At 41.7% G+C, this 115,343-nt stretch carries 108 protein-coding genes (2 of these 108 cut by a window edge); 70 read left to right on the forward strand and 38 right to left on the reverse strand.

The window, feature by feature from the left end; genetic code table 11:
- Positions 1-376, forward strand: partial view of a hypothetical protein gene (locus LU361_RS14515; RefSeq protein ID WP_233089603.1) — the 3' portion only. Its footprint begins 116 nt before the window's first position; the window shows 376 of its 492 coding nt (coding positions 117-492); the start codon falls outside the window, past its left edge; it ends in the stop codon at positions 374-376.
- Position 377: 1 nt separating this feature from the next.
- Here LU361_RS14515 and LU361_RS14520 read toward each other — a convergent pair whose 3' ends face one another.
- Positions 378-1,019 (reverse strand): hypothetical protein, encoded by a 642-nt coding sequence (locus LU361_RS14520; RefSeq protein WP_233089604.1) that lies wholly within the window; start codon positions 1,017-1,019, stop codon positions 378-380.
- 401 nt (positions 1,020-1,420) lie between these two features.
- Here LU361_RS14520 and topA point away from each other — a divergent pair, with 401 nt between their 5' ends.
- Positions 1,421-4,075: a type I DNA topoisomerase gene (gene topA / locus LU361_RS14525; RefSeq protein ID WP_233089605.1), complete on the forward strand. Its 2,655-nt coding sequence runs from the start codon at positions 1,421-1,423 to the stop codon at positions 4,073-4,075.
- A 12-nt stretch (positions 4,076-4,087) separates the two neighbouring features.
- The gene (locus LU361_RS14530; protein WP_233089606.1) at positions 4,088-4,684 is read left to right on the forward strand and encodes a DUF6586 family protein; all 597 of its coding nucleotides are present in this window, start codon (positions 4,088-4,090) and stop codon (positions 4,682-4,684) included.
- Positions 4,685-4,847: 163 nt separating this feature from the next.
- On the opposite strand, the gene LU361_RS14535 is transcribed toward LU361_RS14530, so the two are convergent.
- The 3 genes from LU361_RS14535 to LU361_RS14545 form a co-directional block, all read right to left on the reverse strand.
- Positions 4,848-5,645: a 2OG-Fe(II) oxygenase gene (locus tag LU361_RS14535; protein WP_233089607.1), complete on the reverse strand. Its 798-nt coding sequence runs from the start codon at positions 5,643-5,645 to the stop codon at positions 4,848-4,850.
- Between the two features lie 543 nt (positions 5,646-6,188).
- A complete protein-coding gene (locus LU361_RS14540) occupies positions 6,189-9,359 on the reverse strand; it encodes an efflux RND transporter permease subunit (RefSeq protein ID WP_233089608.1) in 3,171 nt (1,056 codons plus the stop codon).
- 208 nt (positions 9,360-9,567) lie between these two features.
- Complete coding sequence (locus LU361_RS14545; RefSeq protein WP_233089609.1) at positions 9,568-10,764, reverse strand: efflux RND transporter periplasmic adaptor subunit; 1,197 nt, start codon at positions 10,762-10,764, stop codon at positions 9,568-9,570.
- A 485-nt stretch (positions 10,765-11,249) separates the two neighbouring features.
- Here LU361_RS14545 and LU361_RS14550 point away from each other — a divergent pair, with 485 nt between their 5' ends.
- Entirely contained in the window at positions 11,250-11,861 is a 612-nt protein-coding gene (locus tag LU361_RS14550; protein ID WP_233089610.1) for a TetR/AcrR family transcriptional regulator, read from the forward strand.
- 38 nt (positions 11,862-11,899) lie between these two features.
- On the opposite strand, the gene LU361_RS14555 is transcribed toward LU361_RS14550, so the two are convergent.
- The gene (locus LU361_RS14555; RefSeq protein WP_233089611.1) at positions 11,900-12,763 is read right to left on the reverse strand and encodes a helix-turn-helix transcriptional regulator; all 864 of its coding nucleotides are present in this window, start codon (positions 12,761-12,763) and stop codon (positions 11,900-11,902) included.
- Positions 12,764-13,037: 274 nt separating this feature from the next.
- On the opposite strand from LU361_RS14555, the gene yfbR reads away from it, so the two are divergent.
- On the forward strand, positions 13,038-13,718 hold the full coding sequence (gene yfbR, locus LU361_RS14560; RefSeq protein ID WP_233089612.1) for a 5'-deoxynucleotidase: 681 nt from the start codon (positions 13,038-13,040) through the stop codon (positions 13,716-13,718).
- 185 nt (positions 13,719-13,903) lie between these two features.
- On the opposite strand, the gene acnB is transcribed toward yfbR, so the two are convergent.
- Positions 13,904-16,528: a bifunctional aconitate hydratase 2/2-methylisocitrate dehydratase gene (acnB, locus tag LU361_RS14565; protein WP_233089613.1), complete on the reverse strand. Its 2,625-nt coding sequence runs from the start codon at positions 16,526-16,528 to the stop codon at positions 13,904-13,906.
- A gap of 302 nt (positions 16,529-16,830) precedes the next feature.
- Here acnB and LU361_RS14570 point away from each other — a divergent pair, with 302 nt between their 5' ends.
- Entirely contained in the window at positions 16,831-17,286 is a 456-nt protein-coding gene (locus LU361_RS14570; protein WP_233089614.1) for a DUF1289 domain-containing protein, read from the forward strand.
- 55 nt (positions 17,287-17,341) lie between these two features.
- Positions 17,342-18,157: a tRNA isopentenyl-2-thiomethyl-A-37 hydroxylase MiaE gene (gene miaE / locus LU361_RS14575; protein WP_233089615.1), complete on the forward strand. Its 816-nt coding sequence runs from the start codon at positions 17,342-17,344 to the stop codon at positions 18,155-18,157.
- A 158-nt stretch (positions 18,158-18,315) separates the two neighbouring features.
- On the opposite strand, the gene LU361_RS14580 is transcribed toward miaE, so the two are convergent.
- The 3 genes from LU361_RS14580 to LU361_RS14590 all read right to left on the reverse strand — a co-directional run bounded on the left by LU361_RS14580 (position 18,316) and on the right by LU361_RS14590 (position 19,749).
- Entirely contained in the window at positions 18,316-18,846 is a 531-nt protein-coding gene (locus LU361_RS14580) for an energy transducer TonB (protein ID WP_233089616.1), read from the reverse strand.
- 114 nt (positions 18,847-18,960) lie between these two features.
- Complete coding sequence (locus tag LU361_RS14585) at positions 18,961-19,278, reverse strand: SUI1 family translation initiation factor (protein WP_233089617.1); 318 nt, start codon at positions 19,276-19,278, stop codon at positions 18,961-18,963.
- Positions 19,279-19,428: 150 nt separating this feature from the next.
- The gene (locus LU361_RS14590; RefSeq protein ID WP_233089618.1) at positions 19,429-19,749 is read right to left on the reverse strand and encodes a hypothetical protein; all 321 of its coding nucleotides are present in this window, start codon (positions 19,747-19,749) and stop codon (positions 19,429-19,431) included.
- Between the two features lie 235 nt (positions 19,750-19,984).
- Here LU361_RS14590 and LU361_RS14595 point away from each other — a divergent pair, with 235 nt between their 5' ends.
- Complete coding sequence (locus LU361_RS14595; protein ID WP_233090035.1) at positions 19,985-20,773, forward strand: ion transporter; 789 nt, start codon at positions 19,985-19,987, stop codon at positions 20,771-20,773.
- Between the two features lie 121 nt (positions 20,774-20,894).
- On the forward strand, positions 20,895-21,263 hold the full coding sequence (locus tag LU361_RS14600) for a DUF3192 domain-containing protein (protein ID WP_233089619.1): 369 nt from the start codon (positions 20,895-20,897) through the stop codon (positions 21,261-21,263).
- A gap of 109 nt (positions 21,264-21,372) precedes the next feature.
- Here the strand turns inward: LU361_RS14600 and LU361_RS14605 are convergent, their stop codons facing one another.
- The 7 genes from LU361_RS14605 to LU361_RS14635 are packed head-to-tail and all read right to left on the reverse strand — an operon-like array spanning position 21,373 to position 28,923.
- Positions 21,373-22,698: a DUF58 domain-containing protein gene (locus tag LU361_RS14605; protein WP_233089620.1), complete on the reverse strand. Its 1,326-nt coding sequence runs from the start codon at positions 22,696-22,698 to the stop codon at positions 21,373-21,375.
- Positions 22,695-23,651, reverse strand: a complete 957-nt coding sequence (locus LU361_RS14610; RefSeq protein ID WP_233089621.1) for an AAA family ATPase — start codon at positions 23,649-23,651, stop codon at positions 22,695-22,697. The genes LU361_RS14605 and LU361_RS14610 overlap by 4 nt, the downstream gene beginning before the upstream one ends.
- Positions 23,652-23,666: 15 nt before the next feature.
- Positions 23,667-24,845, reverse strand: coding sequence for a DUF4350 domain-containing protein (locus LU361_RS14615; protein ID WP_233089622.1), 1,179 nt, complete (start codon positions 24,843-24,845; stop codon positions 23,667-23,669).
- Positions 24,835-26,418 carry a DUF4129 domain-containing protein gene (locus tag LU361_RS20380; RefSeq protein ID WP_233089623.1) on the reverse strand — a complete coding sequence of 528 codons (1,584 nt, stop codon included), beginning with the start codon at positions 26,416-26,418 and terminating at the stop codon, positions 24,835-24,837. The genes LU361_RS14615 and LU361_RS20380 overlap by 11 nt, the downstream gene beginning before the upstream one ends.
- Positions 26,405-27,391 (reverse strand): stage II sporulation protein M, encoded by a 987-nt coding sequence (locus LU361_RS14625; protein WP_233089624.1) that lies wholly within the window; start codon positions 27,389-27,391, stop codon positions 26,405-26,407. Before LU361_RS14625 ends, LU361_RS20380 begins: the two co-directional genes overlap by 14 nt.
- A complete protein-coding gene (locus tag LU361_RS14630; RefSeq protein ID WP_233089625.1) occupies positions 27,388-28,074 on the reverse strand; it encodes an RDD family protein in 687 nt (228 codons plus the stop codon). The genes LU361_RS14625 and LU361_RS14630 overlap by 4 nt, the downstream gene beginning before the upstream one ends.
- On the reverse strand, positions 28,075-28,923 hold the full coding sequence (locus tag LU361_RS14635) for a DUF2189 domain-containing protein (RefSeq protein ID WP_233089626.1): 849 nt from the start codon (positions 28,921-28,923) through the stop codon (positions 28,075-28,077).
- 261 nt (positions 28,924-29,184) lie between these two features.
- Here LU361_RS14635 and LU361_RS14640 point away from each other — a divergent pair, with 261 nt between their 5' ends.
- On the forward strand, positions 29,185-29,709 hold the full coding sequence (locus LU361_RS14640; protein WP_233089627.1) for a hypothetical protein: 525 nt from the start codon (positions 29,185-29,187) through the stop codon (positions 29,707-29,709).
- A gap of 47 nt (positions 29,710-29,756) precedes the next feature.
- On the opposite strand, the gene LU361_RS14645 is transcribed toward LU361_RS14640, so the two are convergent.
- Positions 29,757-30,623 (reverse strand): UDP-2,3-diacylglucosamine diphosphatase, encoded by an 867-nt coding sequence (locus LU361_RS14645; RefSeq protein ID WP_233089628.1) that lies wholly within the window; start codon positions 30,621-30,623, stop codon positions 29,757-29,759.
- 258 nt (positions 30,624-30,881) lie between these two features.
- Here LU361_RS14645 and LU361_RS14650 point away from each other — a divergent pair, with 258 nt between their 5' ends.
- Positions 30,882-31,109 (forward strand): SlyX family protein, encoded by a 228-nt coding sequence (locus tag LU361_RS14650; protein ID WP_233089629.1) that lies wholly within the window; start codon positions 30,882-30,884, stop codon positions 31,107-31,109.
- 81 nt (positions 31,110-31,190) lie between these two features.
- Here the strand turns inward: LU361_RS14650 and LU361_RS14655 are convergent, their stop codons facing one another.
- Positions 31,191-32,654: a M48 family metalloprotease gene (locus LU361_RS14655; protein ID WP_434064673.1), complete on the reverse strand. Its 1,464-nt coding sequence runs from the start codon at positions 32,652-32,654 to the stop codon at positions 31,191-31,193.
- Positions 32,655-33,217: 563 nt separating this feature from the next.
- Between LU361_RS14655 and LU361_RS14660 the strand changes: the two genes are divergently transcribed.
- The 3 genes from LU361_RS14660 (at position 33,218) to LU361_RS14670 (ending at position 37,813) form a co-directional block, all read left to right on the forward strand.
- Positions 33,218-33,466, forward strand: a complete 249-nt coding sequence (locus LU361_RS14660) for a sulfurtransferase TusA family protein (protein WP_233089631.1) — start codon at positions 33,218-33,220, stop codon at positions 33,464-33,466.
- 72 nt (positions 33,467-33,538) lie between these two features.
- A complete protein-coding gene (locus LU361_RS14665) occupies positions 33,539-34,621 on the forward strand; it encodes an AI-2E family transporter (RefSeq protein WP_233089632.1) in 1,083 nt (360 codons plus the stop codon).
- A 267-nt stretch (positions 34,622-34,888) separates the two neighbouring features.
- The gene (locus LU361_RS14670; RefSeq protein WP_233089633.1) at positions 34,889-37,813 is read left to right on the forward strand and encodes an insulinase family protein; all 2,925 of its coding nucleotides are present in this window, start codon (positions 34,889-34,891) and stop codon (positions 37,811-37,813) included.
- Positions 37,814-37,912: 99 nt separating this feature from the next.
- On the opposite strand, the gene LU361_RS14675 is transcribed toward LU361_RS14670, so the two are convergent.
- Together LU361_RS14675 and LU361_RS14680 are read right to left on the reverse strand one after the other, a co-directional pair.
- A complete protein-coding gene (locus LU361_RS14675; protein WP_233089634.1) occupies positions 37,913-38,437 on the reverse strand; it encodes a hypothetical protein in 525 nt (174 codons plus the stop codon).
- Positions 38,438-38,522: 85 nt separating this feature from the next.
- A complete protein-coding gene (locus tag LU361_RS14680; protein WP_434064674.1) occupies positions 38,523-39,137 on the reverse strand; it encodes a HupE/UreJ family protein in 615 nt (204 codons plus the stop codon).
- A 689-nt stretch (positions 39,138-39,826) separates the two neighbouring features.
- Between LU361_RS14680 and aceE the strand changes: the two genes are divergently transcribed.
- Both aceE and aceF read left to right on the forward strand, forming a co-directional pair.
- Positions 39,827-42,478, forward strand: a complete 2,652-nt coding sequence (gene aceE / locus LU361_RS14685; protein ID WP_233089635.1) for a pyruvate dehydrogenase (acetyl-transferring), homodimeric type — start codon at positions 39,827-39,829, stop codon at positions 42,476-42,478.
- A 75-nt stretch (positions 42,479-42,553) separates the two neighbouring features.
- Complete coding sequence (gene aceF, locus LU361_RS14690) at positions 42,554-44,500, forward strand: dihydrolipoyllysine-residue acetyltransferase (RefSeq protein ID WP_233089636.1); 1,947 nt, start codon at positions 42,554-42,556, stop codon at positions 44,498-44,500.
- Between the two features lie 145 nt (positions 44,501-44,645).
- On the opposite strand, the gene LU361_RS14695 is transcribed toward aceF, so the two are convergent.
- Positions 44,646-45,341: a hypothetical protein gene (locus tag LU361_RS14695; RefSeq protein WP_233089637.1), complete on the reverse strand. Its 696-nt coding sequence runs from the start codon at positions 45,339-45,341 to the stop codon at positions 44,646-44,648.
- 350 nt (positions 45,342-45,691) lie between these two features.
- Here LU361_RS14695 and LU361_RS14700 point away from each other — a divergent pair, with 350 nt between their 5' ends.
- The 15 genes from LU361_RS14700 (at position 45,692) to LU361_RS14760 (ending at position 55,598) form a co-directional block, all read left to right on the forward strand.
- Positions 45,692-45,955: a SymE family type I addiction module toxin gene (locus LU361_RS14700; RefSeq protein ID WP_233089638.1), complete on the forward strand. Its 264-nt coding sequence runs from the start codon at positions 45,692-45,694 to the stop codon at positions 45,953-45,955.
- Positions 45,956-46,317: 362 nt separating this feature from the next.
- A complete protein-coding gene (locus LU361_RS14705; RefSeq protein ID WP_233089639.1) occupies positions 46,318-46,746 on the forward strand; it encodes a hypothetical protein in 429 nt (142 codons plus the stop codon).
- 118 nt (positions 46,747-46,864) lie between these two features.
- Positions 46,865-47,317 (forward strand): hypothetical protein, encoded by a 453-nt coding sequence (locus LU361_RS14710; RefSeq protein ID WP_233089640.1) that lies wholly within the window; start codon positions 46,865-46,867, stop codon positions 47,315-47,317.
- A gap of 105 nt (positions 47,318-47,422) precedes the next feature.
- Positions 47,423-47,788, forward strand: a complete 366-nt coding sequence (locus LU361_RS14715; protein WP_233089641.1) for a hypothetical protein — start codon at positions 47,423-47,425, stop codon at positions 47,786-47,788.
- Positions 47,789-48,418: 630 nt separating this feature from the next.
- Positions 48,419-48,568, forward strand: a complete 150-nt coding sequence (locus tag LU361_RS20465; protein WP_491572578.1) for a glycine zipper domain-containing protein — start codon at positions 48,419-48,421, stop codon at positions 48,566-48,568.
- 132 nt (positions 48,569-48,700) lie between these two features.
- On the forward strand, positions 48,701-49,912 hold the full coding sequence (locus LU361_RS14720) for a serine hydrolase domain-containing protein (protein ID WP_233089642.1): 1,212 nt from the start codon (positions 48,701-48,703) through the stop codon (positions 49,910-49,912).
- 42 nt (positions 49,913-49,954) lie between these two features.
- Positions 49,955-50,227, forward strand: a complete 273-nt coding sequence (locus LU361_RS14725; RefSeq protein ID WP_233089643.1) for a hypothetical protein — start codon at positions 49,955-49,957, stop codon at positions 50,225-50,227.
- A gap of 548 nt (positions 50,228-50,775) precedes the next feature.
- On the forward strand, positions 50,776-51,024 hold the full coding sequence (locus tag LU361_RS20470) for a Tse2 family ADP-ribosyltransferase toxin (protein WP_491572579.1): 249 nt from the start codon (positions 50,776-50,778) through the stop codon (positions 51,022-51,024).
- Positions 51,025-51,033: 9 nt separating this feature from the next.
- Positions 51,034-51,255, forward strand: a complete 222-nt coding sequence (locus LU361_RS14730; RefSeq protein ID WP_233089644.1) for a hypothetical protein — start codon at positions 51,034-51,036, stop codon at positions 51,253-51,255.
- An 891-nt stretch (positions 51,256-52,146) separates the two neighbouring features.
- Complete coding sequence (locus LU361_RS14735) at positions 52,147-52,653, forward strand: DUF3592 domain-containing protein (protein ID WP_233089645.1); 507 nt, start codon at positions 52,147-52,149, stop codon at positions 52,651-52,653.
- A complete protein-coding gene (locus tag LU361_RS14740; RefSeq protein ID WP_233089646.1) occupies positions 52,650-53,018 on the forward strand; it encodes a hypothetical protein in 369 nt (122 codons plus the stop codon). Before LU361_RS14735 ends, LU361_RS14740 begins: the two co-directional genes overlap by 4 nt.
- A gap of 127 nt (positions 53,019-53,145) precedes the next feature.
- Positions 53,146-53,610, forward strand: coding sequence for a hypothetical protein (locus tag LU361_RS14745; RefSeq protein ID WP_233089647.1), 465 nt, complete (start codon positions 53,146-53,148; stop codon positions 53,608-53,610).
- Between the two features lie 146 nt (positions 53,611-53,756).
- Positions 53,757-54,353, forward strand: coding sequence for a hypothetical protein (locus tag LU361_RS14750; RefSeq protein WP_233089648.1), 597 nt, complete (start codon positions 53,757-53,759; stop codon positions 54,351-54,353).
- 22 nt (positions 54,354-54,375) lie between these two features.
- Entirely contained in the window at positions 54,376-54,870 is a 495-nt protein-coding gene (locus tag LU361_RS14755; RefSeq protein WP_233089649.1) for a nuclear transport factor 2 family protein, read from the forward strand.
- Positions 54,871-55,307: 437 nt separating this feature from the next.
- Positions 55,308-55,598: a hypothetical protein gene (locus LU361_RS14760; RefSeq protein ID WP_233089650.1), complete on the forward strand. Its 291-nt coding sequence runs from the start codon at positions 55,308-55,310 to the stop codon at positions 55,596-55,598.
- Between the two features lie 126 nt (positions 55,599-55,724).
- Here the strand turns inward: LU361_RS14760 and dbpA are convergent, their stop codons facing one another.
- Positions 55,725-57,107 carry an ATP-dependent RNA helicase DbpA gene (gene dbpA, locus LU361_RS14765; protein ID WP_233089651.1) on the reverse strand — a complete coding sequence of 461 codons (1,383 nt, stop codon included), beginning with the start codon at positions 57,105-57,107 and terminating at the stop codon, positions 55,725-55,727.
- A gap of 164 nt (positions 57,108-57,271) precedes the next feature.
- Here dbpA and LU361_RS14770 point away from each other — a divergent pair, with 164 nt between their 5' ends.
- The 7 genes from LU361_RS14770 to LU361_RS14800 all read left to right on the forward strand — a co-directional run bounded on the left by LU361_RS14770 (position 57,272) and on the right by LU361_RS14800 (position 61,263).
- Entirely contained in the window at positions 57,272-57,628 is a 357-nt protein-coding gene (locus LU361_RS14770; protein ID WP_233089652.1) for a VOC family protein, read from the forward strand.
- 60 nt (positions 57,629-57,688) lie between these two features.
- Positions 57,689-58,132, forward strand: coding sequence for a riboflavin biosynthesis intermediates N-glycosidase (ybiA, locus tag LU361_RS14775; RefSeq protein ID WP_233089653.1), 444 nt, complete (start codon positions 57,689-57,691; stop codon positions 58,130-58,132).
- A 331-nt stretch (positions 58,133-58,463) separates the two neighbouring features.
- Positions 58,464-58,853: an ankyrin repeat domain-containing protein gene (locus LU361_RS14780; protein WP_233089654.1), complete on the forward strand. Its 390-nt coding sequence runs from the start codon at positions 58,464-58,466 to the stop codon at positions 58,851-58,853.
- Between the two features lie 181 nt (positions 58,854-59,034).
- On the forward strand, positions 59,035-59,325 hold the full coding sequence (locus LU361_RS14785; protein WP_233089655.1) for a hypothetical protein: 291 nt from the start codon (positions 59,035-59,037) through the stop codon (positions 59,323-59,325).
- Positions 59,326-59,333: 8 nt separating this feature from the next.
- Positions 59,334-59,939: a hypothetical protein gene (locus LU361_RS14790; protein ID WP_233089656.1), complete on the forward strand. Its 606-nt coding sequence runs from the start codon at positions 59,334-59,336 to the stop codon at positions 59,937-59,939.
- Positions 59,940-60,106: 167 nt separating this feature from the next.
- Positions 60,107-60,658 (forward strand): RNA 2'-phosphotransferase, encoded by a 552-nt coding sequence (locus LU361_RS14795; protein WP_233089657.1) that lies wholly within the window; start codon positions 60,107-60,109, stop codon positions 60,656-60,658.
- A 95-nt stretch (positions 60,659-60,753) separates the two neighbouring features.
- On the forward strand, positions 60,754-61,263 hold the full coding sequence (locus LU361_RS14800; protein WP_233089658.1) for a metal-dependent hydrolase: 510 nt from the start codon (positions 60,754-60,756) through the stop codon (positions 61,261-61,263).
- Between the two features lie 38 nt (positions 61,264-61,301).
- Here the strand turns inward: LU361_RS14800 and LU361_RS20385 are convergent, their stop codons facing one another.
- A complete protein-coding gene (locus tag LU361_RS20385; protein ID WP_233089659.1) occupies positions 61,302-62,117 on the reverse strand; it encodes a helix-turn-helix domain-containing protein in 816 nt (271 codons plus the stop codon).
- Between the two features lie 133 nt (positions 62,118-62,250).
- Here LU361_RS20385 and LU361_RS14810 point away from each other — a divergent pair, with 133 nt between their 5' ends.
- The 7 genes from LU361_RS14810 (at position 62,251) to LU361_RS14840 (ending at position 67,927) form a co-directional block, all read left to right on the forward strand.
- Entirely contained in the window at positions 62,251-63,228 is a 978-nt protein-coding gene (locus LU361_RS14810; protein ID WP_233089660.1) for a threonine dehydratase, read from the forward strand.
- Between the two features lie 610 nt (positions 63,229-63,838).
- The gene (locus LU361_RS14815) at positions 63,839-64,252 is read left to right on the forward strand and encodes a DUF805 domain-containing protein (protein WP_233089661.1); all 414 of its coding nucleotides are present in this window, start codon (positions 63,839-63,841) and stop codon (positions 64,250-64,252) included.
- A gap of 599 nt (positions 64,253-64,851) precedes the next feature.
- Positions 64,852-65,217, forward strand: coding sequence for a hypothetical protein (locus LU361_RS14820; protein WP_233089662.1), 366 nt, complete (start codon positions 64,852-64,854; stop codon positions 65,215-65,217).
- Between the two features lie 184 nt (positions 65,218-65,401).
- A complete protein-coding gene (locus tag LU361_RS14825; RefSeq protein WP_233089663.1) occupies positions 65,402-65,992 on the forward strand; it encodes a GNAT family N-acetyltransferase in 591 nt (196 codons plus the stop codon).
- 143 nt (positions 65,993-66,135) lie between these two features.
- The gene (locus LU361_RS14830; protein WP_233089664.1) at positions 66,136-66,408 is read left to right on the forward strand and encodes a hypothetical protein; all 273 of its coding nucleotides are present in this window, start codon (positions 66,136-66,138) and stop codon (positions 66,406-66,408) included.
- Between the two features lie 45 nt (positions 66,409-66,453).
- The gene (locus tag LU361_RS14835) at positions 66,454-66,957 is read left to right on the forward strand and encodes a hypothetical protein (protein ID WP_233089665.1); all 504 of its coding nucleotides are present in this window, start codon (positions 66,454-66,456) and stop codon (positions 66,955-66,957) included.
- A gap of 544 nt (positions 66,958-67,501) precedes the next feature.
- A complete protein-coding gene (locus tag LU361_RS14840) occupies positions 67,502-67,927 on the forward strand; it encodes a CZB domain-containing protein (protein ID WP_233089666.1) in 426 nt (141 codons plus the stop codon).
- Positions 67,928-68,019: 92 nt separating this feature from the next.
- Here the strand turns inward: LU361_RS14840 and LU361_RS14845 are convergent, their stop codons facing one another.
- A complete protein-coding gene (locus LU361_RS14845; protein ID WP_233089667.1) occupies positions 68,020-69,099 on the reverse strand; it encodes a DNA-binding protein in 1,080 nt (359 codons plus the stop codon).
- A 316-nt stretch (positions 69,100-69,415) separates the two neighbouring features.
- Here LU361_RS14845 and LU361_RS14850 point away from each other — a divergent pair, with 316 nt between their 5' ends.
- From LU361_RS14850 to LU361_RS14860, 3 genes are all read left to right on the forward strand, one after another.
- Positions 69,416-70,390 (forward strand): site-specific integrase, encoded by a 975-nt coding sequence (locus LU361_RS14850; protein WP_233089668.1) that lies wholly within the window; start codon positions 69,416-69,418, stop codon positions 70,388-70,390.
- 179 nt (positions 70,391-70,569) lie between these two features.
- The gene (locus LU361_RS14855) at positions 70,570-71,925 is read left to right on the forward strand and encodes an alanine/glycine:cation symporter family protein (RefSeq protein WP_233089669.1); all 1,356 of its coding nucleotides are present in this window, start codon (positions 70,570-70,572) and stop codon (positions 71,923-71,925) included.
- A 64-nt stretch (positions 71,926-71,989) separates the two neighbouring features.
- Positions 71,990-72,433, forward strand: a complete 444-nt coding sequence (locus LU361_RS14860) for a YtoQ family protein (protein WP_233089670.1) — start codon at positions 71,990-71,992, stop codon at positions 72,431-72,433.
- 78 nt (positions 72,434-72,511) lie between these two features.
- Here the strand turns inward: LU361_RS14860 and LU361_RS14865 are convergent, their stop codons facing one another.
- A complete protein-coding gene (locus LU361_RS14865; protein ID WP_233089671.1) occupies positions 72,512-74,896 on the reverse strand; it encodes an alkyl/aryl-sulfatase in 2,385 nt (794 codons plus the stop codon).
- Positions 74,897-75,889: 993 nt separating this feature from the next.
- On the opposite strand from LU361_RS14865, the gene LU361_RS14870 reads away from it, so the two are divergent.
- Both LU361_RS14870 and LU361_RS14875 read left to right on the forward strand, forming a co-directional pair.
- Positions 75,890-77,017 carry an FIST signal transduction protein gene (locus LU361_RS14870; protein ID WP_233089672.1) on the forward strand — a complete coding sequence of 376 codons (1,128 nt, stop codon included), beginning with the start codon at positions 75,890-75,892 and terminating at the stop codon, positions 77,015-77,017.
- Positions 77,014-78,936, forward strand: a complete 1,923-nt coding sequence (locus tag LU361_RS14875; RefSeq protein ID WP_233089673.1) for a sensor domain-containing protein — start codon at positions 77,014-77,016, stop codon at positions 78,934-78,936. Before LU361_RS14870 ends, LU361_RS14875 begins: the two co-directional genes overlap by 4 nt.
- Before the next feature lie 19 nt (positions 78,937-78,955).
- On the opposite strand, the gene LU361_RS14880 is transcribed toward LU361_RS14875, so the two are convergent.
- Positions 78,956-80,356: an L-serine ammonia-lyase gene (locus tag LU361_RS14880; protein ID WP_233089674.1), complete on the reverse strand. Its 1,401-nt coding sequence runs from the start codon at positions 80,354-80,356 to the stop codon at positions 78,956-78,958.
- 365 nt (positions 80,357-80,721) lie between these two features.
- Between LU361_RS14880 and zigA the strand changes: the two genes are divergently transcribed.
- The 6 genes from zigA (at position 80,722) to LU361_RS14910 (ending at position 85,588) form a co-directional block, all read left to right on the forward strand.
- On the forward strand, positions 80,722-81,927 hold the full coding sequence (gene zigA / locus LU361_RS14885; RefSeq protein WP_233089675.1) for a zinc metallochaperone GTPase ZigA: 1,206 nt from the start codon (positions 80,722-80,724) through the stop codon (positions 81,925-81,927).
- A gap of 100 nt (positions 81,928-82,027) precedes the next feature.
- Positions 82,028-82,498, forward strand: coding sequence for a Fur family transcriptional regulator (locus LU361_RS14890; protein ID WP_233089676.1), 471 nt, complete (start codon positions 82,028-82,030; stop codon positions 82,496-82,498).
- Between the two features lie 219 nt (positions 82,499-82,717).
- Positions 82,718-83,071 carry a MerC domain-containing protein gene (locus LU361_RS14895; RefSeq protein ID WP_233089677.1) on the forward strand — a complete coding sequence of 118 codons (354 nt, stop codon included), beginning with the start codon at positions 82,718-82,720 and terminating at the stop codon, positions 83,069-83,071.
- A gap of 5 nt (positions 83,072-83,076) precedes the next feature.
- Entirely contained in the window at positions 83,077-83,694 is a 618-nt protein-coding gene (locus LU361_RS14900) for a DUF1826 domain-containing protein (RefSeq protein ID WP_233089678.1), read from the forward strand.
- Positions 83,695-83,836: 142 nt separating this feature from the next.
- Entirely contained in the window at positions 83,837-84,463 is a 627-nt protein-coding gene (locus tag LU361_RS14905) for a ZrgA family zinc uptake protein (RefSeq protein WP_233089679.1), read from the forward strand.
- 84 nt (positions 84,464-84,547) lie between these two features.
- Positions 84,548-85,588, forward strand: coding sequence for a CobW family GTP-binding protein (locus LU361_RS14910; protein WP_233089680.1), 1,041 nt, complete (start codon positions 84,548-84,550; stop codon positions 85,586-85,588).
- Between the two features lies 1 nt (position 85,589).
- Here the strand turns inward: LU361_RS14910 and LU361_RS14915 are convergent, their stop codons facing one another.
- Together LU361_RS14915 and LU361_RS14920 are read right to left on the reverse strand one after the other, a co-directional pair.
- On the reverse strand, positions 85,590-86,087 hold the full coding sequence (locus tag LU361_RS14915) for a hypothetical protein (protein ID WP_233089681.1): 498 nt from the start codon (positions 86,085-86,087) through the stop codon (positions 85,590-85,592).
- Between the two features lie 3 nt (positions 86,088-86,090).
- Positions 86,091-86,693 carry a DUF3299 domain-containing protein gene (locus LU361_RS14920; protein WP_233089682.1) on the reverse strand — a complete coding sequence of 201 codons (603 nt, stop codon included), beginning with the start codon at positions 86,691-86,693 and terminating at the stop codon, positions 86,091-86,093.
- 131 nt (positions 86,694-86,824) lie between these two features.
- Between LU361_RS14920 and LU361_RS14925 the strand changes: the two genes are divergently transcribed.
- A complete protein-coding gene (locus LU361_RS14925) occupies positions 86,825-87,583 on the forward strand; it encodes an ABC transporter ATP-binding protein (protein WP_233089683.1) in 759 nt (252 codons plus the stop codon).
- Positions 87,573-88,811, forward strand: coding sequence for an ABC transporter permease (locus tag LU361_RS14930; RefSeq protein ID WP_233089684.1), 1,239 nt, complete (start codon positions 87,573-87,575; stop codon positions 88,809-88,811). Before LU361_RS14925 ends, LU361_RS14930 begins: the two co-directional genes overlap by 11 nt.
- A gap of 33 nt (positions 88,812-88,844) precedes the next feature.
- On the opposite strand, the gene LU361_RS14935 is transcribed toward LU361_RS14930, so the two are convergent.
- The 6 genes from LU361_RS14935 to pdxR form a co-directional block, all read right to left on the reverse strand.
- The gene (locus LU361_RS14935; protein WP_233089685.1) at positions 88,845-89,777 is read right to left on the reverse strand and encodes a type VI immunity family protein; all 933 of its coding nucleotides are present in this window, start codon (positions 89,775-89,777) and stop codon (positions 88,845-88,847) included.
- 11 nt (positions 89,778-89,788) lie between these two features.
- A complete protein-coding gene (locus LU361_RS14940) occupies positions 89,789-90,547 on the reverse strand; it encodes a VRR-NUC domain-containing protein (RefSeq protein WP_233089686.1) in 759 nt (252 codons plus the stop codon).
- A 642-nt stretch (positions 90,548-91,189) separates the two neighbouring features.
- On the reverse strand, positions 91,190-91,648 hold the full coding sequence (locus LU361_RS14945) for a hypothetical protein (RefSeq protein WP_233089687.1): 459 nt from the start codon (positions 91,646-91,648) through the stop codon (positions 91,190-91,192).
- A gap of 121 nt (positions 91,649-91,769) precedes the next feature.
- Positions 91,770-92,516, reverse strand: a complete 747-nt coding sequence (locus LU361_RS14950) for a response regulator transcription factor (RefSeq protein WP_233089688.1) — start codon at positions 92,514-92,516, stop codon at positions 91,770-91,772.
- Complete coding sequence (locus LU361_RS14955) at positions 92,509-94,074, reverse strand: sensor histidine kinase (protein ID WP_233089689.1); 1,566 nt, start codon at positions 94,072-94,074, stop codon at positions 92,509-92,511. Before LU361_RS14955 ends, LU361_RS14950 begins: the two co-directional genes overlap by 8 nt.
- 222 nt (positions 94,075-94,296) lie before the next feature.
- On the reverse strand, positions 94,297-95,766 hold the full coding sequence (gene pdxR / locus LU361_RS14960; RefSeq protein WP_233089690.1) for a MocR-like pyridoxine biosynthesis transcription factor PdxR: 1,470 nt from the start codon (positions 95,764-95,766) through the stop codon (positions 94,297-94,299).
- 114 nt (positions 95,767-95,880) lie between these two features.
- On the opposite strand from pdxR, the gene LU361_RS14965 reads away from it, so the two are divergent.
- The gene (locus LU361_RS14965; protein WP_233089691.1) at positions 95,881-96,657 is read left to right on the forward strand and encodes an aldolase; all 777 of its coding nucleotides are present in this window, start codon (positions 95,881-95,883) and stop codon (positions 96,655-96,657) included.
- A gap of 10 nt (positions 96,658-96,667) precedes the next feature.
- Positions 96,668-97,546 carry a dihydrodipicolinate synthase family protein gene (locus tag LU361_RS14970; RefSeq protein WP_233089692.1) on the forward strand — a complete coding sequence of 293 codons (879 nt, stop codon included), beginning with the start codon at positions 96,668-96,670 and terminating at the stop codon, positions 97,544-97,546.
- Positions 97,547-97,653: 107 nt separating this feature from the next.
- On the opposite strand, the gene LU361_RS14975 is transcribed toward LU361_RS14970, so the two are convergent.
- From LU361_RS14975 to LU361_RS14990, 4 genes are all read right to left on the reverse strand, one after another.
- On the reverse strand, positions 97,654-98,781 hold the full coding sequence (locus LU361_RS14975; protein ID WP_233089693.1) for a PQQ-dependent sugar dehydrogenase: 1,128 nt from the start codon (positions 98,779-98,781) through the stop codon (positions 97,654-97,656).
- 439 nt (positions 98,782-99,220) lie between these two features.
- A complete protein-coding gene (gene tpiA / locus LU361_RS14980; protein WP_233089694.1) occupies positions 99,221-99,991 on the reverse strand; it encodes a triose-phosphate isomerase in 771 nt (256 codons plus the stop codon).
- Positions 99,992-100,024: 33 nt separating this feature from the next.
- The gene (gene glpD / locus LU361_RS14985) at positions 100,025-101,536 is read right to left on the reverse strand and encodes a glycerol-3-phosphate dehydrogenase (protein ID WP_233089695.1); all 1,512 of its coding nucleotides are present in this window, start codon (positions 101,534-101,536) and stop codon (positions 100,025-100,027) included.
- Between the two features lie 394 nt (positions 101,537-101,930).
- The gene (locus tag LU361_RS14990) at positions 101,931-102,689 is read right to left on the reverse strand and encodes a DeoR/GlpR family transcriptional regulator (protein WP_233089696.1); all 759 of its coding nucleotides are present in this window, start codon (positions 102,687-102,689) and stop codon (positions 101,931-101,933) included.
- 670 nt (positions 102,690-103,359) lie between these two features.
- Between LU361_RS14990 and glpK the strand changes: the two genes are divergently transcribed.
- The 10 genes from glpK to LU361_RS15040 form a co-directional block, all read left to right on the forward strand.
- The gene (gene glpK / locus LU361_RS14995) at positions 103,360-104,847 is read left to right on the forward strand and encodes a glycerol kinase GlpK (RefSeq protein WP_233089697.1); all 1,488 of its coding nucleotides are present in this window, start codon (positions 103,360-103,362) and stop codon (positions 104,845-104,847) included.
- Between the two features lie 399 nt (positions 104,848-105,246).
- Positions 105,247-106,371: an ABC transporter ATP-binding protein gene (locus LU361_RS15000; protein ID WP_233089698.1), complete on the forward strand. Its 1,125-nt coding sequence runs from the start codon at positions 105,247-105,249 to the stop codon at positions 106,369-106,371.
- The gene (locus tag LU361_RS15005) at positions 106,364-107,464 is read left to right on the forward strand and encodes an ABC transporter ATP-binding protein (RefSeq protein WP_233089699.1); all 1,101 of its coding nucleotides are present in this window, start codon (positions 106,364-106,366) and stop codon (positions 107,462-107,464) included. Before LU361_RS15000 ends, LU361_RS15005 begins: the two co-directional genes overlap by 8 nt.
- Entirely contained in the window at positions 107,461-108,330 is an 870-nt protein-coding gene (locus LU361_RS15010; RefSeq protein ID WP_233089700.1) for a carbohydrate ABC transporter permease, read from the forward strand. The genes LU361_RS15005 and LU361_RS15010 overlap by 4 nt, the downstream gene beginning before the upstream one ends.
- 9 nt (positions 108,331-108,339) lie before the next feature.
- The gene (locus LU361_RS15015; RefSeq protein ID WP_233089701.1) at positions 108,340-109,140 is read left to right on the forward strand and encodes a carbohydrate ABC transporter permease; all 801 of its coding nucleotides are present in this window, start codon (positions 108,340-108,342) and stop codon (positions 109,138-109,140) included.
- Positions 109,141-109,183: 43 nt separating this feature from the next.
- The gene (locus LU361_RS15020) at positions 109,184-109,450 is read left to right on the forward strand and encodes a DUF2160 domain-containing protein (RefSeq protein ID WP_233089702.1); all 267 of its coding nucleotides are present in this window, start codon (positions 109,184-109,186) and stop codon (positions 109,448-109,450) included.
- Between the two features lie 228 nt (positions 109,451-109,678).
- Positions 109,679-111,409 carry an ABC transporter substrate-binding protein gene (locus LU361_RS15025; RefSeq protein WP_233089703.1) on the forward strand — a complete coding sequence of 577 codons (1,731 nt, stop codon included), beginning with the start codon at positions 109,679-109,681 and terminating at the stop codon, positions 111,407-111,409.
- A gap of 355 nt (positions 111,410-111,764) precedes the next feature.
- The gene (locus tag LU361_RS15030) at positions 111,765-112,865 is read left to right on the forward strand and encodes a porin (RefSeq protein WP_233089704.1); all 1,101 of its coding nucleotides are present in this window, start codon (positions 111,765-111,767) and stop codon (positions 112,863-112,865) included.
- Positions 112,866-113,611: 746 nt separating this feature from the next.
- Positions 113,612-114,739, forward strand: a complete 1,128-nt coding sequence (locus LU361_RS15035) for an efflux RND transporter periplasmic adaptor subunit (RefSeq protein WP_233089705.1) — start codon at positions 113,612-113,614, stop codon at positions 114,737-114,739.
- A 2-nt stretch (positions 114,740-114,741) separates the two neighbouring features.
- A protein-coding gene (locus LU361_RS15040) for an efflux RND transporter permease subunit (RefSeq protein WP_233089706.1) crosses the window boundary here: on the forward strand, positions 114,742-115,343 show its 5' end (the start). It continues 2,545 nt past the right edge of the window; 602 of the gene's 3,147 nt are visible here — the first part of the coding sequence; the start codon lies at positions 114,742-114,744; its stop codon lies beyond the right edge, outside the window.

Raw genomic sequence — 115,343 nt, forward strand, 5'->3', positions numbered from 1 at the left:
GGCGTTAAATTCTGGTATTCGCGTATCGGTTACCGTATGGCCCGAAAGATTCAAACTCAGTACCAATCGTTTGATGCGCTACAACTTGCCTTGGCAGGTTCAAAAACCGCCGTTTGCACAAGTGTTGTTAATTAAGCGGAATTTTGAACACAAATTGCACCTGTTAGGTACTTGGGATTGGGCCGATGGCGAGGGTGCCGGTGCAAATGCTTTTGAACAATTGATGTTGGATTGCCCGATTTTAGAAGACGTTAGCGCGGTAGGTTGCTCACCTGCGGGTGTGTTTGTCGATTGGAATGAACGAAAATCTGCCGACCTGGCAGAAATTCAAACGTTTTTAGAATCGTTGCGTAAAGCACTTCTCGACGCACTTTAACTTACGCCGACGATGCTTCTTTGTCGGTATCTTCTGTTTGTTGGCGGTCGGGATTAAGATCAACTTCCACCATTAAATCTTCGTCGAGAGCGACACGGTCGGTTTCGATGATTTCTTTCACTTGTTTCAGCATCGACTTTTTTCGGGGGTCGGGGTGAGACGAGTGCGCCAGATTTGATAACGCTTTTTGGTAAAACGCTTTTGCGGGTAATAATTCGCCTCGGTTTATGGCTTGATGGCCTTGGGCAATATATGAAATAACAGAAATCATTAATTTTCCCCAGGCGAGCGACAACTTAAAGCTGTTTAATTCTTCAACACTGATTTCTCCCCGCGTTTGTTTGTGCGCTAGTAGCGCCGCTGCTTTTTCTAAATGTTTGTGTGAAATGGCGATTTGAGAGTCTGATTCTCGAATTCGATAAATTCTTTCATTCAAATTGATCTCTCGATTCAGTTCTTCTTGCAAAGCCTGAGCATTTTTCATGGCTGAATTAACGTAACCGTCTTCACTGTCGAGTTCATGCATGGCTTTGAGGATACTGAGAGATTCTTCGTTGGTGATGCGTGCAATTTCTCGGGGTTCGATAGTTTGATCAACGGTAATAAGTAGGTTCTGAATTTCCTCGTATTGATTTTTAAGCACAGCTATTCTTGATCGAATGACTCGTTTGCGCGTCTCAACATGATTCGCCCAACTCACAACGAGCAAAGACCCTACACAAATGATGCTAAATAGAATGAATGCAAAAGAGGCGCTCATAACGTCTGTTTTAGTTGGCACTTTATTTGTGTATCGGCGGGTGAAAAAAGACAATTAAAATTGTTCACTTATAAATCAGTAAAAATATTCAGGTGTGCAATTAATGATTCAAAATGTAAACATATTTACTTAATTTTTATAAATTGATGGGGCATCGCGTGGCTAATGTGTGAATTTTTGCTATAAGGAACCTTGACCCTTGATGAATCAGGTCTTATATATGCGCACCTAGCTCAGATAATTTCTCTTTTTGTATAAAAAGTAATCTAATTTAGAAGGATCACATGGGAAAATCGTTAGTTATTGTTGAGTCCCCTGCAAAAGCCAAGACAATCAACAAATACTTAGGGAAGGACTACGTAGTAAAGTCGAGTGTCGGACACATTCGTGACCTTCCTACCAGTGGAAGTTCTAAAACACCTGTCGATCCGAAAGAGCGAGCAAGGCAAGCCGCAATTACACGGAAGCTTTCTCCTGAAGAAAAAGTCATTCATAAACAGCGCAAGGCCAAAGAACAGCTCATCAAACGTATGGGTATTGACCCAGAAAACGATTGGGCCGCGCAGTACCAAATTCTTCCCAACAAAGAAAACGTTGTTTCTGAGCTAAAATCTCTCGCAGATGACGCTGACACCATCTATCTCGCAACGGACTTGGATAGAGAAGGGGAAGCCATCGCCTGGCATTTACGCGAAGCTATCGGTGGTAATGAAGACCGCTATCGTCGAGTTGTGTTTAACGAAATCACCAAATCGGCCATTCAAGAAGCGTTCAAATCGCCTGGCCCACTCGATATGAGCCGGGTAGAAGCGCAGCAATCTCGACGTTTTCTCGATCGAGTTGTGGGTTACATGGTGTCGCCGTTACTTTGGGAAAAAGTAGCGCGTGGTTTATCAGCGGGTCGTGTTCAATCGGTTGCGGTAAAGCTGATCGTTGAACGTGAGAACGAGATTCGAGCGTTTATCCCAGAAGAATATTGGACGCTCTTTGCCGACCTTAATAGCGCTGGCAACGACGCGATTCGTTTTGAAGTTAAAAAGTACGACGGGAAAAGCTATCGTCCGAAGAACAAAGAAGAATCGGATGAATCGGTTGCCCGATTGCAACCTGCCGAATACGTCGTAAGTAATCGCGAAGACAAGCCTACACAGTCGAAACCCTCGGCGCCCTACATCACCTCTACGCTTCAACAGGCGGCCAGTAACCGTTTAGGTTACGGTGTTAAAAAGACCATGACCATGGCTCAGCGTCTTTATGAGGCGGGCTATATCACCTACATGCGTACGGACTCTACCAACCTCAGTAAAGAAGCGGTGGAATCTTGTCGAGATTACATTTTAGAGAACTACGGTAAAAAATATTTGCCTGAGTCACCCAACGTGTATTCCAGTAAAGAGGGTGCTCAAGAGGCGCATGAGGCGATACGACCGTCGAATGTCAGTGTTCAGCCAACCCAGCTAAAAGGCATGGAGCGCGACGCTGAGCGGCTCTACGCGTTGATTTGGCAGCAGTTTGTTGCCTGTCAGATGCCTCCGGCCCAATACATCAGTACTGCCGTTGTCATCGAAACCGAAGGTTACGAGTTGCGTACACGCGGCCGTGTGATCAAGTTTGACGGTTACCTTAAGGTTCAGCCGGTTGTTAGCAAAAAAGAAGAAGATCAGGTTCTGCCCGAAATTAAAGTGGGCGACAAGTTAGATTTGAAAAAGCTCGACCCGAGCCAACATTTTACAAAGCCACCTGCACGCTACAGCGAAGCCAGTTTAGTAAAAGAATTAGAAAAACGTGGCATTGGTCGACCCTCCACTTACGCGTCGATCATTTCTACCATTCAAGATCGCGGTTACGTTAAGGCCGAAAATCGCCGTTTCTACGCCGAGAAAATGGGCGATATCGTTACAGAGCGCCTCCAAGAAAGCTTCCAGGAGTTGATGGACTACAGTTTCACCGCTCGAATGGAAGAAACGCTTGATGATGTCGCCGAAGGCAAAATGAACTGGAAAAAAGTTCTCGACGATTTTTATCAAGATTTCACGTCCCATCTCGAAAAAGCGCAATCGCCCGACGGCGGTATGCGCGAAAACCAGCCGACGAATACCGACATCGAATGTTCGTCTTGCGGTCGCAATATGCAAATTCGCACCGGCAGCACGGGTGTTTTCCTCGGTTGTTCCGGTTACGCGCTGCCGCCCAAAGAGCGTTGCAAAAATACCATGAACTTGGTGTCTGGTGACGAAGCGGTGGATTCTGATAAAGACGAAGAAGCAGAATCTAAACTCTTGAGGGCTAAGCGCCGTTGTCCGATTTGTAACACCGCAATGGACAGCTACCTAATTGATGAAAGTCGCAAACTTCATATTTGTGGACGCAACCCTGATTGCTCCGGTTACGAAATAGAGCAGGGCAGCTTTAAGATTAAGGGCTACGAAGGGCCGGTTCTTGAGTGTGATAAATGCGGTAGTGAGATGCAGCTGAAAACCGGTCGATTCGGTAAATATTTCGGTTGCACCAACGAAACCTGTAAAAACACTCGCAAACTGCTGAAAAGCGGAGAGCCTGCACCACCTAAAATGGACCCGGTACCGATGCCCGAGTTGGCCTGTCAAAAGGTGGACGACGTTTATGTCTTGCGTGATGGTGCGTCAGGTCTTTTTTTGGCTGCGAGTCAGTTTCCGAAAAATCGCGAAACACGAGCACCTTACATTGACGAGTTGCTGCCACACAAAGACGAAATCGATCCCAAGTACGCCTTTTTGTTCAGAGCGCCGGTCACCGATGGCGATGGCAATCGAACCATTGTTCGCTACAGCAGAAAAACCAAAGAACAATACATTCAGACTGAAATAGAAGGTAAGGCAACAGGTTGGAAGGCGTTCTATGAAGGCGGTAAATGGGTTGTAACCGAAAAGTCTAAAAAAGCAGCTGCTAAGAAAAAGTAGGTTATCGATTTTATGTCGCCTGAGTATTCAATGCTGGTTAATCAGAAGTTATCTTTTGCAAAACTGATGGTTGGCGAGCTTGAACGTGATTTGCTTCCACAGTCTTCAAGCACCGAATCTCTTGAAAAATTTGCCGAAACCATTGCTAAGAATCGTCGTCTGTTTCAGGCGCGGTTCGAAGCGGTTATGCATCATTTAAGTGCTGCTTTTCAGTGTTACTTACATGAAATTAACGCGTTTGATGTCAGCGGTAAATCGCCAACTGCTGAGTCTTCTCAGTTATTCGGAGTCATCGCAAATTTCAAAGTATTAATACAAGAGTCGTCTAATAATCCTGGATTAGAAGAGTTAAAGAACCTGTACCACAATCGAAATAGCGTTGTTCGTGTATTGGTGGATTTTAGCGAACTACTGACTCAGGAAGTACTGGAGTATCAGTTGCCCGATCAAACTCCTGACGCCAGTGCGCCGTTCGATAATATCATTGCTGTAGAATTATCGGATTCCCAAAATGAAACGTTTAAATTGACTTTGCAACAAATGGTTGGGTTTGTTGATGAATTACGAGAGCTGATTGCTAGTCAACGAGCAATGTCAGTTGAGCAGTAAATTTTTCAGAAAAGTTAACAATAAAAATGATATTGCTATTTAGCGAAGAGTATTTTTAAAAATACGTATAGTGATTTTTAATTGAAGTTATTTGTTTTGAAAATAAAAAAGGGCTTAATGAATAAGCCCTTTTTTATTGCATAAGATTAGATTGAGACCTAATTTAAAGGTGTTTTTCAAATCCTAGCTTTCTTTTTACTTTATCGACGAAAGAGAATTCGAATTTTAATTCGTCTCTTTTACCATCTTCGTCCAAAAATTGAGTGCTGTGAGCTTTAGATGCCTGATCTCCCTGGGCTGATGTGTAGTAATAAAGCGCTAGAGAAATGCGAGAACGATCTTCAGGGCAGTTCAGTGGAACTGGGTGCCCATGAAAGCTAGTTGAAGTGGTACTAAAAATTGCCATTCGATTGAACACAGGCAAAATTTTCTTTTGGCAAGCACATTTTTTTTCATCCCAAAGCTCAAAATGACCGCCGTACTCTTCTTTCCAATTTTTGTTTAAATAAATAAGTACGTTTATTCGTCTTACCACATTCATGTGACTGTGCTTGTTGAAGTCAACATGAACGCCAAGCTTTCCGCCTTTCGGGATTTTATGCAAGCCTGCGCCTGATAAGTACGGATCGGGTATTAACCCTTCAATACCGGTTAAGTTTTCTAAGAAACGTAAAAAAGGCGCTGAATTTAGGTTGTGAATGAACGCTCTAGTAATAGGCTGCAAGTTGATGTCTTGATTCATCTGCAGCTTTTTCTCGTATTTTGATTCAAATTCGAGCCACTGCTTTTCACCTTCTTCAAATTCATCAATCACTGCATCCAGCAATTCAGGTGAAAAAAGATTATCGTACACTCCGTGTGCAAAAGGCGCTGCGTTTTTATAATCCTCGGCTCTTGAGGACGCAAGTTCATTCAATGCGTCAATTGGAAGCATTTCATTGTGGTTCATCGTCGCTAGCATTGAGAAATTCTCCCTATAAACAATGCATCAAAAACCATCGTGTTCAAATTTTTATTGGAACAAGTGCTCAATAGAAACCGTCAGCCTCAATCAGAGGAATAAATATTTCTAATAGCAAGTAAAGGTGTTGGATAAAGATTGCGTATGTTTACCCTGAACAGGTATGTGACTGAATCGTCATATATAACTTGACGAAGTTAACAATAGCAACTTGACGCTTATCATACTCGTTTAGTACTGAGAGTCAAAATTTATACGAGTAAAATTTACAGTTACCTATTTGTGATTTGATTTTTACCAATAATTCAAATTAAAAGTCGCTGGTTTTTTATGAATCAGCCTTTCAAATGCAAAAAATTTCAAAAATAGAATATTAAATTATTATTTTTATACCCTTTCATTGTTCGAGCAAAAACATCAGTTGTTGCTTTTTTAGCTTTTATTTATGGTTTAAACGTTAACAAAAAATAACAAAAAAGCCCCGGTAAATTAATTACCGGGGCTTTTTTGCGCTTAGTTTAAGGTTTTAAACAGTGTACTTTTTTATAACTCCGAAACCGGCGCGTTAGATTTTGTTATTAAATTTTTATTTCTGTAAATTATTTTTTGAATTACCAAAAAGAAGATTGGTGTAAAGAATAATCCAAAGAAGGTAACGCCGATCATTCCAAAAAATACAGTAATGCCTAAAGCCTGTCGTATTTCTGCGCCTGCACCACTGGCTAGCATTAATGGTAATACGCCAAAAATAAACGCAAACGAAGTCATAATGATTGGGCGCAATCTTAGGCGGCAAGCTTCTAGTGCAGATTCATAAATGGATTTACCAGACTCAAATTGCTCCTTTGCAAATTCCACAATTAAAATTGCGTTTTTCGCAGCAAGGGCGACTAAAACAAAGAGTCCGATTTGCGTGAATATATTTACTTCCGAATCCATCAATATAATGCCCATCACTGCACTCAATAAACACATTGGAACAATAAGTATGATCACAAATGGAAGGCTTAAGCTTTCGTATTGAGCTGCCAGCACCAAAAAGATGAGTAAGACAATTAATGCCATAATTGGTAGCAAACTGCCGGATGCATTAACTTGCTGATACGATATTTCCGTCCAGTTAAAGGTCATACCGGGGGGTAAAACCTCGGCGGCAATTTCTTCCATTGCGGCAATCGCTTCACCGGAACTGTAACCAGGCGCTGGCTTACCGTTAATATCTGAACTTGGATATCCGTTGTAACGCTGTACCGTATTCGCGCCATAGCTGGGTTTTAATTCAACAACTGCGCTGATCGGAACCATATCTCCCTGGCTGTTTCGTGTTTCTAACACTAAGGCATCTTCAGGTTGTGAACGATATTGCTGATCCGCTTGCACCATTACTCGATAGGTTCTACCAAACTGATTAAAGTCGTTTACGTAAAAAGAACCCAAATAGGTTTGTAACGTTAAAAACAAATCTTGCAGGTTGATTCCCATGCGTTTTGCTTTTTCACGATCAACGTCGGCTAAGATTTGCGGTGCGTTAATTTCGTAGTTGGTAAATCCAGCGACTATTTCAGGGCGTTGGTAGGTTTTCGCAATAAATTCGCGCGTAATTTGGTACAGGTTATCGGAACCGGTGTCGAGTCGATCCTCAATCTGCATTTTAAAGCCACCTGCCGGGCCGAAGCCTCGAATTGGTGGGGCGTTAACTACGAAAATAAAAGCGCCTTCGATTGCAGAAAGCTTTTGGTTGAGTATGCCGGCGAGTTTCGGTCCAGACAGTTTCTCTCCGCGTTGTGCGAACGAATCGAGCGGTAAAAATACCACGCCGCTGTTTGATGTGCGGGTAAATCCATTGACCGACAAACCTGGGAATTGAACGACGTTTTTGACACCCGCGGTTTCACCAGCAATTTCACCAATTTGGCGAATGACCGATTCAGTGCGTTCAATCGACGCACCCGGCGGCAAAGCAACAACCGTTACCAAATAACCTTTGTCTTGTTCGGGAACAAATCCTTGCGGCGCTTTGGAAAAACCAAATCCGGCTAAAGTAACGAGTCCGGCGTATAACACCAGCATAATACTACTGACCCTAAAGGCGCGTTTGATAACACCGAGGTAGCCGTTGGTTGATTTCTCAAAGAATCGATTGAAAGGGCGGAAGAACCAACCTAAACCCGCGTTGATGATACGCTGAATAAGATCCGGTTTATTTCGGTGATCCGTTAAAATAAGCGCACAAAGGGCGGGCGAAAGAGTGAGAGAGTTGATGCCTGATAATACCGCCGCAAAAGCAATAGTGAGAGCAAACTGCTGATAGAAGGCACCATTAAATCCGCCAACCAATGCCGGTGGAACAAATACCGCGCAAAGTACGAGTGAGATGGCGATGATTGGGCCTGCTACTTCATCCATGGAGCGATGAGCAGCCTGCTTGGGTGTTAATCCTTCACTGATACCCCGTTCGACATTTTCGACGACCACAATCGCATCGTCGACCACGATTCCCACGGCAAGGACTAACCCCAATAAAGTGAGTGTGTTGATCGAAAAGCCAAAACCGTAAAGCGCGGCCATGGTGCCAATAATAGATACTGGTACCGCAATAATTGGAATTAATGCCGCTCTCCAAGTTTGTAAAAACAGCAAGACGACAATCACTACCAGAAGCGTTGCTTCGAGCAGGGTGTTGATTACCGACTTAATCGAGTCTTTCACGAAAATGGTGGGGTCATAAACGATCGAATAATCCAGTCCTTCTGGGAATCGCGTTTTTAACTCAGCCATTGTTGAGCGAACACTGCTGGCCAGTTCCAATGCATTAGCACCGGGAAGCAGGAATATCGGCAGTGCAACTGCGGATTTATTATCCAGTAAGCTTCTCAATGCGTATTCGCTGCCGCCGAGTTCCACACGGGCAACGTCTCTCAGATAGGTGATTTCGCCGTTATTGGCGACTTTAACGATCACTTGCTCGAACTGTTGTTCAGATTCCAAACGCCCGAGAGAATTAATCGCAAGCTGGAACTGCGCCGAGGAATCCATGGGTGAGGCTCCAACGGAACCTGCAGCAACTTGAATATTTTGCTCTTGTAGAGCGGCAATAACATCACCGACGACCAAGTTTCGCGATGCCATTTGGTGAGGGTTGAGCCATATTCGCATCGCGTAATCGCCTGTACCGAACAAGCGAACGTCTCCGGCGCCGGGCAAACGCAGTAAATTATCTCGCACTTGAATACGAGCAAAGTTACTTAAGTAGAGGCTGTCATAGCGGCCTTCTGGTGAAAACAAATGCACAACCAAGGTTAAATCCGGAGAACTCTTACGAGCAGTCACGCCTAAGGCGCGAACTTCTGCAGGCAATCTTGGTAAAGCCTGGGCAATTCGGTTTTGAACTTGTACCTGAGCGCGGTCGATGTCTTCGCCTAAATCAAAAACCACAGAAATCTGTAAGGTTCCGTCTTGCTGTGCTTTTGAATCGATGTAGGTTAAACCTTCGATGCCACTTAACTCTTGTTCAATAGGCGCGGCCACAGTATCGGAAATAACATCTGGATTAGCGCCGGGATAGCGTGCAGAAACAACGATGGTCGGCGGGCTTACCTCGGGATACTCTGAGATAGGCAGCTCAAAAATAGATATGACACCCGCAAGAAAAATGAGTATCGATAACACGCCGGCGAAAATAGGGCGGTTAATAAAAAAATGAGTAAAATTCATAATGTTCGCTAAATTAATTTAGGCCCATCGTTTATCAATTTATCCGTTAATAATGAGTAAACGAAAATCAGTAAACGAATGTTGGGTTAGAAAAATAATTGCTTGGAATGCTAAAACTATTTAATTAACGCGCTAAACGTTTTTAACAACCAACGATAAGTGCATCGTTGATTGTTTTAGAGTCCAAGCAATTTTTAACGTTTTTGAATTAAAGCTGTGCGGTATTTTTTACGAGAGAGTCGGTTGCTTGTTCCGTAATTTCTTGGGGCGACACTGCCATTCCAGGGCGTATTTTTAAACCACCGCCAATAACAACGGCATCACCAACGGTTAATCCCGATTTAATGATTCGTTTGCCGTTATACAAGCCGCCAAGTTCAACCGGTCGATATTCTGTGGTGTTTTGCTCATTAACGATCAGCACGTATTTTTTACTTTGGTCTGTGGCAATGGCTGAGTCATCAATAAGCACCGCTTCGTATTGATCACTGATCTGCATTTTTACCCGTGCAACCATGCCTGGTAAAAACAGACCACGATCATTTTCTACCGTTGCTCGAATTCTAATGGTGCCAGATTCAGGATTAACCTGGTTGTCGACAAAATTTAAATCGGCGTTAAACGGAAATTGACTCGCGCCCGATAAACCCACTTGGATACTTGTACTTTGACTGGTACTGTTTTCCAACTCACTCACGTAATTGATGTAGCTTTTTTCGTCGGCGTCGAACACAACGTACATAGGATTTCGAGAAACTATGGTTGTTAAAACCGTGGTGCCGCTGTTAACGAAATTTCCTTCCGTAATAAATGCCCGAGAAATTTTTCCTGAAATTGGAGCAATAATCCGTGTGTAATCCAAATTTAATTGCGATTCATCACGAAAAGCCTGAGCTTCTTGGTGGCTCGCTTTAGTGATTTGTACACGCGTGGCATTTTGGTCGTGAATTTCTTGAGAGATGGCGTTTGTCGCAAGTAATTTTTCACTGCGTTTTAATTCTGTTACAGCAAGGTCGTATTCTGCTTTTGTACTGATGACTGTCGCTTGGGCTCGGTTTAATGCAATTTGAAAAGGACGAGGATCTATTTGAAATAACAAATCACCTTTATTAACCAGGCTTCCTTCTTCGAAAAATACATTATCAATATAACCGTTGACTCGTGGTCTTAGGTTTACCGTATCAATAGCGCGAAACTCGCCGGTAAAAACCGCTGAGTCAGATACTGGCGTGAGTTCAATTGTGTCCACTCGAACCGGTGGTGGCGGTGGGGTGGATGGTGCTGATTGGCTATTGGCGTCACTACAGGCATTTAGTACTAAAAAGAATACAGCTACAACCGCTGAACGAACCGCTGTTCTTATCAAGCGTATACGAACTTCAGGTAATTTAGCCTGAATAAACATAACGAATTCCTTGAATTAAAATTAGGTTAACTAATTTCTAGAATAAATATTGGATTTTATGATCAATGTACAAGCAGCAATGGCTCTTTTAGATGAGCGCCCATATGCTGAAGAGGTTTTTGCTTAACAAGAAAGCAAAGTTTTGACGTTTTTGTAATGTAATTAACTTGGTCTATTTATAGGTAGGCTACAGCCAGCGATAAAGAATCTGGATAGCGTATAATATAAGTAGTAATGAACGACCAAGTACATTATCTGTTTATGATGTCTATTTTATGAAGTTAGCTTGAGAGAATAGTCAGCAAGCTTAGCTATACACTCAACTATCACTCTTAGCTACTACTAAACAACGTCGACGAACACGATGTTTATCATTTAATACTGAGTCTTGTAAAAATCTTGCTACATAGACTGCTATTTAATGTTACCATTCAGTAACTTTCTCTATGTTACCGGCCAGTCACAAGTTTAGTCAACTTAAATTTATGCCTAGAAATCCAAAAGACCACTGCCAACCAGGCAGCAAACCCAAAGTGAAAGACCGTATATTTGATGCGGCTTCTGACTTGTTCTACAAGAAAGGAATCTATTGCGTCGGAATTGATGCGATTGTTTCAGAAGCTGAAACCAACAAAATGAGTTTGTATCGGAATTTTGAATCCAAAGATGAGCTCGTTACGGAATACATCAAATCCCAAAACAATGTCCATAAAGAGAAATGGGACAACATTGTTAATGAACATCAGGATTCCCCGGTCGAAGCGATAATCGCTATTTTTCACGAGATTCAAACCAAGAAAACCGATTCTTGTAACGGTTGTCCTACTGCGAACGTGGCCATTGAATTACGAGGTCACAATCATCCAGCGCTTTCATTAATATTCGAATCGCGAGGAGATGTGCTCCAACGTTTTATTGATTTATCCCAAGCTGCAGGGGCTAAAAACCCCAGTCAACTTGCAGATACTTTGGTTTTACTGTTCGAAGGTTGTGTCATGACAAAGGTGACTTTTCCGGATCAGTCATGGCCGGGAAATAATATCACTGATATTGTGAAAAATATTCTTAAGTCAGAACTGGGTTCAGATTGTTTTTAAGTGAATTTTATTATTTTGAATTAATAATATTTAAAATTTTAGAACAACCATTTTTTTAACTCAGACAAATTACCAATCATTAATTGCTGCGCTTGCGGCAGTGCTTCTACTTTATTCGGGTCTAATTGGAATAATTTTAAAATATAATTCACTAATGCGGCCCGTGAATTAATAATCAACGCATTGCGTTTCATGCCGTAGTCTTCGGCAATAATTTTTCTTTGGGCTTTATTTAATCTCGTGTCAGGAATAATTTTTATTCTGGCAGGTGTATGCCAGAGTTTGTCTTTGTTGGAGTCAATTAAGGCCTCGTCATAAATTTCAATTTCTCCTCTAAACCGGCTCAAGACAAAATCTCTAAAATCGCGATTTTTTTCGCAGTAGGCGCGCACGTGCCAGCGTTGTCCGGTGTTGATTAAACTGTGTGGCTCAATGATGCGATCTTCAATTTTGGGGTTGTTGAGCGAGACGTAACCTAATTCTATTCGGCGTTTGTTTTTTATTGCTTGAATCAAGCCGCGTAAAATATCCGCTTTAATATGTCGAGTTGGCGGTTGTAACAATTCTATGTTTTGTGAAATGACTTTATTGGTGTTGTCGAAGGGCAATAAATTGCCGCCTTTTTCTGATAATAAGGTTAGGTATTCGTCAACTGTTCCAAATGTAAATTTTGGTTTGAACGTAACACCAGGAATGTAACCTTTCAAAGAGCTGTCATAAAATAAATTGCTTGGGGCAATTTGTTTGAGATAGTAGTTAATATCCTTTGACGCTTGCTGTCGCCCGATTCCAAAATATTGGCACAAATGATTGGTCGTAAGGCGTCCTTCCCACAAAACAATGATTTCAATGAGTTTGTAACGTAAAACTTGGTCAAATGAATATGTCGTATTTTCATTCATATAAGAATTGATTCCACAATATATAGGCGGCAATGTCTGTATATTGTGTTTATTGTTGCGTTGGTTTACGAGGTATCCATCACATAATTTAAATATGAGCGTAAAAGCGATAGGTTTTTTTGATTTAGAATTTGAATGAACAAAATTATTGCCGCACTATAGCGTTTGCGCAATCAAATTAATCAAGATTATTTGATACATATTGTTTGGCTGAATTCTTGCTCATAAGAAATCGTAAGCTAATTACGAGAGTTTTTTTGACGGAGGTAACAGTGTGAGTGGTTTTTTTTCAACGATCAGCCGGCTTCGGTGGATACAACGCTGGAGTCTAAAACGGAATACACTCAAAGAGAATGTCATGGAGCACAGCTGGGAAGTTGGTGTAATTGCTCACCTATTAGGCTGTATTAACAATAAATTGTTTAACGGTACGGTTAATCCTGACAGGTTATCTACTTTGGCTTTGTATCATGATTGCGCCGAAGCTATAACCGGTGATTTGCCGACACCTATTAAGTATTACTCTAGCGATATAGAGAAGGCATATAGAGCTATTGAGAAAGACGCGGAAAGTTCTTTGGTATCAATGCTACCGCAAGAGCTGCAGGAATCATTGCGCCCGTTTGTATGCGGTGGCAGTGGTGTTTCTGAAATCGAAAGAAAGCTTTTAAAAGCGGCAGATAATTTATCTGCTTATATAAAGGCAAAAGCAGAGCTTGCAAATGGTAATGCGGAATACATAAAAACGGTTAACGATCTGGAGCATGATATTAAAAATCATGAAATGCCAGAAGTCGGTTACTTTATTTCTATGTTCATCCAAAAACCCGAAAGTGTTGATCTCTCGAAAGAGGATTACAGTATCGGCTACGACAATTTAGATGTTGCTGAGCTGGGTTTAGAATCCAATGGCGTTCACTATCGCGATATTATTCGCAAATTAAGAACGGCATAGTCTTACAAAGTTTAGGGTTTTGTGTTGATTCTGTCTTGATGTTGGATAGAGTAATCTCAACCACAAGAGCAGGGCATTAACGGGTAAGTAAAAACCTAAACTTAACGTTCGAGAATTTTTTGATTGGTACAAAAACAAAAAGGGTGGCTTAAGCCACCCTTTTTTAATCGGCTGAAACTTAGAAGTTAAACTTTAACTTCTTCAATTTGAGTTGCAGCGATTAGTTTGCCTTTTTCAGCATTTTCTTGGAATTCAGCAATCTTATCGAAACTCATGTAACGATAAATTTCATCAGACATAGAATCCAAGTTTTTCGCAAACTCCATGTATTCGGCTGGCGTCGGCAGTTTACCTAAAATAGCGCCCACTGAAGCAAGCTCAGCAGAAGTTAGATAAACGTTTGCGCCGTCACCAAGACGGTTAGGGAAGTTACGAGTAGAAGTCGACAAAACGGTAGAATTAGGTGCTACTCGTGCCTGGTTACCCATACACAGAGAACATCCTGGCATTTCCGTACGTGCTCCGGCGCGGCCGAAGATGTTGTAGTAGCCTTCTTCCATTAGGATGTGTGCATCCATTTTAGTTGGAGGAGAGATCCACATGCGGGTAGACATGCCCCCAGCGTGTTTGTCGAGTAATTTACCGGCAGCGCGGAAATGACCGATATTGGTCATACAAGAACCGATGAACACTTCGTTAACGTCATCGCCAGCAACTTCAGACAGTAATCTTGCGTCGTCTGGGTCATTTGGACAACAAACGATAGGCTCGTTAACTTCTGCCAAATCGATTTCGATGACCGCTGCGTATTCTGCATCGGCGTCGCCTTTCAACTGTGACGGATTCGCCAACCATTCTTCCATCTTACGCGCACGACGCTCAAGTGTACGTGGATCGCCATAACCGTCGGCAATCATTGAGCGAAGTAAGGTGATGTTGGAAGTTAAGTATTCTTTGATTGAATCTTCTTCAAGCTCGATGGTACAACCCGCCGCTGAACGCTCAGCAGAAGCATCGGACAGCTCGAAAGCTTGTTCAACAGTAAGACCTTTAAGGCCTTCAATTTCTAGTACGCGGCCAGAGAAGATGTTTTTCTTGCCTTTCTTCTCAACGGTTAACAAGCCTTGCTTGATGGCGTAGTAAGGGATTGCGTGGACAAGGTCACGAAGCGTGATGCCCGGTTGCATTTCGCCTTTGAATCGAACCAATACAGATTCAGGCATATCCAACGGCATAACTCCGGTGGCAGCGGCGAAGGCAATAAGGCCAGAACCGGCCGGGAACGAAATACCCATTGGGAAACGTGTATGAGAGTCACCACCAGTACCAACGGTGTCTGGAAGCAACATGCGGTTCAACCAAGAGTGGATGATACCGTCGCCTGGGCGAAGTGATACACCGCCGCGAGTCATGATGAAATCAGGAAGCGTGTGCTGAGTGTTGATATCAACAGGCTTAGGATAAGCTGCAGTGTGACAGAAAGACTGCATGGTCAAATCGGCAGAGAAACCGAGACACGCAAGGTCTTTAAGTTCGTCACGAGTCATAGGGCCGGTGGTGTCTTGAGAACCAACGGTGGTCATCTTAGGCTCACAGTAGGTTCCAGGACGGATGCCTTGGCCTTCAGGAAGACCACATGCGCGACCGACCATTTTCTGAGCAAGAGAGAAACCTTTGCCAGAATCAGCAGGTGCTACTGGTACGCGGAAAGTTTCGCTGGCAGGTAAACCCAAAGATTCGCGAGCTTTAGTGGTTAAGCCGCGACCAACGATCAAATTAATTCGGCCGCCCGCTTGTACTTCGTCTAGAATTACATCGGATTTGAAAGTGTATTCACTTAATACTTTGCCGTCTTCTGACAGGATTTTACCGTCATATGGGCGAATTTCGATAACGTCACCCATGTTGATTTCGTCGACAGGGGCTTCGAATACTAGGGCGCCGGCATCTTCCATGGTATTGAAGAAAATTGGCGCGACTTTACCGCCGATACAAACACCGCCACCGCGTTTGTTAGGAACGCCTGGAATGTCATCACCGAAGAACCAAAGTACTGAGTTGGTGGCTGATTTACGAGAAGAACCTGTACCAACAACGTCACCGACGAAGGCAACTGGCAAACCTTTAGACTTAATGTCTTCGATTTGCTTCATTGGGCCGGTTACACCGTGCTCTTCAGGCTCTAGGCCGTCGCGAGTCATTTTGTACGCAGCGCGTGCGTGGACTGGGATATCTGGGCGGCTCCAAGCATCGGGAGCAGGAGAGAGGTCATCTGTGTTAGTCTCACCGGTCACCTTAAACACGACCATTTTCATGCTTTCGGAAACTTTAGCGCGTGAGGTAAACCATTCTGCGTCTGCCCATGATTGCATGACAGATTTTGCAGATTCGTTGCCAGATTTTGCTTTTTCTTCTACATCGTGGAACGCGTCAAACATAAGCAAGGTATGTTTAAGTTGTTCAGCGGCCAAATTACACAGGTCGGCGTCATCTAATAACTCAACAAGAGTAGAGATGTTGTAACCACCTAACATTTGACCGAGTAACTTAACGGCGGCTTCTTTAGATAGGAGTGGGCTGGTAGCTTCACCTTTTACGATGGCGGATAAAAATCCTGCTTTTACATAGGCGGCTTCATCAACACCGGGGGGTACACGATTGGAAATTAAGTCTAGAAGAAAGTCTTCTTCTCCAGCAGGAGGGGCTTTTAACAGCTCGATAAGACCGGCGACTTGCTCGGCATTTAATGGCTTCGGTGGTACACCTTCGGAGGCACGTTCCTCTACGTGTTTACGGTAAGCTTCAAGCACGGTTGATATCCTCTTTTAATGGGGTTACTCCTGACCACAGGATCTCTGCTGACGGAGGCTATCCATGACACACATGGATCGATTGGGGCAGTTGCCTGACAATCGGGCGCGTATTCTACTAGATTTCGAATAATCTGTTAAGAATTTACGTATTTGCTTTAATTCTATTACTAAAATTCGACATAATTATTAAAATTATAATAGAACGTGTTTACGCCCGAAAAAACGGAAATAATATACTTAAGATTTTATAAAATGCACTTGATCATTAGTCTAATACGCATCGTTAAAGAGAGAGTTTAATGGTTTTTCAAAGAGTAAAAACACCGTGTGTTGGAATTTGCTCAACCGGCATTGGCGACCAAGTTTGCCGCGGTTGTAAGCGTTTCAATCATGAGGTGATACAGTGGAACAGTTACTCGAATGAACAACGAAGAATAATTGATACTCGTTTACAGAATTTCTTAGCACAAACGGTGGCAAATAAAATTGAAATAACTGACAGGTCACTGTTGGCGTCACAACTGAAACATCAACAGATTAACTTTGATGTGGATCGCAACCCATATTGTTGGGTTGTGAACCTGTTAAATGCCGGCGCCAGTCAAATAGAAGATATATCGCAATACGGCTTAAAGGTGTTGTCTAAGTACGATCATTTTAACTTGATTGATTTGAAAAAATTGATTGATCAAGATTATTACACGCTATCTTGTGCGCATTACGAGCGATATTTCTTTCCTGTTGAGATTGATTAAATCGGACGCAAACAAAATTAGTACATCCAGTGAATATTGATTAATAGAAAGACCTATGCAAACTTCGGAAGTATCGAGCAGCCAAATTTCCCTGCCCAGAATTAAAACGTTACTAGAACCCATCAACAACTTTTTACCGTGTGAAACTCCGGATGAGTGGATAACTGAGGCCGCCAAACCTGAAAATTTAACCGTATTGTTGGTCGATCACTGTAAATGCGAGTTGAAAGCGGCCCAGACCGGTTTATTGATGATGAGACGCTACGCGCTGTCTGATCAAGGTATTAAGCAAATTGAAGATTGGATCAAACCCTACGAAAACTTTGTTTACTATCAACAAAAATTGAAATTAACGAAATCTAAACAGGAAATTTTTAACATAGATTTGTCTCCCAAAGATGACGACGCTTTAACCCAGTCGATTATTAAAAAAATGGTGGCTCTGGTTAAAGAAGAATTGCAGCACTTTGAACAAGTCTTGGATATTATAAATTCGCGATCGTTAGATTACGTAGAAATTTCAGCGTCACGTTACGCAAAATCGCTGATTAAAAAAGTAAGAACCTACGAGCCGGCGGCAATGATTGATAAGCTTATTATTGGAGCTTACATTGAAGCCCGCTCGTGTGAGCGTTTTGCCAAGTTAGCACCGTTTTTAGATGAAGAATTAAAGACGTTTTATTTGCGTTTGCTGAAATCCGAAGCTAGGCATTACGAAGACTATTTATCGCTTGCAAGAACCGTTGCTGAATCCAACCCCAAGGAAAAAAAGCTCTTTGATAGCAGAGTAAAAGAAATTGGTGAGCTAGAGGCCGAACTTATCTTGTCAGCCGATAATCAATTCCGCTTTCACAGCGGTATGCCAACGTAAATTACGTTGGTTTTTACACGTTAAGAAAGTAGCCAACACCAGTGCTGGTTACGGTGCTGGTGGCTACTGTATCCGTAACACAATAATAAGTAACAGCAATAAGTAACCCAAATAACCTACAAGAGCCACAGTGAATTTTATAGCACGTTAAGGGCGTATTAATGCTCGATTAATTGGTCGTATTTGCGGCTCAGTATGTCGTAAAAATTTTCTCTCAATTGGTTAATTTCGGTTTTTATTTTTGTTATGTCTTCAATGGTAATGTCTTGACGTCCTACATAGGCTTCCTTGCGAAAAATAGCAATTTTAGCCCCGTAGATTCTCAGCGTTTTTTCCATGTTTTTCTCGCCAAGCATTAACAATGTGGCTTCCGAATGGGCGAGCTTATTAAATTCTTGTACCAATTCGGAGTTGATGGTTTTCAGCTCTTCTTTACGAGACACTGGCCACCGTTCTCCATATTTAATCGATTCGGTGATTAACGCCGAGTATTTAGAGAACGCATGGCTCACTGTACCAACGTCGGCGGCAATCTTCTCAAGCAATTCCACCCGCCGCGATAAGCCGGATTGGTCGGTTTGGTGATTCATCCGCCATTGAAACATCCAAATCATTGCTGCTGCTAACAAAGCGCCCAAAGAGACTTTTGCGCTGGTATCAATAAGTTGCCAAAAAATTGTACTTTCCATATTCAACTAAGGCTCGATTCATGATTTCTGTGTTCTTTATGGCAATACAAGTCGATTTTTTGACTGATTTACCACAAAGATGACTTATGAGAGATCGAGCAATAGTTACGCCAATTAACCGCCAGAGAGCTTGACGGAATAACCCTTAGATTCCAGATGAGATTTAATTTTTTCACGATCTTCGGATTGGATTTCGATGACGAAATCTTTCACAGCGCCGCCAACACCGAGTTTTTGTTTTAAGAATTTGGCAATTTCCTTATGGTTATCATCCGGTAAGCCCTTTATAAGGCTAACCCCTTTACCTTTTCTGCCTTTTGTTTCTCGATGTATGCGAACAATTCCGTCACTCGGTGGAGGCGCTTGCTTTGAAGCTTCTTCTTTTACGCGTCCGACTTCGGTGGAATACACCAATTTAGTATTTTTCTTCACTTGGATATCCGTTGTTTTTCTGATCTTCCGACACACCTAAAAATTGCTTTGGTTTTAAGAGCAATCGATTGTTACCTAACGCAAATGTGTGATGCCAGAAATCAGATTTTTATCAGTAACTATTAATATGAATTTAATCAGAAGCGACTTTTAACCAGAAGTAACTTTAATCAGCTTTTGGCTCGACATGCCAAATACGACTAACGCACAGCCAGCCCCAAAGACATACAGTGGGTTTATTCCGTTCACTTCCCACAAATGAAACAGTGGCGCGAGGATTACGGCTACGAATATTCCTGCAGAAACGGCGGTTTCCGCGCCTTCGGGTAGTTGGGTTGACTCTTGGCAGTGAGGGCAGGGGAATGGCTTTCGGTTAATAAAGTCTTTGAATGTGCCAGATTTTTGGAGCAGTTCCCGACTGATAGGAACAGAGCAGTGGGGGCATTTGAGTGTTTTAACTAAGGAAATCACAGGATTTACTCAATAATTGTCATTTATAATGCGCTTATTTTAGTCCGTTCTACGCGAAATCTGAATAATTTAATTCAATCGTCTGATAGGCCATCAGGCGAATCATTCAGTTTTGCTTGAATTATAAGCGTTATTTTGCCAGCAGAGGTTTCAAGTGAGCAAAAATAATACAACAGATAAAAAGGCTGAATCTCGATCAGAATCAGCGCCCGACAGCCTTTTTTCGAAAGATCGACTGTATACGGTTATTTTTGGCACCAATACACCCGCAGGAAAGTTGTTTGATTTGGTGTTGATATGCTCCATTTTTATCAGTGTTGTTATCGTGATCATCGACTCGGTCAGCAGTGCGTCAGCAATCTACGGAACATTGCTTATTGCTCTGGAATGGTTGTTCACCATTTTATTTACGATTGAATACGGTCTAAGAATTTACTGCTCCCCGAACCGATTGGGTTACGCTCGAAGCTTTTACGGAATCATTGATCTGCTGGCCATATTGCCCACATATTTAAGCCTCTTTTTTGGCAGTGGCACTTATTTGATTGTTATTCGATTATTGCGAGTACTGCGAATATTCCGAATCCTAAAACTCATTCGCTATTTGCAAGAAGCCAATTTGTTGTTGCGGGCAATCATTGCATCGCGCAGAAAGGTTATGGTGTTTTTTGCCACGGTATCCGTGTTGGCTGTGATCTTTGGGTCTTTGATGTTTGTGATAGAAGGGCCTGAAAACGGTTTTACCAGTATCCCAATGAGCATTTACTGGACAATTGTCACGATTACCACGGTTGGGTACGGAGATATCACACCACACACCACCGCGGGGCAAGTTTTGGCTTCGTTAGTTATGTTAACGGGATATTCAATCATTGCGGTGCCAACCGGAATTTTAACCGCTGAGATTAACCACGAGATGGTGTTGGATCGGGAGAGAATTGTTTGCAGTAATTGTCATACCTCTGGACATGAACGCAATGCAAAATTCTGTCGAAATTGCGGAGTATCACTAGAAATTACTTAATGTAATGCCGCTATTGGCTTTTCTGATTTTTAAATACATGAGATTCTAAAATTTAAACGCAACCTTTTTTTAAAATCACACGTCTTTAGAAAGAAATAACTTACACTCTAGAGAGGAAGTGATGAAGCCTATTAAATTGTTAGTATTGTCTGCGTGCTTATCAACGGTATTGACCGGTTGTATTTTCGTCAATGGTCATTCTGATCGGCATCACGATAGTAGTTACAGTCACCAAATACGTACCAATAACGAAAAAATCGGCCTATTAGATATTGGCGCAACCCGGCAAGAGGTGATTGATTCTCTTGGTAAGCCCGATATTTCTGAGGCGTCGCAAAAAAGTGACAGTGATTTTTACGTGTTGTATTACCGAACTCAAAAAAAGCATTCCGATAAAGAATCAGTGAAGTCAGTTTCCACTCCACTTGTATTTCAAAATGACCGATTGATTGGTTGGGGACACGAGCTAGTCGAAAAAATCGGACTCTAACGTAATTGCCTTAAGCGTAACTGCTCTAAGTAATTGCTCTAATAAGGTAATCGATATTTGTTGAACGACGTAGACGCTTTTTAAGCGTCTACGTATCTTACGTTATAGGTTATAAAAGATGGCTGCGTTTTAATCGGAAATATTCAGTAACGAGTTGAACGTGAAGCTGATTCGGTAGCGTATCAATAATATGAACGCCTGATGAACGTAATTTGGTTGCTAAGGTTTTCCGGTTTTGTAGATACCGGTGTGTTTCTGAGTAACTCAACGCATCGTCGACAGTATTAATATCGTGGTCCAGTTGTTTTACCAAAGAATGTTCTTTGAGACTGGCAACCAAAACAATGTGATTTTTTGATAAGACTTTTGTCGCCTGAATTAAATCTTCGTAATCCTCTTCTCTAACATTGCTAACAATAACAATGAGCGAGCGTCTGCTATTACGCTTAACGAATTTCTCTGCCAGTTTAAGAAAGTCGGTATTTTCTTTGGTGCTTTCTAGGTCGTACAGTGTATTCAATAATACATTAATCCCCGAAGGGCCTTTTACTGGATTAAGCCATTTTTCCTCACCCGAATAACTGCTAAAACCACACGCATCTCCCTGGCGAATCGCAATATAGGCCGTCAGTAGTATGGCATTCAGCGCGTGATCAAAGTGGCTCAGTTCGTCGTCTTTGTGCCTTAATCTTCGTCCGCAATCCAATAAAAAGTAAACTTCCTGGTTTTGTTCGTCTTGGTATTCTCGCGATATGGGTTTTTGGTAACGCGACGTTGTTTTCCAGTCTATTTGGCGCAGCGAATCACCAACGGTAAATTCACGCAGTTGTTTGAATTCCATTCCATCGCCGCGCTTTTGCGATAAATGCACGCCTAATTGCCGTATTTGCTGCTCAATACCGAGCTTTGAAAGATGCGCTATGGGCGCAAAATTGGGGTAAATTTTTACCTTTGATGTCTTCGGGTGAGAAAATGTGAAATCCCAAAGGCGGTATTTCGATTGTATTCGTGCGACTGCCCCTTTGAGCGTTGCCTCGCCTCGGTTGATTGCTGTTAACGAATAGTCAACGTCAACGGCTTGTTGAGGCTCTAAAATAAGCTTTACTGGCAATCCCGAAAACGTGAGCTTTGGATTGGGTGGCTCTGAAACCAGAAGGCGAATACCTCTAGAAAGTGTATTCGTGATTGTCATCGTGGCTTTAACCGGCGCGCCCAGTGCCAAAGACGTAGGGATGCTTCGTTCGATAATTAAGTCTTTTATTTTGCCAATGGTGAAATAATCAAAAGCCGCCCAAAAGAATAATGTAATACCGCAAACGGCCCAAACTAACGAGAAAATTTCGGTTGCTAGGCCCAGTACTCTAGCCGCCCCTTGAACAAATCCGATCAAGCACCATGCGATAAGAACAATGACAAATTGTTTCGTTGGCCTCATACCCGCGGCGCTTCCACTTGGTTGAAAACCTGCAATAACACTTGATCGTGAGTTAAGCCATTAATTTCCATTTCAGCAGAGATAGAAATTCTGTGTCTAATGACTGGGTATGCGATGGCTTTTACGTCGTCTGGTGTAACAAAATCGTTGCCATTAATGACGGCTTTTGCTTTTGCAGCGCGAAGTAATGCGATGCTGGCTCTTGGGCCTGCGCCGTGTTGGATGGAAGAATTCTCTCGCGTGGCTCTTACCAGTTTAACCGCGTATTCGGTAACTTGATCATCAATGACAATATTAGACGCCATTTTTTGCAGTTCGAGCAGCTCGTCCGGCGTGACTATGGGATCTGATTTAAGAAAAGTATCGTCGCTGAGTGTGCCTGAGGTTACGGTTTTTGACAGCGCAATTTCGTTTTCTAAAGAGGGATATTCGATAAAAACCTTCATTAAAAAGCGATCTAATTGCGCCTCAGGTAGAGGGTAGGTTCCTTCTTGATCAATAGGGTTTTGCGTTGCTAATACCATAAATGGGTGAGGCAGATCTTTTGCGTGGCCCTCAATGGTTACTTGCCTTTCTTGCATTACCTCAAGCAGAGCCGACTGTGTTTTGGCCGGTGCTCGGTTAATTTCATCGGCCAGCAACAAGTTGGTGAATACCGGGCCGCTTCTCATGCGAAATTTATTGGCCTCATTGTCATACATAACATGACCGGTAATGTCGGAAGGCATTAAGTCAGGCGTGAACTGGATGCGTTTAAAATCTCCCGCAAAACAGCCAGATAACGCGCGAACCAGCAGGGTTTTCCCTAATCCAGGAACCCCTTCAATGAGAATGTGACCATTGGCCAATAAAGCGATTAACACTTGGTCGACAACGTTTTCTTGTCCAATAAGTACGGTGTTAAGCGCGTTCTTAATGTTGTTTAGCTTGTCTTTGGCTAAATTTATATCCATGTTTTAACCTAAATACTATAAATTTGAATTAACGGTTTTTAATATTTGAACAGTTTTTATAAAGTCAGATTCTGTCGTTATTTTTGCTTCGAACAACGCTGATTCCACCGCAGAAATTTGCAGAGACATTGTTTTAGCTATGTCTTCACTGATCGTTTGTTGTTGCATGTTGGAGCTTGAAAAACGGAATTTATATTTCTTGAAAATCTCTTCGCGCAAACTCTCAAGCAAAAATTCCGTATGTTTGTATTTCCAATGGAATTGCGCCGAAGCGTTGATGTGTTCATTGAGAGAACGACGAGTATTTATCGTTGTCGCCACGGCAGGTAAAAATCGTTTTGCTCGATAAATTAGCCATATAACCAGTAACAGGGCAATGGAAATAATCAGTTCGTAAGCATTTTTCCAAATCAAAACCGTCAGCGGCACAAAGTCGGTTCCAACTAAAAATTGTATTTCTTTTTGGGAGCCTGTTAACAAATGCAATAGGTAGGCGTTATCGTCATCCGAAATATAGGCGTTTTGCCAGATGCTTACATTCGGTAATACGGTAACCAGCCCGGACTGCACATTGAGTTGCAGGAACTGAATTCCTTCGTTATTTCTTGCCCAATAAAAAGGGACATAACCGTCGTATTCCTCATCACCTTGGTGAAAGAAGTATTCGTGGTATAACGGGGCGTAACTGCCAAAATTAATCACCAGTGTTTCATCAACACCGTCAAAGTTTAGCTTGGTGTAATAACTGTCGATTTCATCGCCTTCGATTAACGGTTGTTCCGATTCACTTTCTTCCACAGATGAGCTACCGACGCCAATTCCTAGCTCTGTCAGTAATTTACTGTCTAAATACTGACTGGAATCTGAGTTAGGTAATGCCAATATAAGATGACCACCCTCGGACACCCACTTTGACAATTTATCTTCCTGTTTAACGGATACGATATTCGAATAATTGGAGATAATTAATACGTCGATTTCCGACAAATTTTCGATGCTGTTGAATCCGTAAGAAATATTAGGGTTTTTGTCATCCAGCGTTAAAAACTTTTCTGCGGCTAAATATCGGTTAGATCGTGCCTCTTTGCTCCAGCCTCGGTCTACCGTTGTTGTATAAGACTCAAAAAGTAAAAAGAACAATCCAATCAGGAGAAAGACTAAACCTGCCAGTATTGCTAGTAATTTATTCGGCATTAGAAAACACTCCAGACCAACGATTACACAAAGTATTGAGTGTTTCTTCTGTTGGTTGAACGTGGCCGTAGGCCAACTGCTGCCATACTGTCGTCATATCTGAGATAAAACCTGTTAAGGAGTTGTCATCTCCTTGAGTAACAACCGCTAAGCATTCGCCTTCGGTATAGCTTTCGTCAAATCTGAAGCCTTTTTCGGTCATTAATTTAGAAAGCGTGGCTCTGTAGAGTAGGCCAATAGCCTGGCGGGTGTTGCCAGCTTTGAACAGAGTTATTACTTCTTCTGGGATGTTCTCTGGCAAGCTCTCTTGTGTAACGTCTAATCCGAATAGTGTGTTGGTTTCTTTGGTGCTGTTGTTGAGTGGTAGCTTTTTTGAGTAGCCGATTAAGTAAGCGATGTTGGTTCGGTATCGGTAAATTAGAATAGAAATAACGATGAGCAAAGCAGAAATTAACAGTGCTTTAATGATAAATGCCACGTTGTTTAAATAACCCGAAACTTCAATATCTCCGGAGCCTGAGTTGGCAAAGTGTTTTTCAAACCAGCGACCGAACGCATTAATCAATTTCTCGAGCCAATTTAAATCGCCGTCATATTCAAAACTTTTTAAACGCCAAGCGCTAATGGTTTCTTCATTGGTGAAGTCTTCGCCCTTGAAAATATCGTTTATTCTACTTTTGGCCTCGTCTTTATTGTTGACTTGATCAAAATCATTGTGAAGGACCTGATGTTCTAGGTCGTTTGATTGGGCATAGACAGGAGTGGGCGAAAAGGTAAGGCCACCCACTAATAGAGCACCAAATACGAGTATTGTAGGAAGCTTTCCCGCTCCGATGTATTTTTCTTTTTCAAGCATGTTTCGAAAACTGATTTCGATATCCCAAGCTTCAAGTTCTATTCTTCTATTGATATAGAGCATAAAGCCTGCGCAAATATAGAAAGGTTCGATGATGGAAACGGTGAGTAAAACTGATGCTATTTGATAATAACTAACATGAATACTGTTTGAGCTGTACCAATTGAATACGTCACCGAAATAATCGATTGGAACTAGTAATGCTAACAAAGCGATTAGTGCGTACTGAAACACAAAGACGCTCAAAAAACACATCATAGTGAGCAAAATAGATTCACTTGTGCCTTGTTGATGCAAGACTCTAAGACGTTTTGCCCGTGTTTTGCCGCTTACTTGTTCCAGCAGCGTGATTGGTAAGTCATAGGAGCGGGTAAAGCTAAATCTTCGCCATAAAAGCGATCCTAGCCAATCAAACTTAAGAATTTTTAACCACTGGTTAAAAACTGTTTTGACTGGCTGAACTTCACCGAATAACGCTCGACTGACAAAAAATAGTGGGGCACGCTCAAATAAGGGTTTCAGCCACCAGATAATCAGCCCAGCCCAAATAGGGTGGTCTGATAACACCAAAAAAATACCGATAGAAAATAAGAAAAACGGCAAAGCGTAAAGAATAAATAGCGACCGGTACCATTGCGTCGCCATTTTAAAACCGACATCCACTGCTTGCCACGGCGTTCTTTTTTTTGGGCTTACCTGAATTTTATTGAGATCCACGGGTTTTCCCTACGAATAAAAAATAAGCGGTAAGAAGAACGGCCATAGACCCACCAAATGTGTATTTGATGGAATTGGGAATAGCAGTACTTGAAGACCAAAATGCTTCGATAAACGCCGCAATTAGCAGCATTACCGCTGCACCATAGACAATAATGATCGCTTCTTTCGAGGCAAGCTTCATGGCATCGATTCTTGATAAATTTCCAGGATCGACCAACGCTAAGCCAATTTTTAAGCCTGCGGCACCAGAAAAGACAATACCGGTTAGTTCGAAGGCGGCGTGTCCGACCACAAAACCGTAAAACGTATCGACAAAGCCAATTTGAGTTAAATAACCGGCAACGGAACCTATGTGTAAGCCGTTAAATAACAATATAAACACGGTTCCAACACCGCCAATTAATCCCAGCGCGAAGGTACGAAAGCCGATGCCAATATTATTAAAAATGTAATAACCAAACATGGTTAAATCGTCGGATGAATCTCGCTCTCGACCCAGTGATTTATTCGACGGGTCATACATGCTCTCATATTCCATGACCGTGAACACGTCAGAAATGCTGTAAATTAATTCTGGGTTAAAGTAGCAAGAGAGAGCAAAGAAAAATAACGGTAAGTAAAAAAGTAAGCTAGATACCAGAACCAATTTGCCGTTTGCACGTACGGCTTGCGGGAAGGTTCTGAAGATAAAGATCAATACTTTATGCTGAGAGTAACGGTTGTTTTGGTACAACAAATGATGAGATTGAAGCACCAATTCATTTAGATGACCGATAAGTTGCGGTGTGTAATTTCGAGACTTAGCAACCGCTAAGTGCTGGCAAAGCTGGCGATAAAGGCTCGGGAATTCTTTTACGGCGGTTTTATTTGAGGCTGCGAAAATATCCAACTGGTCTCCTTTTCTGGAGAGGATGTTTTCAATTTCGAACCAAAGTGATTCGTATTTTTGTTCAAAGGCTTGCTGTTTCAATCTTTACCACCCAAATACCATTTTCCCAATCCATGAAGATGATTCACCGCGTTTTTATTTTGCAGACCGTGAATGGGCTCTAAAATATTGGCTATTTCTTGAGCGCGATCAGACGAAAACTCGCTGTGCCTCTGAGTGAAGTTAACAATAGCGACTTGGTCTTCTAACTCCAACGTTAAGTTTGGCGCGATGGCTTTTACTTTTGGCAGTTGCTCAGAATCTTTGGTCCGATTTTTATAAACAACAATGGTGCCGGCAGATAAATCACCTAAGCGTTTATAGTGGGGATTTAAAATCATGGTAATTAATCCGCCAACATACAACACCGGCAAAAAATCCACAGTACGCAAGAAATTACGAATAATCGATGAGTTCCAGCTGACCGGCGTTAAATCATCGTTGACAACCACCAAACCAACAATGCGTTTTCCCGGTGTTTGGCCGCGATACAATACTTCGAATAATGTTGGGTAAAACCACTCCAGAAGGAAATAGGCAATGAATACAGGGCCAACAGTCCAATTCAAGCTTTGGAAAATTAAATAAAAAACATAAATCACCCCAAACCGGATGCTTATGTCGATAATAAACGCGAGAATTCTCGGTATTGGCCCTGCTAATTCCGCAGTGAGATCAACGCCTTCTGGAGTCTCTACTTTGTATTCGGTATTAATTAGGTACATTTACAATGTTTGATTATTGTTTGCTGTTTGAGAGTCCAGTGTTTGGGAATCCGATGTTTGAGCTTCTGAATTATCAGTGTCTGAGGTTTTAGTACCTAATGTTTCAGTACCTAGACCAAATATATTCCGGTAAGTAATACCAATCGCAATAAAACTCATTGGAATCGTCCAAATTAAACCGATACCAAATGGAAGCATTGCAATCATGTTTAATACAAGAAGCACAAATACGATACCAAACATGGTAAACCATTTGTGTGTGATTGCTTTGCGTGAGGTTTCCATCGCTCTCCAAAAAGACAAGTCTTTTTCAGCCACCAGCGGTGCAGAAAGCGCGTAGGCAATCGCGAGATAGATACCAGGTATGATCAAAAGATAGCTTCCGATATTGATAAAAATTCCTGAGACCAAGATCACGGCAAATAAAGGAAAGGTTTTATGGTATTGGCTAAACAGCATACCGACAGAGATCGGTTGATCCGTTGCCCGATTAATTCCCATCATGATTAGAGCAACGGTCATAGGGGTCGTTGCTATTATCAGTCCAAGGTAAAATACAATGATTAGAACCATAAAAAATCCCGATAAAGTCACATTGGTCATGCCTGCCAAGGTTATAAATATCGGTATCATTGCTATTACTACGGCCAGTACAAATAAAAGCCCATACACAGACAGCGCTAAGTTAAACGTCCACTTAGTCCCTTTGGTTAATCGCCAAGATTCATTAATTACATCAGCTACGGTTAATTGGTAATTGCCTGAAAGCCCTTTTTCGAGAGAGCCATAATCAGAGTGCGTTACGTTTTCTGACAAATCTGATGTTGGAGCTTGGTAGATATTGCTCATAATTTATCCTTAACGATGGTAGGTATATTGACTACTGCTGTAGCAGTACTGAATGTTATGTCTATCCTTACCAGGCTTAGTTAATAGACTCTTATGGTTGTGTTGGCTTTTTTCTGAATATCTCACGTTATTATTGATAGATGAAATAATAAGTTGTTGTTTATTCGAATATTTTTTACACCTTACGAGTTCGTCTAATCACAAAATCTTACAAGTATACTATTTTATATCTATTGACCATGAACTTATGTGTGAATTGATATGGACAGTAAAAGTGAAGTCATTAAGTACGTTGCTCCAACTCTCGCTACGGCGCTAAACGGGCCTTTTTCTGGCGTTGCCAATCAGTATTTGGCGGATAAGCTTACCGATTACGCCGCAGCAAACGATTCGAACATTGACGATTCTCTAACGAAAGCTCTTCAAGCACCAGAAGGCTTACAAAAATTAAAATTAATCGACAAAGAATTCAGCCAAGAAATGAAAAAGCTGAATGTGGATGTGTTTAATTTAACGCCAGAATCAAAATCAGTTGCGAAAGACAAACCCAAGGCCAGCTATAAACCGCAAGTTTGGATTAGCCTTCTGTTTTTAGTGGCTTATTTCGCGATGTTGTCTGCTATTTTTGCAGTTGAAGTCAGCGATACGCTAAATATGAAGAAAGGTGATAATTCACTGATGGGTGAATTGCAGATACTGTTTGGCGTGTTAACCGCCGGGGTGGGGCAGGTGTTGAGTTATTGGTTTGGCGGTGCTCTCAAGAATTCGAGACAAGAAGCACCGTAAAACTGCGTAACTATTGCTTTCACTTGTATGGTTTTAACTTGTTTGGCTTAGCTTGCGTCTCGCAGTGCGGTTTCGCCGTCTTCGATAGTTAAGCTATCTTCTGTTCGAGACGCGAGTTTTAGTGCTTTTTTCTCGGCTTTTCGGCGCTCTTGGGTCTGTTTCCAGTCAATAATCGAAAAATTCCCATCAAAATCTTCCACTAATGCCGTGCAGGATTCTACCCAGTCGCCGGTATTGTAGTAGCACACGTTGTTAATGGTTTTAAGCGCGCTGTGGTGAATGTGGCCGCAGATAATGCCGTCGTAGTTATTCTTTTCAGCGTAATGAGACGCTGCATCTTCGTAATCGCCAATGTAGGTTTGGGCGCGTTTAATATGGCTTTTTAGATATCCTGCAAGCGACCAGTAGCCGTAACCGTATTTAGCGCGTACTCGGTTGTACAAGCGATTTAAAAACATTAAAAAGTCGTAACCCCAGTCACCAATCCATTTTAGAATTCGATGAGCGCGCGTAACACCGTCAAACTGATCACCGTGCATAACCACGAACTCTTTCTTATCGGCAGAGACGTGGGTCATTTTATTGATGAGGTGAATGTTGTCGAAGCGGTTGTTGGCGAATTTTCTTAAAAATTCATCGTGGTTGCCGGTGATGTAATAAATCTTAACGCCGCGCTTAGACATCTTTAAAATCTTACGAATAATTCGCGTGTAAGATTTTTTCCAATGAACCTTCTTGCGCATTCTCCAGCCGTCAATGAAATCCCCGACGATGTATAATGAATCGCATCGATGTACTTTTAAGAATTGATTGAGTAGGTCGGCTTTGCAATCTTTAGTGCCTAAGTGAACATCTGATATAAAAATGGAACGGTAATTATTAACGGCTTCCAACGCAGAATCACTCATCGACATTTGACACTTCTTATTGCTGTGAGAATAAAAAAACGATAATAATCAAATACCTAGAGTGGAGATAAAACGGTATTTTCATTACTATTCGGCGAATATTGCGCCTGCAATGTGTCATTTGCGTGGCAGTATTTTGACGGAATGATTAATTCTTATACGAAATCGATAGTCGCAGTTATGTTAATAATGTGCTGCTATTCATTAAACTTATTTCAAATACGTTGTTAATAGTAAGAGCGTGTTTAATCCGAGGGGAATCCGTTGGCTAACCAGACCAGTGATATTGAAGACTTGCAGTCGAGATTGGCGTTTCAAGAAGATACGATTGCGAGCTTAGATAAAATCGTTGCCACGCAAGATCGAGCAATTAGCGATTTAACTAAGCAAATCACTCATTTGAATGAGCAAATTAAAGAGCTAAGAGAAGCGGTTCGATCGTCGCAATCTGGTGGGTTTAATTTGGTTGATGAACGGCCACCGCATTATTGATTGGCCACCGCGTTATTGGTTAATAGGTACGAATCTTTAGTGTTCGCGCTCGCAATGAAATCGAGCGCGTTAGGTAAAAGTTTAAAGTTTTTCGTTTCTCATTCGTTCCAGATCTTTTAAGCGTTGATCAAGAATTGCTTTTTGATAGTCAGATTTAGCAATTTTCTTTGCATTCTTAAGCTGAGTTCGGGCTTTGTCGTAGATGCCGTTGAGCATAAAGTATTCGGCTCGGGCCTGATGCAATCCCAAAATATTACCCGCCAATCCTCGCACTTCGGCTAAAAGGTACCAAATATAGTCGTCTTTAGGGCGGCGAGTACTGTGTTTGGTGAGCACCACTTCGGCTTGTGAATATCGACCACCGTCCATCAGTATTTCAGCCAAAGCTGTATTCAGCGGATGATTCTTAGGGCGAGTGCGTAATTCTGATTCTAAACGTCGCTGGGCGCTGTCGAATTCACCTTGTTTGGCTTCAAGCTTCGCCATGGCAATGATGTAGGCGTTTTCGTCGGGCTCATTTTCTAGCAGATACTGAATTTGATCGTAGGCTCGATCGAATTGCCCGGATTCCGTTAAAGCCAAAGCAAGTCCGTAGCGACTGGCGTTTTCCGACGGTGTATCGCCTTCGAGTTCGTAAGCAAATGTTTTGGCGGCAATGTTCGCGTTTTCGGCGTGCAGCAGCCGTGAACGCGCTTGCATTAAATAGAATCGATCGTTGTTCACGTACTGCTTTTCAGGGTGTTTTTGCGCGCGATTGCGAGCGTCTGCAACTCGGCTTTCGGTGATTGGGTGAGTCAACAAAAATTCCGGCGGGCGAGAGGTATAGCGCAGCTCACGCAGCATTCGCTCGAACATTTCTGCGCCTGCGGCCGGGTTACGGCCAGAGGCAACCATGGTTTGCAAGCCAATCCGATCGGCTTCCTGCTCATTTTGACGACTGAAACGTAAACGAGAATCTAAAGCCGCCGCTTGCGTTGCTGTTAGGGCCGCGATGCCCGCGTCGCCACCGGCAGTGGCAGCAAGAATCAAACTGGCGAGCAGACCAGCCATGGTTGGAATGGTGGAATTGCTTTGTTTTTCAAGGGAGCGAGCAAAATGGCGTTGGCTCAAGTGAGCAAGTTCGTGGGCAAGTACAGAAGCCATTTGGTTTTCATTTCCGGCGTACAAGAACAAGCCGGTATTTACACCAACAACGCCGCCAGGTACGGCAAACGCGTTAATTGTTGGGTTGGGAACAACGACTAAATCTAAACTTTGATCTTTAAGTTGGCTGTATTTTGCCAAATCTTGAATTAAGGTTTCTAAGTACTCATACATTAACGGGTCAGACGATGTACGCACTTGGCTGCGATAAGAGCGAAGCCACGCTTGACCGAGTTTCTTTTCTCTTGCTGGAGAAATAATCGACGACGCACCGTCACCTAAATCGGGTAACTGAATTTCTGCTGAGGAAGAAGAAATGGTATAGGGGAGAGGCAAGCTCAGGAGCATTGCAAGTAGGGTGCGTTGAGCAATTTTTCTAGAAGTTTTCGTCACGGGCGTCATTCTATGTCGTTGAATCTGGTCCAAATAGCTGAGAAAGCAATTCACTCAAAATGATTTAGGCAATATTTGCGTCTAATTTTAGAGCAGCTATTTCATAGGTATTTGATTCTATGGATATTCTGACCAACTGGGTAATAGGAGTTCATCACTTTTGCTGAAAATCTTTATTTTTACAATATCGGTTACCCTGAACCATGCCTTGTAAACTTGTGCTCAAATAACCTTATTATCAAGGTTAGTCATTTAGTTGTCATATAATTCGGTTTAAAATTTTATTTTAACTTATTGAAAATAAAGACATATTTATAACATTTTGCAGTCTGATGTAAATTCTCATCCATATAGAAAATACGTTAACTGCAATCAAAAGCGTCTGGTGAGGCAAATGTTGATTATTCGTTTGCCAAAACCATTCGAATTGATTATTAAATATTCATCTTGCAATTGTTAGTACGAAAACTGTTCGATTGAGGCGTGGCGAGATTGATTTTCCACTCCAAGAACCATTTAGCGTAAGTTTGTACTTCTTTTATAGCAGTGACTTTTATTAGAATGGCCGACTTATGAATAACACAATAAAAAATGTAGTGGCCGACCAAGTGGTAGACGCAACGGGCCTCGCTTGCCCACTGCCGTTGCTGAAACTCAAACTGGCATTAAAAAGTTTGAATTCTGACCAAGTTGTGAAGCTAATAGCTACAGATGCAGGCTCAAAGACTGATGTTCCAAGCTTCTGTGAGCTTTCAGATAATGAACTCATACAGTTTGTTGAATCAGACAACATTTACTATTTTTGGGTGAAACACGGTTGATCGGTGGTAACCAAAATTTCGACATTGTTCGCTTTAAAAAGTCTTCAAGCGAAACATTAATTTGGAAAACTTATGCTTAACATCTTTGGTTCTTGGATAAACCGTTACTTTTCCGACGAAGAAGCTGTACTACTGTTAGTCTTCTTAATCTCAGCTTTTGCTATCTTGATTACAATGGGCTCAACTTTAGCGCCCATGTTTGCAAGTGTCATCATCGCCTTTTTGTTGCAAGGTTTAGTGGCTAAATTACGTTCGGTGGGCATGCCACACACCGCGGCAGTGACGATTACCTTTATTGTTCTGGTTGGGTTTATTGTTATTGCGTTGTTGTTTGTATTACCGCTGATATGGGATCAGTCGCGGGCGCTCTTTGCTGAACTCCCTGGCATGTTTGCCGAAGCGCAAAAGCTCCTTTTGCTGTTGCCTGAGCAATATCCCAATTTGATCGACCAGCAGCAAGTTCAAGAAATCATCGAGTTGGCGCGCAGTCGCATTGGTGCGTTTGGTCAAGAGTTACTGACGTTTTCCCTCGCCAATGTGCCGGTTTTGATCGCGGCGTTGGTGTATCTCATTTTAGTTCCCATTTTAGTGTTCTTCTTCCTCAAAGACAGTGGCCAAATTTTGTCGTGGCTGTCTTCGTTTTTACCTCACAAACGCCCGGTCATGCGTAAAATTTGGGCTGAAATGAATCAGCAAATCGCCAATTACGTTCGCGGTAAAGTGATTGAAATCTTTATTGTTGGCGCCGTGACTTACGTTTGTTTTGCCTTATTAGGTGTTAACTACGCGTTGCTGCTTGGAATTGCGGTTGGGTTTTCAGTGGTTGTTCCCTACATTGGCGCCGCCGTTGTGACCATTCCTGTCGCTGTAATCGGCTTTTTCCAATGGGGGTGGAGCAGCGAATTTTATTATTTGATGGCCGCTTATGCCGTCATTCAAGCGTTAGACGGAAATGTACTGGTGCCGCTGTTGTTTTCTGAAGCGGTCAATCTGCATCCAATTGCCATCATTCTTGCGGTATTAGTTTTTGGTGGCCTTTGGGGATTCTGGGGTGTTTTCTTCGCCATTCCATTAGCCACCTTATTCAAAGCTGTAGTGAGTGCTTGGCCGTTAGCGCACAAAGAGATGGAATCCGAAGGCGAGTTGGAAAATTGATTGTTCACGGCTGACATGAACCAACAGTGAAATGCTCAGTCAGAACACGTAATGAATACTCCAACTTATCAGAAATAATGATACTGGATTCATTTGCTGTCGTAATTAACTCCGAGTCGTTAGAAATTATGTGAAGAAATTGGAATGAAATACTTTCAATTTCTATGATTTCATTAGCGTTAGCCGTCGCTAAATCAAACTCAAACAAGTAACACTCAATAAAGACAGCATTTATTTCGATCAATCAGCTATTACATGAGGCAGTCAATGGATAAAGACGTTAAAAACTGTACATTAATGAAGCCGAGTTTCAGCCGGTTTGTGTTGAGGTTTCACAGAATTCAACGTCCTGTTCCCGCTCGTAGCACACGTCTGACGACATTCGTTCAATCTCCGTTACGCTACTTGCTGCTTGTGTGTTGCACACTGTTCGCCTTAAACGTTAATGCTGTTGAAGTTCTCAAAGGCGATATCGACGATCGTGAATACAAGTATTTCGAACTCGATAATGGTTTAAAAGCCCTCGTTATTCATGACGCTACCACTGATAAAGCAGCGGCAGCGTTAGATGTGTACGTCGGTAGTGCCGATAATCCTGATGACCGCCGAGGTTTGGCGCATTTCTTAGAACACATGCTGTTTTTAGGCACTGAAAAATACCCGCAAGCGGATGAGTACCAGCAATTTATCAGTCAAAATGGGGGCTCGCACAACGCGTACACCTCATCAGAACACACGAATTACTTCTTTGAAGTGAAAGCTTCCGCGCTCGAACCGGCATTGGATCGATTTGCTCAGTTTTTTATCGCGCCTTTATTTACTCCCGAATACGTCGATCGTGAACGTAAAGCTGTTCATTCTGAATACAGCTCAAAAATTAAAGACGACTTTCGTAAATCGTTTGACGCCTATCGAGAAGTCGTTAATCCAGAACATCCTGCGTCTCAGTTTAGTGTGGGCAGCTTAGAAACCTTGGCGGATCGCGAAGGTGACCTGGTTCGCGACGACTTAGTGGAGTTCTACAAAAAATACTATTCTTCTGACCAAATGGTCTTGGTGGTTTTGGGCAAAGAGCCCATCGACAAATTACAGGCAATGGTGTTGGAACGTTTTAAACAAGTTCCAAGAAACAACAAGCCAGTTGAAAGAAAATCAATTCCTATGTTTACCCCAGGCAGCTTGCCGCTGCAAGTGTCGACATTGCCTGAGGCGGAAGGCCATCGTTTGAGTTTAAGTTTCCCGGTACCACCAACGCAGGAACACTTTCGTAAAAAGCCGTTGCGATTTATTGGCAATTTAGTGGGTCACGAAGGGGAAGGTTCCCTCATCGATGTATTAAAACAGCAAGGCTGGGTTGAAAGCTTAAGCGCTGGTGAAGGCTTTTCTGATCGTTTCAATGGCAGCTTCCAGATCAGCATGCAATTGACAGACGAAGGGTTAAAAAACAAAGATCAAATCGTTGCCTTGGCGTTTGCAGAAATTAAACAAATTAAAAAATCAGGTTTGAAAAAGTGGCGTTACAAAGAGCAGGGTGAAATTGCTGATATTGGTTTCAGATTTTTAGAGAAGCAATCGCCTTCCGGTACGGTTAGTTTTATCGCCGGCCGGTTGCAAGATACTCCGCCAGAATACGCCTTAAGAGCGGGCACTCTGTTTGAGAAATTCGATAAAAAACTGATTAAAGATTATTTGTCTTATTTAACGCCAGAAAACTTGTTTTTACACCTATCTTCCAAAACCGTTGAAACCGACAAGGTCAGTTTTTACTACCAAACTCACTATTCCGTGGAATCGCTCAGTGGTAAGTCGTGGCCGCTGGACAAAAAGCTCGCGAAGCAATTAAAACTTCCTGCTAAAAATCAATTTGTACCAGAAAATTTACGTTTAATTGCTCAAAACTCTTCAAGTGCTAAGCCAGAATTGATCGAGCAAAAGAACATTGATTTGTGGTTTAAAAATGACATCGATTTTAGAGTGCCGCGTGGCGTTACTTACGTTCGCTTTTTACTGCCCCAGGTTTCAAAGGACGTAAAAAACTCTGTGATGTTGGATCTTCTTGCGGCAATGGTTGAAGAAAGTTTGCAAACATTTTCTTATCCTGCGTCGCTCGCCGGGTTGTATTACGGCATTAACAACAACAGTCGCGGTTTCGATATTCGCATTTCAGGCTACAGTGACAAGCAATTGGTTTTACTGTCTGAAATTACCGAAGAATTGAACGATTACAGTTCGTACTCAAATCAGTTTGATGCTGTAAAAAATCGCTTAGTTCGCGAATGGTCAAATGTAGAAAAACAAACCCCATACCTTCAGATTTTTGCCGATATTTCTTCCGCCTTGTTTTCTCCAAAGTGGGAGGTGAAAGATAAGCTGGCTGCATTAAAAGAAATCACATCCGATGACTTAAACCAATTCAGCAAAGTTTTATTCGACAACGGTAAAGCTGAAATTTTTGTTCACGGAAACTTTAACGAAGGTTCAGCAAAAGACATTGCCGAGCTGGTTAATACTGAACTGTTGGCTAAGCAATCGGGCAGTGATTTGGCTTTAGCACCGGCAAAAGTGGTTAAGTTAAGCGACAAAGAACGCTGGAAGTGGATTTCTGTGCAGCATCCAGATAACGCTTTGGTGGGATATTTACAGGGAAAAAGCGATACCCTTGAAGATCAAGCCAAAATGATGTTATTGGAACAAACCATGGATTCTGGTTTTTATAATCGCTTAAGAACCGAACAGCAGCTAGGGTACATTGTTGCGGTAACGTCCCTGAATTTAAAAGAAACCCCCTCCGTGGCTTTTGTGGTGCAATCGCCCAATACTTCTGTAATGGATATCCGAACGGCAATGTTCGATTATTTCTCGACATTTGATCCATCTGAGAACCTTGATCAGAACAAACAGGCACTTATTGCTCGTTTGTTAGAAGCACCGAAAAATTTATTCGAGCGATCTGACGTGTATTGGTCGAACATTGGTCACGACAACGTTGATTTTGATCGACAAGAACAGTTGGCCAAGCTAGTTGAGTCAATTTCGTCAGAAGACTTTTCTGCGTTCGCAAAAAGCATGTTAGAAGAGGGTAATTGGCTTTGGTATGCAGCAGCGGAAGAGACTGAAATGCCAGAAGGTATAAAGCCAATCAAAAACGTTCAGCAGTTTAAACAGGCTTCTGAATCATACGTATACCCATAACACAAAAGAGCACAAGGATGTGCTCTTAAAAGTTTCTTCATTTTTAGAGTGAGCTTTTTCGTCAGAATTATTGAGGTAAGTAGTTATCGAGCTGAGTAATTATTGAGGCAAATTACTGTATTCACCTTCAATAACGAGTTGAACAAGCTGGGCTTGATTGCCCGTATTTTTCCAGTACCAGCCGTGTGTGCCGTCAAACGGCGCAATAAAACTTCCCTTCATATCGCTTGCTATTGACACAGCGTAGCTCAGAAAATAACCCGTCGTATCGCCTTCTGGTTCGCCATGTAAATCAAAATACAACGCTTCTCCGGGTGTTACCCATTGATACGTTAACTGCTGGTGTTTCTGCATAACCACTTTGAATTCAATGCCGCCATTGGCGGGAATAATAATTTCTTTAACATCTTTTCCAGTTGTGGTTTTTACCGATGGCTTTGCCGACGCAGCGGTTTGATTTGTTGTGGAAAGTTGAGTTAAACCCAATTTCTTTCCGATACCGGTGGCATCGATATTATATTTGGCCGGCAGTACAAAAACGGTTAAAACAACAACAGCAGCAACAAGGGCAAAAAGGGTAGACCGAATCAGTGTTGGTTGTGGAATGGATTCTTGAGTTGTCATTTTAATTTACCAAATACCCCGTTAATTGAAATCCCATTAAAGTAAATCCACAGCACATAAGAAAAGTATTTACAGAAACGGTCAGTTATGAAAAAAGTGGCAAGCGGCGAAGGTAATTCAAAAATAATACGATGAACATAAGAGCCAAAAATTGCCCCAATTCCACACCTATATTGAACGCAATCAAGTTCGCCAATAATCCGTTTGGATCTAATTGGAATTCTTGCAGCTTGGTAGCAAGGCCAAGTCCGTGAAACAGACCAAAGACCAAAACAGCGGTTTTTGGGTTGGGCCGCCAATGGAATACTGTTTCGAATCCCCCCAAATTATCGAACGCTTTATAAACAACCGAAAGGCCGATAATCGCATCAATTAAATAAGCATTGATTGCTACATGAGAAAGAACACCCAGTAATAGGGTAGTGCTGTGGCCTATTGTGAACATGGTCACGTACAACAAAATGTCTTTGCTTTTATAAAGAAAGAACATCACACCAAACAAAAACAGCAGATGGTCGTATCCAGTCACCATATGTTTTGCACCAATGTATAAAAATGGTCCAAAATGAATTCCAGTGTTGTTTTCTAGAAAGCTTCTGGTGGCGTCATCGACTCCATGAGCTAAGCTCGTTAAGGGAAACACGAGCGCGCACAATAAAAAAATGATAATTGCGCAAGACTTTGATTGAAGATGATTCATGGCTTTACACATTCTGTGTTTTGAAGAGGCAAATCTGCCGTTCTCATCGTTTTTGATGAGCGATTTGCGACGAAGCTTTGGAGCAGACCTTATCGTTTTGTGCTTGTCTGCGAAATCAGTAATAAGGCTGAAAAATGCGGCTTGGAAGCCAATTTGTAGTAAAACTACAGAAAAGAGTGGTTTTTGTAGTTATTTGTAAACCAATTTTTATCGTGATTTGAAATTTGGTTTGAGGAACTGTTGGAAAAAGTGTTTGTAGTAAACTTACAACTAATTGATTTAGATTTGATCAACAATAAATATAACAGCTGTACTACGTACGTTTTGGGTCTTTAACAGTAAATTTATCGATGAAAAGCTGCAATTTCTTACGCTAAAGTCGTTCTGGGAGCTTAAAAACCAGGGCTTAGACTTGCAGCACATATGAAAGTCTTTACCTTTATGTAAAAATACTACAAAATAAAACACAGGTAACAATAAAAGCCATACAACCAATAAGCATATCCACTGAACTTTGGGTTCAGTAGGTGTGTTTTTGTTTTTATTATTGGCGACTAATGAGCCTAACCGGCGTGCTATTGCAAAAGAATAACTACGTATCTTGACGCTTCTACCACAAGTAAGCAGAAAGGCACTTTCAAATCACTCATTTCTATCCCAAATGAGGATAATAATAAGGAGACTCTTTGATGCAAGAGGATATCGATGCTCTGGAAACCCGCGAATGGGTTGACTCGCTTCACTCTGTAATTCGTCACGCAGGGCCTGAAAGAGCGGCAGAGCTGCTTCAAGAACTCGCAAAATGCGCAAGCGCTGTAGGTGTTGATTTACCACCTGCCATCACTACCCCCTACCGCAACACCATTCCTACTACCAAAGAAAAACCAATGCCTGGCGATATGTTCATGGAGCGTCGTATTCGCTCGCTGATTCGCTGGAATGCAATGGCCATGGTAATGCGTGCTAACGACAACAACGAAGGCCTCGGTGGTCACATCGCTTCGTTTGCGTCTTCCGCAACTTTGTACGATGTAGGTTACAACTACTTCTTCCGCGGTAACGATGATGGCAACCTTGGTGATTTGATCTACTTCCAGGGCCACGTTGCACCGGGCATGTACGCCCGATCTTATTTAGAAGGTCGTTTCGACGAAGAGCAACTTGATAACTTCCGTCGTGAAGTTGATGGCAATGGTCTTTCTTCTTATCCTCACCCTTGGTTAATGCCTGACTACTGGCAGTTCCCAACCGTATCTATGGGCTTGGGTCCAATCAACGCCATTTATCAAGCGCACGTTATGCGTTACTTGTCTGCACGTGAACTTGTAAAACGTGAAGATCGTAAAGTATGGGCATTCTTGGGCGATGGTGAGTGTGATGAGCCAGAAACTCTAGGTGCAATTTCTCTTGCCGGTCGCGAAGGCCTTGAGAACCTTATTTTTGTTGTTAACTGTAACCTCCAGCGTTTGGACGGCCCAGTTCGTGGTAACGGTAAAATCGTTCAGGAACTTGAAGGCATTTTCCGCGGTGCGGGTTGGAACGTTATCAAAGTTTTGTGGGGCCGCAAATGGGACCCATTGCTAGAAAAAGACGAGAGTGGTCTATTGCAAAAACGCATGGACGAAGTTGTCGATGGCGAAATGCAAAACTTTAAAGCCAATGGCGGTGCTTATACTCGTGAGCATTTCTTCGGCAAATACCCAGAACTTCTCGAATTGGTGAAAGACCTTTCTGACGAAGACATCATGTATTTGAACCGTGGCGGCCACGATCCATATAAAGTTTATGCAGCTTACGCAGAAGCAATGGCGCATAAAGGTCAGCCAACCGTAATTCTTGCTCAAACCGTTAAAGGTTACGGCATGGGTACTTCCGGTGAAGCGATTAACGAAACTCACTCTGTTAAGAAAATTAGCAAAGACGATCTTAAACGCTTCCGCGATCGATTCGGTATTCCACTGACCGATGATCAATTAGATTCTGTTCCTTACTACCGTCCGTCTCCAGACAGCCCTGAAATGCAGTACATGCAAAAGCGTCGTAACGAGCTTAAAGGGCCAATTCCTTCTCGCCGCACCGAATTCCCAGTATTAACCGCACCAAAACTTGATGCCTTTGCTGCACAGTTAAAAGGTACAGGTGAGCGTGAAGTGTCTTCGACAATGGCATTCGTTCGCGTATTGTCTACCTTAGCGAAAGACAAAAATATCGGCGAAAACATTGTTCCAATCGTGCCTGATGAAGCCCGTACCTTTGGTATGGAAGGTATGTTCCGTCAGCTCGGTATTTATTCTTCTGCTGGTCAAAAGTACACCCCGCATGACGCTGGGCAAATCATGTACTACAAAGAAGATAAAAAAGGTCAAATTCTAGAAGAAGGTATCAACGAAGCGGGTGCTATGTCTGCGTGGATTGCTTTGGCAACCTCGTACACCAATAACGCCAAGCCAATGATTCCTTTCTACATCTTCTACTCAATGTTTGGTTTCCAACGCGTTGGCGATCTATGTTGGCTAGCAGGTGATATTCAAGCGCGTGGCTTCCTAATTGGTGCTACCGCAGGTCGTACCACACTGAATGGTGAAGGCTTGCAGCACGAAGATGGTCACAGCTTGATCATGGCAAACACCATTCCTAACTGTAAGAGTTACGACCCATGTTACGCGGGTGAAATGGCTGTCATTATTCAAGACGGTATCAAGCGTATGTACGAAGATCAGGAAAACTGCTTCTACTACGTAACGGCAATGAACGAAAACTACGTTCACCCAGAATTGCCAAAAGGTGCCGAAGAAGACGTCATTAAAGGTATGTACCTTCTTAAGCAAGGCAAGAAGAAAACCGGCAAGAAAGTTCAACTTCTTGGTGGTGGCACCATCTTGCGCGAAGTCGAAGCAGCCGCTGAAATCCTTCGCAACGACTACGACGTAGACGCAGACGTTTGGAGTTTAACCAGTGTGAACGAATTGGCCCGTGAAGGCCAAGCGGTAGATCGCTGGAACTTGATCAATCCAGAAGCCGACAAAAAAGTGCCTTTCGTTACCGAAAAACTGTCTGGCACCAAAGGCCCTGTGATTGCAGCAACGGACTACATCAAAGCGTACGCTGAGCAATTGCGTCCATACATTGATCGCGACTACACCGTATTGGGTACTGATGGTTTCGGCCGCAGTGATACCCGCTCTAAGTTGCGTCGCTTCTTCGAAGTAGACCGTGGCTTTATCGTTGTAGCAGCACTAACTGCACTTGCACGTGACGGCAAGGTTAAACCTGAAGAACTTACCAAAGCCCTAAAAGATTTTGGTATCGATTCAGAAAAACCAAATCCAATGACGTGCTAAACGCCAAGGCGCGCCACTAACCACAAGTTAGGGGCGCAAAATTCCAGAAATTAGCGACAAATTTAAGGAGATACAGTGTCTAGTCAAACAATCACTGTTCCAGATATTGGCGGCGCAGAGGGTGTAGAAGTTATTGAGATTTGCGTAGCTGTCGGCGACACCGTAGAAGCAGAGCAATCTCTTATTGTTATCGAAACTGACAAAGCAACAGTTGACGTACCATGCCCCGCTGCAGGAAAAATTACCGACATCAAATTATCCGTAGGCGATAAAGTTAGCGAAGGCGACGTTATCGGCGAACTGGCTGGCGAAGGTTCGGCAGTAGCTCCAGAACCTGCAGCAGAGCCTGCCCCAGCACCCGTAGCAGAAGCTCCAGCAGCGCCTGCGGCGGCACCTGCTCCGGTTGCAGCAACAACCAGCGCTGGCAATACCGTAGTACCAGAAGGCGTTGAAGACGCCGAAGTGATCGAAGTTTCTATTGCCGTTGGCGATGTAATTGAAGAGGGCGACACCGTTGCCGTTCTTGAAACCGACAAAGCCACCGTTGATGTTCCAGCAACCTCAGGCGGTAAAGTAACTGCTGTTAAAATTTCCGTTGGCGACAAACTTTCATCAGACGATGTTGTTGCTGACCTAGAAGTTTCCGGTGGCGCAGCGCCAGCTGCCGAAGCCGCTCCAGCACCTGCGGCGGCACCCGCGCCTGTAGCGGAAGCGCCGGCAGCACCGGCCGTTAGTGCAGAGCCAGTAGCTTCCGTTTCTACCGTACCTGATGGTGCAGACGACGCCGAAGTTATCGAAGTCCTCGTTGCGGTAGGCGATACCATCAGTGAAGGCGACGATCTTGCGGTACTAGAAACCGACAAGGCCACCGTTGAAGTACCAGCCAACGCTGCCGGTAAAGTAACCGCCGTTAAAATCGCCGTTGGTGACAAACTAAGCTCTGGCGACGTTGTTGTTGAGTTGGAAGGTTCCGCACCTGCGGCCGCCGCTCCAGCACCCGCAGCTGCGCCACAAGCGTCGGCACCGGCACCTGCCGCAGCGCCTGCTAAAGCTGTTCAACCAGCGCCTGAGCACGCTGGTGTTAAAAACGAGTTATTCAGCAAATCAACTGAAGTTTACGCAGGTCCGGCAGTTCGTACTCACGCCCGTGATCTTGGCGTTGACTTGGCCGACGTAAAAGCGACCGGTCCACGCGGACGTATTCTGAAAGAAGACGTTGATAACTACGTTAAAAACCTCGTCAAAACCGCGAAATCTGGCGGTACTGCGAAAGTTACCGATGGTGCTGGTATTCCACCAATGCCAAAACACGACTTCAGCAAATTTGGTGAAGTTGAAACGGTAGCAATGTCGAAAATCCAAAAACTCACCGCAATGAACATGCACCGTAACTGGTTGCACATTCCAGCGGTTACCCAGTTTGACGATGCCGACATCACCGACCTTGAAGCTTTCCGTAAAGGCTTAAAAGCCGAAGCAGAAAAACGCGGTGTTAAATTAACGCCGTTACCATTCCTGCTAAAAGCGTGTGCTGCTGCCTTAAAAGCCGAGAAGAAATTCAACGCATCTTTAGGTAATGATGGCGAATCCGTGGTTTACAAAAAATACGTAAACATCGGTATTGCTGCAGATACCCCAGTAGGTCTTCTTGTTCCAGTCATTAAAGACGTCGACAAAAAAGGTCTTTGGGAACTTGCCGAAGAAGCCAATGCGTTAATCAAAAAAGCGCGTGATGGCAAACTTTCACCAAGCGATATGCAAGGTGGCTGCTTTACCATTTCAAGCCTTGGCGCCATGGGCGGAACCGGATTCACCCCAATCGTAAATGCTCCAGAAGTTGCGATTTTAGGTGTTTCCAAAGCGCAAATGAAACCTATCTGGAACGGCAAAGAATTCGAGCCACGTAACATGTTGCCATTAGCATTAAGTTACGATCACCGTGTGATTAACGGTGCAGACTGCGGTAAATTCTTTACCTACCTAGTTAGCGTAATTTCCGACGTAAGACGTTTATTGCTCTGATGGTTAAAGTAGTAAACTTTCAACGTTGATACAAAAAAGCCGCAGTTTATACTGCGGCTTTTTTTGCTTTTAATCATTTAAAAACTGATATAAAAAGTACCGTGATATTTACCTTTAATGACTAGAAACCTAATTAGTCATACAGCTATTCAGGGCAAAAAAACGCATTCCGAATCGATTCCCACTGAGACAAATGATTAACAGTATATTCAATACTGTGATTTGTATCTCCAGTTGATAATGGTGTTGCTACAGTCATAGAGTTTTGCGAACTTTCTATTACTTCTGATTCATCCAAAAACCTAAGAAATGCCCACGGCCCAGAATAAAAACGCTCGTTTTCATCATTGCTATTTGATTTTGCAACTAGAGAAATCGAAGCTCCGTCAAGAGGGAGTTCCACATTGTAAAGTAATCTAGGGCCAGTTATTTGAGGGCCCACATTTCCATTAAACTTTAAGGAGATGTATTGATAGCCTTCGGGTGACTGTTTTGTCTTTATTGATACTTGTCTTTTAGCTGAGGTAGAGCCGTTAGAATAAAAATAATTTTGTATCGCTTTAACCGCAGATAAATGGGAATTGTAGGTTTTGGCGAATTTCTCATGAGAAGAGAGTTGGGTTGTCAAAATTCCTATTTGCGGAGCAAAGTAACGATTAAATTCCGTAATAGATATGTCTTTTTTTGATTCTTTATTGAAAGGATAGAGGCTTTGTAGCCTTTCGCATTGCCGACGGTAGTTATTGTCGAACACTTCAGCATTATTTACAGGTTTTTCAATAATTGAACTGCAAGAGCTGATCAGAAAAGTAAGCGTTGCTAACGCTAGTTTAGAGTGCATGCGGTTTCTTACCTGTAAGTCAAAAGTGGTAGATTTTCAGCCATTAAATTCTTCCTTTTTATCTTTATTCTTTGATGTGTCGCTTGAAAATATTTTCAATCATTAAGTTTTATATTGTCGTTTCTTAATTAATATTTCTATTTTATTTGGATTAACATCTGAATTAATAGAATTTATCGGTTGTATTTTGTTGGTATTTCAGGCTGAATGTGAGGGTTATTTAATTTTAAATAAGGTTTGTTTTATTGTAATTATTTAGTACTAAAAGTATTAATTTTAAAAAGTCGCTACTTCCAGGTGTTGCAGCACCCAGAAGCAGCTAACCACAACTGATAAAGAGAGTATCAATCATGGCTAAACGTAATGGTACGCCAGAGCACCGCTCGGCCCAAGAAAAATCTTCCAAAATCCGCAAACTTAAGGTTCGAAAGAGCTTTTACCCCTACATACCCGGCGATCCCTACGCCAATCGGTACAAAGGTTACCCAACCGTCCCCTTAATACAGCTCAAAGGCTATTGGCTCAACAAGGCCGATTTTACCATAGACACCGAACTCGATGTTCATGTAAAAGACGGCTGCATTACCATAAAAATAAAAGAACCCACGCAGTAACTACTGAAAAATCCTAAATACCGGTGTTTCATCAAACCAGTATTTACGACAAAGAAAGTGTATTGGGTTATAAAATATTTTTTAATTAAAAAATTTAATTTCTATATTAAATAAGTAATGAGAATAGTTTGTAATTGGTTGTGTTGATGCTTGCGATAAACGCAGAAAAGATAAAATATAAATCTATAGATTATAGAAAATAAAATATTTTATGGAGAATTTTTATAACCAGAAAAAATAAAAATGATTTCTGTGCCAAGTTAATTAAATCGTTGACTGGGTGATTTATTCAGGATAGTTTTGGTTGAAATTTAATCGAAGCTTGCGGCGCTGCGACGGTATATTTTGGGAGATGCGTCGTTATGACAGATATTAAGTTGTTACATTTCAAAGGATGGATCATGGAAATAATCAGATGGCTTTTAGGGGTAGCAGTAGCCTCGTTTATTGCAGGAGCTGGTGCTCTGACTTATTTAAATAAGCATGTAGATTCCAGAATAGAGTTACAGCTAGAAGAAAAAGGGGTGGACCTTCTGGAATCAAGAATTAAAGACCTTGAAAGTAAGGAAATATCAGTATCATTTTCCGAACACTTATACGGCGTTGAGAATAGGCCCCATCAGTTGGGGAAAAATAAGTTCTGTGCGCTATCAGAATCGACCACTGTCCATGCTAGTCAAGCTTGTGGCTGCGTCATCGAACAAAACTCTTCTGGCTGGTCTTTAAGAATCAATGCTGATCAAGATTTTAAAAATTCATTATGTAGCTGTAAAGCTGTTTGCTTTAACTAAAATGTAACAAGGCCAACCATGAGAGCTTGGTAAAGTAGTCACCTTTTCCGCTTGCGCGAAGAAAGTCGCCTACTTTACCAATCCAATGTTGGCTGCGTTAGGTAAAAAAGGGGGGGCTATGTCTGTCGAAACAAGGGCGGCAATTATTGGTGCTGTTATCGGAGCCTTAATATCTGGGGTAATTAGTGTTTGGTCAGTGAAGAGAATGGAGGTAATTGAAGATCAAAATCGCATGTTTCAAGAGCGTATAGAGGAAAGTTCACTGTCCCGTACACTTGGAGCCAGTAGAGCTGGGTTGTTATCGAGTGTTGCAATAGAAATACTAAGAAAATACGGTGATGTCACCTCAGTAATAAGCATGAGTTCTGTGGAGTGGTATCAGTTAAATTCCTATCAGAACATGCTAGAAATATTAGGGGCAGATGAAGCCAAAGAGAAGTTGGCTCATCTTTATAAAAAAACTGATAGAAAAAATATTGCACCAGGCCAGCCAGGCAGAGACGATTACTATGAAGACCTTGAGGCTCTTACTCAAGCACTAAGAAAAGCCGTTGATAGTGCATATGAATAACTCAGTTACCTAACAAGCGACTGTGGTATCAATACACAATAACGTTATCTGCAGTATTTGCCGTTGAGCAAGGTGTTATGCATCAAGTATATAAGGAGAGCGTGTATGTTTGAAGAGTTGGTAAAAGCGTTAAGTAACTTTGAAACCATTTTTGTAGCGGCGGGAATTGCCTTCCTGTTGTTATCTCTCTGCGACCAAATAAAAATAAAGAATGTAGAGTTGTTTATAAATGGTACTAAGGCATTTGTAGCATTTATTATCGGGGTTCTATTCGTGGCCGGAAGTATTTCTGTGGCCATAAGTTCACCTATTACTAAATACTTCGAAGTAAATATATCTATAGATCCTTACAAAGATTTCCATGATACTAGCTCGGTTGTTACAGATTTTTGTGGATCAAAAGGCTATAAAACAGGGATGTGGAATGGTAAAGGTTCTGGACCTACTTTTGGTGTAATTTGTATAAAGTAAAATGCATAACAAGGGTAGGCAAATAGCCCGCAAAAAAACGTGGGCTGGATGGATTTGCTAGCACTCACCTTGGCCGCCAGCGTGATATTTACGAAAAATGAAGCTATTCAGCGTAAACGAAACTAACCAAAACAAAGGTACCTTCCTAGGGGAAGAAATTTTTCTTCATGGAGTACTCAAATATAATTCTGAAAATGTATTGATTGAACATTGTCCAAAATCGGAAAGAGCTAATGCTTTTAATCCAGAAGTTTGGTTGCATACTGATAATAGTCCATTTAATTTCGATTTTGAAGTTTTTAAAAGAAAAAAGGTAAAAGAGTAGTGGTTTTAGGTATGATCGAGCCCAATAATACAATGTTTTCACAAGACCTAGGTCTTTGGTGGCATACGCATTTTATGTAAACGCTTTAACTACATATAAAAGTGGCAAGTGGAATATAATTCTGAAATATAACAAGCAAATAAAGGGCTTAAAACTGCGGGCTCTTTTCGCTTCGCTCAAGTTTAGCCCACAATTTTAAGCCTTTTATTTGGGCGTTGTCTGGTAATGAATAAATCATCTTTATTGTTTAATCGACGAAGAGAAATATTTATGAAAGTATTTACAAATTTTTCTCAAAAAACAAAATGGCTGTGGGTATAGCTGTAGGAGCAGCAGTCGGTGCTGGGTTCGGGGCTGCTACTGGTAATATGAGCCAAGCGATAGGTTTTGGTGTTGCAATAGGAGTTGTCTTGGGAGCCGTTTGGTCAAAACAATCGAAAACTGTTGCCAAATAGTTAGTATTATCACCGAGAAGCTGTTCTCGTTATAAATACCATAAAATTTGCTGTTTGATAAAAGTATTGTTTTATTGGCGGTACAACAGCCAACAAATGTAACCATCATGTCTTTGATCTAATCACGCTACAATGAATGTATTTTGTTCTCTAATAGCCTTTTTAATTTTATCTTTATGCAGTAATTCTGTTTTAGCTATTAACAATGATGTTCAAGATTTAGAGCAACTATTAAAACAGCTAGTTAACGAGCAAAGAGAATCCAATAACCTAGTTGGCCTTGGTGCAGTTGTTATTCAGAATGGTAAAGTTATCGGCCCGTTGGTGAGTGGTGAGCGGAAAAAGGGCAGCCAAGTTCTTTTGACCGATAACGATAAATGGCATATTAGCTCTATTACAAAATCCTTTACGGCTACAATGATTGCTCGCTTAGTTGAGAAGGGCGAACTAAGTTGGAATACCACGATAAAAGAAGCTTTTTCTGAGGTTGATGGATTAAATCCTGGATGGAATAGCGTCACATTGGATCATCTGTTAACACACACGTCTGGTGCGCGACGCGATATCCCTTTCTTTGATAACTTCAAAAAAACTGCTGATGGCTTAGAACGCATGATGGCAAGAGAAAAGGTTGTCATTAAGATATTGAAAAAGAAACCTAAGATTACGCCAGGCGACGCCTTCAAATATTCAAATGCCGGATACATTATCGCTGGTGTTATGGCTGAAAAGAAAACGGGCATGCCTTGGGAAGAACTGATGAGGCAAGAAGTTTTCGCTCCGCTGCAATTGCAAAGTGCTGGTTTTGGTTCACCTCAAGATGGGGAAGAAAAATTAAGTCAACCTTGGGGACATTGGAATAAGAATTGGCTTAGTACGATACTCGGTATGAAAGCGAGTAATATTGGTAAGAAAGTAGGTACTCAAAGTGACATCACGCCAATCGCTGGACCTGCAGGTATCATACATTTATCACTGAAAGACTTAGCGTTATATGCCAATGAACACCTTCAAGGAGAGCAAGGTCGAGGGTCATTGCTTAAAACGGAAACATTTCAACGTTTACATCATCCCTCCAAGAATAATTATGCTTATGGCTGGTATACAGACCCACAACAAAAATTGGGTTGGGGTACTGTATATAGACACACTGGCTCGAATGACCGGTGGGAGGCTTCACTGGTCATTTTACCCGACATCAACACTGCCATTGCAGTCACTTCCAATGAATCCTACGATATTACGATACAGAGTGTGCAGGAAATAATTAATCAATTGGTTCAACCGTTGACTGAATCATATAACCAGTCAATACAGTTAACCGCCAAAGTATCATCTCACTGAGGTGCTATACACTAATTTAACCAATCAAATTTTGGAGCAATTGTGAAAAAAGTAATATTTGGCTTATTTTTAGTTGTAGTGGTTGGTGGGTATTTAATAAGTTTAAAACCCACAGAACTAGAGCGTTTACCAAATTTTTATGCGTTAAGTAAGGAGGCTATCTTAATTAATTCTGAAGAGATGAAAGTCAAATGTAACTACCACGTTTTCCTTTTCGGTTGGATTGATGAGATCGAAGAAGAGAAAAATTTTCAAGAATGTATCAATAAACATGAAAAAAATGTCTATAAGATTGTTGAAAGCTCTGGTGCCTGATTTCTAATTTAAACCGTGAAAAATAGTTATTTACCATTAAACACTCCCTCAGAATTTTTATAATTCAATATTCATCCAGCTCTCTGATTAATCTGTTGAGCGATGTGGTTACACTTGTGTTAAGTGACCGTAGTCATGCTTTGATTCTAAGGCTAATATTGCTAATCAAACCACTTGTGTTTTCGCTCAGTCTTCACTCTTAAGAATGATAGTGTGTTGCTAGGTAAAAAGTGATACGACTATGTTCTTCAATTGATTGATATTGAGATACCCTAACTTATTAGTTCTTATATTTTACAAAGTTAACTAGAAAATTTTATTCTGCGCACAGTATTTGATGCCAGTTTAGCAGCAAAATATTCTAAGCAAATCTCCATTAATAAAATCATTAGATTTATTTGAGTATATAGAGGATGTGCAATTGATAAGGCCTGAATTTTTATATTGAAGAAGCTAATTTTATTTTGTTAGATTTATATAGATTTGGAAATTCTTCAAATTCTAGACTCGATCATGTAAGAGCATTCAAAGATGTCGCGGTAAAAAAGGTGAATGGAATCGAATTGGTGATTGCAAATGGAAATGGTGTTTCACTTTCTACTACGTTTGATTCTACAAAGAAAAATACGTGGAAGCTTGAAAGGAATACTCCAATACCCCAGGGACTTCGGCTTGTTAAGGATTTACGTCCGGGCAGGGGTGATCACTATATGATTGCGCCCGACGCGAATATGCCATTTACGAAATATCTTGGATTACTGCAAGAACTTGCAGTATATTGCAAAAAAGTAAGTTGAGGTGTAACTATGAATAATACAGATAGTCTGTCTATTCCAATGACTATGGGTGATTGGGTATTGATAATGGAGTCAGTTTCTTCAAGGTTAAAAGAAATCGATTCTATAGACACTGATTCAACTGATGATGATGTTATGGCCGATCTCTATACTGATCAGCAAAATCTCAAAGGCCTTCTGGGGTATATAAAAATTGAATTTAAAAAAGAATATGGGGCTCTTCCTGAATAAAGCTGACTAGAAACTCCATTTGCTGCAAAGTAGAGTGATTTTTAATCCACGGGACAATAACGCAATTTAGCTCAGATCTGCAGGTAAGAAACTAGGTAAAATTATTGTCCTAATAGTGATATACACTTCTCACAGGTAGTCTAGAATTCAGTAATTAAAATTACTGGGTTCTTAGTGCCTCACTTCTGATTTTCTTAACGGTGTATTTACTCTCAATGCTTCGACTAATACGACATACAATATTACAGCTGCTATTTATTGGTTTGTGGGTAGCGATGGTGTATTGGCAGCTTAAGAATGGAAATACATTTATTGCTGTTGTAGTAGTACTGCTAGTCGTAACGATTTTTCTTATAAACGTCTTTCCTCAGAGTAGGTTAGGGCATTTCGCAGTAACCCATGAGTTGGCGTTAGCCCCATTAGATGACGAAACACCTCGTCAATATCAACTCCGGCTTGCTAAATGGTGGGTGCTCGGGAGTGTAGCGCTGCCTTTGGGTCACGGTGTAAATGTGATATTCAATGGTTGCAATGAAGTTGCTTTCCTACTCAGTTTTGTTGGTTATATTTTCGGGATTGCATGTGCTTTGAAGCTTATCGGTTGTCTAATCCGCGCCGCTAGGTTATAAATTTCCACCAGTTATCAAGGTTAATCAGAATTGCTAGTAATCTGGCTAAACTAAAGTGTTATTGCGTTCTTTGTGGCGTAATTAGAAAGTTAATGGTCTGTAAGTTTATACGAAGGTTTATGAGTTAGATAGGTGTGGTGAATTCGGTCAAGTCTTTATTGATGATGGAGGGTTTAGTATTGAAATTTACTCACAACAGTCCGGCTAAACTGGCTTTAATACGTTACGCTTCTTCCAGTCAATTATTGGAATTTCACGAATCATGGAACTAATCGCGTATTTCCAAGAAATGTGGCACCTTGCAATGAACCGCAATGCGCAAGGGGTCTTTTTCTGGTTTTCTCTATACATTTTTGTTGTTGGCGTCTATTCGGTGATATTTCAAGTTCGAACCAGGTGTTGGCCTTTCACTTATGGAGATTTGGCCGAGTTGAGTTTGGGTAAGTTTGATGTGCCAGCTGCTAGTTCTGATCGAAGCTATATGACTGAGGCGTTATATCATTACAACGTGTCTGGTGTTAACTATAGCGGTACGAGAGTTTCACCCTGGGTGATAATGTTAAGCTATAATTTACGGTTTATTTTAAAAAAGCAAATGTCTTATGTTCAGTATTCTGGCGATGGAAAAGTCAAAGTTTTTTATAATCCGAGTAACCCAAAAAAGAGCTTTCTAATTATTGCAGGCAAAGTGGGTATTTTTATTACTTTCTTACTGAGCATACTTCCGTTTGTATTATTTTATTGTGAGTACTACGTATATAGAGCATGAAAAATTTTAGTATTATTTTAAATTCAATTGTTATTATATTTTCAATCTATGGGTTTTTAACTCTTGGAAATCTAACGGTTGCGTGTACAGCGTTTATTTTCTTGGGTGGTATTGCTGTTAGCGTCAGTCGTCAAAAGAAATCTCTGGTTTGGGCGGTTTTAATTGGAAATTTAATGTTGTTTATTTTAGGTGCAATTTTAGCTGTTGCTCTTGCTCTCGGGTTACTCGCTCCACAGGGTGCTCAAGCAGTATTATGGGGGTCGGTTGTTCTACTTTTGTATGTACTACCAAGTTTGCTGAATTTGTTTTTTATTAAAATTCGGTATTTTCCAGCCTTAAGGCATGAACCAAACGATGCTAGTTAACCACCAACAATGCTGCAACGGTTTAAGTTACTATTATACTGGTTGTTTGCAGTTATCCGTTAAGTTAGGTTTTAAATTAATTGATGAGTGGCGTCTTGTATTCACCTAACGTTGTCAGGCAAGTTTGATGAAGATTCAGCATCTTGAGAGTGGAAACCTAATAGTTTCGAAGAATTCTCGATTCTTTTTTGTTCTTCTGGGGTTTGCCGCGTTTCTATTTATAGCTAAAGATGCGTTTTGGTGGGTATTTACGGAAGAAAATGTCTCAGGTAGTCGAATTCTCGCTGCTTTATTGATTGTATTAACTGTTCTGTTTTTTTGCAGAGTGTGGTCACTTAGCAGTAGGTTCGAATTTAATAGCTCAGAAAAAGTGCTTAAATACCGTATACAGTATCCTTTGAATAATAAAGAAGGTGTTATTCCTATCAGCCAGATTCGAAAAGCGATAGTTGAAACCGATAGCGACAATGAATCAAGAATTATAATTCAATGTGAAGGTAAAGAAATTCCCATGTCAGCTACAGTGCAACGTTCAGAAAAGCATAATGTGATATGCGATGAAATTAATGAGTGGTTGAGAGAAAATACTTAGTCAAATAGTAGATTGTTATTTTTTGAACGTAAACATGTATAAAATCTGTCGCTTAATCTGATTATTGCTGGTGTTGTGCTACTGTCTTAAAACAAAAGTATGCTCAATAAGGATGATTAGAAAGTTATATAGGGAAAAAATTATTAATGAGTGAAAATTCTACAATAGTTTGCGTAACAGGCATAATCAACAATAATATCCAGATGGCTGCAAAATTAATTTCTGATTTTCAGGAATTAAAATTGATCACTCATGAACTTAGTGATTGTGTGTTGGGTGGGTTAGGGTATGGTAGATTGGATAACTACCATACTGTTGTTTACAACCCTGATGAAACTGAGCATCTTTCCTTGAATGGTGTTCGAATATTGCTCAATCCTTCATGTTACTGTTCAATGGAGCTGAACCCAGAATTAATCGTAAGGTGTCCTGAATGCAATCAGGATCAATTGGGAGAAATATCGGTAGCGGAGTATTACATGGAAAGTTTATCAAAAGAGAAGCTTAAGGTATTTGAAGGCGTTAGATCGGCCCTTGATCGGTACAACGGTTGTCCTAGAAATCTAACATGCAGTCACTGTGGATCTAGAAACGATATTACACAATATGGGTATGAAGGTAATCTTTGCTTCTCAAACCTTGCATTGGAATTCTTTAATTGGGGTGAACTATCTCAAGATTTTTTGGAATCAATAGAAGCCCGTGTAGGAAAAAGAATTTGTAAATTTACTGTGCACTATTAGTCGCATAAAAATGTAGGTATTTATGAATAGTAAACAAAGAACAATTAAATTTTTATTCTTATGGGCGTTTACATCTATATTTGTCGGTAAACTTAATGCCCAAGAAAGTACAAGAACCGCTTTGGAAGATGCTAACCTAAAGAAAGCTCTATACTGCATGGAGATCCTTGAAAACAGACCTGATCTTGAATCTGAACACCGAATCAATATTCTACGCAATGAATGTTATAGCGAGAATTTTATCGAGCATGCGCCAAATATAGAAGATGGGCGAGAAGCTTTATTGAGTTTATTTGCAAAGCGGTATGAGAAGTATCCAGAACTTTCAATGTCTGTTAAACGAACGGCTTCGGATGGTGATCTTGTTTGGATCCATTTGCATGTTAAACACACACCGGATTCTCTGGGTGGCGCTGGTATCCATATCTTCAGAATGAAGGAAGGGAAAATAGTTGAGCATTGGGGGGTTGGTCAGCCAGTTCCAAAAGAGTCTAAAAACAATAATACTATGTTTTAGATTTTTAATAAATTATTATTCAATGCGCGTAATTGTACGCATGATCGATATTCGGAGGTTCTGTGTTAAACGATTTACACGATTATAAAGCGGGAGAGCTTCAAAGTACGCAATTTGACAAACCTTGTCAGAAGTGCGGAACAATAATAGCGTTTTCAAAAGGTATAAAAGATTGCCCAAGGTGTACCGATCTAACAAACGAAGAATTGATTGCTTTGCACAAGCAGCAGGCGGAAGAATTCTACTCTAGACGCTCTCTAGGGTTTTGGTTCCTAGCAATTTGTATTATTTTGATAGTGTTACTATTTTTTGTATTACCATAGGCGGTTAGTATTGAGTCTATAGTAATTTATCTACCATTTAGGTTGGGTATTTCCAGAAATGGCGATGGAAAGTCGTCGGTTTGCTTTAGTCGAGGTTATTGAAAGAGTAAATATATGCCGCATTTAAAAGATGGTAGTGACTATCAAATGAATCGCTATATCGTTGGGGATGAGTCGGGTTTAAAAAATTTAATCAAAGCCTGTGAGATAGCTATCGAAAAGGGAGAGTGTATAAATTTAGATCTTGATGGTTTTGAAGGTGTTGCTAAGTATGATGCTAAGTTTTTAAAGGATAATCAGGAATCTCAATCAACACCATTTATTCTTGGTGCTTTATCTGTAATTTTGATGTTTATTTTATTTCTTGTATTACTGGGTTTTATCAATTTTTTAGCGTGGTTTTAATTGGAAAATAACCATGAAAAAGCACACAGAAGCGAATTTTTGAAGTTGGTTAAAGAAAAGTTCCCAGAAATAAAAGACAAGATTAATGGCCCAGAAATAAACTGAGCCGTTGTTTGAAGTGTTATGTTAAATGGCACGTACTCTAAAGTTTTTACCTTTCATTTTGTCGTTCGAGATTTTTCTAAGCGCTGCTTTAACTACCGTTGTTTCTACTGCGACGTAGGCTTTCATATCGAATACTTGAATTTTACCGACTTGATCACCTTTAATCCCAGTTTTACCTGTTAATCCACCCACAATATCACCGGGGCGTAATTTCTGTTTTTTACCGCCATCTATTTGTAATGTCGTCATTTTAGGGGCTTTCGGTATACGGTTGAGAACATTCACATGTGGCAGTTTCAATGTTTCGATATCTTGATTTAGGTAGTCTTCAATATTTGCAATACGGCGCGAGTCTTTATCGCAATAAATAGAATATGCCATTCCTTTAGCGCCCGCACGGCCCGTTCGACCAATACGATGAACATGAACCTCGGGGTCTGGCGTCATGTCGTAATTAAATACAGCTTCTAAATCATCAATATCCAAACCGCGGGCGGCGACATCGGTTGCTACTAGTATAAGAGCACTTTTGTTGGCAAATTTCACTAACACTTCATTGCGGTCGCGTTGCTCTAAATCGCCATGTAGTGCAAGTGCACTAAAGCCTGACTGCCTAAGTTGTTGAGTAACATCTTGTGTGGTTTTTTTAGTGTTGCAGAAGACAATAGCAGATTCGGGTTCATTGGCGTGCAACAACAGCTTCAACGCGTCAATACGTTGTTCATTGCTTTCAACGCGGTAAAACGACTGGTTAATGGTGTTTTCGGTTGCTATTGCTTCTACTTTTACGTGCTCTGGAGCGCTCATTAACTTATTGGCAATGCTGTTAATCTGGGCTGGAAAGGTGGCGCTGAACAACAGGGTTTGACGTTTTGCAGGGCAGTAACTGAAAATCAGATCTAATGTGTCTTGAAAGCCCATTTCAAGCATGCGATCAGCTTCGTCCAAAACTAGGGTTTCCAAGTTATCTAGATTTAATCGTCCTTTAGATAAGTGATCTTCTATGCGCCCAGGTGTACCCACGATGATGTGTGCACCGTGCTCCAACGAGCCAATTTGAGGGCCCATTGGCATGCCACCGCATAAGGTCAATACTTTAATATTGTGAATGCCACGTGCTAAGCGACGAATGTCTTTAGCCACTTGGTCAGCCAACTCTCTGGTTGGACATAATACCAGCGCCTGCACGCGAAATTTCTTTACATTGAGTTTGTTTAGCAAACCCAAACCAAATGCTGCGGTTTTACCGGAGCCGGTTTTTGCTTGAGCAACCACATCTTTGCCATCAATAATAAGCGGTAAGCTCTGCGCCTGAATGGGGGTCATTTGTTGAAAGCCAAGTGTGGCCAGGTTGTCACTTAATGCTGCTTTTAAGTTAAGCGTAGAAAATTGAAGAGAAGACAAAAGAATTCCAGATAATAAGCTTTAGATGGCTCTATTGTAGCAGGAACCGCCTGTTTAAGTGAGGTACAATCACTGCATTAGCCTGATCTCAGCCGAGTGATTCACTCTGTTTGTCGTGCTCGCTCGCCGTCTACAGACACAAACCAGTGTTCGTGGGAGAAACTATGAAAGAAGCTATTCAAGTTCACTATCTAGAAATTGTAACCTCGGACGTCGAGAGAATATGTGCATCATATTCACAAACTTTAGGCGTTTCGTTCGGTAATCCTATTGCTGAGCTGGCCGGTGCTAGGATGGCCGTCCTCACTAACGGTGGAACAATCGGTGTCCGGGAGCCTATGCACGATGCAGAACTGCCTACAACTCGACCCTATTATCTTGTTGAAGATATCGAGAAATCCGTTATTGAGGCAGAGCGATCAGGAGCAGAAATCGCTGTGCCACCGATGGTGATTCCTGGCAGAGGTAAGTGTGCAATTGTGATGTTTGGGGCTGTTCAAAGCGGATTTTGGCAGATTTGAGTGCTGGGTATTCCAAGTGCACTGCGATTTTTAAAATTATTATATAGAAGCATAGTGTTTATGAACGAGATTATAAAATTTTATAGCGTTGAAGATGACTACGGCGTTTTTTCAAATTTTTCTCGTCATCCAATAAAATTAAAGGGTAAAGTTTGGCCCACTACAGAACATTATTTTCAGGCAATGAAATTTGAGTCGCTAAAAGACCAGAAAGAAATTCAAAATGCTAAAACCCCAATGGAGGCCGCGAGAAAAGGGAGAGATCGTAAGAGACAACTTCGTAAGAATTGGGAGTCGATGAAGATCAATGTTATGAGAGCAGCAGTATACGCCAAATTCACACAAAACGAAGACCTGAAAAATATCTTATTGTCCACTGGAAACTCAAAGCTGGTAGAGCACACTGAAAACGACGACTATTGGGGTGATGGAGGAGATGGGCGTGGTAAGAATATGCTGGGCCATATACTTATGGAAGTGCGATCAAAGCTCCAATCTATTTAAGTGTTAGATTTCAGGTTCCGCCGAAATCTAAATTCTTAGCGCTTCAAATCCCAGTAAACTAAAGTGTTAATCCCTGACGTTTGTCATCTATTTAAATCCCAATATTTCTGAAAACTATTCTGATTTTTTCGTCTTTTAATTCATCTATACCTGGTAAATTATAGCTCTCAGTAAAGCTAATTTCGCGGTAGATTTAGGTGTGCTTGAAATAATGAGTGTAATTTGAAAGTATGCAATAGATGATTTATGCAGAGCACGCATCGTGTCTCTTAAGTTTATTCAAATGTTATATTTATGATAGCTCTGGGTAGTAGCTTTAGCTCGCAAAAGAATGATAGGACATGAAGGGAAAACCTATGGATTTGATCGATTGTTTGGTGCTGTTAGATTTGCACCACAGGATGTTCCCGCTTTATTAAAAAAAGAACCTAACCTCTTGGATTGCACTAACTATTCGGGAGAAACGGTACTGCAATTCTTCTCAATGGAAGGTGATACCAAGATAGTCAGCCTTTTATTGTCGTGTGGTGCAGAGTCAGATGAGTGGTCAATCTATTTTGCCAGTAATTTTGGTCATATCGATACGTTACTGTTACTTTTCGAAGCCGGTGGCAAGCCAGATGTAGAGTTATGTAAAAGGAGTTTTCTCTCATATGAGCCGTCAAAATTTAAAATTAAACAAATGCATAAATTATTCAATAGTTATGGGTTCGATTGGTAAAAGTGGAGGGGCAGGTTTAAGTCTTCGCTCGAATCGTTCGATATGTAAATTCTGACGACATTTTTGTTTCTTTAAGTTTTATTAAATTATCGTGTTGCGCGTACACGATTTATGAGCGAATTAGTTCGTGTGAGATATTGGTTGTTCACATTATTGAGAGCTTTATATTCTAGGAGGCGAAATGTATCGGTTTTTCTTAATCATAATGGTTGTGTTTCTTTCATCAAGTTTGTTGGCAGAAGAAATCACAGGTAAACCAATGGAAAATTTATCTGCTGGAGAGGTGGGATCATTTGAAGAACTTAGTTCAAAACCTAATCCTGATAATTTAGTGTTGGTGTATATACCGGATATAGAGTTGATACTTGAGAAAGTGAGGGCGCTAAAAGGCGGAGAGTTATCGCCAGAAGAAGAGGAAGCGGTCCGAATGAGAACAACAGCCGTGGCGACGCCAGCTGATATTAAGGAATAATTTTTAAGATGTTAACAGAAGAAGATATTAATACATGTCGTAAATTGTTTGGTGCCCCAGGTGAACGGAAATTTGGTTTTCTAGAACGTATGATTTACCTCCGAATAAACAAACCTGCGTGGTGCAACAGATCAGACGATTTATTCGGTCTTTTCGAAAATAAATGGGATTTAATCAATAATGGAAATATTGTTTGGGGTCATATTGTTCAAGCAAATAGTTTGTTGTTTGAAGAAGGTGTAGACGACTGTCCAGCATCGGTTATATTTTCTCCAGATCCTAAATTAAGACCTAGTTTTGATCAGCTGAGTTACGCGGCAACTAGCATGTTTAAACTGAAGAACACTACGCCTGATGATGAAGAGTTGCGGAGAATCGCAGAGACGCTAACAGGTGAAATTGAACGTACCTTTGGGGTTAGTGTTCCAAAGCAATTTTGTCGTGAGTATCAGTTGTATGAAGCAAGCACCTTTATATCACGTAAACACTTACCTAATAAAATTTTAAGTAAAGGACTGTTTCCATTACTTGTATCTCAAAACAAGCCGTTTTGGTGTGTGCCACTGCCTTCTAACTATTGGCCTCTGTCACTTATTGAGTATTGGCGTGAATAGGATAGAGTGTAACATTTGGGTTAGAACTGATATTCTCGGCCAAAATAGGGGAGTCTAATCGCAACAAAATCAAACAAACATAGCTTAAAACGCAAGTTGCCAGACAGCTTGTTCAAACGGTTATGTGTTATTTGTGTATTGGTTATGTAATAAAAGGAATTAAATAATTGAGTAAAAGTTTAAAAGCACAGAGTAAATTTCTGAGCCTAGTGCTTAGGCACAATCCTGAGAAAATCGGTATTACCTTGGATAAAAATGGGTGGGTGAAGGTTGTTGACCTTTTGAATGCTGCCAATTCTCATGGACAACATATCAACCAAAGTCGTCTTATTGAAATTGTCGAAACTAACGATAAGAAGCGGTTTTCATTCAGTGACGATGGATTGAGAATACGAGCAAACCAAGGTCACTCAATTAAACATATAGATTTAGGTTTAGAATCCAGTTCTCCACCAGATGTGTTGTACCACGGAACTGTTGATCGATTTATGGTAGAAATTCGTGAAGATGGTTTAAAGAAAATGTCTCGTCAGCATGTGCATTTATCCGCCGATGAAAAAACCGCCATAAAAGTTGGTCAACGACGCGGTAAACCTATTGTATTATCAGTTGATGCCAAAAAGATGGCCGATGCAGGATATGTATTCTACTTGTCGGAAAATGGGGTATGGCTTACAGATCATGTACCTTGGGCGTTTATTCGTGACGAAAATACCTAAAAATCTATTTAGAAATACATCTGGATATTACTCTAATAGATTCTGTCTAGTGTAGTTCGTGTTAAAAATATTAAATTTACAACTAAGGAGAATTTGTGCCGTTTACACCATTTCATATGGGACCGGGTATGGTTATTAAAGCGCTGCTTCAAGGTAGCTTTAGCTTGATGATTTTTGGTTGGGCGCAAATTGTGATGGATATCCAACCCTTGATTGTGTTGATTACCGGTGAAGGCCATCTCCACGGTTTTTCTCATACCTATGTTGGTGCAATTCTCTTAGCAATATTTTCTGCTCTATCGGGTAAATATCTTTCTGAAATAGGCTTATTTATATTGGGTTTAAATAAACAATGGCAAGTACAAATTGCATGGTGGGTTGCGTTCTTGTCAGCATTTATAGGTACATTTAGCCACGTATTGTTAGACGCTATTATGCACTCCGATGTAGAACCGTTTTATCCGTTTACTCTGAATAATCCGTTTCTTGGTGTTATCTCAGTGCAAACATTACATAAGTGGTGTATTTATAGCGCTTTTGTGGGCGGCATATTGTATTTCTTGGTAATGGGCTATCTAAAATTCTATAGACCTAAGTACAAATAAATTTTCTGTAGTTTTATAAAAATAATCTTTCGGTGAATTTATTCTTTCCGCAATTGGCTAGGACTTATTCCCAAGCTTTTTCTGAATACCATGCTCATATGAGCGTGAGAAGTGAATCCGCACAAAAGCGCAATATCTCCTAAGCTGTGCTGGGTGTGGCGAATATATTGCCGTGCATGGGTCAGCCGTCGCTGTATGACATAATCAAAAGGCGAGGTGCCAAGGCTGGCTTTGAAGCGGCGGGAGAAATGACCTACTGAGCAAGGAATCACTTGCGATAAAGTGGCAACCGTGAGATTTTGGGTTAGGTGAGCGTCAATAAATTCTTCCAGGTTTCTGAGTTGTTGTTTATTAAATGGAGAAACACGACTAGGAATACTGGTTGATAAGTTATCGAGGATGCTTTCGCACAACTCATCCAATTGCAGTGCTTCAATGACAACCCCGCTGATCAAATGTCGACGTACAGTTTGCGCGATTGTAATGCAGCGAGGGTTGGCTGTGGGATTACTTGGCTGTGTGTTGTTTATCATTGATAAACGCTCAGGGCTCATCAACACACGCAGGTATTCGCCTCCTCGTTCTGATTCAGAAAATACATCGCAACCCGCTGGTACCAGTGCCAGAGAATTCGCCGGCCGGTAAAAACAGTGGCGTCGATCAGTGCCCAACGCGTGAGTGCCTTTTTGAGAATCGAAAGCAAAACCAATACCTGATTCATTCGATGTGTACGACACTGAATAAGCCGCGCAAGGCAGCAATTCGATAGACACGTCATTGGTATTGGCCAATCTCACGGGTTCGGGGTTATGGCAAGAGTGCTGAGAATAAAGCATGGAATATATATAAAACACACTTTGCCGTTATTCAAGCTTACATCTGCTCGTGAGCCGTAAAAATGTCAGGATTTTGATAGCGTGGTTTCCTTGATCGACATAACCTCAAGCAGTATTAATTCTGCGAATTGTTTATTTAGGAGGGACGAGTATGGCGCTATTTTCACTGAAAGACATGGAGCAGGCTGCGGCTCAGGTGTATCAATACATGGCTGCGACGCCGCAATACAGTTGGCCTTTGTTAAACGAAGCTGTTGGTACTGAGGTATGGGTGAAGCATGAGAACCATACCCCTGCGGGCGCTTTTAAGGTGCGTGGTGGTATCACCTTTATCGACTGGCTGCAAAACACGCATCCCGATATTGCTGGCATTGTAACAGCAACGCGGGGCAATCATGGTCAATCTCAGGCACGTGCGGCCACCGCAGCGGGGTTATCTGCCAAAATTCTGGTGCCCGAGGGTAACTCACCAGAGAAAAATGCTGCAATGGCGGCGTTTGGCGGAGAAGTTATAACGGCGGGAAAAGACTTTGATGCGGCTCGTGAACAGGTGGTAACTATCGCCAATACGGAAAATCGCTACGCTGTTCCGCCTTTTCATCCGCATTTAGTCTTAGGAGTCAGCACCTATGCACTGGAATTATTTTCTTCCGTCAATGATTTAGATACTGTTTATGTGCCGATTGGCTGTGGTTCGGGGATTTGCGGATTGATCACCGCACGAGATGTACTCGGCTTGTCGACAAAAATAGTGGGCGTGGTGCCTACTAAAGCTCAGGCGGCCAAACTTTCCTTTGAAAGTGGCCGTATTCAAGCAACTGAAAGTGCGAATACTTTTGCTGATGGTATGGCGGTGCGTGTAGTGGTGCCCGAAGCTTATGACATATATTCGCAAGGAGCTGATCGTATTGTTGCAGTCTCTGACGATGAAATTGCCGAAGCCATCCGTTTATATTACGGCGCAACCCACAATGTTGCCGAAGGTGCCGGTGCCGCCCCGTTAGCAGCATTAATGCAAGAAAAAGTGTTACAAAAAGGCAAAAAAGTTGCTGTTATTTTGTGTGGTGGCAATATCGATCGCGATGTATTTACCAAGGTGTTGCAAGGACAAACACCAAAGGTTTCATGATTAATTCCGTTTGGTAACACATTAAAAGCTTTTAATCGCTTACTTTTAATGTTCTGGCACAGATAACATTTGTGAATTTAATGAAATCGCTGTTCATTGAATTTCGCTGTATTTGATTAATTTTATGAGGTGTCATCAATGTTTAGCGCTGATTGCTACTACAGATTTCAAACTCAATGAATTAATTGAATAACTTGATGAAAAATTGAGAGAAATCAAATTAGTTTATATTGGCAATGTGTGCCAAATTCTGATTAAAAGTAATGGATGTAAGTTTAAATCGGAGATATTTTGTCGTTTAAAATATCTTTTTTTGACATTTCTTATTTTTAATAAACTAAAGTATTAAATATTTTAGAATTCGTTCATAACATTATCTTATCTTTTCCTTTAATTCTGGTAGATCCTGGCTTTCAACACTGTATTTTCATGATAAATTAGCACTGTATTGCTATGGCTTATGCCATTTTAAAGTGAGTAATAATTAAGCTAAGTTTTTTAAGTGATTTCAATTTTCGTGTTTTGCAGTTTCTTATATTTTCTAGATAGATAACTGTTGTGTTGAACGTAATGTAAAGGAACTTGTTTACATCCTAAAAAGGAACAAGAAATGTCAGATAATATTTATTCCAGTCCAAATTCCGATGTAATGAAAAATGACGAAGAACCAATTTCTTTGTCAACAAAAGAGATTCTGTTTTCATTTAAAGGAAGAATAGGGCGAAAATCGTATTGGCTGTCGATGTTGGGGATGATGGTAGTAACAGCTATTTTCATGTTTATCGTTGTCTCAATGGGTGTAGAGGGATCAGGTCTGCAAATCCCCATTGTCTTAATACTGTATATCCCATTAATGTGGATATCATTGGCGATTCAAATAAAACGTTGGCATGACCGTGATAAATCAGGATGGTTTGTGCTGGTTTCGTTTATCCCCGTTATTGGCGCAATTTGGGCATTTATTGAAAATGGATGCCTTGCTGGTTCAGATGGCGTAAACCGTTACGGTCCGCCACAAATCTAATTTTATTTATTTATTTATTTATTTATTTGTAGTTGAAGAAACTCGTAAAAGATTTTTTACGAGTTTCTTATTTTTTAGTTTGATTATAAGATGTAAAACAATAGCAGTTTCCTTGTATAGGCATCTACAACTGTCGGTTGGTGACTTATGGCTCCTCGGAAGATTAAGCTAAACGTCAATATGTCAGTAGGTATCTTTAGGGTTTTAGCTTGTTTGCTGGCATATTTATGTTTGTTTATTAGCGTTGCTCCCACGGTTTCATTTCATCCGAGTAATTTTTATCAATACATCATTTTTCCAGCGCTATTCGCATTTGGATTCCTCCTCAGTGTTTATTGTATGAACTCGTTTGAGTCTGAAGTTGTAAAGATGTTTTCTGGAGCGGTGTTTGTACTGTATGTTACTGTGATTCTGTTTTTAGTTTGCTTCTTTCTTTTTGAATATAGAACTAGTAATACACTCGTTAGTTTATGATCGTATTATTGATTTCTGAAAATGAGTTCAGACAATATTACCTCTAATTATTCAATATTTTATGAATATCTGCGAAATCCAAGAATCTGATGTCTAGGCCAGATTGAGAGTGTATTTAGTCTGAAATGAAGATATTTAAACACGAACATTTTAAGCCATTAGCTTTTTTGGCGGGATTTATCGTTGTTGTCTCAATAATGTCGGTGATTTTGTCGATTCTTATTAAACCTGAGGCTGTTGTTCGATCATTTGCTGACGGGAACGTTATTTCCTCTGATATCGGCTTGTTTGGGAAGGTAACATCTGCGGGTGTACAGTACAATATTTCGGTGAAACTAGACAGTGGTCGAATCATTGATTTAACTCACCGTGTAGTACTAAAAGTTGGTAAAGCTGTTTGTATAAAAATAAGAAAAAAAGTGTCTTCTGGTGTTGAAAGTTTCAGTGTCTCCAGTGAAAGTAAATGCAGGCCTAAGAGCGAACTGCTATAACCAAAAACTGGTTTCTAAAGAATACATATCTTGTCTACTCTGCGTTGATAAAGTACGTTCTGGCTAAAAATTACGCATCCAAATGCACTCTTTATTTGCTGTCTCGTGCACTTCTGTCATGTAAAAGGTGCCTTTTCGAGGTATTCTAAGGGTAATTCAATACTCTTTTATCTAGCAGAAGAATATGTCAATGAAGTGGATTAATGAATCTCCTTTAGAAGGTGAGTTGGTTATTTTAGAGCCTGTTACTCTTGAGCATATTGAGGGTTTAACGGAAGCAGTTAAAGATGGGGAACTTTGGAAGCTGTGGTATGCAAATGTTCCAACTCCTAACCAGATGCATGAGTATGTAAAAGAAGCTATCGAAAGCAGCGCAAGCGGCGGCATGGCCTATGTTGTGCGCATGAAAGAAAGCGGAAATATTGTCGGCACAACCAGATATTACAGCGTTGATAATAAGAATAAACGTGCCATGATTGGCTATACATGGTACTCAGATTCGGCACGAAGAACCCGTGTAAATACGGAATGTAAACTGCTTCTGCTCCAAGAAATCTTTGAAACATACAACGCAATTGCCGTAGAGTTCAGAACGCATTTTCATAATACGGCATCTCGCAAAGCCATAGAGCGCTTGGGCGCGAAGCAAGATGGAATCTTACGTAGCCATCAAATTATGCGAGACGGTTCTTTAAGAGATACCGTCGTTTATTCGATTGTTGCTGCAGAATGGCTGGCTGTTAAACGTAATTTACAAAGTAGACTTAGCGTATAATTGATACATTAGTTACGGATAGGCAAAGTGGTAATCGGCCTACCTTAGAAGGTGAAATCAATTTTATCGAGTCGCTTTCTATGTTGCGGTACTAAGTTATAAATGAAATAGGGCAGTAGCTGTGCTTTTAGGCGAGGCTAATTGTGGAATCTAGTGTATACGGTAATGCTAACGGGCAATTAGTTGTTTATTTTCACGGTGCGCCTGGTGATATAAACGAAAGCTCTTTGTTTGATGAACATGCAAAAAAATGCAATTTAAAAATTCTCTGCTTTAATCGTTTTTTAGTTCAGTCAAAAGAACCACATGCAGATTACTTTCATAAGTTGGCCGAAGAAATTAAATCGCAAGCGGATGGAAAGCCGGTAGATATCATCGGGTTTTCAATAGGAACTTACGTCGCACTTAAAGTTTGAGAGCTCATATCCGACCAAATTCGAAATGTACATTTGATTTCATCTGTGGCACCTCTTGGCGATGGTAAATTACTTGATGATATGGCAGGGGGATTAGTTTTTAAATTGGCATTAAAAAAGCCCACTGTTTTCTATCTGCTAACTAAAATACAAAAATGCATGGCGCTAATAATACCTAACTTTTTAGTCCGTACATTGTTTGCCAGTGCTGTCGGTAAAGACAAAAAACTGGCAGAAGATACGCATTTTTTAAGCTATATAACACCCATTATAAAACGTTGTTTTCTCAAAAATACTCGTGGGTATATGAGAGATATAGCTTTGTACGTAAAATGGTCGGGTGAAATGCATCAAGGTATAGGCAGCGTCAAATTGTGGCATGGTACTGAGGATAATTGGTCACCGTTGGCTATGCCTACTTATCTTAAGAATAAAATTGTAGGCGCAGAACTTAATGCTATGTCTGGATTATCTCATTATTCCTGTTTGATTGAAGCCGCGCCGAAAATATGTGCTGAAATAGCAATTTCGCCGAAACAGGGAAAGTGAATATTTGTCTTAAAAACTGAAGGCTAAGTATTTTTTATCAAGCGATAACATGTGGCCATTCGTACCGAATAGTCAAAAGCTCTGAGTATTATCTAAAGAAAAAGCTTCAAATATTTAATCGATCGTAGGGCTTTTTAAGTATCCCAATCCTCACATACCTATTTATAAATAAAAATCATAATTCCTCGCGTTTATAAAATTTTTCTCTTGGTAGATTCTTGTGCTTTTTACAGAGTGTGAAATTCTAACCTTTCTATAATCTCATTCTTTAAAAACATCTTTGTACATAAAGTATTTTCATGCTTGGGTGTTTATTATTTATATTTTTCAGTTTTTTCTTTGAAAATTAATTTTTTGATATTCGGTGCTTTTTTTGTTGTTGATGGCGTTGAATGTTGGCAGAATATGTAGGGTATTTATTTAGATTGTCGAAATTTTTTAGTCGTTAATGTAAATAAATGTTTGTAAAAAGAGAATCCCCAAAAATCTATTCAACTTTGGTTTAAGGAAAATTCACTCCAGCTAAGTGGTAAGGAAGGGCAAAGTGAGCGAAGAAGTATACTGGCAAGTTATTAATGCAAAAAAAGCTCATAGGAAGTGGATTGGTTACGCTCAGCTTTTAATTGAGCGTGGTGAGGTCGATGAAGAAATGGTGCCAACCAATGAAACAGAATGCTGTTTTGGTCAATGGTATTATTCAGAAGGTCAGCAACTTATCGATATTCCGGTTTTTAAAGAAATTGGGCTTGTTCACGAACAGCTTCACGCGAAATATAACGAAATATTTGCCATATTATTTCGCGAAGAAGAATCTGGTTTATTTGCTAAGTTATTTGGTAAAAAAACGAAGGTAAGTGATGAAGATTTAATGAAGGCCAAAAGGAAGTGTCATGAATTAAACACTTTATCCCACCAGTTGACCGATAAAATTAATCTTCTCATTAAAGAAATGAAGTTAAAAGAAGCTTAATAGCATGCAGTTTCAGAGAAGTCGGTTAAGTTAAATTCTCTTCAGTCTTCTCTGAAATATCTAATGTTATCGAAAAAATACAGTTTCCGTGTTTAGTCTGTATTTGGTTTTTGCGCTAGTGTCGTGACCTTTGCGGTTAGTTCTGCATTTTCTTTTATTAGTTGGTCTTTCTGTGTTTCGTATTGGTTGGCCCGCTCGTGCACTGTTTGTATTTGCTGCTCTTGGAGACGGTTGCTGGTTTCAAGCATAGTAATTTTTTGTGTGTAAGTAGCGATTTGCTGTGTGTTGCGGGTGATCTGATCTTCTTTGGCCGCTAGTTTTTCTTTTAGTTGCTCGGATTGCTTCGACTCAGCTTCAAACCGTTGTTGCCATTGCTCGTTGTTGGTTTGCGTAGCTTTTAGTTCTAGCACTACAGATGAGAACTGCTGTGTTTCTTTTGCCAGTTGCTGTGCGGTGTCGTCCAGTTTTTCTTTGAGTTGACCGCTTTCCTGGGTTAACAGCTGGTTCGCTTTTTTTAGGTCATCGGCTTGTGACTGAACATTGCGAGTGTGTTCTTGGCTGCTGAGTAGGGTGGTTTGAAACTGTTCTCTTTCAATCAGGCGATCTTCGGCGATTTGCTGCTGGTAGTGCTCAAAGTGCGAACGCACGGTTTTCACTTCCAATTTTAACTCTTCTTTGTCGGCAAGAAGCTGATTGTTTTTTTCGGTCAGTGTGGTGTTCGCTTGAGATTTTGCTTTCAGCGTGTCTGAAAGGCTGTTCCAATCGTCGAAGAGTTGTTTGTATTTTTGTTGTTCTTGTTTGATCTCTTCTTTTAAGCGCTCTAATTCCTGCTTGAGTGCCGTGTTTCCTTGGTTTGTCGCTTTCAACTGATTCTGAGCGTCGTTCAGTTTGTTATTACAGTTGTCCGTAATTTCTTGTATTCGCTCATCAGCAATTGAGCGGCTGGTTTGGTAAAGGCTTTTAACGGCGTCCATGAGCTGTTGTGGTAACTCGCCATTGTCTTTTTGGTGGCTGTTTGATTCCTTCCATTGTTTGAGCAGCGGGGCAATCGTGCTCTTGCTGCCGGTTCCCAGAATCTCTCGTACGCGATCTACGGTGGGTGTGAATCCTTGATCAACAATTGCAGTGGCAGCTTTGGAGACATCGAAAAATGATACGCCTGTTCTTGCCATTATGGGGTACCTGTAAATTTTGTAGTGTAATACGTATTATGTAATAGAATGATAAAAAGTACAATTTAGTAATATAGAAATAAGGTAAAACTAACCTTCGATAATTAATGTTATCGACGGTTATAAAATGATATGATCCAGAAATGAGGATCTGAATACTGTAATGCCTCGGAAATAGGGGCTTGGAGCCAGTAGTCGCGGGATTAGAGTCAGAAGCTCAAAATCGGTATTTGAAATCTAGCGGTCGAAGCTGGTCGATAGCCAATGTGCAAATGTCACTGATAAGTGCCAGGTGCCGGCTGATAGGAGTTATTCGATGACAAAAGAGATAGTACAAAACAGTACAGATATCGTTACTCATAACGAGAAGCTTCGCGCCTTTCTTCAAGCATCAACGTCGGAAAACACACGTCGATCTTATCGCTCTGCAATTCGCCAGTTTGAACGTTGGGGAGGCATGCTGCCGTGCAATGCCAGCATACTGGTTCAATATATTGTCTCTCGCAGCCAAGAGTTGTCGCCACAAACGTTGAGTTTGCATCTCACGGCCATTAAGCAGTGGCATGTTTATCAAGGTATCCACGATCCCACTGCTGATCCTTTGATTCGAAAAACCATGGAAGGGATTCGTCGAGTAACCGGTAAACCTCAGGTTAAAGCGCAAGCGCTTCGACTGGAGCATATCGCACAAATGGTGGCTTGTTTAAAACGTCGCGATGAAAGTAAAAAACAGTTCAGGGATTTGGCGCTTATTTTAATTGGCTATTTCGGTGCTTTCCGGCGCAGTGAGCTGGTGGGAATCTCCGTGGAGGATTTAACTTTTGAGCCCGAAGGCGTGCTTATTCGTTTGCCCAAATCGAAAACTGACCAAACCGGCAGCGGAATCATCAAAGCCATTCCATACAGCGGCAAGGCAATTTGTCCCGTTAAATCATTAGAACAATGGCTGCATTGTGCTGGAATTTCTGAAGGCAGTGTTTTTTGCTCGGTAAATCGTTGGGATCAAATCCAGCCGCGTGCACTTATTCCAAGCGCGGTAAACGATTTATTAAAAAGTATTGGTCGTGAATGTGAGTTTGATTTTGTTCCTAATTTAAGCAGCCACAGTTTGCGTCGCGGAATGTCAACCTCGGCTGCTCGCGAAAACATCAGTTTTGAATTAATCAAAAAACAAGGCGGTTGGAAAAACGATGCCACGGTCTGGGAATACATCGATGAAGGTCGACAATTCACAGACAATGCCAGTGGTCAACTTATGGATGTGCTGAATGAGATTTCTGTCAAAGATTAATATACGAGGTAGTTTCCTGTAAGCGTTTATTGTTTTATTAACTTGGTTAATTTCTTGCTTTAATCGTCATTCTATCTACGGGTCTATTTATGTAAATTATAGAGGTTTTCCGCCAAAGCCTATTTTTTATATTAAGCCCCGCAAATCAAATAAAACACATCTAGTTAGGTTGAAAGAGTATGGAGCAGTTTTTTGCAGATTTTGCTGCATTTATGTGGGGCACGCCTTTAATTGTTTTGTTAGTTGGCGGCGGACTGTTTTTTGTTATCTTTTCAAAAGGTTTGCCTTACCGTCATTTTCCTCATGCCATTAATGTTTTGCGTGGAAAATACGCAAAAGAAGGTGGAGAAGGCCAGATATCCCATTATCAAGCATTAACAACCGCGCTTTCTGGAACCCTAGGTTTGGGAAACATCGCTGGCGTTGCCATTGCGATTTCTATCGGTGGGCCAGGGGCCATTTTTTGGATGTGGGTGACAGCCGTTGTTGGTGTGGCGACGAAATTTTATACCTGTACCTTGGCCGTAATGTATCGCGGTTACGACAGTAATGGTCAGTTGCAGGGTGGGCCCATGTACGTAATCCGAGAAGGTTTAGGCAAGCGTTGGATGCCGTTGGCGGTTTTGTTTGCCTTAGCCGGTATGTGCGGAGCCTTGCCGGTTTTTCAAATTAATCAGTTGGTGCAAATTGTTCGCGATGCCGTCGCGATTCCTTCGGGTATTACGACAGAATCAAACCATTTAGTGTTTGATCTATCATTAGGTATTGCGTTAAGTATCGTCGTTTGGATTGTTTTAATCGGCAATATTCAGCGAATCGGAAAGGTAACAGCGGCTTTGGTGCCTGTCATGGTGGTTCTTTATATGATCATGACAATTGTGGTTTTGGCCGTTAAAGCTGATCAAATTCCCAATGCCTTCTATTTGATTTTTCATCACGCGTTCACGCCCGAATCTGCTGCCAGCGGAACCTTGTTAACCATTATTCTTACCGGTGTTCGTCGCGGAGCATTTTCCAATGAAGCGGGTATTGGCACCGAAGCTATGGCTCACGGCGCGGCAAAAACCAACGAACCCGTTCGTGAAGGTGTGGTTGCCATGGTTGGTCCAGTGGTTGATACCTTATTGGTGTGTACTTGCACGGCCTTGGTGGTTTTAGTGACTGGCGCTTGGCAAATCGAAGGCAGCAGTGGCGTTACTTTAACCGCGCAGGCGTTTGAAAGTGTATTACCGGGTTTTGGTGCTTATCTATTAACCGTCATGGTGTTATTTTTAAGCTTGAGTACCGTATTTACCTTTGGTTACTACGGCAGTAAATGTTTGGGCTTCTTAATTGGGGCTAACAGACAGCACTACTATATTTGGATGTATACCGGCTTGGTGATTTTGGGAGCAACGGTATCGTTGACTACCGTTGTTAATTTAATCGACGCAATGTACGCGTTAATGGCAATTCCGACGATGGTTTCCACGATTTTGTTAGCAGGAAAGGTCAATCAAGCAGCAAAACGTTATTTTGCAACTGCATCGAAATAGAAAAAGTGTACAATTTTAGTATCAGCGATTATCTAAAAATTACAATTTGATAAGGTGTTAGAGCATGCAATTGAGTGTTTATTTATCCGGCGAAATCCATACGGATTGGCGCGAACAAATCATTAATGGCTGTAAAGAACACGGCCTTGATATTGAATTCACCTCGGCAGTGACAGATCACGATGCCAGTGATGCGGCTGGTGATTTATTGGGCGCAGAAGATAAGCAGTTTTGGCGCGATCACAAATCGGCGAAAGTGAATGCTATTCGTATTAAAACGCTGCTTGAAACCTGCGATGTAGCCGTGATTCGTTTTGGCGAAAAATATAAGCAGTGGAACGCCGCTTTTGACGCTGGTTATTGCGCAGCTTTGGGTACACCCTATATTACCTTGCACAACGAAGATATTATTCATCCATTAAAAGAAGTGGATGCATCGGCCATGGCTTGGGCAACAACGCCAGAGCAGGTGGTAGAAATTTTAAAATATACCGTTAAGCAAAAGTAGCTGCGAATATTTTAAAACAATATTTATAGAAAAACGGCCTTAAAAAAGGCCGTTTTTTGTTTCTGTATTTAATAAAGATTATGGTGTGGCAATGCCGAATTCGCCTGGATATTTCTCAAAAATTTCACTAAAAGTATCCAGTCCGGAATCCGAACACAATGTGCTTGCTGAGCAATCCCCATTGACGAACATCTCACCAATCCATTGTTTCATTTCTGATTGAGTTGCAGTAATGTTTATGTGCTTATATTCATCGGTGTCACCTGGAATATTATAGCCTGGCTTCGGTTCGTCGTGAGAATTTAGGTCTCTAGGATGTAATTCATCGTTGTAGGGGTTTTGGTAAGATTTAAGCGTGCTATTAGAAAGGTTTAAATAATATGTTCCAAACCAATCACCATCGATATCATTATTTACCGTAAAAGTTACGACGTAATTTTGAACGAATTCGTCTGGATTAACCAATAATGCTAGAGATTCTAACCCCATGCTAATTGGCATATTGCCAGAAATTCCCGTGGTATCAACGGCTACTAGAGTTGGAAAGCCACCGTCTGTTTGACGAAGTTCAACTGCTGCGCCTAGGTAATAATTTCTCCAAGGGCCAGATTCTGCTTGATAACCCATTTGCTCCATAGCGTCTGCGGCTAAGTAACGAACTTTTGTGAGTTTACTTTCGTCGAACGCACTGAGATCAGTCAGTTCGGTACTACTGTTATAGTCTTCGATGCTTGCGGCGTTGTAACCAAATACTGCATGGCTAAGTAAGCGAACTGCCCAACGGTATTCGCCACTGGTAACTGCGGCAATGCCGGTATTAATGACATTATCAATTCCACCCATTGCGGCAATAAAACGCACGCCTTCATCCGCTGGAGATAATGGGTTTAGGTTTGCAGGGTTGCCATCCCACCAAGCGCCCAAATAAAAATCGTAGGTTGCGCGTGCATTGTGAGAAACCGTGCCGTAATAACCGTGGTTGTACCATTCTTCGTTCAGCGAAGGTGGTAGTTCAACTGTGTTGGAAATTTCGTTTGGTGTATATCCTTTGTTGGCTAAACGCAACGCTTGGTCGTGAACGTACTTATACATGTCTCGAGTTTTTTCGAGCTGCTCAACGATGTTGTCTTTACCGTAGGTTGGCCAGTGGTGAGAGGCAATCATTAATTTAGAATTATCGCCGTGTTCACCAAGCACCTTATCAACGTATTTAACCCAAGCGTTGGCATCACGAGTTCTTGCGCCGCGCATGGACGAGATATTATGAATGGTGTTGGTTACCACTTCTGCTGCCATCAGCATGTCGTATTTCTCAACATAAAACATAAATTCTGATGGTGCCTCAGAACCGTTAGCCATGGTGATATCAATGGTTAGTCCGTTGATTTTATGCTTAATATCACGGCCAATTTCTGTTGCTGGAATTAATGCCGGAGACCCTGCTGAGGTAATTTTACCCAGGCCGCCATCAACTGAACCAGTCACACCTGCGCCTGCAATATTGCCGTACATGTAACCAGCGCGACGAGACATAATATTACCGGCCATTACGTTTTCTGAAACTGAATGCTCGAAAAACTCTTCAGGTGCAATAATTTCAACTGCGTGACTTAACTTGTGCCCATCGCACTCAGATTTACCCGCGAAATAACCCGTTAAATCTTCACAATTTTCTGGCGCAAGACCGGCAACACCACCAAAGTGGTCGATGTGTGAATGGGTAAAAATAATTCCGCGAATAGGGGCGTCCCTGTTTGGTATTTCCGCAGCACCTAAAAACAATTGGTAACCTTGACGAGCGGTTTCTCCCGAGGTTAGTGGGTCAACCACAATCCAACCTTCTGGGGTACCTTCCTTAACATCACCGGGAGACCAAATAAATGACATAACCGCTAAATCAAGACCGCGAACTTGGTAGATTTTCCCTTCAATATCACCGGCTTGATAAACTCCTGCTTCGATCGCATTTTTGCTGATGTCATCAATACCGGCTTTATTATTAAGTTTTGCCATTCTTAATAGTGAAGGGTTGATTCGGTACTCTGAGTATTTACTGTCAGTACTTCTGAAAGGGTGATGATGTTCGTTCAGAAAATCGTAGTCTTCTCTTGGCCAATAAATCTCATCAGGATCTACTGAGTCTGCCGGAGTGAATGTACAGTCATTTCTATCTGGCGCTTGAGTAGTTGGAATATTGTAAGGGTATTCACACAGTAAGCTGCCAGCTGATTTTATGGCTGGGTCTTTGTAGTCAGTTTGGCTAACAATAAGGTTTTGTAATTTTTCAAACTCGCCTTGGTTTTTTTCAATGGTAGTTGCAGATGCGTCTTTCGGTGAATTATTGAAATCATAACTGCTAGTGGCAGCAGGTAATGTTTGAGTGTTGTTTGAACAGGCAGTAATAAAAAGAGCGGCGCTACTGACGACGGCCGCAGCCAATATTCTTTTTTTATGTTTAAACATAAGATTTCCTTTCCATCTGGTTTTATGTGTAGTTAGCTGGCAGGTTGGTACCATCAAAATACAACTTGATTGGTTTTCGTAAAAAAATTATTGGGTGTAGAAAACGTCCTTGTATTAATCGACTGCGCAACGATTAATGTCCTGAATGATCATTTCGGGGAAGAATCATATACGAATTTTTGCGTAAATGTTTCTTGGAATGTAAAAGGTAAAACGCGCAAAATTTTTTTAATTTAATGGCAATTAAATAATTATTTTTGCCCGGGTTAACCCTTTAAAAATGATACTTTATAACATATCAAAATAATTTTTTGAGTGTTAAATTTAACGGAGTAGGCGCTAAATTATTAGGAGTAAATTTATTTTTGAAAAATATTTTTTAATTTTTTTGTGGAATATTTTTTCTAAAAAATACCGTTATAAAAGGGTTTGGTTTCTCGCGTGAAAAGTTACTTCTTCATTTTTTAAGATTTGATGGGGCTAATATTTATAAGGGGGTGATGAATTTTCGGTTTTAAAGAAGCGCTTTTCTACCATTGTGGCAAAGTTGGCGGTAGTCTGTTTTGTTGAGTTAAGTGTCATTTTTAATGATTCTTACGTCAAAATCTAATACAGAAGTAGCATGAAAATCTCACCCCTTATATCTTGCTTTGTTGTGTGTCTAAAGCTCGATTGTAAAATGTATTTTTTAATACCGAGTGGTTCCAGTTTTATAGAATATTTAGTGCTAATAAAATTAAAAACATCAGTTTTTTGTCTGTAAAGGCTGGTTTATTTTTAATTTATTGGCTTTGGTGTACAAAATTATTGTGTGTGGCTAATGCAACCTAGCAATCTCTTCGGCTTTTGCCTTTGTCTAATATTTGATAAAAAGAAGTAGTCTATACTTTTGTTGCTATTAATAGCCAAACGGATAATAAGGTTGCTTGTTATCAGACTGATTGATAGGGCGTGCTCGTTTGAATGCGTCAACATGAATATTACGGATACATAATGAGAGCTGCTCAACACCTGTATTGCAATAATGAATGGAATGCTCCGCTTGAATCTCTAGAAAATGCACAAATTGTTTTGGCGTTTGGTAATAAAGAGGTGCTTGCCAATAGCTCAATTACCCAAGATTTAAACAATGCATACCCCAATGCGGATATTATTGGCTGCTCCACCGCGGGCGAGATTTTCGACGATCAGATTTATGATGATTCATTAAGTGTTACCGCTATTGAATTTAAAAATACAAACACCGCTGTGGTTGCAAAGACAATAGAAAGCGACGACGTGTATGAACTTGCGCAATCGCTGATTGAAAAGCTTCCTCTCACAGATCTTAAATATTTACTGGTGCTGTCTGATGGCCAAGTCGTCAACGGTTCTAAATTGGCAGAAGCATTAACTGAGTTGTTGCCCAACGACGTTATTATTACCGGTGGTCTGGCAGGCGACGGCACTAATTTCACCGAAACCTATACCCGTTGCAATGCGAGTGTCTCGGATAAGCAAGTGGTGCTGTGTGGTTTTTATGGCGATGCCATTCAAATTAATCACGGTTGTCATGGTGGTTGGTTACCGTTCGGTCCGAAACGGTTAATTACCAAATCGGATGGTAATTTGCTCTATACGCTCGATGATAAACCGGCTTTAGACATCTATAAAACCTATCTCGGTAAATACGCCGAAGAATTACCCAGTTCGGCGTTATTATTTCCCTTACAGATTATCGATGAAGAACTCACCAGAACCATTTTAAATATCGGCGAAGATGATCGATCGATGACCTTTGCCGGTGATTTACCCGAAGGTCAGCAAGTGCAGCTTATGCGCGCCAATTCTGCTAATTTAGTCGATGGTGCTAAAAAAGCCGCCACTGATGCAAACTCCGACGATGTCAATCTAGGTAACAGCGAAAATGGCATTGCGCTTTTAATCAGCTGTGTTGGCAGACGTTTAGCAATGAAGACCCGTACCGAAGAGGAACTCAGTATTGTTCGCGACATTTTAAGCGATCGCTGGAAAATGGCAGGGTTTTACTCTTACGGTGAGCTTTCGCCAAAAGCCAAAGGAGAGCCTTGCCATCTGCACAACCAAACCATGACGATTACCACATTTTATGAGTCGTTATGAATGATCTGTTGTTAAGGCTGATAAAAAAGCATTTTCCCGATGAAAAAGGCCTATTAGAAAATACGGCTTTTTTTGATGCGTTGTCGGACGTGTTTGATGAATACGACGATGACCGTTACATTCTCGAACAATCATTAACGGTAACCTCAAACGAGCTGATGGAAATTAATGATCAGCTTAAAAGTAAATTGGTTGCGTATCAAAGTGCCACTGACAAAGCACAAGAAGAATTAGCCAAGCGTCAAGCGCAATTGGATGCTACTCCAGAAGCAGTATTCAGTTTTGAGGCAAACGGCACGGTATCGTTGGTGAATAGGGCTGGGTTAGAGTTAATAGGCTTGAGCCGAGAGCAGGTTTATCAAAACGATGCCAAACAGAACTTGGCGATATTTTCAGATTTAGTCTCTAACACAGACGAATTTGAAGATATTATGTATCAAACAGAAACTACGAAAGAAATCTGTTTAAGTGGCCAACTGGAATTTCGAGATGGCCGCTTTTTTGAGTACTTTACAGTGCCTGAGTATTTGGGTGAAAAATACTTGGGGCGGGTTTATTATTTACGTGATGTCAGTAAATTAAAAGAAAAGCAAAAAGAGTTAAAGTTTAAAGCCTTTCACGATGAGCTTACCGGTTTGCCCAACCGGGCGCATTTACTTAATACCCTTGACCGAGCGATTCTCAACGCCGAAGAAAATAAAACCTGCGTCGCCGTGGTTTTTATCGATTTGGATAATTTTAAATTCATCAACGATACTGCCGGTCATGGCGTGGGCGATGAATTTATTATTCGAGCCGCACAATCGTTCAAAGAAAATATTCGCTGCGACGACATCATTGGTCGTTTAGGCGGCGATGAGTTTCTGGTTATTTTTGATGGTATCAGCGATAAATCTCAAATTGAGAAATTTAAGCAGCGTTTGATGTCGGTTTTGGGAAAAACCATCGTTATTAAAAATCGCGAATACGATTTATCGTGCTCGATTGGTTTGAGTCTTTTCCCTGACCACGGGGATAACGCCCATGACCTGATACGCAAAGCCGATATTGCTATGTACGAGGCCAAGCAGGCGGGTAAGAAAACGTTTTATTATTTTGTGCCGCAGTTAGAGAAGGTTGCTCTTGATCGCATTGATTTAGAATCACGCTTGCGCAATGGCATTAAAAATAATGAATTTTTCTTGATGTATCAACCCAAGGTTGATGTATCTACGGGCCAAGTGGTAGGCGCAGAGGCATTAATCCGCTGGCGCCAAAGTGATGGCAGTATTGCTACTCCTAACGAATTTATTGAGTTTGCCGAATCTACCGGATTAATTCATTTGGTGACCGAATGGGTGGTTGATCGCGTTTGTCGCCAAATTGTGGCTTGGAACAATGAATCGTCTCATCAGTTTCCGATCGCGATTAATATCTCGCCAAAAGACTTCACTAATGATCAATTCGTTGAATTAGTGGCAGGTATCGTTCACAAATACAACATTCCTCACGGTCAATTAGAGTTCGAAATCACCGAAAACGTGTTTATGAAAGACACTGATCACAGTCGAAAAATTGTTAGGCAATTAAGAGCGCTGGGTGTTTTGATTTCTATTGACGATTTTGGCACTGGATTCTCTTCCATGAGTGTGTTGTTAGATTTAGACGTGGATTATCTTAAAATTGATAAAACGTTTGTCTCTTACGCACGCAATAACGAAAAGTCTGCCGCCATCGTAAAAAGTATTATTGATATTGCCAGAAATTTATCGGTGGGGGTGATTGCCGAGGGCATTGAGGATCAAAAAGATTTGTACTTTGTTCAAAACGCAGGCTGCAATGTTGCCCAGGGTTTTTATTACAGCCGTCCGATCAGTTTGGAAGATTTTGAACAATACGTTGAGCGCGTGAATACGCAGTTTTCAGCGTATATTGGCTAATCACGTTAATTTGTACAGTTTAACAGTCCACAATATTGACTGGTACTTCAATCACATTCATGGCCAAGCCGCCGCGCGCGGTTTCTTTGTATTTTAAGTGCATGTCGCGACCGGTTTCGCGCATGGTTTTTATGACTTTATCGAGCGATACAAAGTGCGAACCGTCGCCTCTTAATGCCATTCTAGAAGCACTGATGGCTTTAATGGCTGCCATTGCATTTCTTTCAATGCAGGGAATTTGAACCAGCCCGCCGATGGGATCACAGGTTAAACCAAGGTTGTGCTCCATCGCTATTTCGGCGGCATTTTCGACTTGATGAATATTGCCGCCGAGTACTTCTGTTAATGCACCGGCAGCCATTGAGCAGGCCGAGCCAACTTCACCTTGGCAGCCAACTTCCGCGCCGCTGATTGAGGCGTTTTCTTTGTACAAAATTCCAATAGCCGCTGCGGTTAAAAGAAAACGTTGAATGGATTCGTTATTCGCTTGCGGACAAAACCGATGAAAATAGTGCAGCACGGCGGGAATAATTCCGGCGGCACCGTTGGTGGGGGCGGTGACTACTCGACCGCCTGCGGCATTTTCTTCGTTTACTGCCAGGGCGTACAACGTTACCCAATCGGTAATAATTAGCGGATCGGTTAACGATGCTTCGGGATTTAATGTCAGTTTTTGGTGTAATTTATGGGCGCGGCGTTTAACTTTTAATCCGCCAGGTAATTCACCTTCGTGTTCAATGCCATTGCTGACGCATTCCTGCATTACACTCCACAGCTGCAATAGCCTGTCTGAGATCTCTTGCTCGCTGTGCCAAGTTAATTCGTTTTTTAGCATGACATCGCTGAATGACAAACAGTGTTCTTTGCAAATGGCGAGCAGTTCGGCACACGTTGTAAAAGGGAAGGGTAGGCGTGTTTTATCTTCGACAATAATATTTTTGTCTGTGGCGCTGTCATCTAAAATAAAACCGCCGCCCACGGAATAATACACTTTTTCAAGCACAACTTCTGACTGCCTCCCCCAAGCTTGAAATCGCATGCCGTTGGTATGTTCGGGCAAGGTGGCATTTTTATGCAGAATTAAATCGTTTTTTTCATCAAAGCTAATCTGTTTTACGTTGGCAATTAATAATTGTTTTTGTTGACGAGAATGTTCGATGCATTGCGGTATTAATTCGATATTTACCGTCTCTGGTTCAAAGCCCATTAAACCTAATATAACCGCTTTGGGCGAACCGTGACCTCTACCGGTTGCACCTAACGAGCCGAACAGTTCAACCTGAATTCTTTCAACATGATTTATTAAATTTTTAGCAATCAGTGCTTGAGCAAAGCTGTAAGCGGCGCGCATAGGGCCAACGGTGTGAGAGCTGGATGGACCAATTCCAATTTTGAATAAATCAAAGGTGCTAATTGGCATAGCTAGAGAATCTCGTTGTTATTGTTGGTTTCTCTTTTTTAGAAACGTTGTTTGCTTATAGGTTTCCAATAGTATGCGTTTAAATAACTGACTGAAAATACAATTATATTTATAGCGGTATTTCAAATTTAAATACTGAGGCGAGTATTTGACTGCGAAGGTAAAAGCGATTGAAGAGAGTGAATGAGAAATGATGTTATTAAGGAGTTAGACCGGTTTGGACCTAAAAGCGATTGTGATAAACGAAAAACTTTGTTGACGCTGCTCCCTTGGGAATACATAATGCTATGATATAACATATCAAAAATAAATACATCAGTTAGTCATTATTCTAACCCATTACTGTGATTCTGTGAGGCCCGTGTATGTCTTTTGAGAGACTTCCTGTAACTGTTTTATCCGGTTTTCTCGGCGCTGGGAAAACGACTGTATTGAATCATATCTTAAATAATCGCGAAGATCGAAAGGTTGCGGTGATTGTTAACGATATGAGTGAAATCAATATCGATGCGAATACAGTACAGCGTGAAGTTACGCTCAATCGAGCAGACGAAAAACTGGTTGAAATGAGTAACGGTTGTATTTGCTGCACGTTGCGTGAAGATCTGCTGATTGAAGTCAGTAATCTCGCAAAAGACGGTAAATTTGATTATCTGGTTATTGAATCCACTGGTATTTCCGAACCGCTGCCGGTTGCTGAAACCTTTACCTTTGAAGACGAAACCGGGGTGAGCTTATCCGATGTTGCTCATTTAGACACAATGGTTACGGTTGTCGATGCGGCCAACTTTCTCACGGATTACGATGAAGCCCAATATCTGCAAGAAAAAGGCGAAAGCTTGGGCGAAGAAGATGAGCGCACGGTTGCCGATCTTCTGGTAGATCAAGTGGAATTTTCCGATGTGATTCTGATCTCCAAAACTGATTTGGTCGAAAAAGAGCGTTTAGAGCGCACGAAAGCGGTAATTCAATCGCTTAATCCTGATGCAGAAGTTATCGCCATTGAAAAAGGGCAGGTACCACTGGATAAAATCCTACTCACGGAAAAATTCAGTTTTGAAAAAGCGCAACGTGCTCCCGGATGGCTAAAAGAAATGCGTGGCGAACACGTACCTGAAACCGAAGAATACGGTATCGGCAGTTTTGTTTTCCGTGCAAGGCGACCTTTTCATCCGCAAAAATTCCATAACTTTTTGCACAGTAAAGACCTCACCGGAAAATTAATTCGCTCAAAAGGCTTCTTTTGGTTGGCGACACGCCCAGAATTTGCTGGTCAATGGAATCAGGCCGGCGGTATTGCCAGATACGGATTTGCCGGACTCTTTTGGAAGGCGGTTCCGAAAAATCGCTGGCCGGAAGATCAAGAATATTTAGATTCAATCTATGAGGTTTGGGAAGAGCCTTTTGGTGATATGCGACAGGAATTGGTGTTTATTGGTCAGGGATTGGATGAGCACGAAGTAAGACGCGCATTGCGAGAATGCCTTTTGACCGACGATGAACTACTTAAAGGAAAGGAATTCTGGACCAGCCTTCCTGATCCATTTCCTGCGTGGGATGAAATCGCATAAATCACTCATATTGAGAAAGCTAGTTTATTGTCTGTCTTTAATTTGAGAGAATTATCGTAGGTTTAACTGAATTCACACTTTCAGAACTTGGGTGTTATTAATGCAGCAGCAACAATTAGAACAAATCGTATCCAAAGCGAAGGACATGTGCGCAAATTCTGGAGCTAGATTGACAGAAAAGCGTCAACAAATTCTGGAGTTGCTGTTGGTTTCTAACATTCCTCTATCAGCTTACGAAATTGCTGATAACTATAATAAGACGACCAATTCGTCGATAACGGCAATGTCTGTCTACCGAATGCTCGAATTTTTGGAATCCGAGCAGTTGGCTCACAAATTACAATCCACCAATAAATACGTCGCGTGTTCTCATATTGCCTGTGATCACAATCATGAAGTGCCGCAATTTTTAATATGCAGTGACTGCCAACAGGTTAAAGAAATCGCCATTCCAAAAGCCATCATTAGCGATCTTCAAACCCAAGTGAACGAAGCGGGTTATAACCTCACTAACTCTCAGCTAGAGCTGCAATGCGTGTGTGATCAATGTTTGTCTTCCAGTAAGAATTGATCGCTTCTCCCACAGCTTCTCGCAGATCTTGAATTTTTCTCGGTACTTGCCTCGGTGTTTACCTCAGTACCTACAAGAGCCTTCAGTTTAAGGAAACCCTAAATATTGGGTGGTTGACAGGGAAAGTCTCAATTATCAATAATGTTATATTATAACATTATAGGCTGGTTCAGTAGCCAATAGCCCGTATCGACCGATTCATACTATTGCGAGAATTTAATGAAAGATTTATTTGGGGCCGCGTGCTCCTTGCTCTGTATTATCCATTGTTTAGCGCTACCGTTACTGATCACTGTGGGACTTCCAATTGCAGGGTTGTCGTTACTAGAAAGTGAAAACACGCACGTTATCTTGAGTGTGATTATTTTGATTGTGGCGCTTTGGGCGTTTCCTATTGGTTGGAAAACCCACCGCCGACTATTTCCGGGTGTGTTAGCGGTTATTGGTGCGAGTTTGTTGCTGTCATCATTGGTTGCGGTAGAGGCGTTTGAAGCCTATTTGGCCGCGGTTGCGGGTGCGGCGCTTATCTCTGCGCATTTAGCCAATCGTAAACTGTTACTGAGCGCGGCTTAAACATTATGAGTGATCAACATTCAGCCGCGTTAGAGCAATACGATGCCACTAATCCGGCCGTTCTTACCGAAATTTACGATCCCAATACCAATATCGTGACTTGGAAGCGAGCGCTCGATAACACGATTCACGAAGTCGCAAAGGCCATTGTTCGCGAAGAGCCTAACTTTCAAACTCGGATTATTGGTTCGGTTAAAGGGGTGTCGCAATCTCTGTTTGAGAATCTACCTGATGTCGACGATCGCGAAGATCTAATCGCAGATACAGTGGTTTTGGTGGACATGTTTTCCGAGCTGTTCGAATTGGATCGAGTTGGGCTTCGAATGTCTGTACTGACCAAAGCCATGTGTCCGAAGTTTCATGTTGATCGTGTGCCGTGCCGATTGGTAACAACTTATACGGGCGCGGGCACCGAATGGTTAACCAATGCTGATGTCAGCAGAAGTGCCGAAAAAGGCATCGCTCAAATACCGGGCTCGACCATTCAAGAGACGTATTTTGGTGAAGTCACTTTGCTCAAAGGTGAGGCCTGGGATGGCAATGAAGGCAGAGGTATTGTCCATCGATCTCCAAGTGCCGATGCCGATTCCGCGCGTTTAGTCTTAACATTGGATTTCGCTTAGTACGGTATTTATCCACCGAATTGATCAAACCGGTATCAACCGGTTTTAATGTTAAATACTGAGAAATTAGGTATATCGTTCGACCTAGAGGCCATTTATTATGAGCTTCTTCTTTAATCTGAAACTGTTAGGTATTTGATCAATGAAACGATTTTTTGCTACCGCATTTTTGACTTTTTGTGCCGGGAGTTACGCTGCCACTCAGCACGAAGCTCATACTCACGGTTTAGCCGAGCTTAACGTCGCCTACGATGCACAGCAATTAATTATCGAGCTTCGCTCGCCTGCGGCCAATTTGATTGGCTTTGAACATGAGCCTCAAAATATCGATCAACAAGTGGAAGTTGAAAATTTAATTCGCTCCATTCAAGCGCCTGAAAACTATTTTGTGGTTCCTCCGTCGTGCGCGTTAAATTCCATTGATTTTTCTTCACCGTTTACTGGTGCGGATGATTTCGGTCGTGACCGTCCCGAAGAAGAGGGCGCTCATCACGATGAACACGAACATCACGAAGAACACCATGAAGAAAGAGAAGAGCACGGTCATCATGAGCACGAAGAAGAGCATGAGGGCGAACACGGTTCTGAGAACCATAAAGATATTGTCGTAAGCTACGAGTGGGATTGCGCTGATAAAAACCTCTCTGCAATTGGCGTTAATTTGTTCAGAGTCTACCCAGGTATCGAAAAAATTGACGCGCAGTGGATTGTTAGTGGTAAGCAAGGCGCGAAGGTGCTTACCAAAAGCAGTTCTAATCTCCAGTTTTAATATTTGACTGAAACCGCTGGTTTAATAATCAGCGGTTTTTTGAAAAATTAATCAATTCCACTTTTGTTGTTCGAAGACTCGTTAATGAATTCAGAAAGCTCCAAAATTCAGGCCGTTCCAGTCAATATCATCACAGGGTTTTTGGGTGTTGGTAAAACCACTGCGATTACACAATTACTAAAGCATAAGCCCGCCGACGAGCGCTGGGCCGTTTTAGTGAATGAATTTGGCGAAATCGGCGTGGATGGCAGTCTTCTGCAAGGCAATCACGGCGAAGAAGCTGGAATTTTCATACGTGAAGTTCCAGGCGGATGCATGTGTTGCTCTGCGGGTTTGCCCATGCACATTGCTTTGAATCAACTGCTTGCCAGAGCTAAACCGCATCGATTATTGATTGAACCCACCGGCCTTGGCCATCCGTTTGAAGTGCTTGAAGAGTTGAGTGCTGAGCATTACAAAAGCGTGTTGGATATCCAAAAAACAATCACTCTCGTCGATGCCAGAAAGCTGCAAGACAATCGCTATACTGACCACGCGACTTTTAATCAGCAAATTGAAATTGCGGATGTTGTTATCGGAAACAAAGTCGATTTATACGGCGATGAAGAACAAAACGTGTTAGAGCGTTATGTCGCTGAGCGTATTAATGACGCAATTCCGGTAGTGTTTGTTGAGCAAGGCAAAATTAATCCTGACTTGTTAAGCGGCCCATGCCGAGTGGTTGTTGAAATAGAACAGCACGGACACAAGCACAGTCACGACAGTGATTCTGTAGGAGTTAATGACCTGGAAATTCCAGAGTGTGGCTATTTAAAAGTCAGAAATTCTGGCGAAGGTTTTGAAAGTGTGGGCTGGCGCTTCTCGCCGGAAAAAGTATTCGATCACAACGCGTTGTACGATTGGTTGAGCGGTGTTGATGCAGAGCGTTTGAAGGCTGTATTTATCACCAACAATGGGGTGTTTGGATACAACTTAACTTCAGACGCTCTTTCAGAGGTGTCATTAGACGAGTGCGCAGAAAGCAAAATAGAAATTCTCTACCGAAAAGGCAGTTCCGTAGAAGATTTCAATCCACTGGAGCTGGAGTTAGGAGTTGGAGCTAAAGCCTCTGGTTTAAACCCCTAGCTTAATTAGCTGCTGCTTCGACTACACGCAGATAAATGTGCTCTTTATAAACCGTGGAATTGTTCAAGTCGCTCACTGTACCGACGACGTTCAAACGGTAGGTTCCAGCGGAATTTGGAACAAACGCAAACGTGTGTTGACCGTTGGACTCGGAAAATTTCACTTCTTTCGTGTCTGCTGCGGAAATTGCCGAGTTTTCTTCCAGCGCCAATTGCACAAATTGATTGTCTTTGGGCTGTGGTAACTCGTAGGAAATTTTAAGCTCAACTTCTTCACCAGCGGTGGCGGTGATTAAAGCCGGGGCGTTCAGCAGCAGTGGCGTTCTGGAACTTGCCGCAGGCGATGCGCCAAAGCTGGGTGCTCGGGAGAAATTATTGCCGGCACCACCCCAGAGTCCGCCGCCAAAACCGGCGCCGTGAAATTCACAGGCTCCGGCGGTTAATGACGCAGTCAGTAGTGGCAAAGCAATAAACGGTATCAGGCGTTTTTTCACAGACATGGATTACTCCGTGTAAGGGTAAATATTGGTTACTTGCATGCTGTAAGCAGATGTACCCATTTCGTTGGTCGCGAACGTTTTCGTTTCTACAGTACCTTCTAAGAAAAACGGGTCGTACAAATTAGCAAGTGCTAAACCTTCTGAATATTTAACGTGAATCATTTGATTCGGTGGCGGTGGCGGCACGTGTAAGCATGCGCCGAAAAACGGTACCAAGAAAAATTCGGTAACCACCAATTGCTCATCGAATTCTAAAGGAACAATAAAGCCCGGAATTTTAACCTTCTTCTGATTAAATTCTGGACGGATTCGAGTAGAACTCAAGGCTTGTTGATAACGAGCATCGCTGGCTGAGGTGATGGCTTGTTCAACTGCCGCGCCAATTTTATCTTCGGCCGAGCCGTCGACAATGTCGTTTAGATAATCCGGCGGATTCAATAGGGCTTCAAGGTCGTCAGCAGGCATTAAATCGGTCCATTCAATAAGAGGGTACTCTGCTTGAATGGGCGTATTTTCTGCGGCCAAAACCTGTGTGGTAGAAGTTAATACAACTAGTGTAACCAGGGCGCCCAATGCACGTCTGATCGTTGGGTGGAATGGATTCACCGTAAACTCCTTCGAGTAAAGTTTTGATATGTTATATCGACATTTAACTGTGGTATGTTAGCCCAAGTCTAAATTAGAGTATACGTTCCTAATTCTGTTCAGTTGCAAACAACCAATCCTTCCGCTTTCTTATGACAGACTATTCGCAAAATTCCTCAGTTCCCGAACCAAAAAAAATCATTCAGCTCTCTGACCTTACCTTTACCTACAAAAAAGCCGATGCGCCAACATTGGATATACCGAGTTGGTCAGTGGAGAAAAATTCCACGGTTTTCTTATACGGTCCTTCGGGATCGGGTAAATCAACACTCTTAAATATTTTAGGAGGATTGCTGGTGCCGCAAAAGGGGGAAGTCACGATTTTAGATACCTGTATCAATAAAATGCGTGGTTCCAAACGGGATAAATTTCGAGCGCAACACATTGGAATGATTTTTCAGCAGTTCAACCTAATTCCTTGGTTGAGCGTTAAAGAAAATATCCTCGCGGCACAGTATTTTTCTGGAAAAAGTCATAATAATCAAAATATTACTAAAACTATCTATAAATTACTTGAAGCGCTAAATCTGAGCCAAACCCTCATCGACAAGAAGACAGAAGAGCTCAGTATTGGTCAGCAACAACGGGTGGCTATTGCTCGTGCTTTAATCAATCAGCCAGAAATTATCATTGCCGATGAGCCTACCTCGTCGTTGGATACTGACGCCCGCGATAACTTTATGAGTCTTCTGTTTAACGTTACCGAAAGTATTGGTTCAACATTGATTTTTGTGAGCCATGACAAAGGCTTATCAAGCTTTTTTAACAAAACGGTTGATCTGACATCGATTAACAAAGCAGCCAAATTGGCCAAGAATTTAGAGACGGCGGAGGCCAACAATGCTGCTTAGGTTTGCATTTAAAAGTTTAATAGCTCGAAAAGTCAGCGTTGGTTTAACGGTTTTTTCGATCTGCATCAGCGTATTTGTTCTACTCGCCATAGGTCATATTAAGAACGAAACCAAATCCAGCTTTACCAATACCGTTTCTGGGGTTGATCTGATTGTTGGCGCCAGAACCGGTCAGTTGAATCTACTGCTGTATTCGGTCTTTAGAATTGGCAATGCCACCAACAATATCAGTTGGGATACCTACCAAGAATTAGCCAACAACCGAAGCGTAGCCTGGACGATTCCAATTTCTTTAGGTGATTCTCATCGCGGTTATCGCGTTATGGGAACCGACGGTAATTACTTCGAACATTTCAGCTACAGCAACAAACAACCGCTGGGGTTTCAGGCGGGAAAACCGTTTGAAGATACTTTCGATGCTGTGCTGGGTGCTGAGGTTGCGAAAACGTTGGGCTATAAAATTGGCGATATAATTACGTTATCCCACGGTTTAGGCAGTACCAGTTTCAGTGAGCACAGCAATAATCCGTTTACGGTGGTTGGCATTATCAATCCAACTGGAACGCCAGTTGATCAAACAGTTCACGTGCCACTGGCGGGAATCGAAGCCATTCACGTGGGCTGGCAAAGCGGGGTAAATCTGTCGGGTTTTGGTGCCAACAACGCTTTGGCTCAACAAGCGAAAGATCTAACACCGAAAACCATCACTGCATTTATGGTGGGTTTGAATTCTAAGATTGCGACTTTTTCGTTCCAGCGCCAGGTCAATCAGTATTCGAGCGAAGCCATGATGGCGATTTTGCCGGGTGTGACCTTAGCGGAGCTTTGGCGGATGATGTCGATTATGGAAAATGTGTTGTTGGCCATTTCCATATTGGTCTTGATTGCGGCATTGGTTGGTATGAGTACGATGATGCTCGCGACCATGCGAGAGCGAAAACAAGAATTTTCGGTATTGCGAGCCATTGGCGCCAGTCCGCTGTTTATTGTTGTTTTGATTCAGCTCGAAGCGATATTAACCACGTTGATGAGCATCGCCGTGGCAATTTTGGTGCTTCTATTGGGCATTGAGTTTACCCAAGGAATGCTCTCGTCGAGATTTGGGCTGTTTATTTCCTCCCAAATTTTCACGACCGACCTGATGTTGGCCTTGGGAGCGGTAGTTGTTTCTACGATTTTGATGGGAATCTTCCCAGCGGTCTCGGCTTATCGCACTTCAAAAGCGTAATTGAGTTGTTGAATAGCGTTATCCATGCTGCGTCTATCCATCAAAACGAGACAGCCAGCGCTGGGTAAATGCTTTATTGTCTTTTCCGTTTGGATCATAAAACAGAGTTTTATCAAACTCAGCACGTGTCGGTTTTAAAGCTCGACCTAAACTAATGTATTCCTGCGGAATAAAATCAGGGGAACCAATTTGAGGAATATTACCCGCTTGGAAAATAACACCGTTACTGTATGGACACGATAAGGTCGATTGGCCTGCATTCGATAACACGGCTTGAGCACCGCCAGCTTTTTCTAAGATACGGTTAGAAACTGCCGTTAAAAAGCCTATGGATTTGGTGCCATTACCAAAATTTATGCACGTCGTTGTTAAGTTATAGGCGTTAAAACAAGGGTAATTAAAGAGCTGCGCGCCTATCACTGTATGTGATGCTCTCATTCCGCCCACATTAAAAGGCTCAATAAAACTCGGGCCAGCGTAGGCATGCTCGACCTCCATGGCATTGCACATAGAGACAAATTGCTGAATAAAACCATCAAGACCGATTTGATCAAGAAAAGAAAATGGGTAGGTAATCAGTAAATCACCTAAATAATTTTGTCGCTTAGCTTTAATACAATCGCTGCTCAACGACCAAAATTGTGCTTTGTCTTCTTCGCCACCCGCCTCAATTTCATAGTCTGCGTCAGGGTCTACCATTGCTTCGACCAAAGCGGGATCAATATTTTCTCCGGGCTTTAAACGACGCATGACGCGATCATTGGCAACGGCATAGCTGCGAAATTGCCCTTGAGCGTGTGTTAAATAGGTTTGTACGCAATCTGCCATTGCTCGAACACGACCGGGTTGACCGGGGCCGCCAATATAAAATTCCATTGCTAAGCCTAAAACGGCCGATGGATTGCCACTTCTTGGGTAATAGACGACAGGCTCTTGTGTGATAGTACTGTAATCAAACGTTGTCATTCTGAGTTTCCTTAAATAATTTGACCGGGATTCTTACAATTACAGGCTGTCTCTCTATCTTGAGGTTGTCCTCCAATGCGATAGATGGCGTAATTCTCTGGTCCTCCGGCAATTCCTTCATAAGCTTTATCTTGCTTCTTGTCCCGGCGATCACCTCTAAATTTATACTCTACCACCTTTCCTATATTACCAACCGTAGGCGGCTTGGCTGGATTCTTCACGATGGTTAAATCCGGTCTTCGAATGTAACCTGCGCCTGGCTGGTAACCTTCTACCTCTTTTATGCGAGCCATCCAATTATGAGACGGCTCCGTGCAGCCTGGATTGTTAGGATCACGGTGCATGAACGGTCTCGGAATACCATCAGTTTCCATCCCCATATCAAAAGATAACTCAGACTTATACCGGCTTTTATAATTCATCGATGCATCCGCTGTCGCATAAACGCCATGAACACAGGCTTGGTAAAGGTTTTGATCCGCTGATCCTTGGCTGGGGTATTGATTGCAGCAACAAGCTACACTGCATATGACTGATTGATCCAATGCTGCTTGTTTGTGAGCGGGATCAGTTGGAATGTCGGATTGGGCTTCGCTATTGGCAAGTTCTTCTCGTGTGGTTTCACCCGAGGCCAATTTGTTTTTGAAATCCTTAATGACTTCTTCGGCGCGTTTTTGCGCCTTTTGAATTTCCTCGTTCATACGAGCGGCAATGCCCACCATCTCGTTACCTGTAAAGCTTTCTAAACTGGATACAAGCGTGCAAGACATGATGTGTCCGACACACGAATCCTGACATTGTTGACTCATAGATTATTCAGCACTTGGCGTTAATTAATTTATTAACCAATAAAGTGCAGAGTGAATAATATTCATCGCTCTGACAGATTTGTCAGGCAAGGCTGGATATTATTTGGTGGGTTTGGAACGGTTTAGCCCCGCGTATGCGGGGAACACCTCATTCATTTGCTCAATATCAAAAACAGACTCGGTTTAGCCCCGCGTATGCGGGGAACACTTGGCTGCATATCGGTCACCGTATGGCGAGAACGGTTTAGCCCCGCGTATGCGGGGAACACTCTTACTGTATCTGATTGTTTTTAAAAGGAAAATACCACCCTGTTTTTTCTACCAACTATTACACGATTTTTTGCTGAAAAAATACACAGAGTTTCTGTGCCAAATACACTGCATATTTGGTGAAGAAAATAATCAAAACTTATAAATACTTTATTTTTGGCGACGGTGATGTCTTGGTGTTGGGGGTGTTTTGAAAGGGGTGTTTTTGAAGGATGCGCTTTACCAGCGTCTTTTAAAAGAAAGTGCGTTACAAAAATAGATGCTAGCAACTGACTCGATACATTCGATCGAGTCGTTGTGCAGACCCAACTAATAAAGCTAGGGTAAATTACCTTAAACAGACGCTAATTGCCGTTGAATGTCTCTGAGATCATCCATGGTTAATTCGGCAATTTTGCTTTGTTCGTCGTAATAGATCTCAAATACTTGATTGTTGGTTGGCCTAACGCTGTAGAGCACAATAGCACCCTCAGAACCGCCGCCTTCTCTATGGCAGGTATTATCGATAGGAGAAGAGGTGTACTGTCCAACAGGTCTAACCGACTTTACTGCGCCATTGGGTTCGTAGAGTATATGCTCGCCACTGACCACCAATGTTTGCGTTTTGCACATGTGTTTGTGCAGAAAAATTTTCTCGTTGGGTTCAAATTTCACCAAAAAATCGGCGATATTGTTTTCTTCGTCGATATCAAGCAACGTAAATACAAAGTGTTCGAATTCACCAAACGGAAACCAGGTGATGTTGCTGTCATCGAAGCCGGGGATGTTTAAATCATTGATGTGCTGGGTCATGGGAATCTCCTGAGTCAGTCACGAAGTTATTGTTGTTATTCGATTTGGTCAGGAAACTATCGCACAGCTTAGCGGCGCAGTTGTCAGAATTGAAAACTGAGCTGTAAGAAGCGTGTAAGAGTTATGTAAGAATGTCTTCCTCTTGGTAACAATAACCAACAGCGTGCACGGTTTTAATGATTTCGGGGCGGGCTTGGTTGCGTTCAATCTTTTTGCGCAACGCCGATACAAACTGATCGAGCGCGCGGCTTTCGGGCAAATATTTACGCCCCCAGCAGTGGTCCATCAATTGATCTCTAGAAACTGCCTGATTCTTTTTCGTGTGTAACAGTTGCAGAAGTTTTAACTCGCGTTTGGTTAATGAGATAACGTCCTGTCCTCGCTCAGCCGTTAATAAATGCGGATTAACTCGAATGTCTCGAAGGGAAAAATGGTCGTCAATGCAGGATGCTGTGCAGCCCACAGTTTCTTGTTTGTCTATTGGTGTTTTCAGACCGTAGGTTCTTGCAAGAATCGCGTTTATACGCGCAATTAATTCCGCCGATCGAAACGGCTTGGTGATGTAGTGATCGGCGCCGTGATTAAACCCGGTTAAGCAATCCAGTTCAGACGTTCTCGCCGTCAGAAAAATAATGGGCACTACGGTATCCCGCTGGCGAATGTTTCGGCAGGTTTCAAAACCGTCAATACCGGGTAGGGAAACGTCCAAAATACACAGTGAAAATTCGTCTATTTCAAATAGCTTTAATGCATCTTCGCCACTGTCAACGCTGGTGCAATTAAAACCTTCAAACGCCAGTAAGGCTTGTAGGCCATTGCGAAGGTGTAAGTCGTCTTCAACCAATAAAATAGAAAATGAATTATTCATAGCTCAGTACCACAATAATTTCAGCGCCGCCGGTAATCGGGTTTCGAATCGAAACATGCCCCTGGTTTAATTGAGCAATTCGGTTTACCGCAGGCAAGCCAATGCCAAATCCGTTAGTGGAAGGTTTTAATTGTGCGTGTAATAACGACATAGGATTACCGCCAAAACCTTTGCCGTTATCTTTAACCCGCAGCTCGTAATAATTTTGGTCCAAAATTTTGCTGGATACTTCAATCTTACTGCCGGGCGCGTATTTGAGTGCGTTATCAATAAGGTTAGAAATAATTAAAGACAAACTGGAAGAGTTTGTTCGAATCTGCTGGTTAATCGATAATTGCTCATTAATGGAGCAATGGTTTTCAGAGGCTTTTAAAGAAAAACTGGCAATCAGCTGGCGAATTAATTGGTCTGGGTTGGTTGGGTTTTTTATTGAAAATTGGCTGGTTGAATCGCTTTGATTATAGGCTAAAGCGTTAGAAATCAAGCGATCGAATCGCTCCAGCTCGGAATCAATTACTTGGTAAAAATGCGTTTGCTGCGATTCATTCAGATTATTTTTTTTGTGCTGTAATAAATCCAAATACAGCTTGATATTGGCCACAGGCGTTTTCAATTCATGAGACAAGGTGGCCACCAAGTCGATTTTTTCTTGCATCATGAGTTCACGATTGGATTGAAAACGGTAATACAGAGCCACCAACACTGCCCAACCTATCATTAATGGCAGTACCGAAAGTAGGGTGTGGCTGATGGGTGTCCAAATAGGTGTCCAGTTGCCAGTCGTGTGAGTTGATGGGGGAGAGAGTGGATCAGCAAACAGCTGCCAACCTTTCAATGGGTAATCTTGGGCTTTCTGTTGTAAAAGCTGATTGTTGGTAATATTTACGCTTCCCCAAACAGGCTTATCGCTTTGATTGATGATTCCTAGAGTATCGTGTGAAAGTGAGAGATCGGGAGAATAATTAAGAGAATGCTCGGAAGAATAGTCCGTTAAATAGCGATTTATCGTTAAGTTAACGTAACGTTCTATATCAGATAAGCTCACCAAAACGCACAGAGTGTTGTTCGTTTTTATGGTTTCACAATACGTTAATGACTTCGAATTTGTTCGGTTTAGCCAGTACCACAGGTTGCGATTGGACGAGTTTTGATCAGAGTGAGCAATAAACTCCGATACAACGGGTTCAAACCGATAAATAACGTCTCTTTCATCGAGTAACTGATGCTTAGATTCTGGGGGAGGGTAAACCCGTTGTTGATCCTGATAATACAAAATGAATTCAACGTCTGAGCTTAACACTTCTTGCCTAAACCTTTCTGCTGGATAATCCGTGTTGGTCAGTTGCTGTATTTGATTAAACTTATTTTTAATGAATGTATCAACGTCTGAATTGAGTTGGTTGAGTACTTTACCTAACGATAATTGTTTAAGTTGAGCTTCTTGCTCAGCTATCAATTGTTTATCGCTAAGGGTTTTTTGATAAGACAGATATGCCAATAAAATAATCGGTAAAAACGAGATGCTAATAAAGAGCAGAGACTGAGCTTTAATTTTCATCGGCGCTGTAATGGTTATTATTGAAAGGGCCAACTTAAAAAGTCTAAACGGGTTTTACCGTTGATAATACCGCCGATAGTCTAGAAATTTTCATACTATGGGTTGGGTGCGGCTCAGATATAGGAAAAAGGCTCTAAGAGAAAACGCTTATGTATCGTTTTTAAACTATGAACCTTTTTTTAAACAACGAACCCTTTTTTAAACATAGAATCGCAGAAAACCTCAATCAGAGGTTTCTAATAACAACTGCGATAAATGCTCAATCGATTGCGTTATCTCAGTTTCATTGAGTGCCCCGAACCCGAATCTAAGGTGTGTAGGCGCGGCCTGGTCGGTGGAAAATAGCGTGCTCAGCATTGAGTCATTACTGGGTAAATCATCGAGCGGACGCCCGTTAATTAATTGAGAAATATCGACCCAAATGGCCAAACCGCCTGTGGGAATATCAAACGAAACCTGATCGCCAAAAATCCGTTTAAATTCTTGCGCGGTGTAATTTCTTCTGCCTTCATAGTGTTTACGCGCTTTACGAATGTGTCTTTTAATTTCTCCCGATTCCATTAAATTGGAAAGCACCCGTTCTGTAATGGTATTTCCCTGGCGATCGATCAACATAATTTCTCGTGCCGCTTCTTCGATCAGTAATGAATCGGCGGCGATGTAACCCAACCGTAAATCGGGCGAGAACACTTTCGACATAGAACCAATATGCACAACGTTATCTGAATTTGGCAGGCTTGCTAAAGGCGGAATAGGATTGGTTTGGTAGTGGAATTCGTGATCGTAATCGTCTTCTAAAATGGCAAAATTGTGTTCTTTAGACAGTGCCAGCAGTGCTAAACGTCTCTCCATAGGCAGGTTAACGGTGGTAGGGTATTGGTGGTGAGGCGTTATGTAAATCGCAGCAACAGAATCACACACAAGAATTTCTCGCAAATGGTCGATGTCTAATCCTTGATGATCTAGCCTGCATTTAATAACGCTAAAACCGTTTGATTCAAACGCCGCTTGTGCCGGTGGGTAAGACAATTGTTCAACCACAATAGCGCCTTTTTTAGGATCGAGAATTTTTGAAGCCAAATAAATTCCCATTTGGCTGCCACGCACAATACAAATTTGTTCGGCGCTACAATTCATGAATCGATCTTCAGACAACATTTTAGCCAAGGATTCACGTAACTCCGTTGTTCCTCTTGGATCACCGTATCCTGAGATCGGATGGCGATGCATTTCTATGCAGGTTTTACGATAGGTTCTTGCCAATAATTCGTAGGGAATAAGTCGTGAGTCCGGCGTGCCGTCGTTATTGCTGGACAATTGTGGTTGTATATTTACCGCGTCTTGATAGAGGTCGTCGACTAAACCCGGTGTGTTTTCGGTTTTGTTGGCGTTGTTGAGTAATTCTTTAACGGAATTTGATAATCCGTATTCTGGCAGTGTTTCTGAAATAAACGTGCCTGATCGCGGACGTGTTGTCAGCCAGCCTTGAGCTTCTAATTCTTCATAAACTTGCTGTACGGTTTTGCGATTAACCGCTAATTTTTCAGCGAGTGAACGAGACCCCGGAAGCATGCTGCCCGGCGATAATCGCCCGTTTTTAATATCAATAATTAATGTGTTTAATAGTTTGGTGTGCAGGGTTTTACCAGGGCTGTTGTCAAGCCAAAACTGGGTTTCCCAAGGTCGCAGCATGATGGTTTCCTCTGATTTTCTGGACCAGTTAAATTATAAAATCTGGATCTTTGTTTGGGGCCAGACTATCGATATCGTGCCGGTACTGTCAACGGAATCAATTAGGAAACCTCCATGAAAACGGCTACCAAAACGAAACCGGAACTCATGCACCGTGCCGAAAATGACATGCATAAATTTATACAAGACGCCGATCTCACCGATCGCCAAAAGCTCGCCATTACGTGCAGAATTTTATTCGATAAAGGTCATGACTCAGGTTTAGCAGGGCAAATTACCTGTCGCACAGAAAGACCCAACACATTTTTAACGCAACGATTTGGCTTAGGCTTCGACGAAATAAGCGCAGACAATTTAATAGAGGTGAATCAAGATCTAGAACCTCTGGATGGCGTCGGCATGCCAAACCCCGCTAATCGTTTTCACACTTGGGTCTACAAAGAACACCCAAACGTTAATTGCATTATTCATACACACCCGACTCACGTTGCGGCGTTGTCCATGCTTGAAGAACCCTTGGTGATTTCGCACATGGATACCTGTGCGTTGTACAACGACTGCTCATTTTTAGCCGATTGGCCCGGTGTGCCAGTTGGTAATGAAGAGGGCATTTTAATTTCTGAGGCATTAGGCAGTAATCGAGCGGTATTTTTGGCTCATCACGGACAGTTAGTTACCGGTAAAACCATCGAAGAAGCCTGTAATTTGGCGATTTTAATCGAGCGAGCCGCACAGTTGCAGTTACTGGCAATGGCTGCGGGAAACATTAAACCGTTGCCTTCGGCGTTAGCGAATGAAGCTCACGACTGGGTATCTTCTGACAAACGCAACAACGTTAATTTTGCTTATTACGTTAGGCAAGCGCTAAAAAATCACACTGACTGCATTTAAGGAGTAAGTTATGGAATTATCTGGAATTATTGGTTATCCAATCACCCCATTTAACGCCGACACTCAAGGCGTTGACCTTGAGAAACTCGGTAATGTTATTGATATTTTGCTTGAGGCCAATGTTAATGCAATTGCCGCGCTGGGCAGTGCGGGAGAAGCCGCCTACTTAAGTGAATTAGAATGGCAACAAGTGGCCGAATTTACCGTGCAATATGTGGCTGGCAAAGTTCCTGTGGTGATTGGCATTGCAGAATTGACGACTCAGCAAGCGATTAAATACGCACAGTACGCCTACGAAATAGGTGCCGACGTTATTATGCTGTCGCCGTTTTCGTACTACAAATTAAGTGAAGAAGAAATATTTGCACACTACGATGCCGTGTCAAACGCAACGTCGCTGCCGATTATGGTGTACAACAATCCGGCAACGTGTGGCGTTGATATGTCGCCCGAGTTTATGCTGAAAATGATCGATTCCATCAAAAATGCGTCAATGATTAAAGAAAGCTCTGGCGATATTCAACGCATGCATAAAATTCATAAACTGTCTGCCGGTAAGGTTCCTTTTTACAATGGCTGCAATCACCTAGCGTTGGAAGCGTTAAATGCTGGTGCACAAGGTTGGTGTACGGCGGCGCCGTGTTTGATAGGCGATCAACCCAAACAGCTTTTCGATGCAATAAAAGCGGGGAATAATGCTCAGGCTAAAACGCTCTTTTATCAGCAATACGAATTTTTAGAATACATTGTGGTTTCGGGTTTAGCTGCATCTGTGAAATGTGGGCTTGAAATTAAAGGGCATCGTGTTGGTGGTCCGAGAAAACCCTTACTTCCACTCAGTTTGGATGCTAAAAATACCTTAGAAACATTATTAAGCGAACTCGGATAACATCATTTATTAAAATACTGATGTTCATAAAACCTTGAAAGGAAAGAGCAAGCGCATGATATTAGGCTTGCTCTCTTTAGAAGTGATAAAAAAACTAATTTTAAAATTTAAGAGCTGGGAGAAATTTGAATTAATTTGCCTCTTGCTTCGTCGGTTAATACGTAAATTAAACCGTCAGGGCCAATTATGACATCGCGAATACGCTCGTTTAAATCCTTCAAATATTCGATTTCTTCACCTGGAACGTCGCCATTCATTTTTACTCGTCGTAAATGCCTGAACTTTAACGAACCTACCAGAAGATCACCTTGCCAGTCAGGAAATTTGTCGCCGTGGTAAAAAGCCATGCCACTTGGGGCAATCGATGGCGTCCAATACAGAACCGGTTGTTCCATGCCTTCTTTTTCGGTGATGTCGGTTATTTTTCTGCCGGAATATTCGGTTCCGTAAGTGATCACAGGCCAACCGTAGTTATTTCCCGATTCAATAATATTTACTTCGTCACCGCCGCGTGGACCGTGTTCCATTGCCCATAACACACGAGTTTCAGGATGTACCACAAGCCCTTGAACATTGCGATGGCCATAGCTGTACACTTCTGGGGCTTTGCCGTCGACGAAGGGGTTATCGGAAGGAACGCTGCCATCGGGATGAATTCTGACAATGGTACCAAAATGGTCGTCGGTACTTTGTGCTTCTTTGCGGTATTTATTGCGATCGCCTAGCGTAATAAACAAATTACCATCGTCATCAAAGCCCAAACGGCAGCCAAAATGATAGCCGTTATTTAACAAAGGCTTTGCGGTAAAAATGGTTTTAACGTCTGCAAGCGAGTCATTGACCAATTTTGCTTTGGCAACATTACTGCTGTGACCGCCATTGCCTTTTTTTACGTAGCAAAAATAAATGGTTTGGTTTTCGGTAAATGCTGGATCAATAGTTAAACCCAGCATACCACCCTGATTCACAGACACTGACTCGGGCACGTTTTTGATGGGGTTACTTAAGCCGGTATCAAATGAGAAGCGACGAATACTGCCAAAATTACGTTCCGTTAAAAGAATATCGCCATCCGGTAAAAATGCCATTCCCCATGGGTGCTTTAAATTGCTTGCCAGCACTTTGCTTTGCACGGCTTCTTGCGCATTCGCACACGACACTGATGCAACAAAAGTTAGAGACGCTAAAAAGGTCAGTTTTTTACGATCAAGCAAACGTTTCATTGTTTTTATCATTGATACTCCCCAAATTCGGATGACAGCGCTCGCGGCGATTTGTTTAAGAATACACATACGCATCGGTTTATGACACTAACGAGTATTAAACGTTTTACATCATTCGTACCGTCGGCTTTGTAGATGATTTTGAATATTAGGTCGATATAAAGTTATTTATGAAGTTATTGTTATAAATCATTGATATTTAAAGAATATACGGATTATTAATGTTAACTCTCATTTGATGAGATGAATAAAAATAATACTTAAAGATTAAAATTCAGTCTTTAGTTGTTGTGTGAGTATCGAACAACTTTCTTTTGTACGATTTAGTGTGTGGTGAGCGCAGGTGGGATTAAGATAGGTTTCAGATGAGCTCAAAATAAGAGGGTATTACGGTTTGTTGTCGTGCAAGAATCTCTGATTAATGTGATTTTAATCAGAGATTCTTAGCGTCTTAATGCATTACTTCTGCGTTACTGCTTAATACATTGCAAATCTCAGCGAACGATTCGGCCTTTAGTGATGCGCCGCCAATAAGCCCACCATCAATATCCGGTTGGCTGAATAAGTCAGCTGCATTTTCAGGTTTTACGCTGCCGCCGTAGACAATTCTGGTTCCAGAAGCGGTTTGGCTGTTGTGTGTTTCGAGATGATTACGTATCGCCAAGTGAACACTCTGAGCTTGTTCAGGTGTTGCGGTCAATCCAGTGCCAATCGACCAAACCGGTTCGTAGGCAATAACAGAATCGATAAAGTTATTGATACCAACTGAATGAATAACACTATCAATCTGACTTAACACCACCTGTTCTGTTTCGTTGTTTTCTCGTTGCTGCAAGGTTTCACCAACGCAGAGAACAGGCGTGATATTGTTCTCTTTGAGCAATAAAAATTTATCCGCAATTGATTTGTCGCTTTCGTTGAAAATAAGCCGTCGTTCGGAATGGCCAATCAAGCAATATTGACAACCTAAATCAGCCAACATGGTTGCACTGGTTTCGCCAGTGTAGGCCCCTTCGGGGTACTGACAAACATTTTGGCTACCTAAATTGATTGCAGTGATTTCAATACTCTGTTGTATTTGAGATAAATAGGGCAGCGGTGGGCAAATAACAATATCGCAAGTTTCCGCATTAATTGCAGTCAAGAAATGCTCTAAAAAAGACGTATTTTTTTCACGGCTGCCATTCATTTTCCAATTGGCAATTATTATAGGGCGTCGCATGTTGTATCTCATTTATTGGTCAATTATTTATACTCAAATATTCTCTTTTATTTGATAGTTGTCATCGGGAGCATTTATTAGAGTGTCAATTGCTTTCGTTAATACTTCTTTTTGCTTTTCGTTGATTTTTAGGCCGAGTTTAGAACGTCGCCATAAAATATCGTCCGTACAAGTAGCCCACTCATTATCAATAAGGTATTCCACTTCACACTGATAGAGCTCGGCACCAAAGTGTTTGCCCATATCTTCTTTTGAAAAGCACCCCATTAACACTTTAAAAGTGAGTGTGCCGTAGCTGCGAATGTAGCGATCCAATAAACTGTCGGTTAACCACGGGAATTGTTTTATCAGTTTTTCTTTTAATGCTTTTTTGTTGGAAAAATTGCCGCCGGGTAAAGGCGCTGTTTTTGTCCAAGTTCCACTCATTGTTGGGAAAAACTCGCTAATCCTGTTGGTTGCGGCCTCGGCAAGTTTGCGATAGGTGGTTATTTTTCCACCAAAAATAGACAGTAAGGGCGCGGCGCCTTCTTCTTGGTCTATTTCTAACGTGTAGTCACGGGTAATCGCTTGCGCGGAAGAGGATTCGTCGTCCAGCAGCGGTCTGACACCAGAATAGGTGTAAACGATATCGTCTGCGGTAATTTTGCGTTTAAAGTGCTTGTTGGTAATTTTTACAAGATAATCAATTTCATCTTTGGAGATTTTTACCGTTGAAGGATCTTGATCAACTTCAACATCGGTTGTGCCAATCAATGAGAAATCATTTTCGTAGGGAATCACGAAAACAATGCGCTGATCTTCATTTTGTAATATGTAGGCTTGTTCGTTATTGTGAATTTTGGGCACAACAATGTGACTGCCCTTAATTAAGCGAATATTTTTTGTCGCTTTAGCGGCAATAACATTTTTGAACAAATCACCCACCCAAGGACCCGCAGCATTAACCAACATTTTGCAGCGTTCAGTGGTCACTTGTTGAGTTACGTTATTCTTAATTTTAACAATCCAATGATCTTTTTCGCGCACGGCTTCTACGCAATCGGATTGGGGAAGAATATTAGCACCGTGATGACGGGCCGACATTGCATTAAGAATCACTAGGCGAGCGTCATCGACCCAGCCGTCGGAATATTCAAAGCCGTTTTTTATGTCGTCAATTAAAGGGCTGTCTTTTCCAAACGATACGCTGTTGGATTTGCGCAGTGTTTTTAATCGGCTCAAATGATCGTATAAGAACAATCCCGCCATAATCATCCAACGAGGACGTAAATGCGGTCGGTGCGGCAAAATAAAACGCAGTGGCCACATGATGTGTGGCGCGTTATTGAGCAGAGTTTCTCGTTCTGCCAGCGCTTCTTTTACGAGTCTGAATTCGTAGTGCTCAAGATAACGCAAGCCCCCATGAATGAGCTTGGAGCTTTTTGATGAAGTACTAGAGGCTAAATCGTTTTTTTCACAAAGGAGTACTTTAAGGTCGCGACCTGCAGCGTCGTTTGCAATACCACAACCATTGATGCCGCCACCAATTACTATCAAATCATACATAATTATATTTATCGATTAGAGATTAATTTTGAGGTTTATGAAGCAAGACAGTATTCAATATAGAACTCCTGGCATAAAAAATCAACACAAAAGAATCAATATGAAAACAAACGAACATTTCGGAAGTGATAAACGATCAGGCCAATATTAGTGAGTGCTGATCTGAAAAAAGGGGAAATTACCTAATCTGGAAGCCAAAATTGGAAGGTAAAACCAGTGTTTTAGGGTTATTTAAGAAAAGAAAATGGTAGGGGCAAGTGGTTTATTGCCGAGGATGTAAGCGGTACTTGGCAGTAATGACACTGGCTGATTAAGAATCATCAGTAATGAGACTACCGATGATTCCAAATAAGCTGAATGATCGTCGATAACGCCCATTCTATGGGCGTGACAGCTAGGTAATGTGGAGTTTAACGCCGTTACTGGCTAACAAAGCCTTAATGTTTTCTGAGGGATCAAAGTCAGTAAATAGGTGGTTAGCTTCGTTGATATTACCTAACCTAATCATGGCGTTACGGCCGAATTTACTGTGATCAGCCGCGAGTAAAACCTGTCTGGAGTTGCGGATAATGCTCTGTGAGACGCGCACTTCTCGGTAATCGTAATCGAGTAGGGAGCCGTCATCGTCGATACCGCTGATACCGATGATTCCAAAGTCCATTTGAAACTGATTGATGAACTCGATGGTTGATTCGCCGATGATTCCGCCGTCGTTATTTCTCACTTCCCCAGCGGCAACGATGATAGAGCAGCTTTCGTTTTCGCTAAGAATCGAAGCAACATGAATATTATTGGTCACTACTTTTAAATTTTGATGCCCCAGCAGCGCCTGGGCAACGGCTTCTGTGGTCGTTCCAATATTGATAAACAGCGAGGAATTGTTCGGAATAAACTTTACCAATTGCTGAGCAATATTGTTTTTGGCTTGCCGGTTAGTCTGTTTGCGCTCTTGATATTCGGTGTTTTGAGTGCTTGAAGCTAGGCAAGCGCCGCCGTGATAGCGGGTGATGAGATTGGTTTGGGCGAGCTTATTGAGGTCTCTGCGAATGGTCTGAGGCGTTACATTAAAATGTTCCACAAGCTCTTCGATAGAGACGAAATCACGCTCCTCAATAAGAGAAAGTATTTGGTTGTGTCGATAAGGCTGGTTCATGATTACTGTAATTTTAGAAATATTTTTTATCATACGAGTAATTTTGCATTATATCCATACTGCAATCTTATGCTCGTACTGTGGCTACATTAGACCAATGTGAATATTAGTATTGTTTTAAATGCTCTTTTTCACCCATTTTTCCGACCTATTTTTTCTTCTGTTTTTCCCTTCTACCTTTTTCATCTGCCTTTCTCATCTACTTTTCCGGCCTACAAAGGGCGCATCTAAATTTTAATCCAATAATCTTTGTTGGATTCATTTTTTACTTGAAAAGGTTGGTCATGCGCCATGTTGTGAAAATTTAGTGTGTCAATATGATGTCTAAATCCGCTGCGATACGGCTGTTTTCTTATTTTCGTTTGTTTGTGTCGCTCATTTGTCAAAAGTGAGGCGAAGAGCCGAGTTGACGGGCTTTTCGGCGCATGGGTTATTAAGCGTCTACAATCTCTTAGTTGATAGTGCGAACCCGCTTTTAACCAATTGCGATAAAGAGTTCGTTTGTTATTGCATTTGTTTCGCTGGTTGTGAAGGTGTACTGGTTTAGTTGCCTCAATTATGTACAATCCGAATTTTTTTCTAGGATAATCGTGATCTTTATGTTTCAATAAGAACATAAACGAACATTAAATAACATTTATCATAATAATAATTGAGGATTTGATACCTAATGGATCGTTACTTATTGTCTATAGATCAGGGGACGACCAGTACCCGAGCCGTTTTATTCACCACAGAAGGCGCAATCGTAGCCAAGGCACAAAGTGAGTTTCCTCAATATTTTCCCGAAAATGGTTGGGTTGAGCACGACCCCAATGACCTTCTTACCACTTCCATTGATTGTTGTCAGCGAGTTCTCAAAGAACAAAACATCGATGTTTCGCAAGTTGCCGCCATGGGAATTACGAATCAACGCGAAACAACTATCGTATGGGACAAAAATACCGGTAAAGCTATTTACAATGCAATTGTTTGGCAAGACCGACGAGCAAGCGTTTATTGCCAACAATTAAAAGACGATGGCCTAGAGCCAATGTTGCAAGAAAAAACAGGATTGCTGGCCGACCCATATTTTTCTGCAACCAAACTCAAATGGGTGCTTGATAATGTCAGTGGCGCGCGGCAAAAAGCAGAGCAAGGCGATTTACTGTTTGGTACCGTTGATACGTATTTACTTTGGCATTTAACCCACGGTAAATCTCATAAGACTGACGCCAGTAATGCCTCGCGAACCTTGTTGTTCAACATCCATACCCAGTCCTGGGACAAAAAACTATTAGCACTGTTTGATATTCCAGAATGCATGCTGCCCGAAGTGGCCGACTCAGCACATGATTTTGGCGTTAGTGAAAAATCCATCTTAGGTGCAGAAATTCCAATTTTGGCAATGGCCGGAGATCAACAAGCGGCACTGTTTGGTCAAGCTTGTTTTAAATCGGGAATGGCAAAAAGTACTTACGGTACAGGGTGCTTTTTAATACTGAATACCGGCGATAAAGCCTTAACCTCCAAGAATCAGTTACTCACTACGGTAGCCTATCGTTTGAATGGCAAAGTGACTTACGCGGTAGAAGGCAGCATTTTTGTTGCAGGCGCAGCAATACAGTGGCTTCGCGATGGCTTAAAACTCATTAATCAAGCCGATGAAGCAGAAATCCTCGCACGCGATACGCCACTTTCTCACGGCGTGTATATGGTGCCCGCTTTTACCGGTTTGGGCGCGCCTTATTGGGACCCGGATGCACGCGGTGCTATTTTCGGTTTAACCCGTAATACCGGCATTAAAGAAATTGTGACTGCTGGTTTGCAGTCAGTGTGTTACCAAACCAAAGATCTGCAAAAGTCCATGGAAATCGACGGCGTACGACCGGTCTCGTTACGAGTGGACGGCGGAATGGCTGCTAATGCTTGGTTCCTACAATTTTTGGCCGATATTTTAGGGGCGAGAGTAGACGTTCCTAAAGTCATAGAAACCACAGCCCAAGGTGTTGCGTTTTTGGCGGGTTTACAAGCCGGTATTTTTACCTCACTGGAGCATATTGAAACAGCGTGGAATTTAGAGGCCAGTTATGACCCCGTTATGACAAAGCCTGAACGAGATAAATTCTACGCGGGTTGGAAAAAATCGGTTAAACGAGTGAGCAGCGAATTAAATTAAGCGTGAATGTTGTTGTAGAAATAAATATTCAAAAATTTTCGCCAAATTAAAAATAATAAAAAATTCTGTAAAAATTCATTGAAAAGACAATTTTCGGCGTGCTAGACAAGCACTCTGGGGATTGTCTTAAGCAAAATAAAAATAAATTAAAGCAAATTCAGAAATATTCTATAAAGTTTGTTCAAAATAACTTTTACCAAAAGTGTAACCTTTATTGAAGATAACTGTTATTGAAAGTCAATCCGAAAAGTTTAATGTACTTTAAACGCTTAATTTAAAATAAAAGAATAATTTTCTATAAATTAAAAAGCACTTTAAAAATATTAAATTACAATAAAAATAATTTTTTATAAATTCAAAAGAAACTTAATAGTTTAAACTAAGAGGTCGTTGAGTGTTATGTCACTAACGCTAAAGAATATATCGCGTGTCGTGAATGGTGAAACCTATATTGATAATGCCAATATAACCTTTGCGCCGGGTTCCTTTAATGTATTGCTAGGAAGAACCCTTGCGGGGAAAACATCTCTCATGCGCTTGATTGCAGGACTGGATAAGCCTGATCAAGGTAAAATTTTAATGGATGGTACTGACGTTACTGGTATACCCGTGCAAAAACGGAATATATCCATGGTGTATCAACAATTCATTAATTACCCTAATTTAAGCGTCTTTGAAAATATTGCCTCACCATTACGTATTGCGGGAGTAAAAGATACAGAGATCAACAAGCGCGTTAGTGAAGTTGCAGAAATGCTGCATATTGAGCAGTTTTTACAACGTTTACCACTGGAACTTTCGGGCGGCCAACAACAACGTACCGCAATGGCTAGGGCGTTGATCAAAAAGGGAAGCTTAATTTTATTCGACGAACCACTCGTAAACTTAGACTATAAATTACGTGAAGAATTACGTTTTGAATTGCGCGAATTATTCAAAACACAAAATACCATCGCGATTTACGCGAGTACTGAACCCAATGAAGCATTAGCATTGGGTGGTGTTACAACTTTATTGCATGAAGGTCGTATCATTCAAACCGGCCCAGTTAACGACGTTTACAGTTTTCCTAACAGTATTGAATCGGCCGAACTATTCAGTGAGCCTCCTATCAATATTATTAATGGTGTTGTCGACGGTTCCAAAGTGACTATTTCGAGCGGCACAAGTTTTAGTTTTCACGAAGAGCTCGGCGAAATTAGTTCTGGCGAATACAATTTTGGTATTCGCCCTCACCATATCACCATGTCTCAGCAAAATGATGACGACATTGCACTCGATCTTACTGTCGATGTTGCAGAAATCAGTGGTTCAGAAACCTATCTTCATATGGCAGGACATCGCATATCGCTGGTTGCACAACTGGCAGGTGTTCACGCATTTCACAGTGACGTACCTGTACGCGTTTATTTGCCAATTAATAAATTATACGTTTTCAACACACAGGGGAAAATGATTCAGGCACCACATTATCTTATTGGCCGTGAATCTAAAACATCATCTCAGGGGGTGACTCATGGCTGAAATACATTTGCAATCGCTGGCTCACAGTTATCTTGAAGAGCCAAAAAAGCCGGAAGATTACGCGATTCGGGAAATGAATCATGTCTGGACTCAAGGCGGTGCTTACGCACTGTTAGGTCCTTCTGGTTGCGGTAAAAGCACGTTGTTAAATATTATTTCTGGTTTGCTGCAGCCTTCGGAAGGCAAAGTAAAATTCGACGGAAAAGAAGTAAATACCTTACAGCCAGATCAGCGAAACATTGCTCAGGTTTTTCAGTTCCCAGTTATTTATGACTCAATGACGGTTTATGAAAACTTGGCATTTCCGCTGCGAAACTTAAAATACTCAAAAGATAAAATCGACAAAAAAGTCAATGAAGTTGCCGAAGTGTTAGAACTAGGTGAACTCCTGCACAGAAGAGCTAATCGCTTAACTGCCGATGAAAAACAAAAAGTCTCAATGGGCCGTGGTTTGGTTCGAGACGATGTGTCAGCGATTTTATTTGATGAACCATTAACAGTTATTGATCCACACTTGAAGTGGAAATTGCGACGCAAGCTCAAGCAAATTCACGAAAAATTTAATATCACCATGGTTTATGTGACCCATGATCAGCTTGAGGCGTCTACTTTTGCCGATAAGATTGCCTTGATGTATCAGGGCCAAATTGTACAGTTTGGTGAACCCAGAGAGCTTTTCGAAAATCCAGAGCATACCTTTGTTGGGTACTTCATTGGCAGTCCCGGAATGAACATTATCGAGGTTTCATTAGAAGGGGACATGGCGGTATTTGACGGTGTGAAAGTTCCATTAAATGCAAACATGGTGCACAAAGTATCATCGCAAAAATCCAACAACATAAAAATTGGCATTCGACCGGAATTTGTTGAAGTAAAAAATTCATCCGATGCAAATACGTTTCCATGCGATGTGCTTGATGTAGAAAATTTGGGTACCTATAAAATTATTACGCTTCAATTTGGGCAGCAAAAAATAAAAGCACGTATCGAAGAAGACCAAGAAGTTCCTTCTGGAGTTGCTCACATTTCTTTGCCAGATGAATGGTTGAAAGTCTATGTTGATGAGTATCTAGTGAAGGAGGAAACAGCATGAACCTAAAAGTAAAAAATAATAAAGCTTGGTTTTTGGTATTGCCGGTTTTAGCGCTCGTTGCTTTTTCAGCGGTAATACCTTTGATGACCGTTGTTAATTACTCTGTTCAAGATATTTTTGATCAAAACAGCGCTTATTTTGTTGGCACCGAATGGTACCGAGAGGTCTTAAATGATCCGCGCCTGCAGGATTCTTTGATCCGACAATTTACATTTTCGGCAGCAGTATTACTCATTGAAATTCCGCTCGGCATTTTGATTGCCTTAATGATGCCAACACGCGGAAAAATGGCGTCGTTTTGTTTGGTGGTATTAGCAATGCCGTTGCTTATTCCTTGGAACGTTGTCGGTACAATTTGGCAAATTTTTGGCCGAGCAGACATCGGTTTAATGGGCGCTTTTTTGAATGGCATTGGTGTTGATTATAACTATGCCTCAAACCCGACTGACGCGTGGTTTACTGTTCTATTGATGGACGTATGGCACTGGACTTCATTGGTTGCATTACTGTGTTATTCCGGTTTGCGTTCGATTCCTAATGCTTATTATCAAGCTGCAAAAATTGATCAGGCGTCGGCGTGGGCCATATTCCGCTACATTCAATTACCAAAGCTTCAAAGTGTTCTTGTGATTGGTGTTCTGCTGAGATTTATGGACAGCTTTATGATTTACGCTGAGCCGTTTGTTCTTACCGGTGGCGGACCCGGTAACTCAACCACTTTCTTGAGCCAAACCTTAACTAAGATGGCAATTGGACAATTTGATTTGGGACCAGCAGCAGCGTTCTCATTGATTTACTTCCTAATTGTACTGCTGGTGTCGTGGTTGTTCTTCACCACAATTACCCATCTTGATAATAAAAAGTAAGGCAGAAAAATGAATAAACGAAAAATTATTGGTATTAGCCTGTATATCTTTTTTATTGCGCTACCTATTTACTGGCTAGTTATGATGTCGTTCAAAAGTAATGATGAAATACTCAGTACTTTGAGCTATTGGCCACAGAATTTCACCTTTGATAACTACATTAATATTTTTACCGATTCCAGTTGGTATATGGGTTACATAAATTCGATGATCTATGTAATTCTTAATGTGATTATTACCTTGTTAACCGCGCTGCCTGCTGCATACGCGTTTAGCCGCTACCGTTTTTTGGGCGATAAACCGTTATTTTTCTGGTTGCTCACCAACAAAATGGCGCCGCCAGCCGTATTCTTGTTGCCGTTTTTCCAGCTGTATTCTTCTGTTGGTTTATTCGATACGCACATAGCGGTGGCGTTGGCTCACTGTTTGTTCAGCGTGCCATTGGCAGTATGGATTTTAGAAGGGTTTATGTCGGGTGTTCCTACCGAAATTGATGAAACTGCGTATATTGATGGTTACAGCTTCCCTAGATTTTTCATCAAAATCTTTTTGCCAATGATTCGTTCCGCCATTGGTGTGACTGCATTTTTCTCCTTCATGTTCTCTTGGGTAGAGCTACTCATGGCAAGAACACTGACATCGGTAGAAGCAAAACCTATTGGTGCGATTATGACACGTACTATTGGCGGTGAAGGTGTTGATTGGGGATTGCTGGCCGCAGCGGGTGTGCTCACCATTATTCCTGGATGTCTCGTCGTTTGGTTTGTGCGTGATCATATTGCCAAAGGCTTTGCCTTAGGCCGAGTGTAAAAACATTAAATAAAAAAATTGCTTGAGGTGTTAAATGGGTTGGATGGCTTGGTCAACAGTGACCACAACATTTTTTATCGGTATAGCGATAATATTAATTTGCATGACGATTTGGGAAATTAAATCACCGACGGTTGAGCGCAAAGGATTCTTGCCAATTATTGCGACCACTCGCGGAGACAGAGTGTTTATCGGCTTGCTCGGCAGTGCTTATATTCATCTTATTTTCTTGGCAGTGAGTGAACACAGCATTTGGATCGCTTTCGGTATTTCCGTTGTTTGGTTTTTCTCAGTGCTGCGATGGGGTTAACAATTTTCTAATACCGGCAGATTCAATCGCTGTTGGATCAAAACAGTTTTGACGTCTGCCTAGGTATTTATCAATAAACATTAAATTAAGACAGAGGTTGGCAATGAAATAAAACGACGATCAATAATTTTGGAGCTAATCCACGGTTCCATAAATGGGTATTCCCCCTATGAATACACACCCTGTGGATATACACCTATGGATGTTAAATTAATTTAGAGGTTAGATATGAAAAGTAACTATAATTATAAATCGACTTCTCTACTTACTCTGGTTGCTGCTGTTTCTGCAATTGGCTTGAGTACTCAAGCGATGTCTGATCAGTATTCAGATGCATCTAAGAAATGGCTCGATAATGAATTCACAAAATCAACGCTAAGTAGAGCTGAGCAAGAGAGAGAATTGCAATGGTTCAGAGAAGCGGCTAAAGAATTCCGTGGTATGGATATCAATGTGGTATCAGAAACCATTACCACCCATGAGTATGAGTCTAAAGTTTTAGCAAAAGCATTCTCTGAAATCACCGGAATTAACGTTAATCACGATCTTATTGGTGAGGGTGATGTTGTTGAAAAACTACAAACCCAAATGCAATCTGATCGCAATATTTACGACGGTTGGATTAACGATTCTGATCTCATTGGTACCCATTTCCGTTACGGAAAAGTCGTTCCTATTTCTGACATGATGAAAGACGAAAAAACGACTTTACCTACATTAGATCTCGACGATTTTATTGGTCTTAGTTTTACGACCGGTCCCGACGGCGTTATTTATCAATTGCCGGACCAGCAATTTGCAAACTTATACTGGTTCCGAGCCGACTGGTTTGAACGTCCAGAATTAAAGCAGCAATTCAAAGCAAAATACGGCTACGAATTGGGTGTACCTATTAACTGGTCGGCCTATGAAGACATCGCTGCCTTCTTTTCTAACGATGTAAAAACCATCGATGGCGAGCGCGTTTATGGTCACATGGATTATGGTAAGAAAGATCCATCCCTCGGATGGCGTTTTACCGATGCCTGGTTCTCAATGGCTGGAGCCGGCGATAAGGGCATTCCCAACGGTGTGCCGGTTGACGAGTGGGGCATTCGTGTTGACGGTTGTCGCCCGGTAGGTTCGAGTGTTTCTCGCGGCGGCGCCACCAACGGTCCAGCAGCGGTTTACGCAACTACAAAATACGTCGATTGGTTACGCGCTTACGCACCACCAGAAGCACAAGGCATGACGTTTGGTGAAGCTGGCCCTGTTCCTGGACAAGGTAACGTTGCCCAGCAAATTTTCTGGTACACCGCCTTTACCGCGGCATTAACCGAACCTAGCTTACCCGTTGTTAATGAAGACGGAACCCCTAAATGGCGTATGGCTCCTTCGCCAAAAGGTCCGTATTGGGAAGAGGGCATGAAGCTCGGTTATCAAGATACCGGTTCTTGGACTTTCTTGAAATCAACGCCAGAAAAACGTCGTAAAGCGGCTTGGTTATACGCGCAATTTACCGTGTCTAAGACGGTTTCATTGAAGAAAACTTTGGTGGGTTTAACGCCAATTCGTGAGTCCGATATCAATTCTCCTGAAATGACCGCCGCAGCGCCAAAATTGGGTGGATTGGTTGAGTTCTATCGTTCTCCAGCGCGTCTTCAGTGGTCGCCTACAGGCACTAACGTTCCGGATTATCCAAAACTTGCGCAGCTTTGGTGGCAGTACGTTGCAGAAGCAGCGAGTGGTGAAAGTACGCCTCAGCAAGCGTTAGATGGTTTAGCCAAAGCGCAAGACAAAATGCTGCGTCGTCTAGAGCGTTCGAAAGTACAGGGCGAGTGCGGTCCTAAATTGAACCCTCAGCAAGATCCACAATTTTGGCTTAATCAGCCGGGTTCACCTAAAGCGAAACTAGCGAACGAAAAACCACAAGGTCAGACCATTAGTTATTCTGAGTTATTGAAAAGCTGGGAACAGTAATTTAACCCAAGCGATAACGGTTAATGATTAGTTTTTTCCAACACTGAAAAGTGTTGGAAAGCCTTGTCGCTCGCTAAATTTTTAAGATTTTTATTGCAGCACTTTATTTACGATTTAATGTACTTAAAAAAATAATAATCTAAGCATTACATAAGCAACGCCGGATAATAAAGGGTTTTACCATCTATTCTCTGGTTATTTTCTCAATACCACATTTTCAATAATTATATTTTTGCATTTTTAATGGCCTTTTAGCGTTTTTAAAAATAGTGATTAACAAGGGCGAATCGGAAAAATTCTGACTTCCGCTAAATTGAAAGTGCTAAATAATAATATTATAAAAGAGAGTATTCCCATGAACATACTTACCCAAAAGAAATTACCTGCTGCCCTAGGTGCGGTTTTACTTACCAGTAGCTTTTCAGCGTTCAGTGACACAGAATTTTCCTTCGCTGATGGCTGGACCGGAAGTGTTGGTTTTCAAATTCAAACCTTCCTTGTTGATATCGATAATAAAGTAACGGATGAATCCAGCAGTCGCATCCAATCCGGTTTTGATCCTTCGAAGTTAACGATAAACATTGCAGCACCAGAATATAACGGTTTAAAAGTCTCAGGTACTTTCCAGGCGGTGCAATCAATACAAGGCGCTAAGGATCAGGGCGATGGGTCAACAGATAATTTTGGGGTTCGTATTGCGCAGGTGAGTGTCCAAGGTGATTTCGGTACCGTTAAATTTGGACGTGACATTGCCATTTTTGGTTTGAGTTCACTGGCGCATGACACTGGCAGTTTGCCGGGCGTAGGTCGTGGCGGCACTGTTGATGGTGGCGGCGCGACAGCCGGTCGTATTAATTACGGTTACTACTATCCTGATTTTCACGCGGGCATTCAGTACGCCTCTAATAGCTTTAATGGCGTTAGCTTCCATGTCGGTCTTTTTGATCCTATTGATATTTCTGCTCCAGCAGACGAAGACTCGGTCAGAGCAGAAAATCTGCGTTTTGAGGGTGCCATTAACTATAAAAGTGAAGCGCTCGATCTTTGGGTGAGCTTTATTAATCAAGACACAGAAGCAGACGCTGAAATTAATGGTTACGACCTAGGCGGCGAAGTGCGCTTTGGTCCGGTAGCACTAACGGCTGCTTTTTCTGACGGCACTGGGATTAACTGCTGTACGCCAAGCACCGATGATTTTGAACAATGGTACGTTGAGGCCGATTATACCTTCGGTAAAACCACCATTGGCGCGAGTTACGGTGAAAACGAACTTACCGATGAAAGCGGTGAGGATATTTCTGATGGCGAGCTAACCATGCTGTTTGTTCACCACAACTTAACGCCAACGTTAACTCTGATTGCTGAATGGAACAACGAAACAGTCTCTTCAGCGGAATTAGGTACTGATACAACCGACAGAGACACACTTGCCTTTGGTGTTAACTGGCAGTTCTAAATCAGCTGTTCTAAACGAACAGTTGTAAGCACAACGTTTAAGGATTTCCCCCACCAACTTTGACAAGGATGTTTTTTTTAGAAATTTCCCACTGTTTCGATCTCTATAACTGAGGCGTAAGAGTGGGGTCACAGACTTACATCGAATTTTATATCGCGTGCAACTTAAATAATATTACCTAAAAAATATATGCAGTATTGTTGTTCGCGATGTTAATGATTAGTGTTGTTGTTACACGTTTGAAAGGAGCTGTGTTTTATGCTCCTGTTTTTTTAAGGTCCTGTCTTTTAAGACTTTGTTTTTCAAGCCTCTGTATTTCATTCTTAATTTTATTTCTAATTTTCACCTCTCTTTTTCTCGTTAGCTATTTTTCGCATTCAGATTCAGGCTCAGGTTTCGTTGTGTTTGTTTCTTGATCAATAACAGATTGCGTCATTTATTCTCAGACATAATTTCACAGATTGATCTTGTCATGCTGTGTAATCTGTTTAGATAGCTTGTCATACAGATTATGTTTATGTGACAGATTTCTTATCGGCCGTTATGGGCATGTGTGTTATGTGCATAGATCTTATGGGCATAGGTCTTATGGGATATGTCTGAGACAGGCGAACTCAATTTTGCACATTTGTATAACAGAATCTTCATTTTGTTTATTTAGATTAATATTGAATTTCTTTAATATACGCGAAATTGTGGGTTAGCCCTCAAATTGGTTTGGAAAACGAAATTTTAAAGGTAGGAATATGATTGCCCGAAGTGTGCCAATTGTCGTCATTTTGACCCTTACTGCTTTATTGGTCTCTGGGTGCGAGAAAAAAACGCCCGAGGCGAGTCCGAATATTGCGGCCATTCCAGCTCGGGTAGAAACACCTGAATTAAGAATGATCACCGAGTGGAACGAATTTACGGGCCGTTTTCAGGCGTTAGATCGCGTTGAGATTCGCTCTCGTGTAGGCGGGTATTTAGAGGAAATTCGCTTTAAAGACGGCCAAGAAGTGAAAAAGGGCGATGTTTTGTTTGTCGTCGATCAGCGTCCGTTCGAGATTGAGCTTAAAAGCGCTGAGGCGCGATTCGAATTTGCTGATAAAGAATTTAAACGTGCTGGCGGTTTACGAAAATCAAACGCGATTTCTGAAGAAGAATATGACCAACGCATTCAAGAAATGAGAGTCGCAAAAGCTGAGATGGAAAATGCCCGGCTTAATCTGGAATTTTCTGAGATAAAAGCCCCGTTTGATGGCCGAATTAGCCGTAACTTGGTCAGTTCGGGCAGTTTAATCAGCGGCGGTAATGCCAACGCAACTCACTTGGCAACCTTGCTAACTGTCTCGCCGATAGAATTTTATTTTGAAGGCAGTGAAGCCGATGTGCTCGCCTATCATCGACTTCGCTTGAGCGGTGGTATTACCGGCGAGCGAGGTGCCGCTCAACCGGTGTACCTAAAACTTCAAGATGAAGATAGCTTCTTACACGAAGGCATTTTTAATTATGTCGACAACGAATTAAGAACAGATACCGGCACTATGGAAGGGCGAGCCATTTTTGATAACGCCGATGGAATATTCGAGCCGGGAATGTTTGGGCGTATGAGAGCGACTTTTCGCGAGCCTAGCGAATATTTGGTGGTTCCAGAAACTATTATCGGAACGGAATTCAATCGCAAATACGTATACGCATTAAGTGCCGACAATAAAGCGGTTCGAAAATACGTAACCTTGGGTCAAATAACCGAAGACGGTCAGCGCGTAATTAAATCTGGACTCGAAACAAATGATCGTGTTGTTGTAGGCGGGTTACATATGGTGCGTCCGAATGCATTAATTAGCCCGATTACCGAAGACCAAGTGGCGACTCAGCAAGAGGGCAAGTAATTATGAAAATTGCTCACTTTTTTATTGATCGCCCACGCTTTGCCACGGTTTTATCGTTCATGATCGTGGTTTTTGGTGTGCTTTCTTATTTCTCACTGCCGGTATCACAATACCCTGAAATCGCACCGCCTCAAATTCAGGTCATTGCGTCTTACCCCGGCGCCAATGCCGAAACCGTTGCGCAAACCGTTGCCACGCCGCTGGAGCAAGAAATCAACGGCGTAGAGAATATGATCTACATGTCGTCGCAAGCGACCAATGATGGCGAAATGAGGCTCAGCATTACGTTTGAGCAAGGCACCGACGTTAATACGGCGCAAGTGCTGGTACAAAACCGGGTATCTGCTGCACTACCTCGATTGCCCGAGTCGGTTCGCAGTCGCGGAGTGACAACCATTAAAAGTGCGCCCGACTTTTTATTGGCAATTAACCTGTATTCACCGGGCGGCACTTACGATCAAAACTACATTGGCAATTACGCGAGCCTAGAAATTAATGACCAGTTAAAACGTTTGGACGGCGTAGGCAATAGCCAAACCTACGGCGCATCAAATTACTCTATGCGTATTTGGCTCGATCCTGATCGCTTGGCGTTTCTTGGTCT

The organism is Sessilibacter corallicola, from assembly GCF_021290925.1.
Taxonomy (GTDB): Bacteria; Pseudomonadota; Gammaproteobacteria; order Pseudomonadales; family Cellvibrionaceae; genus Sessilibacter; species Sessilibacter corallicola.

Coding starts and splice junctions, on each gene's coding strand:
- LU361_RS14770 (WP_233089652.1), top strand. CDS start 57,272: ATGAAAGAAGCTATTCAAGTTCACTATCTAGAAATTGTAACCTCGGAC.
- LU361_RS14615 (WP_233089622.1), bottom strand. CDS start 24,845: ATGCCGAATAAATTACTAGCAATACTGGCAGGTTTAGTCTTTCTCCTG.
- LU361_RS14895 (WP_233089677.1), top strand. CDS start 82,718: ATGAAAGATTTATTTGGGGCCGCGTGCTCCTTGCTCTGTATTATCCAT.
- LU361_RS14760 (WP_233089650.1), top strand. CDS start 55,308: ATGCCGCATTTAAAAGATGGTAGTGACTATCAAATGAATCGCTATATC.
- LU361_RS14750 (WP_233089648.1), top strand. CDS start 53,757: ATGAGTGAAAATTCTACAATAGTTTGCGTAACAGGCATAATCAACAAT.
- LU361_RS14865 (WP_233089671.1), bottom strand. CDS start 74,896: ATGTTTAAACATAAAAAAAGAATATTGGCTGCGGCCGTCGTCAGTAGC.
- aceE (WP_233089635.1), top strand. CDS start 39,827: ATGCAAGAGGATATCGATGCTCTGGAAACCCGCGAATGGGTTGACTCG.
- LU361_RS14870 (WP_233089672.1), top strand. CDS start 75,890: ATGAGAGCTGCTCAACACCTGTATTGCAATAATGAATGGAATGCTCCG.
- LU361_RS20465 (WP_491572578.1), top strand. CDS start 48,419: ATGGCTGTGGGTATAGCTGTAGGAGCAGCAGTCGGTGCTGGGTTCGGG.
- LU361_RS14905 (WP_233089679.1), top strand. CDS start 83,837: ATGAAACGATTTTTTGCTACCGCATTTTTGACTTTTTGTGCCGGGAGT.
- LU361_RS14955 (WP_233089689.1), bottom strand. CDS start 94,074: ATGAAAATTAAAGCTCAGTCTCTGCTCTTTATTAGCATCTCGTTTTTA.
- LU361_RS14990 (WP_233089696.1), bottom strand. CDS start 102,689: ATGAACCAGCCTTATCGACACAACCAAATACTTTCTCTTATTGAGGAG.
- miaE (WP_233089615.1), top strand. CDS start 17,342: ATGCAAACTTCGGAAGTATCGAGCAGCCAAATTTCCCTGCCCAGAATT.
- LU361_RS14715 (WP_233089641.1), top strand. CDS start 47,423: ATGTTTGAAGAGTTGGTAAAAGCGTTAAGTAACTTTGAAACCATTTTT.
- LU361_RS14530 (WP_233089606.1), top strand. CDS start 4,088: ATGTCGCCTGAGTATTCAATGCTGGTTAATCAGAAGTTATCTTTTGCA.
- LU361_RS14675 (WP_233089634.1), bottom strand. CDS start 38,437: ATGACAACTCAAGAATCCATTCCACAACCAACACTGATTCGGTCTACC.
- LU361_RS14950 (WP_233089688.1), bottom strand. CDS start 92,516: ATGAATAATTCATTTTCTATTTTATTGGTTGAAGACGACTTACACCTT.
- LU361_RS14630 (WP_233089625.1), bottom strand. CDS start 28,074: ATGTACCTAATTAATACCGAATACAAAGTAGAGACTCCAGAAGGCGTT.
- LU361_RS14680 (WP_434064674.1), bottom strand. CDS start 39,137: ATGAATCATCTTCAATCAAAGTCTTGCGCAATTATCATTTTTTTATTG.
- LU361_RS14740 (WP_233089646.1), top strand. CDS start 52,650: ATGAAAAATTTTAGTATTATTTTAAATTCAATTGTTATTATATTTTCA.
- LU361_RS14745 (WP_233089647.1), top strand. CDS start 53,146: ATGAAGATTCAGCATCTTGAGAGTGGAAACCTAATAGTTTCGAAGAAT.
- LU361_RS14640 (WP_233089627.1), top strand. CDS start 29,185: ATGGACAGTAAAAGTGAAGTCATTAAGTACGTTGCTCCAACTCTCGCT.
- LU361_RS14855 (WP_233089669.1), top strand. CDS start 70,570: ATGGAGCAGTTTTTTGCAGATTTTGCTGCATTTATGTGGGGCACGCCT.
- ybiA (WP_233089653.1), top strand. CDS start 57,689: ATGAACGAGATTATAAAATTTTATAGCGTTGAAGATGACTACGGCGTT.
- LU361_RS15035 (WP_233089705.1), top strand. CDS start 113,612: ATGATTGCCCGAAGTGTGCCAATTGTCGTCATTTTGACCCTTACTGCT.
- glpD (WP_233089695.1), bottom strand. CDS start 101,536: ATGTATGATTTGATAGTAATTGGTGGCGGCATCAATGGTTGTGGTATT.
- LU361_RS15015 (WP_233089701.1), top strand. CDS start 108,340: ATGAATAAACGAAAAATTATTGGTATTAGCCTGTATATCTTTTTTATT.
- LU361_RS14780 (WP_233089654.1), top strand. CDS start 58,464: ATGATAGGACATGAAGGGAAAACCTATGGATTTGATCGATTGTTTGGT.
- LU361_RS14540 (WP_233089608.1), bottom strand. CDS start 9,359: ATGAATTTTACTCATTTTTTTATTAACCGCCCTATTTTCGCCGGCGTG.
- LU361_RS14605 (WP_233089620.1), bottom strand. CDS start 22,698: ATGAGGCCAACGAAACAATTTGTCATTGTTCTTATCGCATGGTGCTTG.
- LU361_RS14600 (WP_233089619.1), top strand. CDS start 20,895: ATGAAGCCTATTAAATTGTTAGTATTGTCTGCGTGCTTATCAACGGTA.
- LU361_RS14700 (WP_233089638.1), top strand. CDS start 45,692: ATGGCTAAACGTAATGGTACGCCAGAGCACCGCTCGGCCCAAGAAAAA.
- LU361_RS14970 (WP_233089692.1), top strand. CDS start 96,668: ATGGAATTATCTGGAATTATTGGTTATCCAATCACCCCATTTAACGCC.
- LU361_RS14610 (WP_233089621.1), bottom strand. CDS start 23,651: ATGGATATAAATTTAGCCAAAGACAAGCTAAACAACATTAAGAACGCG.
- LU361_RS15010 (WP_233089700.1), top strand. CDS start 107,461: ATGAACCTAAAAGTAAAAAATAATAAAGCTTGGTTTTTGGTATTGCCG.
- LU361_RS14945 (WP_233089687.1), bottom strand. CDS start 91,648: ATGACCCAGCACATCAATGATTTAAACATCCCCGGCTTCGATGACAGC.
- LU361_RS14755 (WP_233089649.1), top strand. CDS start 54,376: ATGAATAGTAAACAAAGAACAATTAAATTTTTATTCTTATGGGCGTTT.
- LU361_RS14915 (WP_233089681.1), bottom strand. CDS start 86,087: ATGTCTGTGAAAAAACGCCTGATACCGTTTATTGCTTTGCCACTACTG.
- LU361_RS14635 (WP_233089626.1), bottom strand. CDS start 28,923: ATGAGCAATATCTACCAAGCTCCAACATCAGATTTGTCAGAAAACGTA.
- pdxR (WP_233089690.1), bottom strand. CDS start 95,766: ATGCTGCGACCTTGGGAAACCCAGTTTTGGCTTGACAACAGCCCTGGT.
- LU361_RS14965 (WP_233089691.1), top strand. CDS start 95,881: ATGAAAACGGCTACCAAAACGAAACCGGAACTCATGCACCGTGCCGAA.
- LU361_RS14975 (WP_233089693.1), bottom strand. CDS start 98,781: ATGATAAAAACAATGAAACGTTTGCTTGATCGTAAAAAACTGACCTTT.
- LU361_RS14695 (WP_233089637.1), bottom strand. CDS start 45,341: ATGCACTCTAAACTAGCGTTAGCAACGCTTACTTTTCTGATCAGCTCT.
- LU361_RS14670 (WP_233089633.1), top strand. CDS start 34,889: ATGGATAAAGACGTTAAAAACTGTACATTAATGAAGCCGAGTTTCAGC.
- LU361_RS14710 (WP_233089640.1), top strand. CDS start 46,865: ATGTCTGTCGAAACAAGGGCGGCAATTATTGGTGCTGTTATCGGAGCC.
- LU361_RS14860 (WP_233089670.1), top strand. CDS start 71,990: ATGCAATTGAGTGTTTATTTATCCGGCGAAATCCATACGGATTGGCGC.
- LU361_RS14940 (WP_233089686.1), bottom strand. CDS start 90,547: ATGTCTTGCACGCTTGTATCCAGTTTAGAAAGCTTTACAGGTAACGAG.
- glpK (WP_233089697.1), top strand. CDS start 103,360: ATGGATCGTTACTTATTGTCTATAGATCAGGGGACGACCAGTACCCGA.
- LU361_RS14665 (WP_233089632.1), top strand. CDS start 33,539: ATGCTTAACATCTTTGGTTCTTGGATAAACCGTTACTTTTCCGACGAA.
- LU361_RS14730 (WP_233089644.1), top strand. CDS start 51,034: ATGAATAATACAGATAGTCTGTCTATTCCAATGACTATGGGTGATTGG.
- LU361_RS14580 (WP_233089616.1), bottom strand. CDS start 18,846: ATGGAAAGTACAATTTTTTGGCAACTTATTGATACCAGCGCAAAAGTC.
- LU361_RS14925 (WP_233089683.1), top strand. CDS start 86,825: ATGACAGACTATTCGCAAAATTCCTCAGTTCCCGAACCAAAAAAAATC.
- LU361_RS15030 (WP_233089704.1), top strand. CDS start 111,765: ATGAACATACTTACCCAAAAGAAATTACCTGCTGCCCTAGGTGCGGTT.
- LU361_RS14820 (WP_233089662.1), top strand. CDS start 64,852: ATGAAGATATTTAAACACGAACATTTTAAGCCATTAGCTTTTTTGGCG.
- tpiA (WP_233089694.1), bottom strand. CDS start 99,991: ATGCGACGCCCTATAATAATTGCCAATTGGAAAATGAATGGCAGCCGT.
- LU361_RS14815 (WP_233089661.1), top strand. CDS start 63,839: ATGTCAGATAATATTTATTCCAGTCCAAATTCCGATGTAATGAAAAAT.
- LU361_RS15000 (WP_233089698.1), top strand. CDS start 105,247: ATGTCACTAACGCTAAAGAATATATCGCGTGTCGTGAATGGTGAAACC.
- LU361_RS14660 (WP_233089631.1), top strand. CDS start 33,218: ATGAATAACACAATAAAAAATGTAGTGGCCGACCAAGTGGTAGACGCA.
- LU361_RS14705 (WP_233089639.1), top strand. CDS start 46,318: ATGACAGATATTAAGTTGTTACATTTCAAAGGATGGATCATGGAAATA.
- LU361_RS15025 (WP_233089703.1), top strand. CDS start 109,679: ATGAAAAGTAACTATAATTATAAATCGACTTCTCTACTTACTCTGGTT.
- LU361_RS14535 (WP_233089607.1), bottom strand. CDS start 5,645: ATGCTAGCGACGATGAACCACAATGAAATGCTTCCAATTGACGCATTG.
- LU361_RS14645 (WP_233089628.1), bottom strand. CDS start 30,623: ATGTCGATGAGTGATTCTGCGTTGGAAGCCGTTAATAATTACCGTTCC.
- zigA (WP_233089675.1), top strand. CDS start 80,722: ATGTCTTTTGAGAGACTTCCTGTAACTGTTTTATCCGGTTTTCTCGGC.
- LU361_RS14790 (WP_233089656.1), top strand. CDS start 59,334: ATGTTAACAGAAGAAGATATTAATACATGTCGTAAATTGTTTGGTGCC.
- LU361_RS14570 (WP_233089614.1), top strand. CDS start 16,831: ATGGTTTTTCAAAGAGTAAAAACACCGTGTGTTGGAATTTGCTCAACC.
- LU361_RS14655 (WP_434064673.1), bottom strand. CDS start 32,654: ATGACGCCCGTGACGAAAACTTCTAGAAAAATTGCTCAACGCACCCTA.
- LU361_RS14735 (WP_233089645.1), top strand. CDS start 52,147: ATGGAACTAATCGCGTATTTCCAAGAAATGTGGCACCTTGCAATGAAC.
- LU361_RS14810 (WP_233089660.1), top strand. CDS start 62,251: ATGGCGCTATTTTCACTGAAAGACATGGAGCAGGCTGCGGCTCAGGTG.
- LU361_RS14930 (WP_233089684.1), top strand. CDS start 87,573: ATGCTGCTTAGGTTTGCATTTAAAAGTTTAATAGCTCGAAAAGTCAGC.
- LU361_RS14900 (WP_233089678.1), top strand. CDS start 83,077: ATGAGTGATCAACATTCAGCCGCGTTAGAGCAATACGATGCCACTAAT.
- LU361_RS14555 (WP_233089611.1), bottom strand. CDS start 12,763: ATGAATGAAAATACGACATATTCATTTGACCAAGTTTTACGTTACAAA.
- LU361_RS14890 (WP_233089676.1), top strand. CDS start 82,028: ATGCAGCAGCAACAATTAGAACAAATCGTATCCAAAGCGAAGGACATG.
- LU361_RS14845 (WP_233089667.1), bottom strand. CDS start 69,099: ATGGCAAGAACAGGCGTATCATTTTTCGATGTCTCCAAAGCTGCCACT.
- topA (WP_233089605.1), top strand. CDS start 1,421: ATGGGAAAATCGTTAGTTATTGTTGAGTCCCCTGCAAAAGCCAAGACA.
- LU361_RS14935 (WP_233089685.1), bottom strand. CDS start 89,777: ATGACAACGTTTGATTACAGTACTATCACACAAGAGCCTGTCGTCTAT.
- LU361_RS14545 (WP_233089609.1), bottom strand. CDS start 10,764: ATGTTTATTCAGGCTAAATTACCTGAAGTTCGTATACGCTTGATAAGA.
- LU361_RS15020 (WP_233089702.1), top strand. CDS start 109,184: ATGGCTTGGTCAACAGTGACCACAACATTTTTTATCGGTATAGCGATA.
- LU361_RS14550 (WP_233089610.1), top strand. CDS start 11,250: ATGCCTAGAAATCCAAAAGACCACTGCCAACCAGGCAGCAAACCCAAA.
- LU361_RS14825 (WP_233089663.1), top strand. CDS start 65,402: ATGTCAATGAAGTGGATTAATGAATCTCCTTTAGAAGGTGAGTTGGTT.
- LU361_RS15005 (WP_233089699.1), top strand. CDS start 106,364: ATGGCTGAAATACATTTGCAATCGCTGGCTCACAGTTATCTTGAAGAG.
- LU361_RS14850 (WP_233089668.1), top strand. CDS start 69,416: ATGACAAAAGAGATAGTACAAAACAGTACAGATATCGTTACTCATAAC.
- LU361_RS14785 (WP_233089655.1), top strand. CDS start 59,035: ATGTATCGGTTTTTCTTAATCATAATGGTTGTGTTTCTTTCATCAAGT.
- LU361_RS14720 (WP_233089642.1), top strand. CDS start 48,701: ATGAATGTATTTTGTTCTCTAATAGCCTTTTTAATTTTATCTTTATGC.
- LU361_RS14875 (WP_233089673.1), top strand. CDS start 77,014: ATGAATGATCTGTTGTTAAGGCTGATAAAAAAGCATTTTCCCGATGAA.
- LU361_RS14910 (WP_233089680.1), top strand. CDS start 84,548: ATGAATTCAGAAAGCTCCAAAATTCAGGCCGTTCCAGTCAATATCATC.
- LU361_RS14880 (WP_233089674.1), bottom strand. CDS start 80,356: ATGCCAATTAGCACCTTTGATTTATTCAAAATTGGAATTGGTCCATCC.